At 32.1% G+C, this 115,343-nt stretch carries 99 protein-coding genes, 2 tRNA genes and 1 pseudogene (1 of these 102 running past the window's edge); 42 read left to right on the top strand and 60 right to left on the bottom strand.

Annotated elements, in window-relative coordinates; translation table 11 throughout:
• Both ACVCZW_RS04235 and ACVCZW_RS04230 read right to left on the bottom strand, forming a co-directional pair.
• On the bottom strand, positions 1 to 262 hold the 5' portion of the coding sequence (locus ACVCZW_RS04235; RefSeq protein WP_452231712.1) for a thioredoxin family protein. 200 nt of this gene lie to the left of the window's left edge; only the first 262 of its 462 coding nucleotides appear in the window; it begins with the start codon at positions 260 to 262; the stop codon falls past the left edge of the window.
• 68 nt (positions 263 to 330) lie between these two features.
• The gene (locus ACVCZW_RS04230) at positions 331 to 966 is read right to left on the bottom strand and encodes a nitroreductase family protein (protein WP_452231711.1); all 636 of its coding nucleotides are present in this window, start codon (positions 964 to 966) and stop codon (positions 331 to 333) included.
• 178 nt (positions 967 to 1,144) lie between these two features.
• Between ACVCZW_RS04230 and ACVCZW_RS04225 the strand changes: the two genes are divergently transcribed.
• Positions 1,145 to 1,229 (top strand) — tRNA-Ser (locus ACVCZW_RS04225).
• Between the two features lie 880 nt (positions 1,230 to 2,109).
• Here ACVCZW_RS04225 and ACVCZW_RS04220 read toward each other — a convergent pair.
• The 3 genes from ACVCZW_RS04220 to dgoD all read right to left on the bottom strand — a co-directional run bounded on the left by ACVCZW_RS04220 (position 2,110) and on the right by dgoD (position 4,957).
• Positions 2,110 to 2,757, bottom strand: a complete 648-nt coding sequence (locus ACVCZW_RS04220) for a bifunctional 4-hydroxy-2-oxoglutarate aldolase/2-dehydro-3-deoxy-phosphogluconate aldolase (RefSeq protein ID WP_452229114.1) — start codon at positions 2,755 to 2,757, stop codon at positions 2,110 to 2,112.
• A complete protein-coding gene (locus ACVCZW_RS04215) occupies positions 2,750 to 3,697 on the bottom strand; it encodes a 2-dehydro-3-deoxygalactonokinase (protein WP_452229115.1) in 948 nt (315 codons plus the stop codon). The genes ACVCZW_RS04220 and ACVCZW_RS04215 overlap by 8 nt, the downstream gene beginning before the upstream one ends.
• 102 nt (positions 3,698 to 3,799) lie before the next feature.
• The gene (gene dgoD, locus ACVCZW_RS04210; protein ID WP_452229116.1) at positions 3,800 to 4,957 is read right to left on the bottom strand and encodes a galactonate dehydratase; all 1,158 of its coding nucleotides are present in this window, start codon (positions 4,955 to 4,957) and stop codon (positions 3,800 to 3,802) included.
• A gap of 279 nt (positions 4,958 to 5,236) precedes the next feature.
• Here dgoD and ACVCZW_RS04205 point away from each other — a divergent pair, with 279 nt between their 5' ends.
• The 6 genes and pseudogenes from ACVCZW_RS04205 to ACVCZW_RS04180 form a co-directional block, all read left to right on the top strand.
• Positions 5,237 to 5,983, top strand: a complete 747-nt coding sequence (locus ACVCZW_RS04205; protein ID WP_452229117.1) for an SDR family NAD(P)-dependent oxidoreductase — start codon at positions 5,237 to 5,239, stop codon at positions 5,981 to 5,983.
• 13 nt (positions 5,984 to 5,996) lie between these two features.
• Positions 5,997 to 6,815 carry an SMP-30/gluconolactonase/LRE family protein gene (locus tag ACVCZW_RS04200; RefSeq protein WP_452229118.1) on the top strand — a complete coding sequence of 273 codons (819 nt, stop codon included), beginning with the start codon at positions 5,997 to 5,999 and terminating at the stop codon, positions 6,813 to 6,815.
• 171 nt (positions 6,816 to 6,986) lie between these two features.
• Positions 6,987 to 8,606, top strand: a complete 1,620-nt coding sequence (locus ACVCZW_RS04195) for a solute:sodium symporter family transporter (protein ID WP_452229119.1) — start codon at positions 6,987 to 6,989, stop codon at positions 8,604 to 8,606.
• A 90-nt stretch (positions 8,607 to 8,696) separates the two neighbouring features.
• Positions 8,697 to 8,900: an SUMF1/EgtB/PvdO family nonheme iron enzyme gene (locus ACVCZW_RS04190; protein ID WP_452229197.1), complete on the top strand. Its 204-nt coding sequence runs from the start codon at positions 8,697 to 8,699 to the stop codon at positions 8,898 to 8,900.
• Positions 8,901 to 9,095 (top strand): hypothetical protein, encoded by a 195-nt coding sequence (locus ACVCZW_RS04185; protein ID WP_452231710.1) that lies wholly within the window; start codon positions 8,901 to 8,903, stop codon positions 9,093 to 9,095.
• Positions 9,096 to 9,107: 12 nt separating this feature from the next.
• Positions 9,108 to 9,644 (top strand): annotated as a pseudogene (locus ACVCZW_RS04180) (formylglycine-generating enzyme family protein); the annotation flags it as partial.
• Between the two features lie 90 nt (positions 9,645 to 9,734).
• Here ACVCZW_RS04180 and ACVCZW_RS04175 read toward each other — a convergent pair.
• From ACVCZW_RS04175 to ACVCZW_RS04135, 9 genes are all read right to left on the bottom strand, one after another.
• Positions 9,735 to 11,312, bottom strand: coding sequence for a sulfatase family protein (locus ACVCZW_RS04175; RefSeq protein ID WP_452229121.1), 1,578 nt, complete (start codon positions 11,310 to 11,312; stop codon positions 9,735 to 9,737).
• 103 nt (positions 11,313 to 11,415) lie between these two features.
• Positions 11,416 to 13,107: a hypothetical protein gene (locus ACVCZW_RS04170; RefSeq protein ID WP_452229122.1), complete on the bottom strand. Its 1,692-nt coding sequence runs from the start codon at positions 13,105 to 13,107 to the stop codon at positions 11,416 to 11,418.
• Positions 13,108 to 13,124: 17 nt separating this feature from the next.
• The gene (locus tag ACVCZW_RS04165; RefSeq protein WP_452229123.1) at positions 13,125 to 14,894 is read right to left on the bottom strand and encodes a RagB/SusD family nutrient uptake outer membrane protein; all 1,770 of its coding nucleotides are present in this window, start codon (positions 14,892 to 14,894) and stop codon (positions 13,125 to 13,127) included.
• Positions 14,895 to 14,913: 19 nt separating this feature from the next.
• Positions 14,914 to 18,000 carry a SusC/RagA family TonB-linked outer membrane protein gene (locus tag ACVCZW_RS04160; protein ID WP_452231709.1) on the bottom strand — a complete coding sequence of 1,029 codons (3,087 nt, stop codon included), beginning with the start codon at positions 17,998 to 18,000 and terminating at the stop codon, positions 14,914 to 14,916.
• A 39-nt stretch (positions 18,001 to 18,039) separates the two neighbouring features.
• Positions 18,040 to 19,926 carry a right-handed parallel beta-helix repeat-containing protein gene (locus tag ACVCZW_RS04155; protein WP_203458120.1) on the bottom strand — a complete coding sequence of 629 codons (1,887 nt, stop codon included), beginning with the start codon at positions 19,924 to 19,926 and terminating at the stop codon, positions 18,040 to 18,042.
• A 132-nt stretch (positions 19,927 to 20,058) separates the two neighbouring features.
• Positions 20,059 to 22,410, bottom strand: coding sequence for a glycoside hydrolase family 2 protein (locus ACVCZW_RS04150; protein WP_452231708.1), 2,352 nt, complete (start codon positions 22,408 to 22,410; stop codon positions 20,059 to 20,061).
• A 10-nt stretch (positions 22,411 to 22,420) separates the two neighbouring features.
• Positions 22,421 to 23,950 carry a sulfatase family protein gene (locus ACVCZW_RS04145; protein WP_452229125.1) on the bottom strand — a complete coding sequence of 510 codons (1,530 nt, stop codon included), beginning with the start codon at positions 23,948 to 23,950 and terminating at the stop codon, positions 22,421 to 22,423.
• A 45-nt stretch (positions 23,951 to 23,995) separates the two neighbouring features.
• Positions 23,996 to 25,618, bottom strand: a complete 1,623-nt coding sequence (locus ACVCZW_RS04140) for a T9SS type A sorting domain-containing protein (protein WP_203458117.1) — start codon at positions 25,616 to 25,618, stop codon at positions 23,996 to 23,998.
• An 11-nt stretch (positions 25,619 to 25,629) separates the two neighbouring features.
• Positions 25,630 to 27,006 (bottom strand): sulfatase, encoded by a 1,377-nt coding sequence (locus tag ACVCZW_RS04135; RefSeq protein ID WP_452231707.1) that lies wholly within the window; start codon positions 27,004 to 27,006, stop codon positions 25,630 to 25,632.
• A 226-nt stretch (positions 27,007 to 27,232) separates the two neighbouring features.
• On the opposite strand from ACVCZW_RS04135, the gene ACVCZW_RS04130 reads away from it, so the two are divergent.
• Together ACVCZW_RS04130 and ACVCZW_RS04125 are read left to right on the top strand one after the other, a co-directional pair.
• Entirely contained in the window at positions 27,233 to 27,526 is a 294-nt protein-coding gene (locus ACVCZW_RS04130) for a CREC-EF hand family protein (RefSeq protein WP_055445673.1), read from the top strand.
• Positions 27,527 to 27,645: 119 nt separating this feature from the next.
• Positions 27,646 to 30,381, top strand: a complete 2,736-nt coding sequence (locus tag ACVCZW_RS04125) for an outer membrane beta-barrel protein (protein ID WP_452231706.1) — start codon at positions 27,646 to 27,648, stop codon at positions 30,379 to 30,381.
• A 1-nt stretch (position 30,382) separates the two neighbouring features.
• Here ACVCZW_RS04125 and ACVCZW_RS04120 read toward each other — a convergent pair whose 3' ends face one another.
• From ACVCZW_RS04120 to ACVCZW_RS04070, 11 genes are all read right to left on the bottom strand, one after another.
• Entirely contained in the window at positions 30,383 to 31,912 is a 1,530-nt protein-coding gene (locus tag ACVCZW_RS04120) for a sulfatase family protein (protein ID WP_452229126.1), read from the bottom strand.
• 31 nt (positions 31,913 to 31,943) lie between these two features.
• Positions 31,944 to 33,284, bottom strand: a complete 1,341-nt coding sequence (locus tag ACVCZW_RS04115; RefSeq protein ID WP_055445670.1) for a hypothetical protein — start codon at positions 33,282 to 33,284, stop codon at positions 31,944 to 31,946.
• Positions 33,285 to 33,380: 96 nt separating this feature from the next.
• A complete protein-coding gene (locus tag ACVCZW_RS04110) occupies positions 33,381 to 34,892 on the bottom strand; it encodes a sulfatase family protein (protein WP_452229127.1) in 1,512 nt (503 codons plus the stop codon).
• Between the two features lie 61 nt (positions 34,893 to 34,953).
• Positions 34,954 to 36,483 carry a sulfatase gene (locus ACVCZW_RS04105; protein WP_055445668.1) on the bottom strand — a complete coding sequence of 510 codons (1,530 nt, stop codon included), beginning with the start codon at positions 36,481 to 36,483 and terminating at the stop codon, positions 34,954 to 34,956.
• A 5-nt stretch (positions 36,484 to 36,488) separates the two neighbouring features.
• Positions 36,489 to 37,385 carry a sialate O-acetylesterase gene (locus ACVCZW_RS04100; protein ID WP_055445667.1) on the bottom strand — a complete coding sequence of 299 codons (897 nt, stop codon included), beginning with the start codon at positions 37,383 to 37,385 and terminating at the stop codon, positions 36,489 to 36,491.
• A gap of 3 nt (positions 37,386 to 37,388) precedes the next feature.
• A complete protein-coding gene (locus tag ACVCZW_RS04095) occupies positions 37,389 to 39,203 on the bottom strand; it encodes an alpha-1,3-galactosidase-related protein (RefSeq protein WP_452229128.1) in 1,815 nt (604 codons plus the stop codon).
• 75 nt (positions 39,204 to 39,278) lie between these two features.
• Positions 39,279 to 40,751, bottom strand: a complete 1,473-nt coding sequence (locus ACVCZW_RS04090; protein ID WP_452229129.1) for a sulfatase family protein — start codon at positions 40,749 to 40,751, stop codon at positions 39,279 to 39,281.
• A gap of 183 nt (positions 40,752 to 40,934) precedes the next feature.
• The gene (locus tag ACVCZW_RS04085) at positions 40,935 to 43,775 is read right to left on the bottom strand and encodes a PQQ-binding-like beta-propeller repeat protein (protein ID WP_203458113.1); all 2,841 of its coding nucleotides are present in this window, start codon (positions 43,773 to 43,775) and stop codon (positions 40,935 to 40,937) included.
• 197 nt (positions 43,776 to 43,972) lie between these two features.
• On the bottom strand, positions 43,973 to 44,722 hold the full coding sequence (locus ACVCZW_RS04080) for a T9SS type A sorting domain-containing protein (protein ID WP_452229130.1): 750 nt from the start codon (positions 44,720 to 44,722) through the stop codon (positions 43,973 to 43,975).
• 122 nt (positions 44,723 to 44,844) lie between these two features.
• Complete coding sequence (locus ACVCZW_RS04075; protein ID WP_452229131.1) at positions 44,845 to 48,966, bottom strand: hybrid sensor histidine kinase/response regulator transcription factor; 4,122 nt, start codon at positions 48,964 to 48,966, stop codon at positions 44,845 to 44,847.
• A gap of 206 nt (positions 48,967 to 49,172) precedes the next feature.
• Entirely contained in the window at positions 49,173 to 50,063 is an 891-nt protein-coding gene (locus ACVCZW_RS04070) for an aldo/keto reductase (protein ID WP_452229132.1), read from the bottom strand.
• A gap of 169 nt (positions 50,064 to 50,232) precedes the next feature.
• On the opposite strand from ACVCZW_RS04070, the gene ACVCZW_RS04065 reads away from it, so the two are divergent.
• Complete coding sequence (locus ACVCZW_RS04065; RefSeq protein WP_452229198.1) at positions 50,233 to 50,373, top strand: aldehyde dehydrogenase family protein; 141 nt, start codon at positions 50,233 to 50,235, stop codon at positions 50,371 to 50,373.
• Positions 50,374 to 50,752: 379 nt separating this feature from the next.
• On the opposite strand, the gene ACVCZW_RS04060 is transcribed toward ACVCZW_RS04065, so the two are convergent.
• A complete protein-coding gene (locus tag ACVCZW_RS04060) occupies positions 50,753 to 51,601 on the bottom strand; it encodes a hypothetical protein (RefSeq protein ID WP_452229133.1) in 849 nt (282 codons plus the stop codon).
• A gap of 567 nt (positions 51,602 to 52,168) precedes the next feature.
• Here ACVCZW_RS04060 and ACVCZW_RS04055 point away from each other — a divergent pair.
• The 4 genes from ACVCZW_RS04055 (at position 52,169) to ACVCZW_RS04040 (ending at position 57,966) form a co-directional block, all read left to right on the top strand.
• A complete protein-coding gene (locus ACVCZW_RS04055; protein ID WP_452229134.1) occupies positions 52,169 to 52,936 on the top strand; it encodes a patatin-like phospholipase family protein in 768 nt (255 codons plus the stop codon).
• 73 nt (positions 52,937 to 53,009) lie between these two features.
• The gene (locus ACVCZW_RS04050; RefSeq protein WP_452229135.1) at positions 53,010 to 54,077 is read left to right on the top strand and encodes a mechanosensitive ion channel family protein; all 1,068 of its coding nucleotides are present in this window, start codon (positions 53,010 to 53,012) and stop codon (positions 54,075 to 54,077) included.
• A 54-nt stretch (positions 54,078 to 54,131) separates the two neighbouring features.
• Positions 54,132 to 56,903 carry a PAS domain S-box protein gene (locus ACVCZW_RS04045; protein WP_452231705.1) on the top strand — a complete coding sequence of 924 codons (2,772 nt, stop codon included), beginning with the start codon at positions 54,132 to 54,134 and terminating at the stop codon, positions 56,901 to 56,903.
• Positions 56,896 to 57,966, top strand: coding sequence for a response regulator (locus tag ACVCZW_RS04040; protein WP_452231704.1), 1,071 nt, complete (start codon positions 56,896 to 56,898; stop codon positions 57,964 to 57,966). The genes ACVCZW_RS04045 and ACVCZW_RS04040 overlap by 8 nt, the downstream gene beginning before the upstream one ends.
• 42 nt (positions 57,967 to 58,008) lie before the next feature.
• Here ACVCZW_RS04040 and ACVCZW_RS04035 read toward each other — a convergent pair whose 3' ends face one another.
• Genes ACVCZW_RS04035 through ACVCZW_RS04025 form a run of 3 tightly spaced genes read right to left on the bottom strand, consistent with a single transcriptional unit; the run spans position 58,009 to position 58,899 of the window.
• Positions 58,009 to 58,221 carry a DUF6327 family protein gene (locus ACVCZW_RS04035; RefSeq protein WP_452229138.1) on the bottom strand — a complete coding sequence of 71 codons (213 nt, stop codon included), beginning with the start codon at positions 58,219 to 58,221 and terminating at the stop codon, positions 58,009 to 58,011.
• A complete protein-coding gene (locus tag ACVCZW_RS04030; protein ID WP_452231703.1) occupies positions 58,211 to 58,570 on the bottom strand; it encodes a hypothetical protein in 360 nt (119 codons plus the stop codon). The genes ACVCZW_RS04035 and ACVCZW_RS04030 overlap by 11 nt, the downstream gene beginning before the upstream one ends.
• Positions 58,571 to 58,572: 2 nt before the next feature.
• Positions 58,573 to 58,899: a YtxH domain-containing protein gene (locus tag ACVCZW_RS04025; RefSeq protein ID WP_452229140.1), complete on the bottom strand. Its 327-nt coding sequence runs from the start codon at positions 58,897 to 58,899 to the stop codon at positions 58,573 to 58,575.
• Between the two features lie 187 nt (positions 58,900 to 59,086).
• On the opposite strand from ACVCZW_RS04025, the gene ACVCZW_RS04020 reads away from it, so the two are divergent.
• The 4 genes from ACVCZW_RS04020 (at position 59,087) to ACVCZW_RS04005 (ending at position 61,381) form a co-directional block, all read left to right on the top strand.
• Entirely contained in the window at positions 59,087 to 59,575 is a 489-nt protein-coding gene (locus ACVCZW_RS04020) for a hypothetical protein (protein ID WP_452229141.1), read from the top strand.
• A 134-nt stretch (positions 59,576 to 59,709) separates the two neighbouring features.
• Entirely contained in the window at positions 59,710 to 60,489 is a 780-nt protein-coding gene (locus ACVCZW_RS04015; RefSeq protein ID WP_452229142.1) for an RNA polymerase sigma factor, read from the top strand.
• 37 nt (positions 60,490 to 60,526) lie between these two features.
• Positions 60,527 to 60,934, top strand: coding sequence for a hypothetical protein (locus ACVCZW_RS04010; protein WP_452229143.1), 408 nt, complete (start codon positions 60,527 to 60,529; stop codon positions 60,932 to 60,934).
• Positions 60,935 to 61,021: 87 nt separating this feature from the next.
• Positions 61,022 to 61,381 (top strand): hypothetical protein, encoded by a 360-nt coding sequence (locus ACVCZW_RS04005; protein WP_452229144.1) that lies wholly within the window; start codon positions 61,022 to 61,024, stop codon positions 61,379 to 61,381.
• A 14-nt stretch (positions 61,382 to 61,395) separates the two neighbouring features.
• Here the strand turns inward: ACVCZW_RS04005 and ACVCZW_RS04000 are convergent, their stop codons facing one another.
• The 21 genes from ACVCZW_RS04000 to ACVCZW_RS03900 form a co-directional block, all read right to left on the bottom strand.
• Positions 61,396 to 62,160: an exodeoxyribonuclease III gene (locus tag ACVCZW_RS04000; RefSeq protein ID WP_452231702.1), complete on the bottom strand. Its 765-nt coding sequence runs from the start codon at positions 62,158 to 62,160 to the stop codon at positions 61,396 to 61,398.
• Positions 62,161 to 62,284: 124 nt separating this feature from the next.
• Entirely contained in the window at positions 62,285 to 64,789 is a 2,505-nt protein-coding gene (locus ACVCZW_RS03995) for a cation-translocating P-type ATPase (protein WP_452231701.1), read from the bottom strand.
• 81 nt (positions 64,790 to 64,870) lie between these two features.
• Entirely contained in the window at positions 64,871 to 66,631 is a 1,761-nt protein-coding gene (locus ACVCZW_RS03990) for an APC family permease (protein ID WP_452229147.1), read from the bottom strand.
• 231 nt (positions 66,632 to 66,862) lie between these two features.
• On the bottom strand, positions 66,863 to 67,516 hold the full coding sequence (locus tag ACVCZW_RS03985; protein ID WP_452231700.1) for a BON domain-containing protein: 654 nt from the start codon (positions 67,514 to 67,516) through the stop codon (positions 66,863 to 66,865).
• Positions 67,517 to 67,689: 173 nt separating this feature from the next.
• Positions 67,690 to 68,343 carry a BON domain-containing protein gene (locus tag ACVCZW_RS03980; protein ID WP_452229149.1) on the bottom strand — a complete coding sequence of 218 codons (654 nt, stop codon included), beginning with the start codon at positions 68,341 to 68,343 and terminating at the stop codon, positions 67,690 to 67,692.
• A 209-nt stretch (positions 68,344 to 68,552) separates the two neighbouring features.
• Positions 68,553 to 69,029: a Dps family protein gene (locus ACVCZW_RS03975; RefSeq protein WP_452229150.1), complete on the bottom strand. Its 477-nt coding sequence runs from the start codon at positions 69,027 to 69,029 to the stop codon at positions 68,553 to 68,555.
• 83 nt (positions 69,030 to 69,112) lie between these two features.
• Entirely contained in the window at positions 69,113 to 69,736 is a 624-nt protein-coding gene (locus tag ACVCZW_RS03970; protein WP_452229151.1) for a DUF2238 domain-containing protein, read from the bottom strand.
• 62 nt (positions 69,737 to 69,798) lie between these two features.
• The gene (locus tag ACVCZW_RS03965; protein ID WP_452229152.1) at positions 69,799 to 71,391 is read right to left on the bottom strand and encodes an oleate hydratase; all 1,593 of its coding nucleotides are present in this window, start codon (positions 71,389 to 71,391) and stop codon (positions 69,799 to 69,801) included.
• A 127-nt stretch (positions 71,392 to 71,518) separates the two neighbouring features.
• Entirely contained in the window at positions 71,519 to 72,082 is a 564-nt protein-coding gene (locus tag ACVCZW_RS03960) for an HdeD family acid-resistance protein (RefSeq protein ID WP_452231699.1), read from the bottom strand.
• Between the two features lie 20 nt (positions 72,083 to 72,102).
• Positions 72,103 to 72,603 carry a hypothetical protein gene (locus ACVCZW_RS03955; protein ID WP_452229154.1) on the bottom strand — a complete coding sequence of 167 codons (501 nt, stop codon included), beginning with the start codon at positions 72,601 to 72,603 and terminating at the stop codon, positions 72,103 to 72,105.
• 31 nt (positions 72,604 to 72,634) lie between these two features.
• Positions 72,635 to 73,126: a hypothetical protein gene (locus tag ACVCZW_RS03950; protein ID WP_452231698.1), complete on the bottom strand. Its 492-nt coding sequence runs from the start codon at positions 73,124 to 73,126 to the stop codon at positions 72,635 to 72,637.
• A 31-nt stretch (positions 73,127 to 73,157) separates the two neighbouring features.
• The gene (locus tag ACVCZW_RS03945) at positions 73,158 to 73,847 is read right to left on the bottom strand and encodes a 2,3-bisphosphoglycerate-dependent phosphoglycerate mutase (RefSeq protein WP_452231697.1); all 690 of its coding nucleotides are present in this window, start codon (positions 73,845 to 73,847) and stop codon (positions 73,158 to 73,160) included.
• Positions 73,848 to 73,884: 37 nt separating this feature from the next.
• Positions 73,885 to 74,703 carry a DUF1269 domain-containing protein gene (locus tag ACVCZW_RS03940; protein WP_452229157.1) on the bottom strand — a complete coding sequence of 273 codons (819 nt, stop codon included), beginning with the start codon at positions 74,701 to 74,703 and terminating at the stop codon, positions 73,885 to 73,887.
• 35 nt (positions 74,704 to 74,738) lie between these two features.
• Positions 74,739 to 76,340, bottom strand: a complete 1,602-nt coding sequence (locus tag ACVCZW_RS03935; RefSeq protein WP_452229158.1) for an oleate hydratase — start codon at positions 76,338 to 76,340, stop codon at positions 74,739 to 74,741.
• A 41-nt stretch (positions 76,341 to 76,381) separates the two neighbouring features.
• On the bottom strand, positions 76,382 to 76,891 hold the full coding sequence (locus ACVCZW_RS03930) for a ferritin (RefSeq protein WP_452229159.1): 510 nt from the start codon (positions 76,889 to 76,891) through the stop codon (positions 76,382 to 76,384).
• 136 nt (positions 76,892 to 77,027) lie between these two features.
• A complete protein-coding gene (locus ACVCZW_RS03925) occupies positions 77,028 to 77,294 on the bottom strand; it encodes a DUF5661 family protein (protein ID WP_452229160.1) in 267 nt (88 codons plus the stop codon).
• Positions 77,295 to 77,554: 260 nt separating this feature from the next.
• Positions 77,555 to 78,829: an MgtC/SapB family protein gene (locus tag ACVCZW_RS03920; RefSeq protein ID WP_452229161.1), complete on the bottom strand. Its 1,275-nt coding sequence runs from the start codon at positions 78,827 to 78,829 to the stop codon at positions 77,555 to 77,557.
• 6 nt (positions 78,830 to 78,835) lie between these two features.
• Positions 78,836 to 79,222, bottom strand: coding sequence for a hypothetical protein (locus ACVCZW_RS03915; RefSeq protein ID WP_452231696.1), 387 nt, complete (start codon positions 79,220 to 79,222; stop codon positions 78,836 to 78,838).
• Positions 79,223 to 79,335: 113 nt separating this feature from the next.
• Positions 79,336 to 79,701 (bottom strand): arsenate reductase family protein, encoded by a 366-nt coding sequence (locus ACVCZW_RS03910; RefSeq protein ID WP_452229163.1) that lies wholly within the window; start codon positions 79,699 to 79,701, stop codon positions 79,336 to 79,338.
• A 16-nt stretch (positions 79,702 to 79,717) separates the two neighbouring features.
• The gene (locus ACVCZW_RS03905) at positions 79,718 to 79,936 is read right to left on the bottom strand and encodes a hypothetical protein (RefSeq protein ID WP_452229164.1); all 219 of its coding nucleotides are present in this window, start codon (positions 79,934 to 79,936) and stop codon (positions 79,718 to 79,720) included.
• Positions 79,937 to 79,968: 32 nt separating this feature from the next.
• Positions 79,969 to 80,427 (bottom strand): hypothetical protein, encoded by a 459-nt coding sequence (locus ACVCZW_RS03900; protein WP_452229165.1) that lies wholly within the window; start codon positions 80,425 to 80,427, stop codon positions 79,969 to 79,971.
• A gap of 173 nt (positions 80,428 to 80,600) precedes the next feature.
• Between ACVCZW_RS03900 and ACVCZW_RS03895 the strand changes: the two genes are divergently transcribed.
• From ACVCZW_RS03895 to ACVCZW_RS03840, 12 genes are all read left to right on the top strand, one after another.
• A complete protein-coding gene (locus ACVCZW_RS03895) occupies positions 80,601 to 81,470 on the top strand; it encodes a universal stress protein (RefSeq protein WP_452229166.1) in 870 nt (289 codons plus the stop codon).
• Between the two features lie 27 nt (positions 81,471 to 81,497).
• Positions 81,498 to 81,791 carry a hypothetical protein gene (locus ACVCZW_RS03890; protein WP_452229167.1) on the top strand — a complete coding sequence of 98 codons (294 nt, stop codon included), beginning with the start codon at positions 81,498 to 81,500 and terminating at the stop codon, positions 81,789 to 81,791.
• A gap of 269 nt (positions 81,792 to 82,060) precedes the next feature.
• On the top strand, positions 82,061 to 82,522 hold the full coding sequence (gene msrB / locus ACVCZW_RS03885; protein ID WP_452231695.1) for a peptide-methionine (R)-S-oxide reductase MsrB: 462 nt from the start codon (positions 82,061 to 82,063) through the stop codon (positions 82,520 to 82,522).
• The gene (gene msrA, locus ACVCZW_RS03880) at positions 82,512 to 83,051 is read left to right on the top strand and encodes a peptide-methionine (S)-S-oxide reductase MsrA (RefSeq protein WP_452229169.1); all 540 of its coding nucleotides are present in this window, start codon (positions 82,512 to 82,514) and stop codon (positions 83,049 to 83,051) included. The genes msrB and msrA overlap by 11 nt, the downstream gene beginning before the upstream one ends.
• Positions 83,052 to 83,073: 22 nt before the next feature.
• Positions 83,074 to 84,636, top strand: coding sequence for a protein adenylyltransferase SelO (locus tag ACVCZW_RS03875; protein WP_452231694.1), 1,563 nt, complete (start codon positions 83,074 to 83,076; stop codon positions 84,634 to 84,636).
• A 26-nt stretch (positions 84,637 to 84,662) separates the two neighbouring features.
• Positions 84,663 to 85,652 (top strand): aldo/keto reductase, encoded by a 990-nt coding sequence (locus ACVCZW_RS03870; RefSeq protein WP_452231693.1) that lies wholly within the window; start codon positions 84,663 to 84,665, stop codon positions 85,650 to 85,652.
• Positions 85,653 to 85,672: 20 nt separating this feature from the next.
• Positions 85,673 to 86,155, top strand: coding sequence for a peptide-methionine (S)-S-oxide reductase (locus tag ACVCZW_RS03865; RefSeq protein WP_452231692.1), 483 nt, complete (start codon positions 85,673 to 85,675; stop codon positions 86,153 to 86,155).
• A gap of 32 nt (positions 86,156 to 86,187) precedes the next feature.
• Complete coding sequence (locus ACVCZW_RS03860) at positions 86,188 to 87,405, top strand: bifunctional alpha/beta hydrolase/OsmC family protein (protein ID WP_452231691.1); 1,218 nt, start codon at positions 86,188 to 86,190, stop codon at positions 87,403 to 87,405.
• Positions 87,406 to 87,541: 136 nt separating this feature from the next.
• Positions 87,542 to 88,327 carry a DUF3108 domain-containing protein gene (locus tag ACVCZW_RS03855; protein WP_452231690.1) on the top strand — a complete coding sequence of 262 codons (786 nt, stop codon included), beginning with the start codon at positions 87,542 to 87,544 and terminating at the stop codon, positions 88,325 to 88,327.
• Between the two features lie 7 nt (positions 88,328 to 88,334).
• Positions 88,335 to 88,664 (top strand): FUSC family protein, encoded by a 330-nt coding sequence (locus ACVCZW_RS03850; RefSeq protein ID WP_452229175.1) that lies wholly within the window; start codon positions 88,335 to 88,337, stop codon positions 88,662 to 88,664.
• Between the two features lie 49 nt (positions 88,665 to 88,713).
• Positions 88,714 to 89,751 carry a M28 family metallopeptidase gene (locus ACVCZW_RS03845; protein WP_452231689.1) on the top strand — a complete coding sequence of 346 codons (1,038 nt, stop codon included), beginning with the start codon at positions 88,714 to 88,716 and terminating at the stop codon, positions 89,749 to 89,751.
• A gap of 131 nt (positions 89,752 to 89,882) precedes the next feature.
• A complete protein-coding gene (locus ACVCZW_RS03840; protein WP_452231688.1) occupies positions 89,883 to 91,433 on the top strand; it encodes a M28 family peptidase in 1,551 nt (516 codons plus the stop codon).
• Positions 91,434 to 91,575: 142 nt separating this feature from the next.
• Here the strand turns inward: ACVCZW_RS03840 and ACVCZW_RS03835 are convergent, their stop codons facing one another.
• From ACVCZW_RS03835 to ACVCZW_RS03810, 6 genes are all read right to left on the bottom strand, one after another.
• Positions 91,576 to 92,055 (bottom strand): hypothetical protein, encoded by a 480-nt coding sequence (locus ACVCZW_RS03835; protein ID WP_452231687.1) that lies wholly within the window; start codon positions 92,053 to 92,055, stop codon positions 91,576 to 91,578.
• A gap of 84 nt (positions 92,056 to 92,139) precedes the next feature.
• A tRNA-His gene (locus tag ACVCZW_RS03830) sits at positions 92,140 to 92,215 on the bottom strand.
• Positions 92,216 to 92,756: 541 nt separating this feature from the next.
• Complete coding sequence (gene bshB1, locus ACVCZW_RS03825; protein WP_452231686.1) at positions 92,757 to 93,473, bottom strand: bacillithiol biosynthesis deacetylase BshB1; 717 nt, start codon at positions 93,471 to 93,473, stop codon at positions 92,757 to 92,759.
• Between the two features lie 189 nt (positions 93,474 to 93,662).
• A complete protein-coding gene (gene rlmF, locus ACVCZW_RS03820) occupies positions 93,663 to 94,553 on the bottom strand; it encodes a 23S rRNA (adenine(1618)-N(6))-methyltransferase RlmF (RefSeq protein ID WP_452229180.1) in 891 nt (296 codons plus the stop codon).
• Positions 94,546 to 95,703, bottom strand: coding sequence for a trans-sulfuration enzyme family protein (locus ACVCZW_RS03815; protein ID WP_452231685.1), 1,158 nt, complete (start codon positions 95,701 to 95,703; stop codon positions 94,546 to 94,548). Before ACVCZW_RS03815 ends, rlmF begins: the two co-directional genes overlap by 8 nt.
• 100 nt (positions 95,704 to 95,803) lie before the next feature.
• On the bottom strand, positions 95,804 to 95,959 hold the full coding sequence (locus tag ACVCZW_RS03810) for a hypothetical protein (protein ID WP_452229182.1): 156 nt from the start codon (positions 95,957 to 95,959) through the stop codon (positions 95,804 to 95,806).
• 254 nt (positions 95,960 to 96,213) lie between these two features.
• On the opposite strand from ACVCZW_RS03810, the gene ACVCZW_RS03805 reads away from it, so the two are divergent.
• Complete coding sequence (locus ACVCZW_RS03805; protein ID WP_452229199.1) at positions 96,214 to 96,783, top strand: pseudouridine synthase; 570 nt, start codon at positions 96,214 to 96,216, stop codon at positions 96,781 to 96,783.
• A 213-nt stretch (positions 96,784 to 96,996) separates the two neighbouring features.
• Positions 96,997 to 97,377, top strand: a complete 381-nt coding sequence (locus ACVCZW_RS03800; protein ID WP_452229183.1) for a hypothetical protein — start codon at positions 96,997 to 96,999, stop codon at positions 97,375 to 97,377.
• Here the strand turns inward: ACVCZW_RS03800 and mscL are convergent.
• The 3 genes from mscL to ACVCZW_RS03785 all read right to left on the bottom strand — a co-directional run bounded on the left by mscL (position 97,374) and on the right by ACVCZW_RS03785 (position 101,636).
• Positions 97,374 to 97,820 (bottom strand): large conductance mechanosensitive channel protein MscL, encoded by a 447-nt coding sequence (gene mscL, locus ACVCZW_RS03795; protein WP_452229184.1) that lies wholly within the window; start codon positions 97,818 to 97,820, stop codon positions 97,374 to 97,376. The two genes, ACVCZW_RS03800 and mscL, sit on opposite strands and share 4 nt — an antisense overlap.
• A 17-nt stretch (positions 97,821 to 97,837) precedes the next feature.
• Complete coding sequence (gene ccsA, locus ACVCZW_RS03790; protein ID WP_452229185.1) at positions 97,838 to 101,011, bottom strand: cytochrome c biogenesis protein CcsA; 3,174 nt, start codon at positions 101,009 to 101,011, stop codon at positions 97,838 to 97,840.
• Positions 101,012 to 101,231: 220 nt separating this feature from the next.
• Positions 101,232 to 101,636 (bottom strand): group III truncated hemoglobin, encoded by a 405-nt coding sequence (locus ACVCZW_RS03785; RefSeq protein WP_452231684.1) that lies wholly within the window; start codon positions 101,634 to 101,636, stop codon positions 101,232 to 101,234.
• Positions 101,637 to 101,720: 84 nt separating this feature from the next.
• Here ACVCZW_RS03785 and ACVCZW_RS03780 point away from each other — a divergent pair, with 84 nt between their 5' ends.
• From ACVCZW_RS03780 to ACVCZW_RS03750, 7 genes are all read left to right on the top strand, one after another.
• A complete protein-coding gene (locus ACVCZW_RS03780; protein ID WP_452229187.1) occupies positions 101,721 to 102,515 on the top strand; it encodes a Rossmann-like and DUF2520 domain-containing protein in 795 nt (264 codons plus the stop codon).
• Between the two features lie 5 nt (positions 102,516 to 102,520).
• On the top strand, positions 102,521 to 103,051 hold the full coding sequence (locus ACVCZW_RS03775; protein WP_452229188.1) for a KdsC family phosphatase: 531 nt from the start codon (positions 102,521 to 102,523) through the stop codon (positions 103,049 to 103,051).
• Positions 103,052 to 103,121: 70 nt separating this feature from the next.
• On the top strand, positions 103,122 to 104,036 hold the full coding sequence (locus ACVCZW_RS03770) for a geranylgeranylglycerol-phosphate geranylgeranyltransferase (protein WP_452231683.1): 915 nt from the start codon (positions 103,122 to 103,124) through the stop codon (positions 104,034 to 104,036).
• Positions 104,036 to 104,623: a Maf-like protein gene (locus tag ACVCZW_RS03765; protein WP_452229190.1), complete on the top strand. Its 588-nt coding sequence runs from the start codon at positions 104,036 to 104,038 to the stop codon at positions 104,621 to 104,623. The genes ACVCZW_RS03770 and ACVCZW_RS03765 overlap by 1 nt, the downstream gene beginning before the upstream one ends.
• Before the next feature lie 90 nt (positions 104,624 to 104,713).
• Positions 104,714 to 105,259 (top strand): mechanosensitive ion channel domain-containing protein, encoded by a 546-nt coding sequence (locus tag ACVCZW_RS03760; RefSeq protein ID WP_452229191.1) that lies wholly within the window; start codon positions 104,714 to 104,716, stop codon positions 105,257 to 105,259.
• 79 nt (positions 105,260 to 105,338) lie between these two features.
• Positions 105,339 to 107,864, top strand: a complete 2,526-nt coding sequence (locus tag ACVCZW_RS03755; protein WP_452231761.1) for a PIG-L family deacetylase — start codon at positions 105,339 to 105,341, stop codon at positions 107,862 to 107,864.
• Positions 107,865 to 108,052: 188 nt separating this feature from the next.
• Positions 108,053 to 109,807 carry a sodium:solute symporter gene (locus ACVCZW_RS03750; protein WP_452229192.1) on the top strand — a complete coding sequence of 585 codons (1,755 nt, stop codon included), beginning with the start codon at positions 108,053 to 108,055 and terminating at the stop codon, positions 109,805 to 109,807.
• 22 nt (positions 109,808 to 109,829) lie between these two features.
• On the opposite strand, the gene ACVCZW_RS03745 is transcribed toward ACVCZW_RS03750, so the two are convergent.
• Entirely contained in the window at positions 109,830 to 110,342 is a 513-nt protein-coding gene (locus ACVCZW_RS03745; RefSeq protein WP_452229193.1) for a DUF3124 domain-containing protein, read from the bottom strand.
• A gap of 234 nt (positions 110,343 to 110,576) precedes the next feature.
• Between ACVCZW_RS03745 and ACVCZW_RS03740 the strand changes: the two genes are divergently transcribed.
• From ACVCZW_RS03740 to ACVCZW_RS03730, 3 genes are all read left to right on the top strand, one after another.
• A complete protein-coding gene (locus ACVCZW_RS03740) occupies positions 110,577 to 112,718 on the top strand; it encodes a hypothetical protein (protein WP_452231682.1) in 2,142 nt (713 codons plus the stop codon).
• An 88-nt stretch (positions 112,719 to 112,806) separates the two neighbouring features.
• Positions 112,807 to 115,002, top strand: a complete 2,196-nt coding sequence (locus tag ACVCZW_RS03735) for a hypothetical protein (protein WP_452231681.1) — start codon at positions 112,807 to 112,809, stop codon at positions 115,000 to 115,002.
• 80 nt (positions 115,003 to 115,082) lie between these two features.
• Positions 115,083 to 115,343, top strand: a 261-nt coding sequence (locus ACVCZW_RS03730; protein ID WP_452231680.1) for a hypothetical protein, incomplete at its 3' end; no start/stop codon positions are given.

Here is a 115,343-nt window from a genome sequence, read left to right as displayed (position 1 = left end):
TTGGCATATCTACCATTAGCAAAACCATGTTTTTTGCTTTTTCTTCAAATGCTGGCGAATTGAAAAAATCTTCTTTCAACATTTTACAAGGAGGACACCAATCGCTTCCAGTAAAATAGACTAAAATGGGTTTTTTCTCTTTGGAAGATACCGATTTTGCTTGGTTAATATCTGTCAACCAATTTAGGTTAGACATTTCTTCTTCTTGCGAAAAAATACTACTTACAAAGGCAAAAGCGACTATTAGAATTAGATTTTTCATCTTAAAATGGAATAAGGTGTATTATACAAATGTATATTTTTTTTTAATATAACAACAATCTTGCCAGTTTATTGTTGGTGTAGGATTACCGATTCGGAAACCTCTTTTCTTACTTTTTTAAATGTGGCAAACATATCGTCTTCTGCACGATAGCCAATTGGCATAATTAACACCGATTTCAAATTTTTCCCTTTTAAATCAAGAACCTCATCATACTTTTCTGGAGTAAATCCTTCCATCGGACAAGAATCAATACCTTGGGTTGCACAAACGGTTAGCATGTTTCCCATAGCAAGATATGCTTGTTTGGTTGCCCATTCTTCAATAGCTTCTTGTTCTTTTTTAGAAAAGTCATCGATTAAAAAATCACGAAACGGATTTAAAATAGCGTCTGGCGTATCGCGTATTGTCTTAATTCTATTAAAATAATTTAATATGAATTCTTTATCAATATTCGTTTCGATACAAAACACCAATATTTGTGATGCTTGTGCTACTTGCTGCTGATGCATAGAATGTTCTACCAAATCTGCCTGCAATTTTTTATCTTGAATAACCACCAACTTTATTGGTTGTAAGCCATAAGATGTTGCTGTTAGATTAAAGGCATCACAGAGTATTTGTAACGCTTCTTTATTAACGAGCAGCTCTTGATTGAAGGATTTTGTAGCATATCGCCAAGATAAATGATCAATTATATTCATTCTAATAACATATTTTGGCAAAAATACTATTTGTAATGACTTAATAACCAAGTTCTGCAAAAACTTATTGGAAGAAGAATAAAAAAAAAGTAATAAAAACTCGTATTTTAATTGGTAACTACTAAAAAGGATTATATATTTGCACTCGCATTTGGAGAATATCCAATGAGGCACTCAAGGAGAATTGGCAGAGTGGTCGAATGCGGCAGTCTTGAAAACTGTTGAGGGTCACACCTCCGGGGGTTCGAATCCCTCATTCTCCGCAAAAGGAAAACCATAACGAAAGTTATGGTTTTTTTGTTTTATGAAAAATGTGACTTTTACTTTGGTATTTTGTGTAAAACAAAAAATACAAATCAAGTTTTTTTTGATTTGGTTTTCTATGCTTGTATTGGATAACCATTATGGGATATGCAATCCTCATTCACTGCAAAAAGTCCTATAAACGCATTGTTTATAGGGCTTTTTTTTAGGCGTCCATATAGGTATCAGAAGTCACTTTTTTACCGAAAAATTATGATTGAGGTATTTTATATCAAAAAACTCTTTATCCTTTTCATCTCCATAACGAAATAGTATAGACTTTGTTAAAAAATGGGGTGATTCCCATGTTTTAATAATTGGATACTAGTGATTTATTATTTCCGTTTTGCGAATACGACAACACAACATGCAAAATCTATTTTCACAGTATTTGTCATATAATTTGCCTTCTGCTGTATTTATCTTTGGTTGGCAATGTTAGGTATTCTAAAAAGCTTTTTCTAAATCTAGCGTTTCATTTTCTTTTGCTAACTCAATTCAATTAATCATCATAGACTGTGTAATTGTTTTTCGTTTCACTCTTCCCTGCAAAGTATCTATTTTGCTGAAGTCTGAGCCTTTTACATTAACAATTACATGTTTTTGTATCGCTTTGTTTGTCTCGTTACCTGCTAATGTATTAAAAGGTATTATTAAGTAAAGTGGACATATAAAACTATAGGAGTTTGTTTAATATTTATAAAAAAATCTTTTAATTTAGATTTTAGAATATATTAGAAACACTTAATATTTATTAAAGAAAAACGCCCATAATCTTACGGTTATAGAAATAAAATTAAAAACTGTAGTCCTAAAATTTAACAATAAAGAACAGATGTATTAATCTTTCACAAAGTCTTTTATCTCATTTTTAATAGAGATAAAATGATTTTTTAGCCCAATAAAATCATTTTCTTGAATACATTTTTTATTTAATAATGAACTCCCCATTCCTACTCCAACCACACCAGCCTCAAAGAAGGCTTTTATATTCTCTTTTGAAACTCCTCCTGTTGGCAATAATTTTATTGAATTTAAAGGCGCTAAAACATCTTTTACGTATTGAGTACCTAATTGTGTGGCTGGGAAAATTTTCACTGCAGAAGCTCCTAATGCCCATGCTCTATAAATTTCAGTAGGTGAATAAGCACCAGGAAAAACAGGAATCCCCTTGGAAACACATGCTTTTATAACTTCTTCGTTAATAATTGGCGTGACAATAAATTGAGAACCTGCGCATAAAGCCTTATTTAAATCGTCCATATTACAAACCGTTCCCGCACCTACATTAAGATTTGGATATTCTGTTGTCAAATATTCAATTATTTCTGATACACCTTTGGTATTCATTGTAATTTCTATGGTGTGTAATCCTGCAGCTAAATAAGCTTCAACTATTTTTTTAACCATTTCAGTTGGTAGTCCTCTAACTATTCCAACAATTGGTGCTTTGTTATATAATTCCCAAGAAAAAGAAGTATTAATCATATTGTTTTAATATTTTTTGTTGTCCAATTAACATGGCTTTGTTTACAATTTCATTTTCGAAAAGCACATATTTGTTTTCACCTATTATTTCATTTAAGGCTAATCTATACAAGTTAGCCAATGGAAAATGACAAGCAACCAATACTTTTTTTGATTCATTTTTTAAATATGAAAGTTCGTCTCCAATGAGTAATCCACTTAAAAAATAGTAATTTTCCTCCTTGGTTATAGTGTTAAATAAATCTTTAGCTCTAATAGAAAATAAACGCTCTGTTAATTTTCCTTGCGAACCAAGTTTAACACCTTCCAAAAAAGTGGTTTCCATAATTTCGCCTTTATCTACTTTAATAATAGAATTTAATAAAATACTTTTTTGAGAAAGAATTTCAAAAAGCTCGCCAGTCATATAGTTTTTAAGTGCTGTAAAATAACCTTTACTGTAAGTTATGTGTTTACTGTGCGTTCCAGGTAAAACTAAAATAGCTTCTTTATATGGTTTAATATGCTCTTCTAATCCAATGGCCTGGGTTTCTTCTCCACGCATCATGCCTTGATTATTTTTAACTCCTGAAATGAGTAAAATCTCTAAGCCATAATTTAATTGCAGTTTTTTTGATACAAATTTTTCTCCATTACCACCAAAAGGAATCTCGGCATAATCCATAGCATATAATCCTATATTAGAAGTTACCATACCGGCAGAAACTATTAAACAGTTTTGATATTGTTTTGGAAATACTTGAATTTGACTTAAAAGATAATCTGAAAAAAAATCTTTTTGACTAAGTTCATCTTGTTTTAAAAATTCTTTGTGTAAAAACTTAATACCTTTTTCTGTACCATGTTCTTGAATAATCTCTAAAGACTCCCCTTTAACTAAAGTTAATCTAAAATTACTTGTTCCCCAATCGCAACTAATAAAATATTTTGGTACGTTCATTATTTAATATTCTAGGCAAATTTAATGATGTTTACTTTCTTTGTAAGGAAACAGGTGTTGTGTTTCGTTTTTTTTATAATCGGAAATACATTTGGTATAATATTACCATTCCGCAAAACTTCCGTCTTCGTGCCTCCAAATTGGGTTAGACCAATCGTGTCCTATTTTTTGAGCTTCACGTAACTTAGCTTCATCTATTTCTACACCTAAACCTGGTTTTTTTAACAATTCTATATAACCGTCTTTAACGTCAAACACTTCTGGATTAGACATATAATCTAAGATATCATAGCCTTTGTTATAGTGAATACCAATACTGCTTTCTTGAATAATTGCATTTGCAGATACAAAATCCACATGTAAGCAAGACGCTAATGCAACTGGACCAAGAGGACAATGTGGTGCCAAAGTAATATCATAAGCTTCCGCCATAGTAGCAATACGTCTAACTTCTGAAATACCTCCTGCATGACTTAAGTCTGGTTGAATAATATCTACAACGCCTTGGTGTAATATGTCTTTGAAATCCCATCTTGAAAACATACGTTCTCCTGTAGCAATAGGTATGCTAGTGTAGCCATATATGTGTTTTAAAGCATCATTGTTTTCAGTTAAAACAGGCTCTTCAATAAACATAGGCTCGTAAGGTGCTAACTCGTCTATCAATCGTTTTACCATTGGTTTATGAACTCTACCATGAAAGTCTAAACCGATATCTAAATCGTAACCAAATTCTTCTCGTAATAGTTTTATGTTGTGCGCAACTTTTTTAACATCTTTTATAGAAGACACCCATTCCATGGCCCCTGTAGCATTCATTTTTACTGCTTTAAAACCATCTTTTACTTTTTGATGTGCTTGTTCTAAAACGACGTCTGGATTATCTCCACCAATCCAACAATACATTTTCATTTTATTGCGAACAGCTCCTCCTAAAAGTTCATGAACAGGCACATTTAAATGTTTCCCTTTTATGTCCCATAAAGCTTGGTCAATACCTGAAATAGCACTCATTAAAATGGCACCACCTCTATAAAATCCGCCACGATATAAAACTTGCCAGATATCTTCTATTTTACTTGCATCACGACCAATTAAGAATTTTTCTAATTCTTTTACACAAGCGGCTACTGAATCTGCTTTTCCTTCAACAACTGGTTCTCCCCAACCTATAATACCAGATTGAGTCGTTATTTTAAGAAATAACCAACGTGGTGGTACTTTGAATAATTCTATTTTTACAATTTTTAAATCGCTCATTTGATTTTATTTTTAAAAGTAAATTTTCTTCATTTATCCTATTAGGTCAAAGGTTAAATATCATAAACAAAAATAAGTTTCTTAGAGTAATCTATTTGTAGCTATGAGTAAATTAATGGTTTTTAAATTTATTATCTAAGAATTATTGTTTTCTATAATGAACGGTAAAGAATTCCAATATATGTATATTTTTTACTGAGAAAAACATTTAAATGACTCTAAAATACAAAGTGACAATAGAATATTCAGAAGTTTACATAACTAAAATTATTCATATTTATGAAAACAGTAATGATACTTGGAGGAAACAGAGGAGTAGGAAAAGAGATCCTTAAAGCCTGTTTAAAAAAAGGCTACAATGTTGCTTTTTGTAGCAGAAATCCAGATGAAGCTAATAAACTTATTCAATCTTTAGAAGCGGAAGATAAACTCTATTTTCATAAAGTAGATTTGAATTCTACTAATGAATTAGAAAATTTTGTAATTCAAACTAAAAAAAGATTTGGAAGTATAGACGCATTAGTTTTATATTCTGGAATAACACCCCAAGCTTCTTTATTAGAAACTAAAGAAGATGTTTATGACAGTGTTTTTAACATCAACCTTAAAGCACCATATTTTTTAATTAAACACGTTTTAAAATCTATGGTAGAACTTAAAACAGGTTCTATTATATTTTTTGGTTCTGCTCATATGGATTATGGTGAAAAAGACAGAACTGCTTATGCACTTACCAAAGGAACGCTTTACACGCTTTCAAGACATATTGCACATCATTATGCAGAATATGGAATTCGATCGAATTATGTTGTAATGGGTTGGACACATACTGAAGGAGAATTAGAATTAAGAAAAGGAGAAGGAATAAGTGCAGAAGAATTAAAAAAGGAAGCTGCAGATGTTATACCAATGGGACGTATGTTAAGTCCTAAAGACCCCGTACCAGCAGTAATGTACTTAATTTCTGATGATTCTGCAATGACAACAGGTTCTAAAATAAGAATAACAGCAGGTCAATATATATAACTAACTTTTTTTTATGGTTCCTACTTTAATTTTTCATTCTAATTCAGAGCTTTTGGAAGGCCCTGTTTATGATAACGAAAACAATCTTCTTTATTTTGTATCCATATTAGATTGTTTAGTTTATTGTTATAACCCAATAACTAAAGAGATTCTAAGCGTAAAACTGGATTCGCCCGTTAGTTGTATTTTTTTCAAAGCAAAAAAAGTAATTCTAGTGTCTTCTAAAAATGGTTTTTTTGAAATTGATTTTAATACATTACAAAAAAAGTTCGCTTTTCAAATTGATATAGATAACTTGGTAAGATACAATGATGGCATCCAAGATGCAATCGGAAGAATTATCATTGGAACGATGGGATATCCTGAAGTTAAAGATGGTGTAGGAAATGTTTACTCATATTATAAAGGTGAATATAAAACCATTATCAAAAACACTACTATTTCTAACGGATTAGCTTTTTCAGAAAACAATAAGTTTCTTTACTTTATTGATACACCAACAAAAAAAGTAGCAAAATATGCTTATGATTTAGAAACTGGCAACGTCAAATTTATAGCGTACGTTGTAGAATTGAAAGGTGACGGGTTTCCTGATGGCATGTGTATTAATAAAGATGGTATGCTATGGATTGCAGAATGGGGAGGTGGATGTATATCTAAATGGAATCCAATAACTGGAGAAAAGATAGACTCCATGAAATTACCATGTGACAATGTTACATCATGTTGCTTCGATAATAAATCTAACTTATATATAACAACTGCTAAAAATGATTCTAGTAAAGAAAACTATGGAGGTGCATTGTTTTATATCCAATTAAGTGACAATTAAACATAAAAACATTCAAAAATTATTTTTAACACCCATGCAAGCTAACTTATTAGCCATATCATAAGGTCTACACTGATTATTACCTATCATAAATAAAAAAGTTTTTTTGCTTTAGTTAACCATGGAAACCACAAAAAAAATATAACATAATACTAACTAAACTAATAAATTATGCAATTCTTAACATTTTTTGGATTTACAGTTCTAGTAGCTGTAATATCTTACTTAAAAACTAGAAATACTGACGAAAGCTCGTCTGATGGATATTTCTTAGGAGGACGAAGCCTCACAGGTATCGTAATAGCTGGCTCGTTACTTTTAACTAATTTATCTACAGAGCAAATTATAGGTTTAAATGGTCAGGCATATGAACAAGGAATATTAGTAATGGCGTGGGAAACTATAGCAGCAATTACCATGGTAATTATTGCTATGTTTTTATTACCACGTTATCTCAAAGGAGGAATTACAACAATACCGCAGTTTCTTGCAAGCAGATATGATAAAACTACAAAAGCAATTGTTTCTGGACTTTTCTTATCTGGTTATGTTACCATCTTTTTACCTGTAGTTTTATATACAGGAGCACTAGCAATAAACACAATGTTTGATGTCCCTGAGGTATTTGGTATATCCAAAGGTGCATCGTTATGGTTAACAGTTATAGCTATTGGTGTTATAGGTTCTATCTATGCTGTTTTTGGAGGACTAAAAGCAGTTGCAATTTCAGACTCCATTAACGCAGTAGGTTTAATTATTGGTGGTTTAATGATTCCATATTTTGGATTGTGCTATATTGGAGATGGAGATATGTTTCTTGGTATAGATACTTTGGTTAATGCGCATCCAGAAAAATTTGATTCTACTGGGTCAGAAGATTCTTATGTCCCATTAAGTACTCTATTTACAGGTATGTTATTAGTTAACTTATTTTATTGGGGAACGAATCAAGCTATTATTCAACGTGCACTTGGTGCTAAAAATTTAGCCGAAGGACAAAAAGGACTAGTATATGGTGCTTTTTTAAAAATTCTTGGACCTTTAATTTTAGTACTACCAGGTGTTATTGCATTTTATATTTTTAATGGAAGCCTAGAAAAACCAGATTTAGCTTATGCTGCTTTAGTGGCAGAAGTGCTACCTAAACCATTAGTTGGTTTTTTTGCAGCTGTTTTATTTGGAGCTATTTTAAGTTCTTTTAACTCTGCATTAAACAGTTGTGTTACTTTATTTGGTATAGATATTTATAATGAATATATAAATAAAGAAGCTACAGAAAAACAAATAGTAAAGGCAGGTAAATCTTTTGGTATTTTTCTAGCAATATTAGCTATGATGGTAGCACCTTTTATTGCTAATGCTGGAAGTGTTTTTGAATATTTACAAGAAATTAATGGTACTTACTCTATTCCAATTTTAACAATAGTTGTTGTTGGTTATACTACAAAATTCGTGCCTGCTATAGCTGCCAAAGTTGGTTTATTTTCCGGTGTTATTCTGTACTCCATAAGTCAGTTTTTAATAAAACCTACTTTTAATGTTGTAGAAATGGTTGATGGCGTTGAAACAGTAATAGGTAACACATACCCACACTTTCTTCATATTATGGCAATTCTATTTGTGCTAAATATTATGATAATGCTAATAATTGGTAAACTTTCACCCAGAAAAGAAGAGTTTATACTACAATATTCAGAAGAAGTTGACATTACACCTTGGAAGTTTTTAAAACCAATGTCTGTGGTAATTTGTACAATTGTTTTAGGAATCTATATATATTTTGCGAAATAATGAATAAGAAATCAGTTAAGGAGGTAAAACAGCGTTTTAAAGAGCAATTTAAAACAAGAATTAGAAGTTACAGTTAAAACTCCAGTGGGAATGCTATGGGTGCCAGAAAAAATATTCTTGCAAGGCGGAAAAAATGGTGATCAATATGCAATGTTAAGAGAAAAACCATCTCATAATGTAAAAGGGGATGGTTTTTTTATTGATGTTAGCACAGTAACCAACAAACAATTTAAAGCTTTTGTTGATGCTACAGATTATCTTACTGTTGCCGAGCGTGAAATTGATTGGGAGTAAATGAAAACACAATTACCAGAAAACACTCCAAAACCGCATGATTCTATATTACAACCTGGTAGTCTTATTTTTAATAAAGATGTAAACGCTTTAGTAAACATGCAAAACTATGGACAATGGTGGACATGGAAAATTGGAGCCAATTGGAAACACCCACAAGGTACCGATTCTTCTATAAAAGGACAAGATAATTAAGTAGTACATGTAGCCTACGAAGATGCACTAGCGTATTGCAAATGGGCAAATAGACGTCTACCTACAGAAGCGGAATGGGAATCTGCAGCGCAAGGAAAAAACACAAATGCTATTTTTACTTGGGGAGACGCCCCACAGTTACTTAATAAAAAAGCAAATACTTGGCAAGGTACATTTCCATCTATAAATAATCCTATTGACGGATTTAAATATATATCTCCAGTAAAATCTTATGATTCTAATTCGATTGGTTTATATGATATGTCTGGAAATGTTTAGGAATTAACCAGTGATTTTTTCAATACTAATTATTACAAAACCTTAACAGATAATGAAATTTTAGATAATCCTAAAGGAGCTTCAAAAACATATACAGCAACTAATCCTTTTGCTACAGAATATGTTATTAAAGGCGGTTCTTTTTTATGTAATGCTTCTTATTGTGCAAGTTTTAGAATTTCAGCAAAAATGAGAATGAGTGCCGATTCTGGGGCTGATCATACAGGTTTTAGAACTGTAGCGACAGTAGATATGTTATCTAAAAAATAATAGAACGAATACCTTAATAGCAATAGCTTAAAATTCTTTTAATTAAAAACACTCAATTCTATAATTAGAATTGAGTGTTTTTTTTTGTTTTTATCTAAAGATAACTTCTTTTACATTTCTATCATATCCTTCACCTCTTAAGGATTCAAATATTTGAAGTAATTCTTCTAATTTTTCAGGATTAGATTTTGCCAAATTATTTTGTTGGCCTGCATCTTCTTTTAAATTATAAAGTTGAAACTCTGGTAAATTGCCTACTTCTATTCCTACTTTTTCTCTAAAATTTTTACCTTTATAAGGTGGAATCATTAACCAATCTCCATGACGTAATGCTGTTTTTCCTGTGGCTTCAATAATTAGGTTTTCTCTTCCTACTTTAGATTCTCCCATTAAAACACTTAGAAAATCTTTACTATCTGTTGTAGTATCTTCTGTACCAACTAAATTAGCTAAAGATGCTAATAAATCCATCTGGCAAACAACAGCGTCAGACACACCTGGATTAATTTTCCCTTTCCAATACGTTATAAATGGTACTCGTGTTCCCGCTTCAAAAATACTGTACTTACCTCCTCTTAATCCACCATTAGGATCGTGTTTTCCTGTTTTTTCTACTGCATCATCATAATAACCATCATTAAGTACAGGTCCATTATCACTAGAAAAGACAATTAATGTGTTTTCTAAAACACCTTCATCTTTTAAGGTTTTCATAAATTCACCAATACACCAATCTGCTTCTAAAATCACATCACCTCTTGGTCCTAAACCAGATTTACCAGCAAATCTTGGATGCGGTGTTCTTGGTACGTGTGGTTGTTGCATTGCATAGTATAAAAAGAATGGCTTATCCTTATGTGTCTTTACATAATCTTGAGCCTTTACTAAAAAATGGTCAGCCATATCTGTATCTGTCCATTTAGCAGCTTCTCCACCTTTCATATAACCAATTCTTCCAATACCGTTTACAATACTGTTATTATGTCCATGATGCCATTTCATATCTACCATTTCAGGATTAGAAACCGCAGTTGGTTCTCCTTCAAAGTTCTCTTTGTAACTCACAGAAATTGGATCGTTTTTATCTAAACCAACTACGCTTCCATTATCTATATAAACTGTTGGCACACGATCTTGTGTTGCTGCTAAAATGTAAGATTCATCAAAACCGACCTCATTAGGTCCTGGAGAAACACGCTCGTTCCAGTTTACAACTCCGGTTCCTAAACCTAAATGCCACTTACCAACAATTGCAGTATCATAACCTTGGCTTTTCAACATTTTTGGTAGCGTTTGCTGCTCTGTACTAATTAACAAAGGAGCGGTTCCCGGAAGGATTTTTGCTTTCTTATTTCTCCAAGGATACATTCCTGTAAGTATAGCATATCTACTTGGCGTACATGTTGCTGAAGATGCATAACCATTAGTAAACTTTACACCTCCAGAAGCTATTGCATCTATATTTGGAGTTTGCAATTCTGTTGCGCCATAAGCGCTTAAATCTCCATAACCTAAATCGTCTAAATAGATGACAATAATGTTTGGTTTATTAATAGCGCTTACTTTTCCAACCTGCTTTACTTCTTCTTTGTTTTTATCAGATTTACAACCTAATAAAATTGAAAAGGTTAATAAAACGACTAAATTTAGATAGTTTTTTCTTAACATAATTAGCTTTTAAATTATTATAATTATTTCAAATAAAGTAAAAAAGAACTACCTACAATGAGGCCGTTTTTTTTTTAAAACCTGACTAAAAAGTCCGTATCTATTATCTGATTTCTAATGCTCTCCAACTTAAATCATCGAAATACATAATCTGTTCTCCAGTTACACCAACATTGTCTGATGCATTTATTTTTAAATCAAACTTTTTATTAGTTAAAGCGTCTACAGAAATTGTATTTCTTACTTCTACCCATTCTCCTCTTGGTAAAGTAGAAATATCCCAAGCAGTAATTGCGCCTCCTTGTACTTCTGTCTCAAAACCTAGCATTGTATTTCCTGGTTCTAAATAAACCATGTAAGATACATCATAAACTCCTGCTGGTAATGTAGCTATTGCATATGTTGATTTTGCTCCATTAGTAAACCAAGTCCCTTGCAATCTTACATCTGTAATACCTGATGGACTTTCATATTTCATTGAAGCAGACCCACTATTTGAAAGATCTGTTGTTCTAGAAAGATTAAGAAATGTATTATTAGTGTTACCAACCCAATAACCTTCTGCGTATCCTTTTCTAAGTAAATTACCTGTACTTGCTTCTACTTCGAAACCTGTATAGTCCAATCCTGTTCCCATTCCTGATCCTGTAATTACATTTTCACCTCTTTGCATTAATACGTTTGTTGTACCAAAACTCTCTAATACCCTAAAATCAACAGATCCAATGTTTCCTGCTGTATATTCTATTGTAATAACATCTGAATTATAAATTGGTGCAGACAACACTAAATCTATTTGTGTAGCGTCTGAAGGGTTTACTGTTGCAGATTGTACTGCAATATTTTGATCGAACATAGGAGTTGCAGCTGCATTAACAACATGTACAGTAAAATTACCTTCCTCACCTATTAGTGTTTCTATTTCTCCTGTTACATTAAAAGAAATAACATCAGAAGCATTTTCTATTATCATACCATTTAATATAAAAGGTTGTGTAGAAGGTATAACTTCTATTTTAAGAGGAATAATTTTAGTAGCTTCACCATCAGGCTTAGCTGCATCATTTCTTTTTGAAGTTATGCTACCTGCAGTATAGTTACCTAATCCATTGTATGATAAGTTTACAGACTCTCCACCACTAGTATCCATGGATCCTCCATTAAAGCTCCAAGTTCTTCCATCAGGATCTCCTGTTATTGTTAGGTCTATATAAGTTAACTGCTCTCCAGCTTCTAACGTTATGGTTGGCCATGACGCAGCATTTGCTTCACTAGGCATATCTGCTTCACTTACAGATAGTATTTCTTCTGTCCCTTTCATAACTTTAAACATAGGTTTAATGTCATCAAAAACAGTCACTGTAAAGATTTTGTTTACTTTCCAAACTCCATCACTAAAAACAGATTCTGCAACAGAATCTCTAAAGGTATTTCTTAGCTCTATTTCTTTAACTCCTGGTTGTCTAAAAATAACATTAATATGATTTTGACTAGATGCTAATGGTCCTGCAGAAGATATAAAATTTGTATAAACCGTATCCTGCTCTGCGTTAAAATCTCCATTAAGCAAATTAGTTGTAGAAGGTATATGCCAACTATGTGTTAATGCATTTTCAGAGACATCTCTAAAACCTATATAATTGTTTAAAGCTGAGACGTAATCAGATTCTTCAAAACCTTCAGTTGTAGTCCATAATAGACTTGAAAAATCGCCATAAGGTGCTTCATAATCATCTTTTTCACAACTAACTATAAACGCCAGTATCAATGCTGAAATAATAAATATTTTTTTCATCTTTCTTCTTTTTAAAATTAGTTTGAAACTGAATTGTTACTTAATGTTTCACTTGTTGGTATTGGAAAATAGCCATTAGAATAAAACTGTGCAGCTCCTGTATATTCTTGTACTAATTGTGGATCTTCTGTTGAATCTGGACTCACACCTGCTTGTACTAAAGAACTATTTCTTGATAACGTACTAGATGTTTCGTCGTCATAATAATCATAACCTATTACGTAAAAGGATTGTGTAGATAAATTGTTAAATCTATCACTAGCAACATTCCAACGTCTTAAATCTACAATTCTAGTTGAAACACCTTCAACAGATAACTCTAATGGGCGCTCTACATACATTAAATGATCCATAAGAGAATCTTCTGTGTATGCTGTACCATCTGCTAAACTTACATTAGCATCTAGCAATTGTAAACCCCAACGTTGGCGAATAGGGTTTATTAAATCTATTGCTCCACTTATATTATTGTCTCCTTTTAGGACAGCTTCTGCATACATTAAATAGACATCTGCTAAACGATTCATGATTACATTTTTACCAGACTTCCAACTTGTACCTCCCGTGTCATTTTCGTTAGTAGCAATATCATGATTAGTGTATTTTTTAAAATAACCATATTTTCTTTGCGAGCTACCAAAGTTTTGCGCTATGGCTGCAGATGGTTGTTGATAATACTCTGTGTCTTGATCGTTAACTACTGCTATCATAGCAGAAGATCTAAGTGATACACCTCTAGTTCTAGCTAACCCTGTCTCTCTATCTATTACTGTATTTCTTGGATCAGCCATGTTTAATGGCTCGTTAGCATACGCATGAATCAACCATGCTGCTGCTGTAAATTGCTGATTAAAACTAGAACCTCCAGCATCTTGTGGCGAGGAGAATCTACCATTTCTCATATTAAAACTTTCTTCATCAAACTGCGATTCTTCCAATTGTTGATCGAGAGAATAATTAATTTCTAAAATAGATTCAGAATTAAAATCTCCAGCTTCTGTGAACATAAGACTAGCATCTTGAACCAAAGCATAACCATAAGGCCCATTAATTACATCATCGAAATACGTTTTTGCTATTTGATAATCTGCTGGGTTATTTGAAGCCGAATATAAATAACTTGTTCCCAAAATAGTAGCTGCTGTACCTGCTGTTACTCTTGTTTTCTGAGGAAATGTATTTGGTAAATTTTGGTAAGCAAATACTAAATCGTCTCTAAAAAATGTCATTACTTCTTCTGAAGTACTTAATGGTTTAGAAAAATCTGCTTGTGTTGCTGGTATAACGTCTCTTATTACTATACTTCCTTCGTTATATAAAGCGTGTAAATAAAAGTGAGCTAAGCCTCTAAAAAATCTGGCTTGAGCCATTTGTTCTGTCCAACGGTCTGCTGCTTGTAAATCTGCATCCATACTATTTAAACCATCCATAACTTGATTGGCTCTCCATATTACTTGATACAACGCATCCCATCGTTGATTTATAAAATCATTATCTTCATTAATAACGTGCTCATAAATATTTAATGCATCAGCTCTAATATTTCCAGATCTAATCCCTGGAAAGGCCATATCTGATCGCCAAGATTCTTCTCTAGCAGATACAATCCAAGTATTTAACATGGCTCCATAAACTGAAGTTAATACTGTTTCTGACTCGTCTAAATTTTGAAAAAAGGTGTCTGCCGAAATTTCATTTGGGTTCGTCTCTTCAAGATAATCTTCGCATGATTGTACCATTGCTAGGCAAAAAACAAATGCTGCTATTTTTATTAAATATGTTTTCATTTTTCTAAGTTTTTTTTGATTAAAAAGAAAGTTTGACACCTAAACTATAGGTTGACGAAATTGGATATCTTGATTGGTCGATACCTCTTCTTGCGACGTTGTTACCTCCTACTTCTGGATCATAACCATCGTAACCAGTAATAGTGATTGGGTTTTGTGCGCTTAAATAGACTTTTAATTTATTCAATCCTATTTTATCGCATGCTTCTTCAGGAAGAGAGAAACCTAAAGTGACTTGTTTCAATCTTAAATAATCTCCATCTTCTAACCAGTAATCTGTTGTTCCTGCATAGTTTGGATGTTCTCTACCTCGACCTTGAAACGAAGGAATATTAGACATAGGATTGTCTGGTGTCCATTGATTTACTAGGTCTTGATGACGTTGCCAACCGTACATTGCGGCTTTATTACCATTTAAAATCTCGGCTCCTGATGTACCAAACCAATTCATTGAAAAATCGAAACGACCGATATCCCAATTAAAATTAATTCCATATTCAAAATCGGCTAATCCACTACCATGGTATGTTCTATCTTCACTAGTAATATTTCCATCACCATTAGAATCTACATATCTTAAATCTCCAACTTCTGCATTGGCTCTTGAAGGAAATTGTCTATAGAGATCTCTTTCTGCTATATTTTTAATTGTCCCAGATGTTTCATGTAAGAAAAATGCACCTGCTTCATAACCTTCCGCAATAACAGTTGTTGCATATAAATCGCTATCACCACTAATTAATGATGAATTACTATTATAAATTATACCATCACCAGCTACTTTAGTTATTTCATTATCGTTAGTAGTAAAAGTTGCACCTATTCTAAACTTACTTTTTCCTATAGATGCTCTATAATTAGCTGCTAACTCTAAACCTTTGTTAGTCATATTACCAACATTTAATGTTAGACTTGGATCATAAATGGCTCCTGAAGAACCTGGTAGTGTTACTGGAAATAACATGTCTTCTTTTTTAGTTATATAGTAATCTGCAGTTAAGGTCACCTTATTTCTAAAGAATGAAATATCAACTCCTATATTATTTGATATTGAAGTTTCCCATTTAACATCTCTATTAGCATAAGAACGTATTGCTGATCCAAAATCTACAGAACTATCATTTTCACTAAAAATATAATCTGCAAATGGTGCAATAGTACTTGCAAATTCATAATCACTAAAACTATCGTTACCTACTTGACCGTGACTTAATCGTAGTTTAAATTTATTAACCACTTTCTTAAAAGGTTCCCAAAATGGTTCGCTAGACACATTCCATGCAGCAGCTACAGATGGGAATGTTCCCCATCTAAAGTCTCTACCAAATCTTGATGAACCATCACGTCTCGCTAATGCAGATATAATATATTTACCATCGTAATTGTATTGTATCCTTCCTAAAGTACCAACTCTTTTAGTTGTATAATCAAACCCACTTCCTACATTCTCATTCAAAGTACCACCATTTAAAACGGTAATTGCGTTATTTGACACACCATTTATAGAGGCGAAAAACGTCTTATTATTATCTTCTTCTAATGTAACTACGGCTTGAGCCGAAACACTGTGCTTCCCAAATTCTTTCTTAAAATCTAGACCAGCATCCCAACTAAACTTTGTGGTTCTTGTTGCCGTTTCTGTTACTCCATTTAAAGTAGGATCAGATTCGGTTGTACCATCGTCAATATTAAATAAATCGAATTTTGGACGAAAAACACTTCTACTATCATTTGTAATTGAGGAACCAACATTGGTTATAAAATCTAAATTCTCCACTAGTTTACGTCTAATTCCTAAACTAACATTCGTTCTATCTCTATTGCTATCATCTTTTCTTTTAAGCGCTTGTCCTAACGCTATTGCTGGTGTTCTAGTTCCTCCAGAGCTATTTACAACTGCAACATCAGAATCTGGATCAATTTCAGGAAAATAGGGCCTGTATCTACTAGCAGTTACTATCAATCCTTCACTTGCTCTTCTTCTATTTTCGTTGGTAGTAGCTATACTTCCATTAATTTTCCATTTATCGGTATTGTACTGTGCTGAAATACGTCCATTATAGCGTTTAAAATTTGAATTGACTAATGAACCATCTTGATCATACAAACTTCCCGAAGCATTATAAGAGAATTTCTCTGTTCCTCCAGATAAATTTAAATTATACGTTTTTACTTCGGCAGCATCGACTAAAACATAATCTTCAAAATTATTATCGTTACCTAACCACTCTGGGTTATTAACTGTAGCTGGATCTATACCTCCAAAATAGTTGGCAGTATTAATTTCATAAAACAGTTGATCTGTTGTATTCATTAATGGTGTACCAGCGCCAAGAAATTGTTGACCATAATTATAGTCGAAATCTACACTCATTACGCCATCTCTACCAGACTTTGTTGTTATTAATATTACACCAGCTGCACCTCTAGAACCATATACTGCAGTAGATGCAGCATCTTTAAGTACATCTATTGTCTCTATTTCGTTAGCTGCCAATCCTGGATCTCCAATTTGTGGAATTCCATTAACAACAAACAATGGTGTATTACTTCCACTTAAAGAAGTAATCCCACGTATTTGAATATTTGATGCTTCTCCGGGTTCTCCAGAACTTGCAGAAACACTCACACCGGCTATTTGCCCTTGTAATCTAGATGCAATATCTGAAGCTACAAACTTTTCTATATCATCGGCTTTCACTCTATTTACAGCACCTGTTACTTCTTTCTTTTTTACCGTTCCATATCCTACTACTACAACTTCTTCTAAGCTTTCTGCGCTTTCCTCCATAGACACATCTAAAGTACTACTAGTTACTTTTATAGTTTTAGACTTTAATCCAATATAACTAAATTCTAGGATATCGCCCGTTTTAGCTTTAATGGAGTAATTTCCATCAAAATCAGTAGCAGCACCAGTAGAGGTACCTTTGATTATAACAGATACTCCAGGTATTGGGAATCCGTCTTCAGCACTAGTTACTGTTCCTTTTACTTCTGTAACATTTTGAGCGAATCCACTATTGGATACACAAAAAATTAGTAAAACTAAAAGAACCAAGCGCATTGCGGAACTCTCTTTTTTAATTGTTAGTTTGTGTTTCATACGATTATTATTAGTTGTTTTTATTTAGTTTATTAGTTTTTATTTAAATATTAAATTTGGCAATGATTCATCTGTTTTTAATACAACAGTAGCTTTTCCTTTATAGGTGTTATTTTCTAGTTTAATATTTTTTGAAGCTACTATGCGTATCGCTGGGTTTTTAGGGTGAAGTTGAGAAAATGTACCAGAATTGTTTATTGTATTATCTTTAAACACCAATCCATCTGCATTTGTAACTTCCAAAATCAAATTATCAAATTGATTAAAAGTATTGTTTGCAATTTCAATATTCTTAAAAGCAATATTCTTATTATCATCATCTGTATCAAAACGAATAACACCTCTATCTTTTCCGCCATGTTGGCAATCTTGAAATATATTTCCTCTTATTACAACATTGGCTCCGTTACCAGATTCGTACCAATGACCACTTTCTACAGGTATTAAAAGGGCTTCCATTTCAGTACTAAAAAAATTATTTTCAATAACCGTATTTACAGGATTAGAAATTAATAAACCTCTAGCTCTATTATTCTGAATTTTACAATTCTGAACTAGCAAATCTGGATAACCATCTAAGTTTTCTACTAAATCTCCTGGTTGTACATCTTCAGGTAATTTTTCGTTTAGCGTAATAATTTGATATCTATTATTAATATATTCTATACTTTTTATTGTAGATTTTTTATAAGCGAAAAAGGACTTACTCAGCCTTACAAATCCTAAATTATCGTTTGGCTCACCAATAACAAAGGCCTTTTGTTGATGATGCCCCATTCTTACTCCTATTCTATAATCGTCTAAAACATCTACAATTTTTTGATACGTGCCATGAATATTTGAAGCATCGTCTAATTGATTTTCGAATGTGCAATTTTTTAAGATTACCTGACCTCTGCAACCAACAAAGTGAGTAGCATCTGCAGTTGTTGAAACCATACGACCTTGAGAAGGTGTAACATTAAAATTATCAAGAATTAAATCTGAAGAGTTTTCTGCTATAATCCCCATACCTCCAGCATGGTGTACGTTTACATTTAAAGCATTAAAACCATCTGTTTGCGTTACTCTAAATGCTGGAGAGACTCTATTTAAACCTTGTTCTCCTTTCATAGATAAGATAAAACCAATTGGTGGCATTTTTTTAGTATGACCGTGGATTCTTATTAAACCCGGTTTTAATTCTTCGGCAGTTACCCGATTTTCGATACCTATATCTTTATAACCAACATCGCGTCTATCGTATTCATACTTATAGTTAACCTTATCCAGATTTCGCTTTACATCCGATTTCTTTTTTGTGGTAATACTTGTATAAGCTTCGGTATTAAAAGCAATTGCCTTTCTTTCTGGATCGTATAAAATAGATTGCCCAATAGTATGTTGGTAGTATTCTTTGACAAATACTAATTCACCATTTTTTATATAATAAGGGTACTTAGCATCTATTTGCATATCAAACGTTTTATTTACTGCATCATTTGCAACAATTAAACCTTCACTATGAAAAGACTGAAACCAATCTATAGATACATTTTTTATACTTATATTTTTACTTCCTTCAATTAAAAATGGAATCATAACGCCATGAAAAATAAAAGTTGAACCTTGACCATCTATTGTCAAGTTTTCTATATTTAATAATGGAAAAGGCGTATTTACCATCAAATCACCATGGTTAGAGATATAACTAAACTTCTCGAAACCTTTATCTGGATAAAAGTGATATGTTCCTTTTTCGAATGTAATTTCTGAAATAGGATTGTTTTTATACTGAAGAATTCTAGATACCAAAGCTGGTGTTGCATCTTCTTTAATACCTAAACCAAATGCAACAACTTCAGCTACCGGAACTGCTTTACTAAAACATCCTAAATTTAGGAATGAAACCGCTATAAAAAGTAATATGATACTATTTTTTGACATGGATATTTAAAGTTGGTTTGTAACAATAGTTAAATTTCAGTTAATTATATAAAGTCCTTGTCTATATGGGTAAATCATATGTCCTTAACAGTAAATTAACATTCAAAAATCCTATACCAGGGTTTTATCGGGCTATTCTATACTAAACTCTAAATGTCCTTTTAAGTCTCCTGAACTTGCAGATACACTAATATTTTGCTTTTTATTTCCTAATTTTAAAACTGCTGTTGCAATACCTGCTTCAGCTTTAAGACTTCCTAAATTCATCACTTTAGCTTTCCCTTCAATATTTAAAGTAATCGTTTCAGAAAACTCTGGATTAACCGTATCGTTATTATCAATAGCAGCAACATATAGAAACATAGTATCGCTTTGACCCGCAGTTGGCGCTTTTCCACTTTGGTCTAACCATACTTTTAGTTTTGTAGCTTTTTTCGGAGTTTTTACAATATCCTCAACTACTTTTTTGCCATCAACTAAACCAATCGCTTTTAAAGTGCCAGGTACAAATTGTTTTAAATTAAATGTAAATGGTGGATGCTGTAAGTTTGTTGAATTTATATCTGTATCTGGTTTTTGCGTCGCAATCAAATTATCATTAACATACAATTCTACTTCTTCTGCATTTGAATATACTTTTATTTGATTTGAAGATTTCTCGTTCCAATATGTAGCCAATTCTAACATGGCCCCATTTTCTGAAATATCACGCTGACTTTGATAAAAATAGTATGCAAATTTTGGTAACCTAAATAAATCCATTAGCCCAGAACGTTCAATATCATCATGATAACCACGGTTGTAATCGTACATTACCCAATAACTATCTGAATAATGCCTGTTTATACTTAAATTATCATTGTGAGCTTCTTGTACATTATAAGCTTGACGATTCATTCGTTCTTCACCAAAACCACGAGCTTGACGACTACTCATTTCCACACGCATATCGTTTGCTAATTCATCTTGATTTAAACCTGCATTTTTAGAGTGGTATTCCCAATCTCCGTACTCTGACACTGTAACTGGCATGTCTTTATAAGGATGTGGTCTCAGGATTCTGTGTTGACGTGCTTCTAAATAAATATCATAAACATCGTCTTTCCAACCACAAGAATATACGTTTTTACCAGGATATTCTTCATGTGCAATGTTATGTAAACCTTCCATAAAATACACAGGCATTTCTTTAGTTTCGTTTAATGAGACTTCCCAACCAATTACAGAAGGATGATTTCTATCTCTACGCACTAAATTTCTTGCAGATTTATAACAATAATTTCTAAAATCGTCGGTATCGTTATAAAATTGCCATCCCATTATAGCATCCATAACCACCAAACCTAACTCATCACAAGCATCCATAAATGCTGGCGATTGTGGGTAATGTGATAAACGTACATAATCAAAACCACCATCTTTTATTTTTTTTGCATCTCTATACTGTGCATTATCTGATAAAGCATAACCTATAAATGGATATTCTTGGTGACGATTTACACCTCTTAAAAATGTTTTCCCTCCATTAATGTGAAGTTTATGCTCGTTATCAAACGTAAATTCTCTTATACCAAATCGTGTAGTTTGTTGATCGATAACTTTACCGTTATGCATTACTTTAGTTTCCAAACTATACAAATTAGGATGTTTTGGCGACCATAACTCTGCATTAACAATGGTAATTTGTTTTGATAATTCTAAATCTTTTTCTGCTTCAATATTTAAGTCTGAAGATGTAGTCTCTTCAACTACTTTACCATTTCTTAAAATGGTTTGAACCAATTCTATTGATTTTGAATCTTTATATTCATTAATTAAATGTGTTTTAATATTAACTACAGATTCCTTTTTTGATACTTTTGGGTACGTAATAAAAATGCCTCCTCCCGCAACTTTATTTGCTAGAATAGGGTTTGAAATATAGATTTTATCCTTTGTAAACAGATTAGCTTTTCTATACAAACCTCCATACATATTAAAATCTAAACGTTTTAATGGTTTTGGTCCTGTTACAAGGTTATCCGTATTATCTAAACGGATAGCAATTACATTTTTTTCTCCAATTTTTACGTATTTTGAAATATCTACAATAACCGGTAAATAACCACCTTGATGCTCATTTACTTCAATACCATTTATGTACATTTTAGAATAATTCATAGCAGCCTCCAGCTCTAAGAATATTTTTTTATCGATATTACTTTCAGGAATTGAAAGTGTTTTACGATACCAACATATACCCTGCCACTGGTCGTTTACCGTTAAAGGCTCTATATTAGCTGTATGTGGTAAACTAATCGTTTCCCAAGCTGAATCATTAAAATCTACAGTATGAATTTTACTATCTAAATCTTTAGATTCCTCTACTTTACTAAATTTCCAATCTTCATTAATGGCTGCTTCTTCTACAACATTAACTTCTTTACAAAATTGAAAAGTTATAACAACAACTACCAATAATAGTACTATTTTTAAATATTTCATCTCCGCTTTTTTATTTTTGAATCTTTAAATAGTTTTTATAAGCAGCTCCCCATTTTTTAAAACCTACTTCTTTACCTGCTTCCATTTGCTTCTGAATTTCTGGATGCTCTGTTTTTATCCATTTAACCAAACCAATAGTTTGGTCCATATTTTTTGGATTATAAATAGTACTAACAGGTTTCATTTTGATGTCAAATTCTAAGGTTTTCATTCTTAAATCGACTAACAAATCTTTATTACCAGGGTTATTAGCTAAGTTTACTAATTCAAAAGGATCAGTTATTAAATTATATAATTCTTCTTTTGGTTTAGAATCTTGAAAGAAGAAAGCCTGTGCTTTTGTTAGTTTTCCTTCTTTATTTAATTTACGCATAACATGAACAGCAGGTCTATAAAACTCAAGATACGCTTGATGTGCATCAAAAGGAATTTCTGGTTTATCATTTCTTATGTATTTCCACTTACCAGAAGTTATTCCTCGAGATTTTTCTGGAATTTCATCCCATAAATCTCGTGCTCCATAGACATATTCTCTATTAAATTTTTCATTAAACATCGGTTGACCTGTCATGTATTCTGGAATTTCAATATTAGCAAATTCTAAAATACTTGCTGTTATATCCGTAGCACTCACAACATCTTTTCTAACCTCACCACCATTAAATTGTTTTGGATAATAGACTATTAAAGGAATACGTAATCCTGGATCGTGTAAGTAACCTTTACCACGAATATTACATCGTCCATTATCGCCTATAAAAATAACAATGGTATTCTCTGCCATTCCTTTATCTTCAAGTTCTTTAAAAATCATGCCGACTTCATTATCCATATATTCGATTTGATCTAAGTATTTAGCCCAATCTAATCTTACAGCAGGATGATCTGCCATATATGGTGGCATCTCAACCGTGTCAGGATTTACTGGATGTTTTGATTTATTACGAATATCATCCCACCAATCTCCTCTATGTGTTACTTTTAACTGAATTTGAGCAAAAAATGGCTCATCAGCTTTCTCAAAATTATCGTATTTATCAAACAGACCAAATTGCGTTTTTCCGTCCCACTGACCAATAGCTTTATGTTTAAAATTGACATCAATTTTTCGTCCTTGACTCATAACTGCATGGTTACCTAAGATAGTAGTATAACCCGCCTCTCTTAGTTTTTGGGTTACCGGAGTAAATTGAGAATCCAAAGGAACATCTCTATTACTACGATGATGGTGCGTATTTGTTTTAACTTGGTGTGTACCAATTATCATTGCCGATCGACTTGGCGAACAAATAGGATTAGTTACAAATGCATTATCAAACCTAACACCTTCCGCAGCCATCTTGTCTAAGTAAGGCGTTTTTACATTTGGTAATCCGTAGCATGCCAGATCTGTGCTCATATCTTCTGCCATAAGCCAGATAATGTTGGGTTGTTTTTTTTCTACTATAGGGTCTTCTGTTTGGGATTTTGATTTTCCACACGCTGTAAGTAATAAACTTAATACTATAATAAAAAGGATGTATTTTATATATATTTTCATAGACTAAAAACTTATGTTCAAAAATTAAATTTTATGGTTGAAGCATTAATTAATTACAACTTTCTTCACCATACCAGTTTTACCAAATTTTAAAATATAGACTCCATTACTTAAATGCGAAACGTCTATTTTATTTTGTGTTTGCAATTGGTAATTACCTACCTGTTTTCCATGAATACTATAAAACTGAACAGTTCCACCTTCCATATTATTTAGTAGTATAATGTTTAAAATATTAGTTGTTGGATTTGGATAAATAACGATACTTTCTAATGCAAGATTAGTAACTGATAGTGTTCCATTTTCTAATGGATTTCTAGGATTAGGTGTATTTTGATAGCCATTAGGTATAAAAAAGTTTACTCCATTTACAGACTCATTACAAACCTCATAATCATCAATACTACTCTTAAAAATAGCATTTAGAGGCAAATAATGTGCTGCAATATTATAACCAATAGCAGTGACCTCTGTATCTGGAAAATCTAAAGGGTAGTATCCTGATCTATCTTCTTCACTAAGTACTGCACCTGGAGAAGGCGCCGTTCTGCTTTCTCCATCTGTGTTTAAGGCTGATGCTACACCAATACTTCCAGATCTTTCCACTCTTAACTGACAAGGAATATAACGCAATCTAGAATCTCTCATTTGAGCATTTTGTCCAAAAGTTGCGGTTACATTTCTAATTTTAGAAGTCTCATCAAAAGAACCTGGTATTAAACCATCTGTCTCTTGTGTATTTGTAGCAAATCCAGCAGCCCAAACCACAGCCATTTCGCAGCTAGTTGCAGTAATATTTTCAGCATTAAAATATCCTTGACTTAAGGTGTGTGGAGACAATTGCAAAGCACTTTGTCCATTGGTACATGCGATATTTCTAGCCCAAATATTATCTAATTTTATATCATTAAAATTATAAAGCTCTGTGTATTGTAATAAGTTGAAGCCTGTTTCTAGTCTGAGTGTAGCACCACCAACCGTTGACAAATTTCTAAACAACAAATTTTTACCACCTTGTGTTTGTACTAATCCAAAGCCATAATGTCCATTGGTCATAGATATGTTTTCGATAATCCCACCATTAGGAATGCCTCTAATATTATTAATTCTTGTGCCTGATGCTGTAGATGTGGTCGTGTAATTACTACCAAAAGCTAATGAAGAAAACTCAGTATAATTATCTATTATATTAAAGTTAGAGACTTTAAAATTGCTACAATATTTGAAAGAAATAGCTCTTATCCTGATGGTAGCTGCTAATGCTGTAAAATCTATAGTAAAATTACCTCCAATACCAATAAGACTAAAATTATTTATTCCGGTATTTAAATCTGCATTAAACAAAGCATTATTTGCCGAAGCTGAAGGATTAAATGGTAAAAACGTAACACCAGAATTAACTTCAAGATGCACATTAGACCGTAAATTAACTTCCAAAATTCTATAAATCCCTGCGTTAACAATTACTTTTCCACCACCTGCAGTATTTACAGTATTAATAGCGTTTTGAAGTGTTTGCGAATCGTCTCCCGTTCCTCCAGATGCAGAAATAGTTTGTGTTTCAGCTCCTATAGTTGGATTAAAAAATGTGTTATCTAAAGGTAAGGTTTGCGAATAAACATTTGTAACCAACAATAGACCTATAGTGATTTTTAAAAATGATCTCATCTCGTTATTATTTAGTATTCCGGCACTGCTTCAGCTTCCCATGCAGCAATATTCGTTTTTAATTCTTCTTCAATTTTTAATCCTGTTCCAATTAAATTGTTTTGTTCGCTAATATCTTCAGCAACATTAAAAAGTTGAAACTTTCCGCTATGGTATTTTATTAATTTCCAATTCCCATTAATAACTGCTGCATATTGGTCTTCATAACTTCGGAAGAAGTATAGACTTCGGTCTTTAATAGTTTCACCTTTTAAAATAGGCATTAGACTCACGCCTTGAATGTCTTTATTATCATATTTTTCTCCTGAAGCTATTTCCATTAACGTTGGATATAAGTCTATAGATTGTACAGGAATATTTGTTTCTGTGTTTGCTTTTGTTATACCTGGATAGTTTATTAACAATGGTACTCTTGCGCCTCCTTCTCCTAAAGCGTTCCCTCCTTTTTTACCTCCACTTAATGGCGCATTTGTATAAGCACCTCCTTGATCTGACATTATTATAATTACTGTATTATCGGCTATTCCTTTAGCTTCTATTGCTTCTCTAACACGACCAACAGATTCATCCATCGCTTCTACCATAGCAGCATGATGTGCGTATTTACCTTTTAATCCTGCATCTTGATATTTTTTCAGTAAATCTTTTCTACCTACAGATGGTCCATGCACAGAATAATACCAAAACGACAACATAAATGGTTCGTCTTTATCATAATCTTTTATAAAGTTGACTGCACCATCCGTCAAAATATCTGTAAGGTAGTCACCTTCTTTAAGTCCAGATTTTAAAAATCCTTTTGGATCGTCTTTAGCTTTAAAAAACGGATAGTAATAACTTTTTGGATGCCCAGCATCCGTTGTGCCAAAATCTGCATCAAAACCTTGGTCTGTCGGATAGCGACCTTGATGGCCTAAGTGCCACTTACCAACAAACATGTTGTAGTAACCAAGCTCTTTTAAACGTTCGGCATACGTAATCTCTTCTAATGGTAAGTAATTTCGAGATGGACGTTGCACAGGATCTTTAGGCCATAAATTATATTCTGCACCTGGATTTCCTGGATCAATTGTAATATGTCTTGGCATACCTAACCTAATGGCTTCCTTTCCTGTTAAAATAGACAATCTGCTTGGACTACAAGTTGGTGTTGGTATATATGCACGATTAAAATCTAAACTCTCCTTTTTAAACTGATCTAGATTTGGTGTTTGAAATACATCATTACGATAACCAATATCCGACCAACCGTAATCGTCTATAAATAACAAAATGATATTTGGTTTATCAAGACTTACAACTAGTTTATCTTCCTGACTTTTACAAGAAAACAAAATCATAGTAAATAGCACAATACTACTTTTTATAAATACATTTTGGATGGTCATGTGGCTATAACAATTAATGTTTAATGTAAATATCGAATGAAACTACTAAAAAATTGTTGTTATTGGTTTAGAAAATGTCTTTAGCAGTAAATTTTATAAATCCACTGTTGATGGGCTTAAAAAATGGCTCTTATTTATCTAAGCGTACATTTTATTTACCTACAAAAACATATTCTGGTACAATCTTAGATATATTTATACTATATTTTTAATACACTTAAAAAAAATGAAATACTTAAAAATAACATTGGCAGTAGCAGCATTATTTACTTTTTCTCAAACTTATGCACAGGATATTGACACTAAAGTAGAAAAGCAATTTAATAAGGCTGACGCAAATAGTGATAAGTCTATTAGTTTAGAAGAATTAACTGCTTTTTATCAAGGAAAGGAAAATAAAAAAGGTGAAGCATTTGATGCAGCAAAAATTTTGAAAAGAAAAGATGCTAACGAAGATGGAGCTTTGTCTTTAGTTGAATTTGCTACAAAAGGAAAGAAAAAAGGAAAGAAGAAAAAATAGCCTCAAACAATTAGTCTGCTAAAAGTCAAAACCGTTTGTGTTTTGACTTTTTCAGTTTAGCTTAAACCATTTTACTTTGACTTAGTCCAAAGTAAATTACATGTATACTCAACCAACCAATGCAGCAAACCAAATCTAAAATATTATTGTCTCTTATTACTTTTATAATAAGCATAACATTTACATTTGCTCAAGATAATATTGCTATAAAAGGTAAAATTCTTGGTTATGGTCAAGAACCATTAGAATACGTATCAGTAGCTGTTTTACAACAAAGTGATTCTACTTATGTTAATTCTATAACAACAGATGTTAATGGCGATTTTAGCCTTTACGACCTTCCTAAGGATTCCTTATTACTTCAACTAAACTATATTAGTTATAAGCCTTATTTTAAAAGTTTCGTTTATAATAATGAGCTTATAGATTTTAATACTATTACACTAGAAGAAGATAATAATGATTTAGACGAAGTGGTTATTACTGTTTCTGCTCCTATTCAAATTAAAAACGACACTATAGCTTATAATGCTAATTCCTTTAAAGTCAATCCCGGTGATAATATTGAAGGATTATTAAAAAAACTACCCGGAATTGAGTTAGATGCAGACGGAAAAGTACTTGCGCAAGGAGAACCTATAGCTAGAATTTTTGTGGATGGAAAAGAGTTTTTTGGTGGTGATCCTTCCATTGTATTAAAAAATTTATCAGCAGATGCCATTTCTAAAGTAGAAGTTATTGACAAGAAAAGTGATGAAGCCGAACTCACTGGGGTAGATGATGGTAATAAGGAAGTGGTTATTAATTTCACTTTAAAAAAATCTAAAAAGAATCGTGGCTTCGGGAAGCTATCTGGAGGACTAGGATTGGATAGTCGCTACTTTGGTAATTTAAATTACAATCAGTTTTCTTCAAAAACACAATTTTCTATAATTGGCAAATTCAATAATATTAACGTTACAGGTTCTAATATTCAAAGTTTTCTTGAAAATGCCGATGGTATTGATGACGACTCTGGAGAGGATGAAAATAATGCTAAACGAAGTAAAAGTTTAAATGGCTTCTTAACTACTGCAGTTACAGGTATACATATTGGTCATGAATTTAAAGATAAAGAATCTTTTAATGCTGATTATTTCTTCAATTTTTCAGACAATGATGGTGTTTCAAATTCTAAACGTATTTCTTTCTCCAATAATAATAATAATAATAATTTTGATTATAACTCACTTAATCAAAATGTAAAAACTATAAACAAACATAATCTTAATTTTAATTACATTAATAAAGCGTCTAAAACAAAAAGTCTAACTATAAAAGGTCGAATTACTTCAGACAAAACATTTACAGACACCAATAGAGACGAAACCTATATTAACGATTTAGGAGCATTAGCAACAACAAATAATCAAAAATTTAATAACGATTTTAAAAGAACATACGGTAATTTAAAAATTGACTATTACCAACGCTTAGCAAAAGTAGGACGAAGCTTTAAGGTTGGTTTAAATACAAGATTAACTGATTTAACAAAGAACAATAATCAGAATACATTTAACATTAGAAACATTGGCAATACTAATGAATCGACACGAAATATTTCTGCTTTAAGAAATGAAGCCTTTAATACCTCTATTATAGATTTCAATTTTAAATATACAGAACCGATAGCCAAAAATCATTACTTAAAATTAGACACGTATTTTACAAATAAAGTTGAGAAAGAAGACGTTAATCAAACAAGACATACTCAAACCACAACTAGTACAGAAGATACACTTGCTTTTAAATATGCTACTAAAGAGTTAAGTGCTCAAACAAGGCTTGGCTATAGTTATAACAATAAAAAATTCAATTTTTATTCTGCTTTAGGTATGCAAGATCTTAATCGCTCTTATGGTGTGGTTACGGAAAACTCAATACGAAAAAACAAATATTATTTTAATCCTATTGTATTTGCGCAATACAAGCCAAAAAGAGGGTATAAATACAGGATAAATTATAGTAAATCTGTTAAAGCACCTAATTCTTCGCAAAATTCTACGGTAATTAATGATTTAAACCCTAATTTTATTAGAGTTGGAAATCCAGATTTAAAACCCGAAAAACTGCATAATTTGGCACTACTTGCTGTGCTAAATAATTACAAATCTGGTGTTAGCTTTTGGTCCAAATTTCAATATCAATATGCTACAAACGCTATTATACAAAGCATATCTATAGATGATAACTTTATAAGAACAAGAGGTTACAAAAATGAAGGTAATAGAAGATTGCTAAATGCCAACATAAGATTTAGTAAAAAAATTAAAACTTTAGGGTTGCGCTACTCCCTTAAAAACAACACGAGTTATAGCACGACAAATTCTTTAATTAATCAAACTCTTAATGAAGTTACCTCGCAAGATTATAGATTTAGTACACTTATTGAAAATACCCGTAAAAACAAAATAGATATTAAAGTTGGTACCGAATATAGTATTAACAACACCTCTTTTTCTATAGAACAAGATTTGAATAGAGAATACTCCAAACAACAGTATTTTACTTCTATAGATTACAACTTCACAAATCAGTTGAATGTTAACTCACAGTTTGATTATATTCTGTTTTCTGATGATGCCTTTTCTTCAAATCAAAAATTATCACTTTGGAATGCAGCAATATCTTATTCCTTTTCAGAACAAAGAAATAGTATTGTAAAATTAGTACTTATAGATTTACTAAATAAAGATGTGGATATATACAGAAACAGTACAACAAACTACTTTGAAGAAACTACGTCTCAAAGTTTAGGTCGCTATATTGTTTTAAGCTATACTTACAAGTTGAATGGCTCTGTAAAAAAATCTTAACTTATTTTTTAAACTGATCATACTCTGGGTTAACCTTCGCGTTTTTAAAACGAGGTCTGTCTTTCCACAAATTATAAGTTGCTTCTAATTGCGCTGCATCTTCAGGATATTGCCCTTTATCATCCGTTTCTTTAATCCAGTTTTCTAATACATCTCTATGTTCTTTAAGAATTGTAGCAAATTCTAGATTAGTAGCAAGATTGTTTATTTGATGTGGATCTGCTTTTAAATCGTATAATTCTTCAATAGGTCTTACTCCAAACCAATGTTCTGCTTGATATGGTGTTAGTTTTCCTTCTTTGAAAGCCTTTTTTAAATCTTTTACAATTGCTTTTTTATCTCTGTAACCAGCTTGCATCATTGGTCTGTTAGGATAAAAGTTTTTAATATATCGATAATCTTCAGAAACTACAGTTCTAATTCTATCAATAGTATAATCGCAACGATCTCTTGCTCCAATTACATATTCTTGGTTGCTAAACGTTTCTGAAAATAAATCTTGACCATCTAAATACTCAGGCATTTTGGCTTTTCCCATAGCTAAAGTAGTTGCCGAAATATCTAAAAGCGACACTAAATCGTTTCTAATTGTTCCAGATTTTAAAGTTGGAAGATTTCCTTTAATCATTAATGGTACTAACATACCACCTTCGTAACAAAATTGCTTGTGACGCAATGACACTGGACTTCCGTGATCTGAGAAAAAGAAAATAATAGTGTTTTCTAATTCGCCATCTGCTTCTAATTGTTTTAAAATGGTTTCTACATTAACATCTGCACCACGATTGGCATTATAATGATCTGTCCATGCACTTTGCTGTGATGGAATGTTTGGAAAATATGGAGGAACAGGAACAGCATTATCAGCTAAAACTTCTCCTTCTCTAACGTATTTAGCATGCGCTTTTCCTCCATCTATTTGAATTTGTCCAAACCAAGGTTGGTTTTTATCTGGTCTTGAACTCCAAGCATCTTGGGTTGCAGACATTTTATGCTTAGGAAAGTTTCCTTGCCATCCATTCATTCCTGGTTTATAATCGTCTTTTGTACTTACAGTGTATAAATCTCTTCTATTGTAATGAAAATTATAATCGTCTTTTCCATTATTAAAGGTGAAATATCCTGCTTCTCGCATCAATTCAGGTATTGTTTTCATGCCATCAGGCAGATTTATACGTAACGCTTCTGGCACAACCACATCTGGCACTCTACTAGACCTGTGGTTATGTGTTCCAGTTGTTGTTTGCATAACCCCAGTAATTAATGCCGAACGTGCTGCAGAACATACAGGAGCTGTTGTGTACGCACGATTAAACAGTACACCTTCTGAAGCTAGTTTATCTATAGCAGGTGTTGCATTTTTATTAATTGAATCACCATAACATCCCATAAAAGGCGATAAATCTTCCGCAAAAATCCAAAGAATATTTGGTTGCTTTTGTTCCTTTACTTTCTCTTTTTGTGTATTACACGAAAAAAGCATTGAATTAATAACTAAAAAAAGAATTAATTTATATGATGTAATTTTCATTATTTACGTTTTTTATTTTTATCCAGTTGTACTAGCAATTTATTTTCATACTGTTAATTATGTAATCTGCTCCATTTTCAAAATCATCGTTAGTTATATTAATATTTTCAATATTAACCTCATAACACCCATCTTCACATCCACTTGCTTGGCTTGAATTGTCTCTAAAAACACCAATGGATTTACCTGATTTACTTTCTTCATCTACATTCCATGGACTATCAATTATAATCTGTCTATCCACACAGTTAAAAAACGGATAATCTTTAGATTTTATTTGTGCTCCATTTCCACCTGTACACGTAATATTCCCAACGTAAGACAAATTGTTAAAAGTCCCAATATTATCTAATGTTCCTGAATTATCTAAAAAACCAGCAGCCAAACGTACTGCATAAGTTGAATTGATTGCCACAATATTTTCTACATCCACACGACCTTGATCTACTCTATGAGGAGAAAATGTTAACACACCATCACCAAATCGACCTATTATATTACGACCAACAACATCGTCAACAGTTAATTGATTGTCCATATTAATGGTTGATACACCAGTTTCTACTCTTAATGTACTTCCACCTTCACCATCAAGATTTTTAAACAAAATTGTTATTCCTGCTTGAATTTGAACAATCCCATATCCAACATGACTATCTGTAGCTATAATATCTTTTATAATGCCATTGTTAGAAATTTCATCTTTGCTATTACTATCTGATAGATTTAACACAATACTCGAAAAAACAGAGTTAGTGTCTTCAATTTTTAAACCAGACATTTGAAAATTATGAGCATAACTAAACTCAGCTACTCGCACACCTCTATAATCTCCTGTTGGAATAACCACTGTAAACCATGTGCTTGAATCTACGCTATTTTGTTGGCTATTTGTAATCGCTGAATTTTGAACCAAAAACTCGTTTCCAATGTCGAAAATATTTAAGTTTTTATTTAAGGTATTTCCGCTTAAATCTGGTTGAATAATAACATCTGCATCAAATTTAAGTTGCACATTCGATCTTAATTTTACATCAAGTAAGTAATATGTTCCTCCTGTAATTTTAATTATTCCACCACCTGCATTTGAAAGATTTAAAATTTCTTGATTTAGCAAATTACTATCTGCTGCGCTATGGATACCACTTAGTTGTAGTGTGGTTTCGCTATTAGGAATGTTATCTGTATAGAAACGATCTTCGTTATCTGTTAATCTGGGAAAATTGTTTTGTTCTACCTCTTCTTCCTCTTCTTGTACAATTTCTTGTTGTGGAGCAACTTCGTCTTTAGAACAAGATGATATACTTAAACACAAAGAAAAAAATAATATTTTAAAACCAAAAACGTGATAATTCAATTTCTTTTTAATCATAATAAAACTAATTTTTAACTAAGATAATATGACAATAGATAAATAATGTGCTTCTCGATTTATTCAATGTCTCCTAGAATAAATACATTTTGTTTTTTATTCAGTAACGTACCCTTGTTTCGCCTTTAATCCAGGCTCATCATACTTGTTTAATTGTTTAAACAATTCTGTTTGCATCATTTTTGCTATTTCTGAATACGCTTTATCGTAGTAAAAGTTTATTAGCTCATCTGGATCTTTTTCTAAATCAAATAAATACGGTTTCTCATTTTTATCAATAACCAATTTATAACGATCACTAACAGCTGTTACCCACCAACCACCTGACTTGGCGTAATATGTAATTCTATCGCTATTTACTACTTTTTCTGAATTTGTAAAATCTTTAGAAGTATCTAAACCATGAAATTCCACATCTGTTTTTACATCCATCAGGCTTAATATTGTTGGTGTAAAATCTACATTTGTATATGCGGTGTTAATCACTTTTTCAGATGGTATTTTTTTAGGATAACGAATCAAAAATGGAATTCTAGAAGACGCTTCATATGGCACACCTTTATTTCTTCGGTTGTGTTCAAAAAACATATCTCCATGATCGGAAGTGAAAATAATTATGGTGTTCTCTACTAAATTATTATCATCCAAAAATTTAAGAATACGTCCAACACTATCATCGATATGACTCACCATTCCAAAATATTGCTTTAAGGCATTTTTTTCTTTATTATTTTCAAAAGATTTACTGCCAATAGTTTCGTTCTTGGTTTTATCTGTTGCCCAAGATGGTTTAATGGCTGTGTATTCTGGCGACATTGTTTTTGGTGCTTCAATCTTTAAATCCTTGTACATAACATCGTAAGGCGGACGCGCAACATCTGGTGTGTGCGGATCTGGAATAGATAACATGATAGCAAATGGTTTGTCTTTATCGCGCTCAAGAATTTCGAGTGTTTTATCTGTAAAGAAGTCCGTTACATGAATGATTTCTTCCTCAGGTAATTTAGCCGCGACTTTTTCATTAATTCCTGTTATAACGGAACCGTCTTTAGAAAGTTTGAAATATGGTGCATGACCACCACGCATCATAAAACGATTGTCTTCAAATCCTGCTTTATACTTTATTCCGAAACTATATTTATCATGACCTGCCAAATGCCATTTACCAACATAAGAAGTGGCATAACCTTGGTCTCTTAAAATGGTTGCAAAGGTTGGAACATCCTCACTTAAATGTAATCCGTTTTTTGGAGCACCAGTTGCTTGTGGATATAAACCTGTTACCAAAGATGCTCTTGAAGGTGTACATACTGGTGAAGCAGCATAATAGCTTGTGCTTATAGCACCTTGACTTGCCAATTTATCAATATTTGGTGTCGTGGTATTATTCCCTTTTCCCCAAACAAAAGCTTGCTCTTCTGATAATAATTTTTGATACGCACTTATGGTTCTAAAATTATGCTCGTCTGTATGGATAATGATAATGTTAGGTTTCTTTTTAATATTTTTCTCTGTTGTTATGGTTGTTTTATTTCCTTTTTGTGCATTACAAGACAATACCATGAAACAACAAACGAAAACTGATAATTTTAAAAACTTTGAATTCATATTATTCTAATTTTACACAAGATTATGTTCTTTTGACTTATAATTCTAAAATTGGTTTAATTTAAAACTCTAAAACAGAATTTGGTGGTAAAGGCACGTTATTTGCTTTTCGCCATGCTACTAATTCCGACAGCAATACTTTAGATTTTCCTAACTCCATTTCTGAAAGGTTTTTACTTTCTGAAGCATCATTTTTCAAATTGTATAATTCTAATTTTCCATCAGTTAAAAATTGAATTAATTTATAATCTCCTTTTCGTATTACAGAACAGGTTCCGTGTTTATAACGACTTGCCAAATGCCAAAATAATGGTCTTTCGTTAAGTGATTTATCATCACTTTTAAATAATGGTATTATTGAAGCTCCATCTAATTCAGAACTATCGTAATCTTCCGTTTTAGATAAATCCATTAACGTTGGAAAAATATCTAAAGCAGTTACCGCAACATCACTTCGTCTTGGTGTTACTTTTTCAGGCCAGTTCACTAACATAGGTACTTTTATTCCACCTTCGTAAATATCGCCTTTTGCACCTCTTAATTGCTTGTTTGCACTTGCCATCCTGTGGTAACCATTATCTGATGTGAAAATGATAATAGTATTTTCTCTTAGACCACTTTCATCTAAAAAATCTAATACACGTTTTATATTATCATCAACAGACTCCACCATTGTAGCATATTTTATGGCTAAATCTCTTAGTTTAGCATTTCTACCAATACCTTGACCTAAAACAGAATCGACAGGTTTGTTTTTATATTTCTCGTACAAAGCGTCACTTCTAGACCTAATGGCTCTGTGGACTGCGTAATAATTTAAGTTGATTAAAAACGGTTCGGTTTTATGCGATTTCATAAAGTCAATAGCCTCGTCTGTTAATCGGTCTGTTAACCAATCATCATTTGCCTTTTCTCTTATAAATGGATTACTAAAAGGTGCCCAATAACCACCAGCAACACTTTTGTAACCACCTTCCTCAAAACCTGGATCACCTCTAAAAGTACCTCCAACATTTTTTATAAAACCACGTCCTTCTGGATAATATTGAGCAATTTCCGGTTTTTTATGTGTTTCTACCCAAGAATAATCTCCTGGTTCTGGTTGTGTTAGTTTTTGTTGAAACGGAAACGGCATGGCTAATTCTTTTTCAGGATATGGGCCAACGATATGATATTTTCCAATATGAATAGATTTATAACCAGCTTCTGCTAAAGGTTCTGCATAGATTGGATGTTCTTTTCCGACTGTCCATCGTGAAAAAATATTTTCTTCGGCTGTTCCTTTTTCTAAAACCGGAACGGTATAAACGCCTGTTCTAAACGATTGTTTTCCTGTAAAAATTGCAGTTCGAGATGGAGAACAAGTTGGATACATGTAGGCATTATCTAAAACTAAACTTTCTTTAGCAAGGGCATCCAAATTTGGTGTTTGAAAATATTTAGAACCGTTAAATCCGACATCTGCATAACCCAAATCGTCTACTAAAACGAAAACAATATTTGGTTTTTTAAAAGTTTCAACATTAGAAGATTTTTCCGTTTTACACGAGAAAAAAGCAATAATTATTACAAGTAGTAAACCCTTTTTCATTTTATCTATTTGTTTAAAATAATTAATTTCTCTCCAAATGCGATTCCCAAGCGTCTTTGTCCTTCTGCATTGTAATGCACATTATCTGTATGTTTTGGATAATCGCTCCAATTAGCATCTGTCGTTGTTTTAATAATGTCTGCGTTTGCATCTAAATTAACAACATCCTCCATTGCTTTTCTTACCATTGCAGGCCCTAGTTTTTTAAACTTACCATATCTAGAGTTAATTTGTCCGATAACAAATGGCATATTTTCGACACCAAATTCATCTCTATAACTTTGGGCTAATAGTTTTAGATTTGCTTCATAGGTTGTTGCGCTAATCTCTTTAGCCGCATCGTTTTCACCTTGCATCCAAGCCAAACCAATAATTTTATAGGTTTTATTTTGAGTTTCTAATGCTTTTAGATTGGCCCTAACATCTTGAATATGCATATTATAAAGCTTAATATTTTGTTTCTTTGGTTTTTCAACAGCTTTTGCTTTTTCGGCTGTCCAATTAGGATTCCAAGCGCCATATAAAGCCGTTCCGCCTTGTGAACATTTTATTAATAAGAATTCTTGGTCAGGATTATTTTCAGCTAAGGTTAAACCTATAAAAATTTCTGGCCCAAAGCGTTTTGTAAACTCATATTTTTCTGATGGTTTATTATCATAATAAGATAATGGTTTTGCCTTACCACCATTAAAACTTAGTGAAACTCGACTTGAAATCTTTTCAATTCTTTTAATTTCTGAAGGATCTAATTGATCAAAATCTCCTGCACCTTGCATGTTTGATTGTCCTGCTAATAAAACGACTTGCACCTCTTTTTTATCCTCAGTTTTAGTTTCAACATTCTTTGTTTTACATCCTGTAAAAATGAATACCATTACAAAAATGAAAATATATTTTTTCATCGTTTATTTTTTTAATCCTTTATTGCTATTAAACTTTAATGTCTTTTGTGAAACCGCATCTGCTTTCAATACATTTTTGGAATTACCTTCGTATGTATTATTACTAATTTCGACATTATTACAATTAATTAAATCGAACATAAACGCATCAGGATATTGTTGTTTTTCAGTAAAGGTTTGTTTAATAGTATTGTTTCTCACTATTAATCCATCTACTCTATCTGCCCAAATAATTCGGTTATCGAAAGTTTCAATGGTGTTGTTTTCAAAGATTATATTTCTATCGTAAAGCACAGAATCATCAAAGGTTTTGCCTAGTCTTGGTGACACTTTTAAAATGGCATGTTCTGCGCCACCATAAGCGCAATGGATAAATCTATTATTTCTAATTAGCACATCTTCGACATTACCAGACTCGTACCAAAAAAAAGTTTCTCCTCGTAACATAATTGAAGACATCATTGATGACAAATCATTGTCTTCAATAATTATTTTCTTTGGTGTTTTAATAATAATATTTCTTGCCCTATGATCCCTAATGGTATTTCCGCGCATTGTAAAGTTTGGATTCCATGTTTTATTTTCTAAAATATCTCCTACTTTCAAATCTGTTGGGATTTTGGAAGTAAAGGTTAAATCTGTATAATCATCATTAATAACTTTAACTTTTGTTACAGAATTGGTTTCTCTTCGTTGCGGATTTGGTTGTTTAATAAACCAAACCTCATCATTAACTCCTGCAAACTGAAATCCCTTTTGCTGTTTGTGCTTTAATGCAACTCTCACCGTTTTACTATCGATAATTTTATCTACTGCTACATAGGTTCCATGGACGTTTGTACCATCGTCGTACATACCTTCTATTCGGCAATTTTCTATTAAAATATCACCTTTACAATTGGCAAAATGTGTAGCATCTGCAGTTGCAGATATCATTCGGTCTGAACCTTCTCTTATATAAATTCCAGAGTTTATGATTTTAATGTTTTCCGATCTTTCAAACAAAAAACCCATTCCTAAAGCGTGATGAATTATTACTTTATCAAATACAATGTCTTTTGAATTTCTGGTTAAAAATGCAGGTGCGTATCTATTATTATCATGATCACCTTTAGATTGTAAAACAGAACCTACGCGAGGATAATGTTTTATTCCTTTAACGTAAAAACGCAATAATCCGTTTGGTTGTTTTTCAACAGAATCTGGATGTAGAGACATGTCCCAAGCACCATAATCGACTGCTTTGGTTTCTTTATTGTGTGATAATGTGCTTCCTAATTCTGAATAGCTAAAACCATTAATATTTGGAAATGTAATTTTACCTTTTTTTAGTTCCCAAGAAAATCCTTCGGTATATGGTTTTAAATCGAACCATTCTTCGGCTTTATTAATTTCAATAATATCACCTTGAAAACTGAAAGGAATATCCCAATCTATAACAATATTGCTAACTCTAATTTTATTACACTCCTCAAAATCGAAAGGCATGGCTTGTCCATTAAAAATAAATTCTGACCCATTTCCTTCAATTTCAACAGAGTTAAATCCATCAAAATTGAAAATTATTTTTTTGAACCCATTACTATGATTTGTAACATACATGTACTTACCAATAGCGTAATCTGTTTTGAAGGTGTAAGTGCCTTTTTCGAAAACAAGTTTGATATCTTTTTCTTTGGCGTTTTTAATAGCTTCTCGAATTGTCATTGTCATGTCTCCTTCAGAATGAACTATGTCAATAATTTCCGTAGCGTTTGAATTACATGACATTAATAGACTGAAAATGATAAGTAGACTGATATGTTTAATTTTTTTCATATTATATTTTAACGATAAACTATTTTTTTTCTAAAATACCTTACAGGTTTTGGAAACCTGTCAGGAAAAATAAACTTATAAATTCACTCCACTTCCTTGTAAGGATGCATCATGACTCCACATAATCATCCAAGGATCTTTAGTTTTGGTTTGAAAGGCTTTCATTTTGGTTTGCATAGTTTCTAACACCTCTTTAAAAGCTTCATTTGTTGCTAGATTATTAGATTCGTTTGGATCTTTACTTAAATCGTATAACTCAAACTCTGGTCTGAATAAATAATCTTTTACTTTTTTAGGTCCAAAATACTCGATGTCATTTCTGTAAATAGCTTGCCATGTAGACGATGCCCATAAATCTGATGCAAATGGGTATTCTAGTTGGTAAGCTATGTTCCAAATAAGTTTATAATTATCACTTCTTACAGCACGCATTGGATAATACATGGTAATTTCGTGAAATGTGTGTGAGGCATAAATTTCGTCCCAACCTTCAACTTTTTCTTTTCCTATAACATCGTTAAAAGAATTTCCGTGAAATTTATTTGGCTCAAAATCGACCTTAGCCATATCTAGAATGGTTGGTGTTAAATCTACCCAAGAAATCATAGCGTCACTAGTAATTCCCTTAGCATCTTTAGTTGGGTCTTTTATAATACATGGTAATTTAATTCCTGGTTCGTGCACTGTAGTTTTTGCTCCAGGAAATGCCATTCCGTTATCAGAAATATAAAATACGATTGTATTTTCTGCTTTACCAGTGTCTTTTAACATTTGCATTAATTTTCCAAAACCTTGATCTATACGCGATACACTTTGGTAGTATTCTGCAATTTCTTCTCGTGTTTGTTTGGTGTCTGGTAAAAATGCTGGTACTAAAACATCTTCAGGTTTATAAGTAATAGTTTCAACATCTTTATAGCCTTCTTTTTTGTTTCCAAAACTGTTTGGCGCATCCCAAGGATCGGGAGTAAATGGCTGACCTCTATGTGGATCGTCTGTACAGAAATATAGGAAGAATGGTTTGTCTGAGTTTAGCACATCTGCACATTGTTCTGCCATTTCAACGGTGTTTCTTGGATCTGCCTCTAATACTTGATTAAAATGATATACTTTTTCTGGTGCAACATGATATTTTCCAATTCGAGCTGTTTCATAACCAGCTTTACTAAGTAATACGGGAAGTGATTTAATACTATCATAAGTACTAAAATGATGATAATCGTGTACATGCCCATAAGAACCTGTAGCATGACCAAACTGACCAGAGAGAATAACAGAACGACTAGCAGCACAACTTGCGCTGGTGCAATACGCGTTTGTAAATTTGGTGCCTTCTGCAGCTAACTTATCTAAGTTTGGTGTTTTGATTATAGGATTTCCATAAGCTCCTAATGCATCCGTCCCGTGGTCGTCTGATACAAAAAGGATAATGTTTGGTTGATCTCTATTGTTCGTGTTATTTACAGCTACTTCCTTTTGCTTGGTATCACAGCTATTGAAACTGATAATTATTGCAAGTAGAATTATTTTGAAACTATATGTTTTCATTTGGTTGTTTTAAGAGATTTCTAATGAAATAAAAAGCCGGAATAGCGTAATGTTATTTCGGCTTTAATGCTGAATCTATTTAGACTAATTCATTAGTATTTAAAATGTTCAATAAATTAAGTAAAACATTAGGTGACATTTGTATTTACTAATACATAAAATGTATCTATCCATACGAATCCATTATAATTCCTTTTCAAGCTCAATATCAATAAAACGAAAACCACCTAAAGGGATCTCAATTTTGATTTCAGAATCTGTATTTACTTTAAATTCTTCATTATTCAAAATATCTTTAATCTTTACTACTTTAATGTTATTAATTTTAACTGTAGCTGTCTCTGCATTAGGATTAATGTATCCATTCTCTACAATAGTTAATCGTAAATGTTTAGGTCCTGTTTGTGCTACAACCCAACCTACGTTTCCAGAAACTGATAATGGTAGTTTAGATGCGCTATTTATAATATCCTCTTCAATAACCTTATAATACTCACTTGGTTTGTAAGTGGTTTTACCATCTGGTGACATATAGTTTTTACCATCTGTATGGTATTCTTTCATAATATTTTTATACCAAGGATGTATATTTTCTACTAAAGGTTTTCTAACTGCTTCTTTGTCTGCAAAAACGCCGTTTTGAGGTGGTGTTATTAATACCATACCATTATTATACTTCGGAATAAAATTTAAGCGTCTCTCCTTTGCTCCTGCAGCATACCTTGAAAAATCCCATTCGGTTAAAGGTGCACCTGGCCAAGTCCCATTTAATCTACTAAATGCAAAGTCATCTAAATTATCTCCTTCCTTTTTAAAAAACGTTAACCATTTTACATTGCTTGAGCTTGTTACGTACTCTTCATTAGGATTATTAATACTTAAATGTACAGGCGAAAAACTTAAAATATCAGAACGTTCTGGAACGTATAATGCACCTTCGGCTATTAAATCCCAAAGTAAACTCATATACTCTTGATCTACTGGAAAGTTATCGATATACTGTGCACCACTGGCAATAGAATATACCATGGTTCTTAAAAAATGGTTTGGCAACGTTTGGTTAGAATGCTGACGTAAACGATCAAAACTAGTATTATCTCTAGCTCCACGTACACCCCAACTATCTACAGATCCACTAGCCCAAAGTCCTAGTCTTGAAGTAAAACTTAGCTCCATAGACTTATCTGTTGTTTCCTCCATTGCTGGCACAAATACGTTTGCATATTTACCAGAAACTAAAGGCTTCCACATTGGCATGTAAACATCTGCTTGCCAAAACAAATGCTTGTTACGCATGTACAAATTACCATTTCTGGTCTTAGCATGATTTGCTAAAGGCCAATACATTTCATTCATAACATATTTAAATTCCTCTGAAGCATCAACAACTTCTGGGTAAATTAATACTGTTTTATTTCCATTGGCAAAATCCATACCTTTTTTAGTAGTTTCTACTTGATACATAAATGGATCGTTACCGTGTCCTCCCCAATATGAAATACCTTTACCATTAGATTTTTGATGCTTTTTCTTAATAATCTCTAACACTTCATCTTGAGATAAAATATATTTCATTCTGCGGTCACGCTTATTTCTATATTTCTCACTTGTCATTGAAGAACGATCCCATTTTTCTTTATCAAAGTTTCCTCCCGTTAAGAAAATTGGATTATTATATTTAGCCTCAATTTTATCAATTTTTGCTCCAACACCTTGCTTTTTTCTATTTTCTGACATGAAATATACTGGAGCAGATTCTTTTTGATATGAAGGTTTTTTAAAGCTTTTTAAATTTTGTTTGATATCTGCAGAATTAGATAGAATCTCCTGTATTTTACCTGGTGGATTCAATTTTTTATAATCGCTTTTCCAATCGTTATTATCAAAATCAATAATATGAACAGCACTACCTCCACTTTGTGCACTAGCCAATATTACTTTGTTAGCATTAGGATCTTTAAACATATCATTAAAAGAAAATCGTGTTGGTATTACTTCCGCATTACCTTGCGGTTCTCCAATATTAGAGAGAACTATATTACTTCCAAATAAAGCCATATAAGCTGGTTTACCGTTGTTATCTATAACTTCTGGTTGTATAACACGATACATGCCTCTTTTCAAAGATTCTTTATCTTTAGCTTTACTTAAATCTTGAACGCTTTGATTATTAGGGGCTTTTATATCCATAATACGGAACGTCATTCCTTTAGCTTTAGCTCCAGTACGTCCTAATAAAATTTCACTACTACCATCTGCATTAGCATCAACAACTCTTAAGTCTCCATAAGGTCCACGTTTTTTTACACTAACAGTTTCAAAAGGCAACTTGTCTAAAGGGTTAAATAAATAGATTGATCCATCGCCATTCATACTATTTTGAACACCATTAACAATTAAAATGTCTTTTCCATTAAGCTTTCCTGGTCTTAAAAAATTGGCAACATGTAAACCAGATGGAGGTAATTCTTTATGTGAATTACCAAATGGTTTTTCTATAGAATATGTTTTTGAAGCTATTTCGTTTACCAATTCTCCTTTTGGAGATACGTAGTAAAAACTATTATCGAAACCACCACAAACCACATACGCTTTGTTGTCTTTATTAACAACACATACTGAATACATTGGTGCGTCATTCTGTTTAAATTGCCAAAGTAAATCACCTTTGTTATCTAAGCAGTACACAGAACCATCTGCATTGGCTGCTAAAATTTCATCGTTACCATCATTATTAATATCTGCTGCCCAAATATCATGGTTCATATAACCAGATAGTTTGTTTTTCCATAAAATATTTCCACTATAACTTACTGCTACAATAGTTCCTTCATAACTAGTTGCTGCTATATAGGTTTGATTTTTGTTTACTGCAGTTCTTACTTTGGTAATTGTTAAACCAGTTTCAATGCTAAGTAAACCTTGTTCTGGATTTTTTGCTATTTGCTTGCTATCTTGTGCAGAAGAACAATTAATTAGCGTAAGTGAAATTACAATGAAACAGAAATGTTTTAATGTTTTCATGTTGCAGGATTTTATCATTCGTGTTGTTATTATTTATGAATTGAACATATGGTTTATTACTGTAAATATCTTATTACAAATTGCGATTAATGTATGCTGAAATAAATATAATGTCTTTGTGAATAATTCTAGACTAAAAACAACAAAAAGACCGCTAATAAGCGGTCTTTTTAATAAAACATAATATTTAAAGAAATTTACTCTTTAACAAATCTCTTTGTTGCAACTCCTTTATTAGATGTCAATTTAATAACATAAACACCATTAGATAGTGTAGATACATCTAAAGTATTTTTAACTGTATTAGAAGATATTACTTCTTTACCAAGTAAATCGTAAACAGCTACATTGCTAATAGTATTATTAGTAGAAATGTTTAATATGTTTTTTACTGGATTTGGGTACAAGTTAAATGCACTTAATGTGTTTTCTTCTATACTTAAAGTACTAGGGTCTACAATCTGAATTCGGTTAACCTCTATTGATCCACCATCTAGATTACCAGCTGTATTTACAAAACGTAATCTTAATTGAAAACTTCCAATCCATGTTGTGCTTCCTGCAGGAACATCAATTTGGTAAGATTGTTCAGCTATGTCTGCAGCAGTAATAGCTATTGTTTCTATAGTAGTTACACCTCCAGATACCGTTTGAAGTACTAAACTGTTAGCATTAGAGTTGTTTTTAAAATCAAGAAGAACAGTTGTTAAAGTAGTTGGATTACCAATATCATTAGCACTTTTTCTAAGCTGCAAGTTACTTCCTCCACTGCCTGTTGTTGCTGTTAAAATACCTGTAGTTGCCGAGTGACTTGATGAACTACCTGGACCGTTTACTGAAAAACCTTCATCGTCAGTATCGAATGTGTAATCAATTTGAGCAAAAGATGTAGTACAAACTACAAGCGCTAATGCCATAAATGTTTTTTTAAGTAAAGTTGTTTTCATAATATTTGTTTTAATATAGTTTTTAATTAAATCAAATGTATTTATGAATAACAAAAAACATGTTCCTTATGGTTAATTGTTTGTCTTTATGAGTAAATTTATACAACTATAAGCAAAGTTAATTAGTAATTTTTCTTTGACTCTGAGGCATACTTTCCGGGAGATGTTTCGTACTTCTCCTTAAAAACTTTAGTAAAATGTGTTCTGCTTTTAAAACCCGTCATTGTAAATACTTCGTTTACAGATAATCCTTTTTGAGCTAAAAGATCTGCGGCTTTTTTAAGTCTATATATTTTTAACAACTCGAAAGGTGTTTGATTTGTTAGCACTTTTACTTTTTGATAAAAGTGTGTACGATTAAGATATAATTCCCTAGCAAGATTATTTAAATCGAATTCTTGATTATCTAAGTTTTCTTCAATTAAACTATAGAGTTTTTCTAAAAACGCATTATCATTTCTGTTGTTCTTATTATTCTCTTTGGTTAATGGAATACCAACTTGATAACGCTCTCTAAGTTGCTTTCTAATGGTTAATAATGCTTCTACATTAGTAATTAAATGCTGTACATTAAACGGTTTTTTAATATAAGCATCTGCACCATCTCTAATGCCTTGAAGATGGTCTTCTATATTTGTAAGCGCAGTTAATAGAATAACAGGAATATGACTTGTTTTTAAATCTGATTTAATTCTTAAACACAAGTCTAAGCCGTTCATTTCTGGCATTTGCACATCGCTAATTACAATATCTGGCCACTCGTCTTCCATGGCTTCAAAACATTCTTTACCGTTTCTAAAAGACTTTACTTCAAAATAATTAGCGAGTAAATTAGAAACAAAGTTTCTCATTTCTAAATTATCTTCAGCATAAAAAATAACAGACTTTTTAAATTCGCCAGAAGTAACAATATCTAACGCTGTATTTTTTTGAATAAGCTTAGAACTTACAGATACCTCTTTTTCTTTTGGTAAATCAATTTCATTTAGAACATCTGTAGGTAAATGCTTTTTTACAATTGGTAATCGAACAGTGATAGTTGTTCCTTCGTTTTTAATACTCTCCGCAGTAATAAAACCGTAATGCATTTCTACTAATCGCTTTGAGAATGCTAAACCAATTCCAGAACCACTAATATGTGTATTATCCTTATTTTGCGATTGATAAAAACGTTCGAAAATATGTGCCAGATCTGCGCTATCTATTCCTTTACCTGTGTCTGTAACTTTTAAAATTAAGTCTTTGTCGTTTTCTTTAGTGTACTCTACTTTTATTAAATCGTCTGTACTTGTATACTTGAAAGCATTATTAAGTAGATTATTAAACACTTTCTCTAACTTCTCTTTATCTGCCGAAACGATAATTATAGAGTCGTCACCAATAAACTCTATTTGTTTACTATCATTATCTGCCAAAAACTTAAAATCTACAATTATATCTTTAATAAAAGTATCAAAATTAAATCGCGAATAGTGCATTTTAAGCATATTTGCATCTGCTTTTCTAAAATCTTGAACCTGCTCTATTAATTGTTGTATTTTTTTAGACTGTCTTGTTATTAAATCTAACTTTTCATTTGCATCTGGATTATTTCTAAAAGATTTCTTAAGTACATCTAATGGTCTTGAAATTAGCGTTAATGGTGTTTTAATTTCGTGTGAAATATTTGCAAAAAACCTTAATTTGGCTTCATTAACTTCTTCTACTTTATCTTTTTCAAATTGTTCTATTTCTACCTTATGATTTAAGCTTTGAATTTTAACAATAACGCGAACAATAGTATATGCCGCAAGTAATCCTAAAAAAGCATAAACCAAATAAGCTAAATTAGTATTCCATTTTGATGGTTTAATCTCAATATTTAAGGTTTTGGGTTCAGTCCAATCGTTTAAAGAATTAGAAGCCATGACGCTTAATTTATACGAACCAGGTTGTAAACCGTTATAAGAGATTGTTTTTTGGTTTGATGGCACCTCTATCCATTGCTCGTTAAAAGGGAGTAATCGGTACTTTATACCATGGTTTTTTGGATTTAAAAAATGTAAACTTGTAAAATCTACAGAAAACACATTTTCGTTATGCTTTAGGGTGATTTTATCAACTTCAGAAATACTTTTAGAGAGCAGCACTCTTTTATTAATAGTATCTCCCGGTATAATTTTTTTATTGAAAATTTTAAAATTTTCGAATGTTATCTTCGGAAGTGCTTCTGCATTTGGAACATCGTTTGGATTAAAGCTAATAATCCCATCAAGACCAGACAACAATAACATACTATTTTCTTGACGACTAGAAGCATACCAAAAATCTTCGAAAGCTAAACCGTCAGAATTATTGAATTTTCTAAATTCTCTTTTTTGAGTATTAAATAAGTTTAAGCCAATATTTGTAGCGACCCACAAGTTATAATTATTGTCGTAAAGTATGCTTTTTACAACATTATTAGACAATCCATTTTTTTCTGTAAACGAAATAAAAGTTGGTGTTGTATTAGAATTTAACACTTTACAAATCCCACCGCCTTCTGTACCTATCCATAAGTCGTTATTAGGTAATCTTATTATTGAAGTTACAAAGTTACTAGAAATAGAATTTTCATTTAATCTATTATGTGTAAAAGACTCTATATTAGACGCTTTTACTGATACGCCTTTATTATTTTCTATTTTAATTAAACCTTTAGACTGTGAGCCTACCCAAACAAAATCATAAACAGGATCTGCATAAACACGTCTAGTAATTAGAGTTGTTTCACCTTTAAAAAATTTATTATCACTTAATTTTTCAAACGTTTTTAATGCATTATTGGCCTTTAAAACAATTTTATAGACATTAGTATTAGATGCAATCCATATATTTCCAAATTTATCTTCAGTAAATGATCGTAATGCAAAATTAGTGTTGTTGCTAAAAACAATACCCTCTACTTTTTCTATAGTCTTGCTTCCATTAGTAATTCGTCTTAATCCATTTTCATCTCTAAACCTTAACCATACATTTTCTTTAGAATCAACATATACTGCTGATATTAAAGACAAATCGGTTTTAGAAATTTGAAATGGGAGCCTTTCAAACGTATTACTTTGGGTGTTTAATATCGTTAAACCTCCAAGAGAAGAAGTTAAATAGACTCTATTTTTATCGATTGAAGTAATATGAGTCACGCTAGCTGAACCTAAACTAGTAGTAAAACTAGAGTTAGTACGAAAATTACAAAACGGATTTTTATTGGTATCAAACCTATATACACCTTCATTAAAAGTTGAAAACCAACAATTATTATTTGAAGTTGACATTAGACTACTAGCTCTTAAAATAGGTAAACCGTCATTAAAAGTTTTTATATTAAAATTGTCCTGAGATTTAAAATTCTCAACATCTTCAATAGAAATTAAACCTTTATTTAAAGTACCTAACCACAAGTTGTTTTTTGTATCTACAACAGCACTATTAAACTGGTAGTCACTTAAATCTTTACGTTTTAAACGGAATGATTTATCTTTAGAATTCTTATTTTTTTCAATAATAGCGACACCATCAAAAAGTGTAATAAGAAAAGAATTATCATCAAGTTTTGTAATAGAATTACTATAAGTAATGTCTTTCTCTAAAATATTTTTAAATGTTTTGGCTTCAAAATCAAAAACCAGTAAACCTTGTGAAGTACTAATTAAATAATTAGATTTATCAACTTGCAAGCCTTTAAAAAAAGTAAAATCACTTTTCTGTTCTGGAACATAATGACCTATAAATGTGTAATCCTTGCTATTAAAAACAAACAAGCCATTACTTTCTGTTACACAAATACTTAAACCATTAGTCTTATTAATGATTATATCTCTAATTTTTAAAGATTGAAAACCAGCCTTACTTAATGCGTGAGATGTAAGTTTTCTATAATTATCTAGATCATATTCATAAATTGTAACGCCTTCATCTGTTCCGATCCAAATATTATTTTGTGCGTCTTGATTTAATGCTCTTACTCTATTACTTGTTAGAATATTATTATCTACAGTGTTCTTAATTGTTTTTAGCTCGTAACCATCATACTTATTAATACCCTCGTAAGTACCAAACCATAAAAAACCTTTAGAATCTTCTAACATTGAAGTTACTCCATTATGAGCCAAACCTTCGGTTATTGTTAGTTTTTGATGATAATTAAGCTCATGATTTTGAGACGTTACACCAAAAACAACGCAGATCAACAAGACAAATAATAAACAATGTTTTTTTAGCATATAACTTTTCCAGATTTACAAGAATAGTACAAAGTTATTTATAATTAAAATAACTTAATTGCTAAAAATAACTATTACAAAACTAATCTACTAATAAAACCAACCAATAACTGCATGTTTTTTTTATAACAAGAGCTCATTTCAGAATATAAAAACAAAAAAAATCAACCTTTACGAATAGCTTCAATCTTATTTATTTCTCCTACCTAAAAATTAATATTATCTAATGCTTTTACATTTTCTTTTAACTGATTAGTAGAGCTAGCTCTAATAAGAACGGAGGTAATCTCAGGTTTATTTAACAACCATGAAATTGCCATTTGCGATAATTTTTGATCTCTTGCTTCTGCAATAGTGTTTAATGCTTTTACTTTATCGATAGTCGCATTTACTTTATTAATGTCTAAATGCCTGCTTTCTTTTGCTGCTCTAGAATTAGGAGGAACACCATTAATATTTTTATCTGTAAGCATACCTTGAGCCAAAGGTGAAAAAGCAATACAACCTAATGCTTCTTGTATTAACGTCTCTAATAAACCGTCTTCAACCCAACCTTCTAAAATAGAAGAACGTACTTGATTTACAATAAAAGGCACTTTTAAATCTTTTAATAATTTTGAAGCTATTTTAGTCTCTTCAGGTTTATAATTAGAAATCCCTACATAAAGCGCTTTCTCTTGCCTGACAATATCTGCCAAAGCCCCCATTGTTTCTTCTAAAGGTGTGTTTGGATCTGGTCTGTGATGATAAAACACATCTACATAATCCAACTTCATACGTTTAAGACTTTGGTCTAAACTTGATATTAAATATTTTCTAGAACCACAATTCCCGTATGGCCCAAGCCACATATCGTAGCCTGCCTTTGTAGAAATAAACAACTCATCTCTATACCTTTTAAAATCTTTTTTAAAAATCTTGCCAAAATTCTTTTCTGCTGAACCATAAGGTGGTCCGTAATTATTGGCTAAATCGAAATGTGTTATTCCTAAATCGAATGCACATTTTAAAATGTCTCCTGTTTTTTTATTGTGCCACCATTTTGGTTGAATATGAGTTTTGCTCCAAGCCTGAGCAGCAGCTACTAGCTTTTTCAAAACTTCAAGATGAGTAGCACTAACATCATTTTTTTCGCTATTATCCTTATCTATATTAAATAGTTTTCTCTTTTTGTTAACGTACTCAGGAGTTCTAGAAGATATTGAAGGAATTGTAAATGGTTTAGAATGGTATCCAAATGCTATAAAAAACTTGCGATAAGAGCAAATTCCTGATTATGAGAATACGCATACTCACAAAATGATTTCTAAACCAGCAGGTGTTGCTGTTGCATACCTTGCTTGGAATTTTCCAATACTTAATGTTGGTTTTAAATTAGGGCCTGCTTTAGCTGCTGATTGTTGTTAAATAATTCTTAAAAAGGGGCTAATTCGGGATCACTACATTTTGGAAGTCCTCAAAACACCTATAAACATTAATAAATCGGCAATTATGGTTGGTCCATCATTCTCCGCAAAAGGAAAACCATAACGAAAGTCATGGTTTTTTTGTTTTATAAAAAAGGCGAAGTTTACTTTGGCATTTTGTGCAAAACAAAAAATACAATCCGTATTCTCTGCAAAATAAACCCGTAAGCGCAATGTTACGGGTTTATTATTTTTTAAGTAAAATCTTGATTAAGAATTTAAATAATTATAAATCGGTTTACCATAATTTCCAATCTAAATAATTATTATTATTATTATTATTATTATTATTATTATTATTATTATTAGGGAATCTCCATTTACAGGCCATCCAGCACATCATAAACTTTATAAGAGCTTAAATCAAAATAGCTAGCGTCGGATGTTTTCTTTAAAGTTGTAAAGTCCATTTGCATACTTGGTGTTTCCTTGTTTTTTTCAAAATGAACACTACGCACCATCATTCCTTCGGGATAATTTTCCTTTTCTTTCGGATTAATAGCCGCATACTTTTTAGAAAAATCCTTAACCTGTCCTCCAAAAAGATGGTTGCCGCTTAAATCTATTGAAATATCTTTGGTGACCCAAACATGAGCCTTTGTCTCTTCCTTTGTATTAAAATAAATATATTTAACACAATGGAAACCGTTAATCTCTTTTTCTTCCGTAGATCTTTCCCATTCGCCATGATCTTCTTCTAAATCCCCATATTTCCGGGCCATTCCTTCGGCCATTTTATTAAAGTTTATCATTGGCATTTTAGTTGCTGTTTTTTCCTTTTGATTAATCATGTAAGTAGCAACCCCTTTATAATCGAAAAGCATTCTGGTTTCATTTTTATCCCCTTCATTCATTATCATACATTCACCAGTTTCACCAAAAACTATTTTAGTGTTCATGGTTTCTTTTAACTTTCCATTTTTTTTAAAACTACGCGTCTCTATAACCATCGTTGCTTTTACCGGGTTTTCCGGAACAGGATAACGTTTGTCATTTTCATAAGTAATATCCTTTATAGCTTCACGTCCTTTTTCTCTTTGTGGTTCCGCGTGCTTCTCTTTCATGTCATTACGTATTTTACGTTTTATGAATCCTCTTTGTGCTTGAACAGGTGCAATGAAAGCTAGTAATAACATGGCTATTAGTACTCTTTTTAATAATTTTGTCATAGTTATATAATTTTAATTACTATTTGTAAGATGATTTTATATGCTGTCATAGAAAAAAATGCCGTTAACTAAAAAACATATTCTTTAACTCTTTATACTATTTTACCAAAAAGGTTAACATAGATTTAGAAAAATATTTAAAACAATATATAGTACAACCCTGTTTTAGTATGTATTCATTATACATATGTGCATTACTAGAACATTTGTAAGTGTTTTAGCAGTATTTCGATTATTTATATTCAAAAAGCAGATTTACAAATGTTACAAAGAAAGGAACCGCATAATGTTTACTTGAAAAACATAATCGATTATACCATAAATGAAAATCTGACACCAGACAAAAGAGTCGAAAAAACGGAAAGCGAATAGAGTGAATTACGAACTCCATAACAATTAAAAAAAACACTAAGACAGTGGATCAACACTATGCTAAAAGACTAAGATGAAACGGCAAAAAGAAAGCATCCTTAAAGTATTTATTACTATTTTTATAGTACAATGATATTAATCATATTTTACTTTAAAGCAATGTCTTAATTTTATATTAAATAATAGAACTTACAAATGAATATAGGTTTAGTCCTTTCAGGAGGAGGAGCTCGAGGCGCTGCTCATATAGGAGCCATAAAAGCTTTAGAAGAATTCAGTATTTCCCCAACGCACATATCAGGAACAAGTGCTGGAGCCATTATTGGCGCTTTATATGCCGCTAATGTGGGTTGGGCTGAAATGTTAGACTTCTTCAAAAACATATCGATCTTTCAAACCACTCGATATGCACGTAATAAGCCAGGGTTTATTAACTCCGCAAAATTTTATGACGACCTTAAATCCTATTTTCCTACCGACAATTTTGATGCTTTAAAAAAACCTCTATTTATTACAGCTGCTAATGTCATTGATGGTTCATTAAAAATATTTAGTAAAGGGCAACTCATAAAACCCATTATAGCCTCTGCCTCTTTTCCGGGTGTTTTCACACCAACAGAGATTAATGGCAAATTCTACATTGATGGTGGTACTTTAAACAATTTCCCAGTAGAACCTTTAAAAAAAGATTGTGAAAAAATCATAGGTGTATACGTAAATCCTTTAAAAAAAATTAGCATTAAAGATTTAAAACACTCGTATAGCGTCGTGGAAAGAGCCTATAAAATTAAGGTCGCCTCTGAATCTATGTCCAAATTCTCCGATTGCAATTTAATTATATATCCCGAAGAACTAATTAACTATGGCACTTTTGATATGAATAGTATAGACGCCATTTTTAATTTAGGGTATACAAACACAAGGAAAGCTCTCGAGGCCAACAAAAACATATTTAATACGTAAATTATTTTCTGTTTAAAAGTATGATCTAAATCATTTTAAACACATATAGGTTCCTTTAGCTTTGCTAGCTCATATGAATAGTAACAAAACAATAGTATCTCTACAATTAGAATCTTGGCTCCAGTATTTACTAGTCCTTCTATGCTGCGTACTAATAGGACTTCTTTTTCGATGGATTATATTTTCGTTTATTAAACTTTCTAATCGAAGAAAACCTACCGTTTTAAAAGTACAGTTACTAAAACACTTAAAAGCACCTGCAAAATTTCTTCTGCCTCTATTATTTATTTACAGTTCTTTTACTTTTTTAGAATTAAACTCTTTATGGCAAAAAATTACGGAAAGCTTAATTATCATTAATATTTCTTGGATACTAATTGCTTTACTAAATGCTCTCGAAGAAGTAGTTAAGGAAAAATTCACCGTTAACGGAAGCCATAAGACAAAAGACAAAAAAGTATTGACACAACTCCGTTTCTTAAAAAGTCTTTCTATTGTTATTATTTTTACGCTTGCTATTGCCGCTATTTTATGGAATATTCCCGGAGTACGCAAAGTAGGTACAACCATACTAACTTCTGCCGGAGTTATAGGGATTATAGCTGGTGTTGCCGCTCAAAAATCCATAGCTAACTTAATCACTGGTTTTCAAATTGCATTTACACAACCCATAAAAATAGACGACGAAGTTGTTATAGAAGGAGAATATGGTACTGTAGAAGATATAACACTAACGTATGTGGTTATTAAAACTTGGGATTGGAGAAGATTGGTCTTACCTCTTAATTATTTTAATGATAATGCATTTGTAAACAGGACTTTTAACGCTACGGAATTAATTGGGAGTGTTTTTCTGTATGTAGACTACACGTTTCCTGTACCTGTTTTAAGAACAAAATTAATGACTATTTTAAAAAACCATCCCTTTTGGGATAAAAAAATAGGCAACCTTTTAGTTACCAATAGCGATGATAAATCCATGGAATTAAGAGCTAGCTTTAGTGCCAAAAATGCATCAGAAACATGGAGTATGCGTTGTGATATTAGAGAACAACTTATTGCTTTTATACAAGAAAAATATCCTACATCTCTGCCTAAAATCCGACAAATAGAAACCCTAAGAAATATTTCTTTAAAGTAAATTAAAAGTGATAAAAAGCGCAAATTTAATAACCATTTACAACCATAAAAACTGATGGAAGCATTAAAAGACACCAACCTTTTTAAAAACATCTTTCAATCTTCGGTGGAAGGGATTTTGATTAGCAACGAATTTGGTGTTATTATTAAAGCGAACCCTGCTATCGAGAAAATGTTTGGCTATAAAACAGATGAGCTGATAACAAAAAAAGTAGAAGATCTTATTCCTGATAAATTTAAAAAAAAGCACAAATCGTATAGAAGCCAATATGGAAAAAGTCTAAACGCAAGGCGTATGGGACAGGATTTAGATTTGTGGGGATTAAAAAAAGACGGCTCTCAGTTCCCATTAGAAATAAGCTTAAGTCCAACAAAAATTAACAATAAGCAAATGGTGATTGCTTTTGTGATAGATATTACAAAACGTATAGCCGTGAGGCAAGCATTAGTACAAAGCGAAAGTCGTTTAGTAGAAGCGCAACGAATCGCTCATTTAGGAAATTGGTATTGGAATTTTCAAACGAATGAGAGAAGTTGGTCTGATGAATTTTATAGAATCCTTGGACTATCGCCTGGAGATAAAGCATTAAATACTAAATCTATAAGAGAATTTATTCATCCAGAAGACAGAAAAAACACAGTACAAGCAATAGTTAAAGCAATAAAAAACCAAACAAAATACAAACACAAACAAAGAATTATTAGACCAGATGGTACCATAAGACACATTCTAGCAAAAGGTTATACTATATATGATGCCAAAGGTACCCCAAAAGAAATGTATGGCACCATTCAAGACATTACAAGACACAAGGAAATTGAAATAAAATTAAAAAATAGCAAGGAAAAAACACAAGCCATACTGAAAGCCTTACCCGATGTCGTGATTTTATATGATAAACATGGAAACCATTTGGAGGTGCATTCTCCAGAAGGCTATCCACTTGTAGCTCCTTATCAAGACCATATAGGTCATAATATTGATAAAATACTTCCAAAAAAAGTTTGCGAAAAAATAAGAAAAGGGTTTTCTGATTGTAATAAAACAAAAATAAATCAGATTGTAGAATACACTCTGGATATTAATGGTAAGCAGACTCATTTTGAATCTCGAATAGTAAAAACAGACACCAATAACTTTCTATGTATTATACGAGATATTACAGAAAGTGAAAATGCAGAAAAAAGCATCTTAGAAAATGAACAAAGACTTCGGCTAACATTAGAAGCAGGTGAATTTGGTTCTTGGCATTGGGACTTGCTTTCCGATAAAATAGTAAGAGACGCCTTCCAGAATTCGTTATTTGGCATGAATAAGGAAGAATACACTACTAATTATAAAGACTTTCTAAGCAAAATACATTTGGAAGATAGAAACCAAGTAGAGTTAGCGATCGCTGAAGCCATAAAAAAAACGAGTAGTTATACCATACAATATAGAATAACACATCCCGATCAATCTGTACATTGGCTTCATGAAAAAGGAAAAGTCTTTAAAAATAAAAAAGGACAACCAGAACGTATTATTGGAGTTACCAATAGTATCACCAAGCATAAAAAAGCTGAAGAGAAATTAATAGATAGTGAAGAAAAACTACGTAAATACACTATAGAATTAGAAGAAAAAGTAGCAGAGCGAACCAAAGAACTCACTACTACAGTTCAAAAATTAGTAGAATCTAATTTAAGTTTGGAAGATCAAATTTTAGTTACCAAAGCAACAGAAAACAAAGTGATACAAAGTAATTTTTTATTGGATAATGTTTCTAAAAACTTCCCAAAGGGATTTGTTGTCATTTGTGACTCTAATTTTAATCTTTTATTAGTGGAAGGAGAAGAAGTAGCCGAATTAGGTTTTAATGGTCTAGCAAGTACAAAAACCTTAATTGATGATGTAGAAGGTGTTCCTAATGATGTAAAGGAAAAAGTAAAACGAAATATTCTAAACACGTTTCAAGGCCAACATTGCTCTTTCGAAGTAGAATATCAAAACAGAACCTATTTAATAAATTCTACACCTTTATACAATTCCGAAAACAAAATTAATCAAGTGCTGATGGTTCATCACAATATCACACATCAAAAAGAGAACGAACTTGAAATTTTAAATACGCTTAAAAAAGAACGAGAGTTAAGCGAACTAAAATCGCGTTTTATCTCTATGGCTTCTCATGAGTTTAGAACCCCTTTAAGTGCTATTTTATCTTCAGCAATACTTATTGAAAAACAAAATGAATCTGGCAAAGAAGAAAAAAGAATTAAATACGTCAGTAAAATTAGATCTAATGTCAAAAATCTTGTCGTTATCCTAAATGACTTTCTATCTTTAAGTAAATTACAAGAAGGGAAAGTAATTCCGCGTCTAGAGTATTTTAATTTAATTGATTTTTCTAAATCGTTAATTGAAGAGATTGAAGGCGTCAAAAAAGAGGGTCAGATAATTAATTTACAATGCGATCCAGCTTCCATTGTGGTATTTTTAGATAGCAAACTGTTTAAACATATTCTGTACAATTTGATTTCTAATGCGATAAAATACTCTGAAAGAGATCAAGAAATAAATATAAAAATAGCCATTAAAAAAGAGTTAATAAGCATAGAAATTTCAGACCATGGTATTGGCATACCAATAGAAGATCAAAACAATATGTTTCAACGTTTTTACCGTGCAAATAATGCTTCTAATATTGAAGGAACCGGATTAGGCCTCAATATAGTAAAGCAGTATACAGAATTAATGGGTGGAACAATTAACTTTAAAAGTAAAATAAATAAAGGCTCAACATTCTACATTGAATTTCCTCTAAACCAAAAACAAGATGCATAAAATATTATTAATTGAAGACAACCAAGACGTACGGGAAAATACAGCAGATATTCTAGAATTAGAGAACTACACGGTAATTACTGCTGAAAATGGTAAAACAGGTGTTAAAAAAGCAATAGCGCATCTTCCAGATATTATTATTTGTGATATTATGATGCCAGAACTGGATGGATATGGTGTTTTTGAAACCTTATCTAAAAATCCTAAAACAGCAAGTATTCCTTTTATCTTTCTCTCTGCTAAATCTGAAAAAACAGATATCCGAAAAGGAATGAATATTGGTGTAGATGATTATTTAACCAAACCTTTTGAAGAAGACGAATTATTAGATGCTATCACTTGTCGCATTAAAAAAAGCATCTTCTTAAAGAAAGAGTTCTCTAAAAACATTGCAGGGATTAGTGATTTTATCAATGAAGCTTCCGATTATTTAAAATTAGAAGAATTATCTAAAGATCGTTATCTCGAAAAGTATAAAAACAAAACCTGTATCTTCACGGAAGGATCTGCCGCACATCATTTATATTTTATACAAAGTGGAAACGTAAAAACGTATAGAACCACAGAATCTGGAAAAGAATTTGTTACAGGTTTATATGGTGCAGGAGAATTTATAGGGCAATTATCGCTACTTGGAGATACAGGTTTATACATAGAAACAGCAAGTGTAATAGAAGATGCTGAGATTTGCGGCATCCCAAAAGCAGACTTTACAAAACTCTTATATGATAATAAAGAAGTATCTAATAAATTTATAGGTATCATCTCTAACAACTTTATAGATATGCAAGAGCATTTAGTAGACATGGCCTACTCTACTGTGCGTAAAAGAACTGCTAAAGCACTATTAGAGTTAGATAATAAAGGACTAATAAAAGACAATGAGCATATAGGTATTAGTATTCCTAGAGAAGATTTTGCGGGACTAATTGGTACAGCAACCGAAACAGCAATACGAATGCTAACCGCATTTAAACATGAAGGATTAATTGATGTAGAAACAAATAGAAGGCTTGTTTTATTAGATAAAGAAAGTTTAAAACAAGTTGCAGAATTCGGGTAATAGAAAAAAAGAGTTTTACTATAATTAGTAAAACTCTTTTTTTTATCTAAACTTTTTAATCCAATTATTAAGTATAAAACGAAGTAACTGCTCTTGTAAAGAACTTTTCAATTCTTCTTTAATATTAACAGCGTTAAAACTTCCTTTAACGCTTTTTAAATCGCGTTTTATATACTGTTTATAAATCTGTTTTTGCAAGCTTATAATTTTTAGCTGCTGATCTATTTCTGCAAATGAATTGTAACTATTTTTCATCCTCTGTTATAAAATATTTTTTTGAAAACTTTCTCAATAGTGGACCATTAAAACAATCTCTTAAAAAATAAACAACTAGTACCACTAATATGTAAAATAAACCAACAATTAAAAACCCATAGAACGTATTATCTAAAACTTGTGACAGCTTAAAGGCTAGAGCAAAAGACAATATTAGCAAAGTGATACATACTAAGGCTCCAATAACCAAAACCTTAGTGAGGTAAGAAATCCCTAACATAAGTACTTTAAAACTCTTAAGCTTCACATAATCTTCACTACTTTTTAAATACGAGTGTATATGAACATCGGTTTCTAATACGTTTTCTATCCATTTTTCAAAAGCCATAATTATTTATTTTGAGGCTCCATTTTTTTTAGTTCTTCCAACTTTTGTTCTAAACTAGAAATGATGTCTTCAGCCCTTCCGTTCATATGAGAAATAGTTTCATCTAACTTTTCTTTCATTTCTATTTTTTTTTCATTTATAGATCTAGTAAGGTCTGCTTTGGCATGAGATACACGTTCGGAAATATCATGTTGTGTGTCTTCCGCTTTTTGTTTAATTTTTTTTCTTGTTTTGGTACCTTTATCTGGCGCGTATAAAACACCAATTCCTGCTCCTATAGCAGCTCCTGCTAATAATGCTAAAAATGTATTTTCTTTAGTACTTGACATAATTTTATATTTAAAGATTAATAAATTAATTTCTATACCTCAAAATTAATCCAACAAATGCATAGGAATAATGACCTAGGTCAATGTATTCAAAAATTAATCCGCAGATAAAAATTTTCGGTATGATTTAAATCAGCACTTTTATATCCCGTTATTATTAATTTAGACGAACAATAAGTAGTTATTAATGAAAACTAAAGAAACAAACCAAAAGCGCGTTTTTTTAAAATCATATCCAAATTTTCAGCAAATAGAAAAGACAATAAAAGCATTGAAACTTTCACAAAATAAAGACGTGCAAGTATCTATTATTGGGAAGTTTAATCCCGATTATTTGGAGGATAGAAAAAAACAAATCGCTTTAGAAAATGAAATGGAAAAAAAATGCAAGGCACTATTTGCATATCCAATAGATTTTGGCATTCTTTCTAATCCTGAAATTGGCACTATTTTTATTACAGGATTTCTTGTATCTATGTTTTTACAAGAAATAGAGCGCAAAGAAATTGGAGCCATGCTAACTGGTCCTTATGGTATTTTAAGAGGTGTGGGAATTGATCAAGAAAGTGCTACAATGTCTTTAAAAGCATTGCAACTTGGAAACTATTTAATTATACTAAGAGGCTTCGAAAAAGGAACAGAAGACCTATTAAAAAGACACTTCAAGGGCACTTAAAACTTATGTTTTTAAGTGATTATGAATCAAACCGTAACAATTAATGTTTTATATTTTTCACAGAGCTGACCTAAGTCATTTTATAATACCTGTTAAGTTTCCACCTTTACATATAACTTATTAAGACCTATATCATGAAAACAAATGTTTCATATTTCGAAAATAAAAAGGAGTTCCGACTATTCGTAACAAAATCCTATACAAATTTAATTGAATTAAAAAAAGAAGGAGATCAAACATCATTTAATGCATTAGTACTAAAAATAATGCCTCAAATAAGACAGTATGTTAATACACAATTAAATACTGCTATTCGAAAAGGTGATTTCTCAAAAAACAAGTATAAAGCTGACGATATAATAGATCAGTTATTTATTGAAATTTACGACCATATAGAAGAGGTTGAAAAAGAGGAATACTTCTATCTATGGTTATATAAAAAAACCAATGCTTTGTTAGATGATATTGTTGTAGAAGAAGCGTTTGACGATTTTTTCTTTAAAAATATTGATGACTATTCTAGACCAGAATGGGATGCAATGCAAGAGAAGTATAGCTCGGATGCAGAAGGTGATGGCCATTTACGACTGATTGAAGAATTTGATGACAGGTCTTACAATCATAATGATTATACGTTAAACCATGTATTTATTGAGAATAAGGAAAAAGGTTGGATTGAAAAAATAGATGCAGATTTAAGTGCTGAAGAAATTAAAAACCATATCCAAATGGTGTTACACAATTTACCATATGCTATGCGTAATGTCTTTGAACTATCTACAATGCAACAGCTAGAGTTGGAAGAAATTGCACAAATACGAAAAAATACAGTAGAAGAAGTAAAACAACTTTTAAAAGATGCTAAAAAAGCGATCCAAGTCAGTTTTTTCAATAGATACTCCCTTCAGGAATAAATCCTTTTTATAAATAACAAAAATTAAATATACCATTATGAATACCGTAGCTACAAATCCGAAAACACAATATTTACTTGGTGCAGGACTAGATGTTTTACACTTTGAAAGTAGAGAATGGTTAGATACCATTGATTTTTGGAAAGATGAAATTAAATTTTTTAATGATTTATTAAAGAAAAAAGAAACCGCAGCAAAAAATAATTCAGAATACGAAAGTATGTTAAAAAACCTGGATAAAGTACACGCTGATTTATGCGACGATTTAAGAGAAAGCGTTGTAGAACACGAACAGTTATTATCTAAAATTGAGCTGGCAGAAAAAGGACTATCGGATAATGATTACAGAGAAAAACATCAACAGCTTTTATCTAGAATAAACACTTTTGCACAAGATTTTAAAACATTCAAAAGAATTGTTTTTGATTACGCTAAAGTCTTATAATAAATACTACTACTGAAGAATGCATTCCAAATAAAGAGCATTCTTCAGTAGTTCTTTTTCTTAAAAAAACCAACAAAAACAACCAGTATGGAAGTGTTAATTTATACAAAAAATTATAGAGAGGCAGATGCAATTCATAATTTCATGGATTTATATCACAGTTTGCACATGACACATTTAGCGAGTGATCTTTTAAAAAAAGGTTTATCTCCAGACCAAATTACAGATGCAGTAGCAACAGCTATTACTATCGCAAAAACTTCTGGTATGGAAACAAATAAACATTTTATGCCGGTCTATAGCGGAATAAATGAAGAAATCATTCAAGATTGTAAACTTTCTCATTTGGGATATGGCTTGGTAATATTAAATGCAAATAAAAGTTTACCTCTTGTAGGACGCTTTCAAGTAGATGTTTTAAAAGAATTCCTTAATGAAGCAAACTAGAAAACGAAAGTGTTTCACAAAGCGATTTCTAGGCTAATTGGGCAATGATCTGAACCATAGTATTCGGTTAATATTTTGGAGGATTTTATTTTATCTACAAAGGAATTACTTATCAAAAAATAATCAATTCGCCATCCTGTATTACGTTCTCTAGACTTAAAGCGATAACTCCAAAAGGTATACGCAACAGTGTTGGGATGTAAATATCTATAGCTATCTACAAATCCAGAATCAATAAAACGATCCATTCCGTCTATTTCAATTTGTGTATAACCAGCTGTTTTATTGTAATTAGACACATCGTTCTTTAAATCGATTGCTTTATGCGCAACATTAAAATCACCACAAACAATAACTGGTTTTCTTTTCTCCAAATCTTTTAAATACTTAAAAAAATCAGCATCCCATTGCTGCCTATATTCTAATCGCGCTAATTGCTGCCCAGCATTAGGCACATACACGTTTACCAAATAAAAATCTTCATATGCTGCACATTGCACTCTTCCTTCGGTATCATGTTCTGAAATATTGATATCATTAAGAACAGATAACGGTTTCGTTTTACTCAAAATAGCTGTACCAGAATATCCTTTTTTTTCTGCCGAATTATAATACTGTTTATAGCCACTCAAAGATAACAGCGCTTTTTCCACCTCATTATCCTGCGCTTTTGTTTCTTGTAAGCACAAAATATCTGGGTTTAAAATTGCTATAGATTCCAAAAAATCTTTCTTGACTATCGCTCTTATACCATTTACATTCCAGGAAATAATTTTCATATAGCGTATTATTTTTTTTTTAGTTTAACAGACTACTTCCAATTTATTTTATACTACATCACTTCTAATTATTAGACCTAAAGACACTTTTAGTCCTAATGCCCAAAAGTAATGTAAGTCTATTTTATTTTTGATCTTGTTTACGTTTATACCATTTTACAGCTTCGTACCAAATTACAGCGAAAAAACCTGTTGCTGCGCTAATTAATAATTGCGGAAGGTTTAAGGTTTCAAAGCTAAAGAAGTTTGTGAATGGTGTTATAAAAAGTAATGCAGCCGTAATAACAATGGTAATACCAATAATTAAAGGCACTAGGTTGTTTTTATATTTTAAGGTCGTTAAAACGGAATAATAAAAAGACCGATTAACCAAGGTTAGAAATATATTAGCAGCGATTAATGTGGTAAAAACCATGCTACGCGTAAGCGCTTCGCTATACTCATACTGTATGCCATATTGATATACCATGAGCACTCCCAATGTAATCATTACACCTTGCATAATGCTGGTGGTTAATTCTTTTCCGTTAAAAAAAGTAACCGTAAACGGACGCGGTTTTTGAAGCATACTATTTTTTTCTATCGGTTCATTTTCATAAATAATAGAGCATGTTGGTCCCATAATTAATTCTAAAAAAATAATATGTACCGGATAAAATATATTTGGAAATTCCCAACCCAATGCTAAGGGAATAAAAACGGTTAAAATAATTGGTATATGGATAGAAATAATATACTGAATTGCCTTTTTTAGATTGGCATAAATTCTTCTGCCCATAGCAATGGCATCTACCATTTTAGATAAATCATCTTCCAATAGAATTAACGACGCTGCTTGTTTAGCTATTTCAGTTCCTTTTTTCCCCATAGCAATACCAATATGTGCCGCTTTTAAAGCAGGTCCGTCATTAACGCCATCACCAGTCATGGCAACAATTTCATTATTGGCTTTTAAAGCATTGATGATTTTTAGTTTCGCTTGCGGAAACATTCTTGTAAATATGGTAGTATCTTCTACTTTTTGTTGTAATTCCGCTGCATTAAGTTGCATTAATTCGTCGCCAGATATACTTTTTTCAAAACCTTTGAATCCAATTTCTTTGGCAATAGCTTTAGTGGTTAATGCATTGTCACCAGTAATAATTTTTACCTTTATTCCTGCCAAACGAAAATTTTCAAATACCGATGCTATATTTTTCTTTGGTGGATCGTAAAAAGCGACGATTCCTTTAAATTCAAATTGAAAATCTTGCTGTTTTTCAGGATAATTGTCTCCTTTAAAATGAGTTTCGGCAACTCCCAATACACGATATCCTTCTGCTGTTATGGTTTTAATTGCATTATTTATATATTCCTTTTCTATAGTGGAAAGATTTGAAATATCCATTAGTGCTTCCGGTGCTCCTTTTGCTGCAATAATTCGATTTCCTTGATTATTTTCAAATACATGCGTCATCATAGGTGGTTTTCCGCCTAAAGGATATTCGTGTACAAGCGCAAATTGCGAACGTTCATCTATCTTACTCGTGTTTTTATAAGCAGTATGCAATGCTATTTCCATAGCATCGAAAGGAATGGGTTCACTTGCCCACATGGATATTTTAATCAGTTCTTTTTCAGCAGTACCTAAATGATCTTCTAATTTGAATATTTTGTTAGAAGACAACGTATAAAGTCTCGCGAGACTCATTCTGTTTTCAGTTATAGTCCCCGTTTTATCGGTACAAATAACAGTAGCACTACCTAAAGTTTCCACCGTTTTTATTTGTTTTACGATAACCCCCAATTTCATTAATCGCCATGCTCCCATAGCCATAAACGTAGCAAAAGCCACTGGAATCTCTTCCGGTAAAATACTCATAGCTAACGTCAAAGCTTTCAGTAGACTATCTAATATATTGTGAGAATGATAATAATTAATGGCCCAAACAATTATAAAAACAACAGCTCCAATGATAGCCATTTTTTTTACAAAATTGTTAATCTGTACTTCTAATGGCGTTTTTTCTTTTTGTATTCCCTCTAAGCTTTTTCCTATTTTCCCTAATTGCGTTTCACTACCTATCGCAGTAACCGTAACAATAGCTAATCCGCCAGAAACTAATGTTCCTTGATATACCTGATGGTCTACTTTTGTTTTGTCTTTATAAACGGATAAAGATTCTCCGGTTAGAATAGATTCATTTACCGAAAAATCATTGGAATGCACAATAATTCCATCTGCGGCAACAGTTCCTCCTTCTTCTACAATAAGACGATCACCAACAACTAATAATTCACTTTTTATATCTTCGGTTTTGCCATTACGAATGACTTTACATTTTGGTTCTGAAAAAGTTTTTAGTTTTTCTAAAGCATTGCGACTTCTAGAATCTTGGTATAAAGAAATAGCTGCTACAATTACTGTAGCTGCCGTTAGAAATATACCGTCTCCTATATTTCCACTAATAAAGTAAATGGAAGAAGCGACCAATAATAAAATAACCATAGGTTCTTTTACCAAACTTTTAATAGCTTCAAAAAATGGATACTCTTTTTTAGCTTCCAGTTTATTATAGCCATACTTAGATCGTGCTGCTAGCACTTCTTTATCCGTTAATCCTTTTATGTTAAAGTTATTTGTTTGCATTTAAATTTTCGAGAAAATAGTATTTTATAAATGTAAAACATTCGTTTTTAAGATTTGAATATTTTTACACTGAACCTTACATCAAATGATTAATCGTACACCACCCAATTCTTCAATTTTATAAGGAAAATGATCTCCTGGTGAACCGATAAACATAAAGTTAATTGGAATATTCCACTCTTTAGATAATTTAGTAATTAGTTCTGGTCCGAAATTAACATCTAGTTCTATAAACTCGATTTTAATTAAAGGATATTCTCTATCCACTACATCAATATCGTTCCTAAATTGCTCGGTAATTAGATTACCATTTTTAGTTGCAGTAACTACTTTCAATTTTTTTGTATGTTCATTTCGCTGAATATATAGCAACACTTTATTTAATGTCTCTACATCGTCATCCTTTGTAAAATAGACAAACTCCTGAGAGTTAATGGTATCGATTACCTGCAATATTTTACTATCTGTTTTCATTACAAAACTACGAACCGGATCAAAAACCGTATGGATTATTTTTAACAGCACTTTTAATAAAAGGGTTCTATTTAGCATTATGGTTGTAAAAATAATGGCAGGAATAAAATAATCTAAAAAGACGGCTATATTACTAGGAGCACCTTCTATTGCTGGCATGACAATATTACCAATCAACGCTACAACAACAGCACTAATAGCAATAAGTATGGCAATCCAACTTGCTTTTTCAGGACGTGGCAAGCTATTTCTTTTCACTTTAAGAAGTACATTACCAATTCCGAATAATGTCATTACCGATAAAAAAGAAATGGTGTAAACCCCTGCTAATAGTTTGACATCCCCTTTGGTTATAAGTAAAACGGAAATGGTTAAGATTAAGAAAACAAGTATAATACGGTAAGAACTTCCTCTTTTATTTTTCTTTAGAAAAAATTGAGGTAAAATTCTATCCAAAGCCATTCTTTCCAACAATCCAGAAACACCAACAAAACTAGTTAGTACTGCTCCACTAAGCACCAAAAATGCATCTACACTAATTAAGATTGCTAACCAATTACCGCCAACATGAGAAGCCATTTCTATTAAAAGCGTGTTTTGATACGCATCACTTTGTAATAAAGGTATTGCAAATAATGATAATGCAAATAATGCCGTTAACGGATTTAGTACACTTACTACAATCCACATATTTTTAAGTGTTTTTGGAAACACGCCTTTTTGTTGTTCTTCTACAAAATTCGCTGAACTTTCAAATCCAGAAACGCCTAACATAGAAGCTGCAAAACCTAGAAAAATAGCTTTCGTTATACTTCCTGAAGTCGTAGGCAAATGCCAATTTTCTATAAATAAACCAACGCCATTATTAATCAAAAAGAAAATAATAAAACCACTTAATACCACAAAAGATAGCAAGTGAAAAAGAAAAATCACAATAGCTACTTTAGAAGATTCCGAAACACCTACAATGGTTAGAGCTCCAAAAAAACTAAGAAGAACAATAGTCGCAATTATAATAGAAATCGCAGGTACTAAATGATGCAAATAATGAATCGCTTCATTAGCCGAAATAACAGCTGTCGCCATATAAGACAACAAGGTTAATGTGGCCGCAAAAGAGGCCATAAACTTACTTGTTGTATTTAATAAAGCGTTGTAAGCTCCTCCATTTAAAGGTAATGCGCCAACCACTTCTCCATAAATTTTTCGAAATAAAAAGAGAACCAAAGACACAATAAGTAATGTAATCCAAGCATATTGTCCAGCAAAAGCGATCGCTAATGCAGACACATATAATACGGAGGAGCTAATATCATTACCGCATATAGCGGTTGCTGCTAATTCACTTAGTTTTTTATGTTTTTTCATAAGCACTTGTACTTAAAACTACTCTACCTTTGTCTACGTATAATGAAAAAGAATGCCGCTTTATTTTAAAAAACAGGAATCCATAAACGCAGGATTCAGATATTTACAAAACCCTTTTCCTGTAAAGATTCCTAGTTTATTTTTATCTATAAAATTCTCTTTTAAGTATTTTACGGTTTTATGGTTAATGGATTACTTGTTTTCTCGACTGCTATATTATTTATACATTGGCTAATAATCTACTTCCAATTCATTGCGCACCTTATTAATTCCTGACGCATTATAAGCTATCATTTCTGCATCCTCTTTTTCCTTAATAGAATGCACGACACCCAATAATATTACTTTTTGATTATCAATAGCTACACTAATATTTTTGGCATCTATATTTGCCGAACGAGCAAATGCTTTTTTTATTTGATTTTCTATATCCTTCGGAGTTACTTTAGGTTTTAAATGAATATGATTTACCACTTCCTTTACACCGCACAAATGCTCAATAGTTCTTTTCGCAAAACTTTTTTGATAAGGCCATTCTAATTCACCTGTTAGAGAAATTTTCCCATCTTCTACTGTTACAATAATTTCTTCTGAAGGTACAGATGCATTCCACTCTAAAGCATTTATTGCGGCTTTTGCTATTTCTACATCCGACTTTTTATCGCTATCCGTATATTTTACAGTAATCTCTTCTGCGACAGCTTTCACTCCAGATATGCGTTTAATTGCATCTTCAATTGTTGTCTTTTTGGGTAAGTCACTTACAATTCCGACAAGTGTTACAATACCTTTGTTTACGGTTACGCCAATTTCGGTTTCATCTATATTTGGTAACCACGATAATTCGGATAAAACGTCGTTTTTAATTTCTAAATCTGTTTTCATAATCCATATACTTTAAAAGGGTTTGATTCTTAATTTAGTCTAAAATTACTACAGTTCAAGATATCCTGTAATGATGCAAGTCAGTGCTAAAAAAAAATCACCCTAGCACATCGAATGGTGTTAGGGTGATTCCTTATAAAAAATACTATAATTATTTTTTATACTTTAAAATACTAATACTCCACTTCCAACTCATTTTCCACACTCCATACTCCTGGTGCATAAAAAGCGGTTCTTCTTGCATCATCTTTTTCTTTTAAGGAATGTACTTTACCAGTCAATTTAACATTATGACCTTCGGTTTTCACCGTAATACCTTTAGAATCAATATCTGCAGAACGTTCGAATGCTTTTTTAATTTTTTCTTTAATATTTTCGGCTTCCACGGTGTTTTTTAATGTAATATTATTTACTACATATTTTACGCTGGATAGATTTTCAACCGCTTTTTTAGCCGCATTTTTCTCAAAATCCCACATCACTTCACCCGCTAGATAGACCCAACCATCTTCTACTTTAACTTCAATTTTGTTAGAAGGCACCGAAATATTCCATTTTAAAGCGTTGACTGCAGCTGTAGCTATTTCTGTATCCGATTTGTGTGATGAAGTACTGTATTGCACCTCAATCTCTTCGGCTACAGCCTTAACACCCACTACACTTTTAGCAGCTTTTTCTGCCTCACGTTTTTTAACATAACTATTTACAGTTCCTGTTAGTGTTACAATACCATCTTTTACAACGACTCCAATTTGGGTTTCATCAATACTTGGTTGCCATTCTAATTCGTCTAAGATGTCTTCTTTAATACTTAAATCTGTTCTCATAATTTCTATGATTTAAATTAAACAATTATTATACAACAAAGATATATTCCATATAAAACACTGACGCTGACCTATATCAGTCTGCTTTTTTTTTCTGAAAACTTTAACAAAGGGATTTTATTTCGGAATTAAAGATCTAAATATTAAAAACCCGAACAGCATAAACCATTCGGGTTTTTAATAGAATTACAGGTATAAATTCATACTACTTATTTTAAATGTGATCGTAACATCCAGGCCGTTTTTTCGTGTTGTTCCATAAGTCCTGTGATGTAATCACTAATACCGTCTGCCCCCCATTTTTCTGCAATAGGTTTTATTTCTTCTCGAATAAAAACGATAATGCTTTCATGATCTTCTAGCAGTTCTGCAAAGATACTTTGGCTATCGTTTTTACCTTTTGTTTTTTCGGTGAGATGAGTTAATTCTAAATACTTTGCTAAAGTTGCAGGTACATAATGACCTATCATACGTATTTTTTCTGCTACGGTATCTACAACCTCTTGTTGCTCTTCGTATAATGTTTCCAGATAAAGATGTACAGCATGAAAATCTGGACCTTCAATATTCCAATGAAAGTTTAAAGTCTTTGAATATAATATAAATTCGTCTGCTAATATTTTTGATAATTGATCTGCTATGGCTTGTCTGTTTTCTGCTGAAATTCCTATGTTTGGTGTTTTCATCTTTGTGATTTTTAATTAATTATTGGGTAAAGGTATTGGATGCATGAAATAATTATTATGACCTAGGTCAGTATAGACTATTTTTAAGATTTTTTTAATACGGAATAGATAGGATATACGATAGCAGCAAATACAACACCTAAAAATGCTACAGACATATCCTTTTGCGAATCCCATACATCTCCTTGTGTGCCTAGATAAGAAATGCCTTCTTCTACAAAAAATACGGTAGCCACTAACCATTCTATAATTTCATATAAAGCACTTGCCGAAAGAATAATTAAAATTGGAATTCTTAATGCTAAATACCTTGAGATTTTAAGCCATTTGGAAAGGCATTCCTGTAAAGGATAATACAATAGCAAGCCAAAACTAAAATGTACTAATCTGTCATAATGATTTCTTGAAGAATGAAATACCTCTTGCAGCCAATATCCAAAGAGGTTTTCGGCATAGGTATATTTCGAACCATACACGTGTAGACAAAGGAAAATACAGATTAAAAAATAGCTATAATTGCTAAAACGATACTTCGAATAGGTGAAAATTAAAAAAAGCAGTGCAATAACGGTTAACGTATTTTCTATACCCCAATTTTTAATGTCTGTTGTACCAATTAGGGAATTTACCCAAACGATACCAAATAACAAACTTAACCAAAAAAGTGTATGTCCGATTACAGTTATAACACTGCTATATATTTTCATTTTAAAATAATTCTTAATTACAAATAGGAAATGAAATTATTAAGTTGCATTTCAAAAACCCACTAGCCACTTATAGATTTAGCTGCTTTAATAAGTGATTTTGCCTCATGAATAGAAGGATAAACAGGAATAACTTTTTTACCTGTTTCAAACAATCCATACACAGCTGTTTGTGCGGTTCGAACAGAGTATTCTACTGTAAATACAATATCTTTTGGCACTTCAGCAAATTGACCTAAAAAGGCAAAATTAGTTGTTCCTTCTGGTAATACTTCTGGTCTGTCCCCATACGCTCTCGGCATAAATAAACTATCAATAAAAGGCATGGCTGTTGGAATACAGTTTACTTTTTTTGCAGCAACGATAGGCTGCATTAAATCCTGAACTTTTAAATGATACCATAGTTCTTCTAGGATTTCCTCACCAGTACATTCCGCCATGGTTTTATTTACATAATTACCTTTTCTATCTGGATATAAGCCATACCCCCAAAAAACCTTTACATCTTTGGGTTGATTTGGAAAATGTGGTTGACGCGCAATCACAATAGACATGAGCCAATTAGAATCGGTCATGGTTACTAAACCACCTGTACCATCTACATTTCCTGAAAAATTCTCCATATAATCATGGAACGTGCTATCTTTTAAGGTTGCTGTAAATGAATACCATTTTTGTAAATCGATATTATCACAAAAAACGCTAGGATTACCAAAAGCCTTATCTTTTTTTGCGATTTTTTTCCATAATTTCCAAGATCCTGATTCTGCTAATCCTTTAAGTTTTGCAGGTCTATTCCAAGCGCCATTATTGGTGCTATCGGTAATAGAGCCGTTGGTAATAAAGACGTAATCATTTGAACCAAGTACAATTTCATTCTTATCTTTAAGATGCAATACGGACGCTGTTTTTTTATCGGAAGAAAGATCGAAATCAATATCAACAACTTCACATTTCATATCAAAATTCACACCTCGATCTTCTAGATATTTTTTCATTGGTCGAACTACGGAATCGTACTGATTGTATTTTGTACGCATTACACCTCCTAATCGGTAAAGTCCATCCACTAAATGAATTAAACGTCTCATGTATCTGCGCATTTCTGCAACACTGCTCCATTTTTGAAAAGCAAACATCGTTGACCATATATACCAAAAATTAGTTTCGAAAAAATCGTGATCATACCAATCTTCAATTCTTTTGTTTTCTAATACTGTTTCAGATGTCATTATTAATTTTAAGAAATCTGCTTGTTGTTTTAGTGATAGTCCATAAGAAGATACATCCATTATTTTCCCTTCTTTTAAAAGTCTTGCTTGTCCGTTGGATACAAATCTCTCATTAAATTCAAACGATTCATCTCTTATCGAAACTTTAGGATCTTCTAAAGACGGAATATAGGAAAGTAAATCCCAATAGCACTCGTAATGTTTTTCGTGCATCCTTCCGCCTCTAACCACATAACCTTCCTCTTTATCTCCTGCACCATCTAATGCTCCACCAAGGATATTATCTTTTTCTAAAATATGAATATTCTTACCTTGCACACCAGCATCTTTTACTAGATAAACGGCACTTGCAAGAGAAGCTATTCCGCTACCAACAAGATATACTTTAGCTTCTTCTGGATTTTTATTTTTTATTTTACTCATGATTTAATTTTTAATACTTAAAAGCAAAGCAGCAGTAATATGTAACATTCTAGTTCATAAAATGATATAGAGTTAACTACAAATAGAACAATACTACTTTACCATTACAGCAATGCTTTATACTGTTTTAATTAGAATTTTTATTTTTTAAATGAAAAGCTAAAGCAATTCTAAAAAGACCCGCAGTTACAAATGCCATTCCTGTCATATAAACAATACTTAAACCTGCAAAAACTGGATTCGCTAATAGTAGAAATGAAAATAGTAATGTCAGAATTCCTAAAAACAATAACCATCCCCAAGAGGGTATTCCAGCAGATTTAAACTGAAACGATAATCCAATTGCCATAAACCCCTGAAACAATAACCAAAAACCTACGTAAAAAGGCAGAATTGCCATGGTCATTAATGGATGTGATATTAATAATATTCCTATTATAAGATCTAGAATACCTCCTGCTAGATACCAACCCCAACCTTGTATATCATTTTTATTGGAAATTGAAAATACAATTTGAGAAATACCCGAAGCAAAAATGAATATACTAAATACAATGCTTAATGAGACGTAACTTGCTAATGGTGTTTGAAATACCCAAACTCCTGCAATAATATATAGAATACCAAGTAAAAGTGAAATCCACCAATTTTTTACTGCAGCTTGTGCGGAACTTAAAATTGTAGTTGCCATAACGTTATAGTTTTAAATTATTAATTGACGTTATTTTTAAAAAGGTCTTTTAAAGCAGATCCTAGTTCTGTAATATCATGATTAAACTCGCGCTCGAATTTCTGTTCGTTTGCTACAGTAGATGCATTAAAAGAAATAACATCATCTTTAAACGCTTGACCTCTTTTTGCTAATTTCTCTTTCAACTCTTTATTTTTTTGTTCGAGTTTATCCAGTTCTTTTGTCCATTTTTCTTTTTCATTTTCATTCACTTTTGCAATTTTTGCTCTAAGCTCCTGTATCTTATTCTCTGTTTTTTCAATGGCAGTATTAGATGCATTTTCAAACTTATTCCATTCTGAAGTTACAGAAGATTTAATCTCTTCACTAGAGTCTTTTGCACCTTGTTTTAAATCTTTATTAAGTTCTTTTACGTCTTCTTTAACGGTTTTCGCATCTTGTTTAGATGCCTGTCCACAACTAGTTAAAACTACTCCTGCCATAAATACGATTACGGTTAAGGATAAAATATTTTTTTTCATAATTGATTATTTTATTTACTATTTATTAATATTATTCTTTTTTACAAAAATCTCTAATACTCATTATAAGTTCATTCATATCATGAACAAACGATTTTTCAAAAGTTATTTTTATGGCTTCATCATTTTCATTAAGATGTTCCATATCTGCCTTAAATTTTTTATTAATTTGAAGCAATCTACCTTTGAGACTATTCTTTTTTTGTTCTAATGTATCTATTGCTATTCGGCATTTTTGATCCTCTTCACTTATCACGGAGATTTCTCTTTTTAAATCTTCAATTTGAATCTCTCTTTGTTTGACAGCTATTTGTGCATCTTTTTTAAATTTGTCCCAATCTACTTTTGCTATCGTCTTTATTACCTTAGAAGAATCTTTTCTTACCCGATTTACAGTTAGCTTCGTATCCTTTCTGTTTTCATTAGCTACTTTCAAATTTTTCTTGGTGGTAGAACTACAACCTATGGATCCAATTCCTATTAGAAACACTAGTACAGCCGATGATAACAATTTAGCTTTCATATCAAATTATTTATATTTCCAATTAACTTTATTAGGCCAATACATATTTGGCTTTTAAATGCATTTCGGTATCAAACTCATAAATATTTAACACTCCGGTTTTTACGTCCACATTAGGAATTTCTTTAGAAGAAATATTTTCAATATGCCCCATTAATGCACGAATGGAATTCCCGTGCGCAGAAACTAAAACCGTCTTACCTTCTACTAATTCTGGAACAATAGCTTCAAAAAAGTATTGCACTGCTCTATGTCTAGTTTCCTCTAAGGATTCTCCTAATGGCAATTCTGACGCATTAAGTTTAGCATATTTGGGATCTAATTTCGGATTCCTTTCATCCTCTTTAGATAAACTTGGAGGCGCAGTACTAAAGCCTCTTCTAACTTTTAAGAAAAGTTCTTCTCCAACTTCCTTTCTCACCTCTTCTTTATTTCTTCCTTGCCAAGCACCATAATTCCGTTCATTAAGCTTCCAACTTTTCAAAAAGTCTATATGCATCATATTTGCAGTATCCATAATTATCCAAGCCGTTCTAATCGCTCTTTTTAAATAAGAGGAAAAACAGATATCTATAGCTAAATTATTATCCATTATAATTTGACCTGCTATTTCGGCCTCCTCAATTCCTTGAGTTGCCAGATCAATATCTGTCCATCCCGTAAAAATATTTTCTATATTCCAGATACTTTTTCCGTGTCTTACAAGTATGAGCTTTCCCACTTCTTTTTTATTTTGAAATATTCTATATAATTGCTTGTTAATCCACGATATCTTCACCTAGAGCATTATGCAATTGGAATAATTTTTCTTCCTCTTTTTTAATTCTCTTTTTCAGTCTGTTTTTTCTTGCTTTAACAAAAGAGTCTGTAATAGCATGTTCAACACCATCCAAGCGAGATTCTAACTTATTAATTCTGGATTTTGTTTGGCTTTTAATGTCTTTCAAAGCTGCTTTTCTCTTTGTTTCTAATACTGCCATTTCTGCTTTTCTCTTCGCTTTTAAATCGGCAATCTTCGCTTTAATTTTAGTTTTTTCTTCTGCAGTAGCTTTTCTAAGCTTTTGACGTTCGTCTTCAATATCTACTTCTAGATTTTCAACTTGTTCATCCATAAAGTCATTGAATTCTATTCCTGCTTCACTTCTAATAATCTCAGAACTATAAGGTTTTAGAGCATCATCAATAAAAATAGAACTATCTTCTGCAACTTCTGCAATAATTACAATGGTTCCTACAGCCATTGTATTACTAACTCTTTTAATAAACTGATCTTCAAAGTCAAAGCGGCTAATATCCCAAACTGCGCCCGCAACAACGCCTGTATATAGACCAATAACAAACCCCAAAGGACCGGCAAACGCTCCTACAAGTCCACCAAGAGCCATTCCTGTAAAGGTTCTCCAACCTTCCCCTTCCGTTTGATTATTTAAAACTTCGTATTCATTGTTATCTATTTTACGAATCATCATATGCTCATAGAGTGTAATATCTCCATACACATCCAATTCTTTGATTTTGTGTAAAGCTGCTATTGCTTTTTTCTCTTCCTTAAAAGGAACAACTATAATATTTGCCATTTTTTATGATTTTAAAGGTTACTACTTATTTATATTTAGTGAAATGCTTTCGCTACTGTTTCCAGTTCCACTTTTAGCGTTTTATCGAATTTTGTAATAGGTGGGATTTCAAGATCCAGATCTAGTAATTCATACACTGCCATTTGTGCTGCTCTAATAGAATATTCTACGGTAAAAACAACATCGTCTGGAATCTCTACAAACTGACTAATAAATGCTAGATTTTTTGAATTTTTAGGCACTGGAAGTGGTCTATCGGTTTTTAAACGAGGCATAAACATACTAGTGATATATGGCATTCTACAAGGAATACAAATGGCGTTTGCAAACACAACATCATAATCGAATTTTAAATGCCCGCAAAGTTCTCTAAGAATTTCTTCTCCGGAACATGCTGTCATTGGTTTACCTACAAAATTACCCACGCGATCTGGATGTAATCCGTATGTAAAAAACACTTGCACATTAGACGGTTGGTCTTTATAATGTGGTTGTTGATTTAATGAGAAACTCATAAACCAATTAGAATCTTTAAGCGTTACTTGACTACCTGTTCCTGCTTTATTACCAGAAAACTTTTCCATTTGATCAAAGAAAGCGGTGTCTTTTAATGTTACTGTAAAAGATTCCCAGAAAGATTCTGCAATGTTAGAATTAAACACTTCTGGTCTACCAAACTCTGGATATTTATTCGCTAGTTCCTCCCATAATCTCCAACCTTGACTATCTTCTTTTGTAAAGAATTTTGGCGCACTGGTCATAGAACCATAACTAGAAGCATCTGTCATAGAACCATTTTGACAGAAAACTAAATCACTATCTTTGATTTCAATAGTTTCGATATTTCCAGCGTTTTTATAGGTAATATGTTTTACTACTACTTTTTCTGTTTCTGTTTTTGCATCTAGCGCATATGCTGAATCTATATCTGTTACGATAGTCCCTTTTTGAAAATGAACCCCATGTGATTGCAACCAAACTTCTAATGGAAGAATCATAGAATCATACTGGTTATAAACAGTACGTTTCACTCCTGTCATGGTTTCTACATTAGGAAACTCTTGCATAAAACGGTGTAGGTAACGTTTAAATTCTACGGCACTATGCCAAGGTGAAAACGCAAAACTTGTACGCCACATAAACCAGAAATTAGTTTCGAAAAAGGAAGGAGAAAACCAATCGTAAATCGAACTATTGCCTAGTTTTTCTTCACTAGCTTCGCTTAGTTTAAGAAGCTCTGTACGATCTGACATAGAAAAACCAAGCTTAGACGCATCTACAATTGCTCGATTTTTATCTATAAGTCTTGCTTTTGCATATGATTTTACTTTATCGTTAAACGCAATGGTTTCTTGAGTTACAGATATGTTAGGATCTGTAAGTGACGGAATGGATTTGAACAAAGCCCAAGTGCATTCGTAAATATTTAATGTTAACATACGAGAACCACGCAATGTATAGCCGTCTTCTGGATTTCCACCTGCATCTAAACTACCACCTAATACTGGTAGACTTTCGAAGATTGTAATATTATTTCCTGCTACTCCTCCATCCCGTATTAAAAAGGCTGCTCCAGCTAAGGATCCTATTCCGCCACCTATGAAATATGCTTTTCTATCTTTATTGCTATTGTACATAATACATAATTTTATTGTTGTTTTTTGTTTTTTGAAATGGATTAATCCGCTAATTCTCCCATCTCTTCATCTAGTTCTCTTAACATGATAGACGCTTCACCAAATGCTTCCAATCGATCTACGAAATACTGTACTTTACTTAGCTCTTCAGCTTGCTCTTTACAATACCATAGACCTAGTTCTACTACCATAAAATTCTCTTCGGTATGAGCTGCTTTGGTAAGAGCATAGCATTGTGTGGTGATTTCTTTTTCATGTGCTAATGCCGAAAGAATAACATCTGGAAGGCTAATAAAATCTTGTTTTGGTTGTTTTAAAGCTGGAGTGATTGGTCGGATACCATTTGCTAAAAGCATCTTTTTTGCTTTATCGGCATGCACAAGCTCTTCCTTACTATATTGCTTAAAGAGCTTTGCTGCTCCTACAAATCCTTTATCATCTAACCAAGTAGACATCGCTAGATATATTCTTGAAGAAAATTCTTCTTGTTCTACTCTATAATTTAGCAACTTAACCATTGCTTCGCTTAAAAATTCTGATTTCGTTTTCATATTATTTCTCTTTAAAAAATTTATTTTTTGCTATTAAATAGCTACCTTTTGTTTTCTGTTTAGACTTCAAAATTAGAATGTTATGGCGAGAGACACACTGATCTAGGTCAGCGTGAGTACACTGATTTAAATCCGTTTACTTTTTTTTGTTCCAATAAGCTTCTGCTTCATTTTCCATTTTTTCTAAGCGTGTATAGTAATCTGGAAACTCTTTTAAATGCGCCCAAGCTATTTTTCCTGTTAAGGCTTTATCATTATTGGTAACATTGGTTTCTGGATATCTTGTACCATGTTCAAATTCAACATTTACTCCTTTTGTGAATTCATCTAATGGTATATCCGTCCATGGGACACCAAGATTATCGCCAATTTCTTTTACTTCTTGTGCATTTAATTTTTTCATTGTATTGTAATTTATTGGACAGAAAATGGATAAAACCACTGTCAAAATTTCTAGTATAAAAGTACTTTTCTGAAAGAATACGAACACTGATCTAGGTCAGCGGGACGAAAAAATAAAATTTATTTATGAAGTTTTGGTTTTGCGTATTTGCGTGAAGGATTGCAATGAAAATCCCGCAGCTCGACGCAGGAGATGCGAGGTATTGTAATGAAAAGCCTGACCCTTGTGGTCACGCCCAACTTTTAAAAACAGAAATAAAGTTAGCTTCTAATCACCAAAATATAAAGAATACCAATTAGAATAACGCTTCCAAAAGCATAGCCAACAAGTTTCCCTGCTGCTTTAGAACCTTTGAAAACGGTGATACCTAATTTCACTAACATATTACTGATGGTCGCTGCAATAATTACCGAAGATGCAAGTGTTAATTTGTCGCCATCTAGAGAGAATTTGGACATGCTTATTGTAATGGCATCTGTATCTGCCAGACCTGCAATTAAGGCGGAATAGTACAAACCACTCTCTCCAAAAAACTGATTACTATAAAAAACAGCAAAAAGAATGATAACATATACGACTCCAAAACCTATTGCATTCATCATGTTCAATGGGTTACCTAATTTAATATTGGTGTCTGGTTTTGGATCATCTTTTCGCATTAATAGCAAGGTTGCTATAACACAAATGGACGTTAATAAACCAAATGGTATTGCTAAATGGATTAGTATATTGCTGTTAAAAATGTATGCTAATAAAGCTAATCTTGGAAACATAATGGCAGATGCAACTATGATTCCTGCGCTATACTTTTTGGAGAGTTCTGGTGATTCTCTACTACTGGATGCGTAGTTCCATGCGACTGCGGTACTCGAAATGAGTCCGCCAAGTATTGCTGTTAGTATAATTCCTTTTTTTGAACCTATAAATTTGACAAGAAAATAACCGATAAAATTCAAAAAGGAAACGATTACTATTATGGATCCAATTTCGAATGGATTTAATAGATTATCTGGACCATAGGTTTTGTTGGGTAGAAAAGGAAGAATTAATAAGGCTATGATTACGAATTTGATAAATGCAAAAAGCTCTTCGGAAGTAATATTTTGAATTACGGAACGAAATCTAGTTTTTAGAGATAGTAATGTAACTATAATAACTGCTGTTGCTACTGCATCTCGGTAATATGCTACCGAAACCATTACGCCTAAAACAAAGGTTGCTATTAAGGCTAAATTGGTGGTTAAATTTTGATTTGGTGTTTCTTGTTTTTGAGAATAGGAACTAAATGCTAAAAATAAAATAAAAGCTCCCAGGCTAATAATTAGTAGCCAAGGAGTAAAAACTTCTGTAAGATTTCCTAATGTAAATCCAAGAATAGTTACAATAGGAAAAGTTCTTATACCAGCTATACCTTTATCTTCCTTGAGTTTGTCGTACTCTCTTTCTAGACCAAGTATAAGACCTATCCCTAAACTTATTAGAACTCCTAGAATATAAGATCCTACAAGTTCATTTATTTCTTGATGCCATTGCATTTAATATTACATATACTTTTCTAGAAACCTGAAAAATTCTTTTTTAAGGTCTGCGTATACCTGGCGTTGCGTTTCCATTTTATCCCTAAATGCTACATGCTCTTTTGCTAATTGCACATCCATTGCTTCTTTTCCTTCTGCACTTTGTCCTGCTATGCGTTCTTCATGCTTTTCTATGATTTCTTGTAAGTCTTCAATAACGCCATCATGAAGAATAAACTCATTTTGATAATGCTCTAATTGCGCAAGTACATCTTTGTTTGTCCAACGTATTACTAGTTCACTTAATTTTTTATTAAAGAACTTCAATTCCCCTTTCCAAAAATCAAGTTCCCCTTCCCATTGCTGGTGTTCAAAATGCATATTCGAATTATATAAAATTTCCTTTTCCATGATATTTATTTATTTATTTATTTATTTAGATTATATCACAAAGGTTACGTTTTATAAACTTGTTTAAAATGACTTATGTCAGTCTTGAAACAAAAATTAAAATTCCAGTTTTATTATATTTTAAGAATATCTGTAGGCGTCTCGACTAGAATAGTCTTATTACCTCTTAAGGCAATAGGCTGTTTAAGGATTTGTGGATTGTGTTGTATCATTTTTATCCAGTCGTCTGTAGATAGATTGTGATGTTCAAAACTAGACGCATACGCTGGACTATCTTGATTCACAAGATCTGCGACTTCTAAGTGCAATTTTTCGGCAAGCTCTACAAGTTGCGTTCCCGTAATCTTCGTTTTTAATATGTCTATTTCTTGCACCTTAAACCCTTCCGATTTAGCATACGCTAACGTTTGTTTCGCTCTCTCAGATTTTGAGCTATAGTATACTGTTATTTGTCTGTTTGACGTAGCTATCTCTCCCATAATTTGAATATAAAATCTATTGGTTTTTAATTTTTTCTTCCTCTATATAATGACCTAAAAGTTGCTTTAAACTTTCTAGATATTCTGCCATTATTTTTTTATCCATATGTGGCTGTTTGCTAACAGGTAACGTTAAAGGGTTTTCATCAAGAGATCGATAGAGCTCCGGATAATTGGTTTCAATTTTATTAGTTAACTGTGTTATTTCTGATAATACTTTTTGTAGGTCTTTCATTAAGAATAATTTTAATGGTTAAAACTTAAAATCTATTTCTGTAAAATGTTAAGTTGCTTTAGCAATTCTTCTCCTGCAATCATATGTTCGGTAATTGCAAAAACTTCTTTTCTGTTTTTTCGGAAGTCTTTTACAAATTGCGAGAGAGCGTCTTCCAATTGTTCGTGTTCTTCTCTAAATTTATCCGATGTATATATAAAAGGATCCGCTATCAACTCCGCTAAATGATGGAAATGTTTATTTATCCTAATTAACAATGTATTACATTGTTTCTCCACTTGAAGTAGATTCACTTCAATTTCAAGTACCAAATCTATATTCTCCTTTTTGGATAGATACAAAAAGTATTTATCAATAAGATGATGTAGAAATTTCAAGTCGCCATTATAAAATAGCATATCCGATTTCCAATGTTCGGTAAGCGCATATAACTGTTCCCAATTTGCTTCGTGAATAAAGTTGTCTTTGGGTCTGATTCTGAAATCATTCATATTAGTATTATTTAAAAAAAATTCAATAAAGACATTAAAAAGGTAAAAGTAAAAATGAAAGAATTAAAAAAGAATGACTTGCATCAGTCTTTAAAAACATCATACTGATATACGTCATTTGTTTACACTTTAATCGGTTATAATTTAGCCTCATATATAAAAAACAAGCAAAAATGAAAACGATACTATATGCTACCGATTATTCTAAAAATTCTATTGCTGCTTTAAAATATGCCTATTCGCTGAGTAAAGTTATGCAAGCGACATTAAAAGTGATTCATGTTTTTGATTATCCAACCATGTTAGATCATTTTAGTTTAAAAGCCGAAGATCCATTTCCAGATATAGAAGGTGATGCTATTAAAAAGCATAGCTTAAAACTTAATGCTTTTTGCAAAGAACATTTGGGTGCCAATTTAGATAAGACGCATGTAAAAGTGGAAGCTATAGAAGATAAATCTGTAGTTCACGGGATTACAAAAAAAGCACATGCGTTAGATGCTTTTCTTATTATTACAGGAATGAAAGGTGTTAGTGCTATAAAGGAAATTATTATGGGAAGTACTACTAAACAACTTCTTAAAAGCGCATCTTGTCCAGTAATCACTATTCCAGAAGATGCAAGTCATACCAAAATTAAAACAATTGTATATGCTACAGATTTTGAAGAAGAAGACTTAGGAGCCATCCATAAACTAGTAGAGATTGCAGAACCTCTTCATGCTACAATTAAAATTGTTCATGTTTTTCCTATAAATAAGAAATTAAAAATAGAGGAAGAAAAAGCACTACAGGATGAAATTCATAAAAGTATTAAATATGCCAACTTAGTACTAGATGTTTTATATTCAGACGATATTTTTAATACCCTTAAAATATATTTTAGCACTTGCAATGCAGATCTAATTGGCATGCTAGAACGGGAAAATCAAATTCTATCATCACATGTATTTCATAGAGATTTAGTTAAAAAAATGGCGTCTTATGGTAAGATTCCTTTGGTGAGTTTTAACGCAAAAAATTATAGCATATTTCATTTATAAAAATTAACCACTTAAATATTTAATAAGATGTCCAGAAGAATATTTAGAATCATTATTGTGATAGCAGTTGCATTAGGAGTTTACCTTTTTATAGCAAAAGAATCGCATTCCAAAAGTTTTTTAATTATCATTTCTAGTCTTGATTTTTTACTATTGAGCCTTGGTATCCATGGATTAATTGCACATTCATTACGTCCGAAATCAAAAGGAAACCTAATTACTTTTCCGCTTTTAATGTGGGTTCTTTGGGCTATTTTGTTTTTAGTCTTTGTGTTTTTTATTCTTCCAATTTACTGTCCCGATTTTTTGATAGATCTTTAAATATAATTATTGATCCTATTAAATTCTAAATTAATTAGGGTAATAGATCCAAGAATCATTTAGATTAAAAAGAAAAAGTAACTCCTTTTTATTTTGCTCCTATACCAACTGTATTAGGTAGAAAATTATTGTTCCTCTAGACTTATATTTCCAAGTATTTAGGAAGACTGAGTGCATAAAGTAGATAGATGTAAGTTTTTTAATAAAAATGCGTCCAAATATGTATATTTAAAAGCATATATTAATTTAACAAAGAAAGGAACTACATTATGCTTACTTGGAAAAATGTAATTAACTATACCGTAAATGGAAATCCAACGCCAGACCAAAGAGTCGAAAAAACGGAAAACGAATGGAGAGCACTACTAACTCCAGAACAATTTAGAGTTACCAGACAAAAAGGAACCGAAGCACCGCATAGTGGAGCGCTTTGTAGTATTTATGACGAAGGACAATATAATTGCATTTGTTGCAACACGCCTTTGTTCGATTCTACAATTAAGTTCACCTCAGGATCTGGTTGGCCAAGTTTTACACAACCCATAAAAGAAAACGCCATTAAGTATGAAAAAGATACCGCATTTGGTATGGTTCGCGTAGAAGTGATGTGTAATACTTGCGATGCGCATTTAGGACATATTTTTCCGGACGGACCAGAACCTAGCGGATTGCGCTATTGTGTTAATTCAGAATCTATGCAATTAGAGAAAGGGACAACAAATGAAAACTAAAAACCTACAATTAGCCACTATTGGTGGTGGTTGTTTTTGGTGTACAGAAGCTGTATTTCTAGAAGTAAAAGGCGTAGAAAAAGTAATCTCTGGTTATGCTGGAGGAACCGTCCCTGGACATCCAACCTATCGCGAGATTTCTTCCGGATTAACGGGACATGCAGAAGTGATTCAAATTACCTTTGATGCCGATGTGATTTCTTATGAAGATATTTTAGTTATTTTTATGACCACACACGACCCTACCACTTTAAATCAACAAGGTGCCGATCGCGGAACGCAATATCGTTCGGTTATTTTTTACCATAATGAAAAACAAAAGGAAATTGCCGAAGTGGTGCTTTCTGAAATTGCTCCGTATTACGAAAATACCATTGTAACAGAAATAAGTGCCTTCCCTATTTTTTACGAAGCAGGAAAAGAGCATCAAGATTTCTACCGAAGTAATCCTGGTTTTGGCTATTGCTCTTTTGTAATTGACCCCAAATTAGCAAAGCTTAGAAAGTTGCACAGCGATAAACTAAAATAAGAAGTTTAAGGAAAGGGAAATAATGAAATTGAATATACAAGATAGATTTAATACCGAATTACCAGCAGATGCCATTCTGGAAAACACCAGAAGACAAGTGGAAAAAGCTTGTTTTTCTTTTGTTACACCAACAAAAACGGCAAATCCGGAACTCGTACATGTTTCTCCAGAAATGCTTACCGAATTAGGCATCACTCTGGAAGAAGCAAAAAGTACGGACTTTTTAAATGTCTTTTCTGGAAATGAAGTATTACCAAATACAAAACCGTATGCGATGTGTTATGGCGGACATCAATTTGGCAATTGGGCTGGACAATTAGGCGATGGTCGTGCTATTAATTTAACCGAAGTGGAACACAACAACAAACACTGGGCAATACAATTAAAAGGAGCCGGTGCAACGCCATATTCGCGTACGGCAGATGGTTTGGCGGTTTTGCGTTCTTCGGTTCGGGAGTATTTATGTAGCGAAGCCATGTACCATTTAGGCGTGCCAACCACCAGAGCTTTATCTTTAAGTTTATCTGGCGATCAGGTATTGCGAGATATGCTATATGACGGCAATGCTGCTTACGAAAAAGGTGCTATTGTCTCACGTATCGCTCCTAGTTTTTTACGCTTTGGAAGCTATCAAATATTAGCTGCTAGACAAGACAATGAAACTCTAAAAACGCTTGTAGATTATACCATAAAACATCATTTTTCGCATTTAGGAAAACCAAGTAAAGAAACCTATTTACAGTTTTTTGAAACGGTTTTAAACGATACTTTAAAAATGATTATCCATTGGCAACGCGTTGGTTTTGTTCACGGCGTAATGAACACCGATAACCTATCTATTCTCGGACTAACCATCGACTACGGACCCTATGGTTGGTTGGAAGGTTATGATGCCAATTGGACACCAAACACTACAGATAACCAACATAAACGCTATCGTTTTGGTGCGCAGTTAGAAATTGGTCTATGGAATTTATTTCAACTAGCAAATGCACTATATCCTTTAATTGGTGAAGCAGAAGGTTTAGAGAATATTTTAAATCTTTATAACGAAAAGGCTGCAGAACAATACGTAGCCATGATGCAAAGTAAACTAGGATTGTTTTTAGAAAGCGAAAATGATGTGTCCTTGATTTTTAGTTTAGACGAAATCCTTCAGTTAACGGAAACCGATATGACTATATTTTTTAGAAACTTAAGCGATTTTTCTTCGGAAAACCCTTCGGAAGGATTAGCAATCATAAAAGATGCTTTTTATACACCAGATAATCTTTCCGAGGTTATAAAAGAAAAATGGAATACTTGGTTTATAGCGTATGCAAATCGTTTACAAAAGGAAAGTCTTTCCGCAGAAGAGCGAAAGCAAAAAATGAATGAGGTGAATCCTAAATATGTCCTTCGTAATTATATGTCGCAATTAGCAATTGATGACGCAAACAAAGGCGATTATAAATTAATTGACGAATTATTTCAGCTATTAAAAAATCCGTATAACGAACAGCCAGAAAACGAAAAATGGTTTGCTAAGCGTCCGGATTGGGCAAGAAATAAAGTCGGCTGTTCTATGTTATCTTGTAGTTCATAATACTTTTAGTAAAATAGATACACAAATTGTCTAAAGGGTATCCGGAAGGCATTTATAACCATAAAAACAATACAATGTTAGGACTTGGTACTGCAGCATTAGGAAGACCACAATACATCAATATACGAAAGGATAAAAATGCAAATCCACATCTAGAAGTATTTAAACAAAATAGTTTTAATGTGCTAGAGCATGCGTACCAATTAGGAATTCGGTATTTTGATACTGCTCCTGGTTACGGATTGGCAGAAGATTTATTATTGGAATGGTTACAAACCAAAAACGACCCAACAATTCAAATCGCAACAAAATGGGGCTATACCTATGTCGCAAATTTTGACGCTAATGCAAAAGTGCATGAAGTAAAAGAACACAGTTTAGAAAAACTAAAGGAACAATGGGAAGTATCTAAAGCGTTTCTTCCGCATATAAAAATATATCAAATACATTCTGCAACCTTAGAAACTGGCATTCTAAATAATACCGACGTTTTAAAGCAATTAGCCTTTTTAAAAAACGAGCATAACATGCAGATTGGAATTACAACTACTGGAAGCAACCAATTGGAAGTAATAAAAAAAGCACTAGATGTTACTGTAGAAGGAAAACAATTGTTTGATGGCTTTCAGATTACCTATAATATTTTAGATCAGAGTTTAGAAGCAATAGCGCATGAACTAGTAAAACAAGACAAGAAAATCATTATTAAAGAAGCTGTTGCAAATGGTAGAATCTTTAGAAATAATAATTATGGTCAGTACGCTAAATTATACGATACTTTAGAAGCATTAGCAACAAAACACCAAGTAGGCTTAGATGTAATCGCTTTAAAATTTTGTGCCCAAAACATTAAAAAAAGTATTATTTTAAGTGGCGCAAGTAATACCGAACAATTAAAATCGAATCTAGAAGTAGAAAAAACAACCTTATCGGAAGAAGAAATAAATCTACTAAAAAGCTTTAAAGTCGACCCAACAGCATATTGGCAAGAAAGAAAACAATTAGCTTGGAACTAAATAAAAACAAGTAACTTTTTATGATTAAAATAGCATTTGGAGGAGGTTGTCATTGGTGTACCGAAGCTGTTTTTCAGTCTTTAAAAGGTGTAGAAAAAGTGGAACAAGGTTTTGTAGCTTCCACAGAAGCCAATACGAGTTTTTCGGAAGCGGTTATTGTGCATTTTAATCCGGAAGAAATCCCTTTAAAAATTTTAACAGAAGTACATTTAATAACGCATAAAAGCACGAGCAATCATTCGATGCGAGAGAAATACCGTTCGGCCATTTATACGTTTTCCAAAGCACAAAAAAAGGAAGCAATAGAATTACTAGAAGGTTTTCAATCTGCGTTCGATAATCCATTAATCACACAAGTATTGCCTTTTTCAGCATTTAAAGCTTCGCGTGAAGCGATTCAGAATTACTATATTAAAAATCCTGAAAAGCCATTTTGCAAACAGTTTATACATCCGAAATTAGAAATCCTTTCTAAAAAGTATTCGGAACATATTAAAAAATAAGCATATCCTTTCACCTAATAAATTCAATTTATATGAAAAGCACAAAACTAAAAATAGAAAACAAAAACGGACAAGCTTTACAAGCACATTTGGAATTACCCGCAAATCAGAAACCAAATTACTACGCTATTTTCGCACATTGTTTTACGTGCTCAAGTACTTTAAACGCTGTAAAAAATATTAGTAGAGCATTAACTTCTCATGGTTTTGGCGTACTACGTTTTGATTTTACAGGTTTAGGAAAAAGTGAAGGCGAATTTGCAGACAGCCATTTTTCTGCCAATGTTGACGATTTAATTGCGGTAAGTGATTATATGAAATTGCATTACCAAGCTCCTTCCCTATTAGTCGGCCATTCTCTTGGTGGTGCTGCTGTAATCACTGCTGCAGCAAAACTAGAAACGGTAAAAGCGATTGCAACTATTGGCGCTCCTTCTTCGGTAGATCATGTGACGCATTTATTTTCTCACGGCATTAGTGAAGTAAAAGAAAAAGGAGAAGCCCAAGTAAATATTGGTGGTAGACCTTTTAAAATTAATAAAGACTTTATTGAAGATTTTAACAAAACAGATTTGCCTACGATTGTAAAAAACTTACGCAAACCAATACTCGTTATGCATTCTCCAACAGATACTATTGTAGGAATTAAAAATGCGGAAGAAATTTATCATAATGCACATCATCCTAAAAGTTTTATAACATTAGATGGCGCCGATCATTTATTAAGCAATTCAAAAGATAGTGTCTATGCCGGAAATATGATTGGTACTTGGTCACAACGTTATTTTGAACCTGTAGAAAATGAAATGCTAGAAACCAAAGGAGAACAATTGGTTGGGCATTTAAATCTTTTAGAAGATAACTTTACAACCACCATTCAAACAAAAAATCATAGCATGATAGCAGATGAACCAATAGCTGCTGGTGGTGATGATTTTGGACCATCGCCTTATGATTTTTTAAGTGCTGGTTTGGCGGCATGTACTGTAATGACATTAAAATTATATGCCGAAAGGAAACAATGGGATTTGCAAGAGGTTTTTGTTTATATTACCTATTCTAAAAAACATAGTGATGATTTAAGGATAGAAGTGGATAAACCAACACGCTTTGACCATTTACAAAAGAAGCTGAAGTTTATTGGAGATTTAGACGATAAACAAAAACAACGATTAAAGGAAATAGCTTCAAAATGTCCGGTGCATAGAACATTACAAAGTAACGTTTTAATAGATACCGAATTAGTTTAAAGAAAAGGAATAGATAAGCGCCTCGTAAAAACTTTAAATAATTGTTTTAAAATAAAAGCAACAAAATGTTGTTAACATATTAGCTTCGGCATAATTAATGCTACAAACTTGTATATTTGAAAAATTTTTAGAATTTATGAAAAGAATAATCGTACTCCTTTTGCTAACCATAAGCGCATCTGCATTTGCACAAAACAATGCGTTTCAAGCTGGTGAAAAATTAAGCTTCACAGCATCCTATAATATGTCTGGGTTGCTAACAGACCTTGCAGAGGTTAGAATGGAAACTAGCGAGGTTAAAACGTCTACCGCTACTTTGTTACGTCTTAAATGCACAGCAACAACATATAGCAAATGGGATAATTTTTTTAAAATTCGTGATATTTACGAAAGTTATGTAAACCCAAAAACACTTACGCCTTATTTATACCAAAGAGATATTGATGAAGGCGGACATTATAAATTTGTGAAGTACAACTTTAACCACAAAACAAATACCGTTAAAAGTTTAAGAAGACAAAAAAGCAAGAATTTCGATTCTGGGTTTTGGGATAGAAATGAAGTGGTAAAAATTAAATCTGGAACCAAAGATTTAGTAACCACCATTTACCACATTAGAAATTTAGATATTCACAAAGCAACTGTTGGAGCGTCCGATTCTTTTAAGGTCTTATTTGATAATGAAGAAACAATAATTTCTTTTACCCTTTTAGGAAAAGAAACGATTAACACTAATATTGGTAAAAAAGAATGTTACAAACTAGCGATTAGCATTAATGGTAGTGATGTTTTAAAAGGAAACAACGCTAACATTCTTTGGCTAACTGCAGACGAAAACAAAATCCCGGTATACGCAAAATTTAAAGTTGCTGTTGGTAACGGAGAACTTAAAATAAAATCTGCAACAGGTTTAAAAAACTAAACATATTATGAGAAAATTATTTATAATTCTAGGTATTATTGCAGCTATAATTGCAATTATTCTATCTTCTTTACCTTTATTCAATATGGCTTTTATTCCAGCAATAGCAGCTTTACTATTTGGTATCATAGCCTTTTATTTATCTAAAAAGGAAAACGAGTCTAGAAAACCCGTGCAGTTAATATTTTTACTAACTTTAGTATCTTTATCACTTTCTACCTACAAAGCAATTTTTAATGAAACCGAAGTTGGTAATACTGAAGCATTAGATGTACGTGTGCAAGAAGCAGAAGACAATGCAATAGAAGAATTAGAAGGTATCGACATATCGGAATAATCATTATCTAATTTTGTATATATTTGATGCTCAAAAAAATGGATGATTTATGAAGATGTACTTTCTACTTTCTGCTTTTATACTTATTGGATCTTGTGCGGAAAAAAAATATGCTACAAAAATTGAAAGTTTAAAAGAAAGTATAGACATCGTAGATGGTGATTTAGTAAAGAAATATGCTGCTACAATTACTGCTGAAGAATTAAAAGAAAATCTTCACCAATTTGCTTCTAACGACTTTCAAGGTCGGGCAATAGGAGAAGAAGGTCAAAAAAAAGCAGCAAATTTTCTAGTAACTTTTTATAAAAAGCAAGGCATAGCATCTCCAATTTCGGATAGCACTTATTTTCAAATTATACCTAAAGATTTTTTACCAGAAGGTATAAACGCATCCGAAAACGTATTAGCATATATTAAAGGAAGTGTAAAACCAGAAGAAGTACTTATTATCTCCGGGCATCTAGACCATTTAGGAACAGAAAACGAAGAAATATATTTTGGAGCAGACGATAATGGCTCTGGTTCTGTAGCGATGTTAGAAATTGCGCAAGCATTTAAAAAAGCAGAACAACATGGCTTTAAGCCAAAAAGAAGTATCCTCTTTTTACATCTTACAGCCGAAGAAATAGGACTGCAAGGATCCCTTTTCTACACAAAAAACCCAGTATTTAAGTTAGAAAACACCATTGCGAATCTTAACATTGATATGATAGGAAGAGTAGATAAATTCCACAAAGAAAATCCGAATTACATATATATTATTGGTGCAGACAGACTAAGCAAGGAACTACATTATGTAAACCAAAAAGCAAACAAGAACCTCACTAACTTACATTTAGAATATAAATATAATGAAGAAGAGGATAGTAATAGATACTACTACAGAAGCGATCATTATAACTTTGCAAAACATAATATTCCTGTGATTTTTTATTTTAACGGCGAGCACGATGACTATCACAAACCAACAGATACACCAGATAAAATAAATTACTCCCTTCTTGAAAAAAGAACCAAACTTATTTTCGCTACTGCTTGGCAACTTGCCAATCAAGAAAATAGACTATTGATGAATACCGATTTTTAAATTCTACTTGTTAAAATTTTAATAAACCTTTTTGATTATTTCCGCTATTATTTCGCTTTTTCGTAATATAGTAGATTACTATCTATAATAGTAGACATCAAAACCAACTCATTTTACTAAAACAAAATCTTATGAAAAAAATGTTCTTCATTTTTGGTATATCCACGATACTTATTTCCTGTGGAACCTCACAAAACAAAACAGCTACCAATAGCTCGAAAGCGGTAGATGTTACAACCTATGCAAATAGTATCACTTCCGCAGAGCTAAAAGAAGCGCTTTACACCTATGCTTCCGATGAATTTGAAGGTAGAAACACAGGAGCGCCAGGACAAAAGAAAGCAGTCGAATATTTAAAAAATCATTATGTAAGCTTAGGTATTCCTTCGGCATTACCAAACAATGATTACTTTCAAGAAGTACCATTACAAACAATGAAAACACCAAATGTAGCACTAGCAATAAACGGCACATCCTACACAGCTTTAGAAGATTTTGTTTCTGTAACTTCTAGTCCAGATGGTACCATTCAAGCAGACCACATTGTATTTGTAAGTTATGGTATCGATGACGAAAACTACACGAATTACAAAGACTTAGACGTTAAAGGTAAAGTAGTACTTATAAAAGCTGGCGAACCTAAAAACGCAGATGGTAACTATACTATTTCTGGTACAGACGCTTCTTCAAAATGGTCTAACACCAGACAAGAATTTGCAGCAAAAAGAGATGTAGCAAAAAACAAAGGAGCAAAAGCAGTTCTGTTTTACAACCCAGATAATTTTGATTTTGCAGTCAGACGTTATGGTAGTTCTCGAGGAAGAATGGACTTAGTAGATAAAAAAGATGATTTTTACTATTTTATAATAAACACCTATTTAGCTAAAGCAATATATAGCGATATAGAAACGGCAGAAAAGACACAAACATTAGCAAAATCAGTGGATATAAACTTTAAAAATGATGTTTCCCAATTTCAATCCGAAAATGTAGTAGCAATCATTAAAGGAAGTGAAAAACCAGAAGAATATATAATAGTATCCGCACATTTAGATCACGAAGGGATCAAAGACGGTGAAATATACAATGGCGCAGATGACGATGGTTCTGGTACTGTGGCTATGTTAGAAATTGCAGAAGCATTTCAAAATGCCGTGAAAAATGGGCAAGGTCCAAAACGTTCTATCGTATTTTTACACGTTACAGGAGAAGAAAAAGGATTATTAGGTTCTAGATATTACGCAGATCAAGACCCAATTTTTCCATTAGCAAATACCGTTGCCGATTTAAATATAGACATGATTGGTCGTACAGATCCTAAACGTGAAAAAACCAATAGAAACTATCTTTACCTAATTGGAAGCGATAAATTAAGTACCGAATTGCATGACATTTCCGAAGCAATGAACACTAAATATTGTAACATAGATTTGGATTACACCTTTAATGACGACAATGATCCTAACCGTTTTTATTACAGAAGTGACCATTACAATTTTGCAAAAAACAACATACCTGTAATCTTTTATTTCAATGGTACACATGCCGATTATCACAAACCAACGGATACACCAGATAAAATAGAATACGATTTATTAGAAAACAGAACGCGTTTAATTTTCTATACCGCTTGGGAACTAGCAAATCGCGAAAACAGAATAACAGTAGATAAAGCGAATTAGTATTTGGGCGTTACCCAAGGGTCGCGCTCTCACTACTCGCTCTCTACGAGGAGCTCAAACAAACCGTTCCATCGCTAACGCAAAAAAGGAGATATAAAATTTTATTTTATATCTCCTTTTTTTTTACGCTATTTTATAGAAACTAAAAACGCATAGCCAAACCAATTCCGGTGCCATTCGCTATAATTTGATATTCTGGTTTAACCGTTTTAAAAGACGTCGCATTTAAAGTCGCATTATATAACGCCACCGCTTTCTTAGCATCTTTATTAGCACTAGATCCAAGAGGAATGGCAACAATAACCAATCCTGCTCCTATTCCTGCAAGTACCCAATTAGGATCACCACTACTAATAGCATCACCAATTGGCCATCCAATTAAAGCACCTCCAGAAAAACTAATTACCGAAGCAAAAATACTTTTAGACTTCGCACTTCTTACTAAATGCAAAACTTCGGCATTCGATTCTACCTTTTCAATTAAGGCATTAAGTGCTAATTTATTTCCATCCTCATAAAATGTATATCCCGTAAAGGAATGTCTTTTAAATGCCATTTCTTGCGCATTACAAAAGGAAGCGATCATGAGCGTTAGCACTAAGAGTATCGTTGTTTTCTTCATGGTATGAGAATTTTAATAGTTTATAAAATAGCAATCTATATATACAAAAAAAGCTTCTCTTAAAAAAGAGAAGCTTTTGCTTTTGGGTGAAAGACGGGATTCGAACCCGCGACCCTCGGTACCACAAACCGATGCTCTAACCAACTGAGCTACAATCACCATGTTGTTTTATTTTAAAACTTTAAAAAAGTTTCTCTAAAGGAACGCTCTAACCAACAAGGGTTAATAAGCAACCATTTTATTTTCAAACTTTAAAAGTTTTCCAAAAGGACGTTCCAACTAACAAGTGTAGAACCACCATAAACATTCTTTAAGAATGCGAGTGCAAATGTAAATCATTTAGTAATTACTGCAAAGATTTTTTTGCAAAATTATTACAAAAAAATAAACTTATTTTTCTTTCCTTAAAAAACAGAATTCATACCCACAGTAAACTTTAGTTTATAGCTTCGTTGTTAGCACAATAGCGTTACAACTTGCTCCTATCTTTAGTTACAGATAATGGATGCCGTTTTAAAGAAATTCGAGCCTTCTCATAAAATGGGAAGTCATTTTCACAAAACACATCCTTTTTTATATCCTTTCCAACTCCTTTTCTTCAAAGAAAAAAAGTATTTAAATGTATTCTTAATTTAAAACTAAGTAGCGCAATTCATTACTTGTTTACGAATAGGATTTCAAAACTAAACGCAAGATTACTACTACTTTAAATCAAACAAACTATCTACAGCGGCATAACGCTCTGTGGTAAAGCCTTCTGCATGTGTTACTCCAATCAATCTTCCTAGGTCTCTAGCTCTATAATCTACACTATCTGTAAAATTCCTACTCGAAATAGGCGTTTCAGGCTCTTTACTATTGGCATCAAAAAACTGTGTTCTATATGCCAGAACAGATTCCATTTTAATATCTATAAATCCGGAAACATCTACTACCAAATCTGGCTCGATATTTTTCCATTGTATATAATGGTATACTTGCTTTGGCCTCCACTGTGCTTGCAGGCTTCCTTCTACTTTGGTTTCAATCTTTATCAATCCGCTTAAAAAGCAAGCATCACTAACTAATTGACTTCCTTTTCCGTGATCAATATGCCTATCGTCAATAGCATTACAGAGAATAATTTCTGGTTGATATTTACGAATCATCTTAATTATTTCTAATTGGTGTTGCTTGTCGTTTACAAAAAAACCATCCGCAAAACCTAGATTTTCACGTACCGTTACGCCTAAAATTTTAGCAGCATTTGCAGCTTCTTCTTTTCTAGTTACTGCTGTACCACGAGTACCTAATTCGCCTCGCGTTAAATCTATGATACCAACCGTTTTTCCGTTTTTTATTTCTTTTGCTATAGTACCACCACAACCTAATTCTACATCATCTGGATGTGCACCAAAAGCTAATATATCTAGTTTCATTGAAAATTTATTTTTTATTTGCGAGAAATCGGAAATCGCCTTATTTTAAACTATTACAAAATTACAATTAATTATATTATTTGGGTATTAGTCGCAATTCAAAAATTTGTTTACGAATAACTGCATCGTCTTTCAAGCTTATCGAGAAATCTACTTAAAGATTCCTCCATTTTAGTCAGAATGACAAATCTATACCAACCACTTACTTTGTTCCTCTTTAGTTAAAAAGGTCCAAGCTACTACTCTACTTATTTTATTACCAAGCTGCATATTAATTACCTTTACTTCCGTTGCTCCTAACTTCTTCAGTGATTTCTGCATAGACTTCACTAAAGCTTTATTGGAAACCAAACTTGTAAACCAAAAGCAATTATTTTTATGTAAAGAGCTTTCATATAAATAGGTGTGTAAAAAGGCTTTTTCGCCACCAGTAAACCAAAGCTCGCTTGCGGTTCCGCTAAAATTTCTAACGGCTTGTTTCCCTTCATTCCCTAAACCTTTTAACTTACGTTGTGTCGCTTCAAGCGCCTCTTCTTCGTCTTTATAAAAAGGAGGATTACACATACTAACCATAAAAGCATCTTTAGGATTTAATATTCCATTTAATACATGTGCCTTTTCCTTTTGCAAACGCAAAGTAATATTTGCATTCAATTTATTTTTATCGACTATAGTTTGTGCATTTTTCAAGGAAGCGTTTTCTACATCTGTTCCTACAAAATGCCATTGGTATTCCGAAAAACCAAGTAAAGGATAAATACAAGTCGCGCCTGTACCAATATCTAAAGCTTGTATTTCATTTTTAAAATTATAAGGTTTTAACAACGCTGCTAAATGATGAATATAATCCACACGACCAGGAATTGGCGGACATAAATGCGCATCTGCAAATTGCCAATAATCAATATTGTAATACGTTTTTAGTAATGCTTTATTAAGTGTTTTTACTGCTTCCGGATTTGCAAAATCTATCGTTTGCGTTCCGTGGGTATTTGTGAAAACAAAAGGTTCTAAGTTAGGAAACTCCTTCAAAAGTGTTTCAAAATCGTACCCTTTTATATGTTTGTTCTTTTTATGCATTCGTAATTTGTTTTATAGCTTGTTCCATATCATTAATCAAATCTTTTTTCGACTCTATTCCTACCGAAAAACGAATCAATCCATCTTTTATTCCTTGTTCTTTTCTAGCTTCGGCAGTTAATAAGGAATGTGACGTTTTTGCGGGAAGTAACATCGTACTTTCTACTCCTGCTAAACTCATAGAAGGCTTTATAAGTTTAAGTGCTTTTAAAAATGCTTCTGCATCTATTTCTTTTTTTAATTCGAAAGAAAGCATTGCTCCAAAACCTTTCATTTGTTTTTTTGCTATCTCATGATTTTCATGACTTTTCAAACCAGGATAATATACTTTTTCAATCGCTTTATGTGCCTCTAAAAACTTGGCTAATTTTCTTGCATTGCGTTGTTGTGCTTTTACACGAATGGCTAAGGTTTTCATACTTCGTTCTAGCATCCAAACAGTAAAATCACTCAGATTTCCACCAAGGGCAATTCCTGTTCTCCAGATACTATCTATATGTACTTGCGTTGCTGCAACAGCTCCGGCACAAATATCACTATGGCCTCCAAAATATTTGGTTGCGCTATGCAAAACAATGTCTATTCCAAAATCTACTGGGTTTTGTAAAATAGGACTAGCAAACGTATTATCTATTACAGACAAAATATTTTCCGATTTTGCCAAAGTCGCTACAGCTTCCATATCTACTAATTTTAAAAGCGGATTAGAAGGTGTTTCAATATAAATAAGTTTGGTGTTTGACTGTATACAATCTTTAAAGGAAGGAATTTTCAAATCTTTCGTAAAAGTGAATGCTATGTTATAATCCTCAAAATGCTTTTCGATCAAATTTCGTGTTCCTCCATAAATATCATTTTGCACCACCACATGATCTCCCGCTTTTAAGAAAGCTAACAAAACAGTGCTAATAGCTGCCATTCCAGAACCAAAAATCATTGCAGCTTCTGCATGCTCTAAAGTTGCAATTTTTTTAGTTAGATATTCTTGATTTGGGGTATTGAAATATCTCGGATATCGCTTAACATCCACATCCATAAACTCATAGGATGAAGATAAAAACATTGGAGAAACCGCTCCTTTAAATTGCGTATCTGGTGTTTCGCCAACATGTGTACAAACGGTATTGATACCTAGTTTATTATTTTCCATAATTGCAGTGCTTTTTATGCTATAAAGTTATGGAAAAATTGTGGCAAACCGTTGGTTAAAAGAAAGTCCTTAGTAAGAATCGTGTAATGCACAAATCGGCTTAATCTTCCGCTTCTCCTTTAGCACGTTTCACTATTTCTTTAAGACGCTCTTTACGTAACACTTTTTCTGCTTTTTGCTTATTCACTTTTCTAGCGATAAGCTTGGAGTGCTTTTTCTTGTTCTTTGTGTTTTTTTGTCCTTTTGGTTTAGGCATATTTATATTTTTTAACGCAATTCTCCTTCGCGCCAGCTGGCTCATTCGCTAAAAGCCTCTACTAGAGGCTTTCTTAACGCTCTGCCTTATCCTTTAGGTTCTGGCATATGTAAATGTAAAATATTTTTTGCTTTTAATAAACCCTTTTGCTCCCCACATTGCAATAAACTTTTATTTTATGCAATAAACATCTACCCCTTATAAATAAAGTAAGTACATTGCTACTACAAGAAAACTACATTAATTTGAGTGCAATCACCAAACATCAGCATTTTATACTTCACAAACCTTATGGTTATTTAAGTCAGTTAATAAACAATCAAAATAAGCGGAAGAACAAACGTTTGTTAGGCGAATTATATGATTTCCCTGAAGGAACAATGGCCATTGGCAGATTGGATGAAAACTCGGAAGGCTTACTACTTTTAACTACTAACGGAAAAGTTAGTGAAACCATACGAAGCGCTAAAGTAGAAAAAGAATATTACGCACAAGTGGATGGAATAATTACTAGGGAAGCTATAAAACAATTACAAGAAGGTGTTGAAATTGGAATACATGGTGCAAAATATACCACGAAACCTTGTAAAGTGAAAAGCATATCTACAGTAGATGCTTTTCCTTTAGCAGATAGAAAAGTTCGAGATGCAAGACACGGACCAATGTCTTGGGTTTCTATAACACTAACGGAAGGTAAATTTAGACAAGTACGTAAAATGACCGCCGCAGTTGGCTACCCAACTTTACGTTTGGTAAGAATACGAATTGGAGATGTATTATTAAAAGTAAAAGCTGGAGAAATAGAAGAAGTAAACAACTTTTAAAGCTGCTTTTCTTCCATTTAACTAAAAATAATAATATTTTAAAATTAGCACATAGACCTCTAAATATTAAAGTTTTAAGCCCTATCCCCAATTAAATCACTACCTTTTTTGGTTAAAAATAAAATTTTAACCATCTGCATATCAGCGAATTATATTTTGTTAATTATTTTACAGATTGGGTTTCTTTTATTATTTTTTTGTATCTTGCACGTTATGACAACAGCAGACAAACACGTAAATTTAGATTTTTTAAAAGAAAGCATCTTATACCTAGAAAACAAAGGCTTTGATAACATTCAAGCAGATGTAGAAGGTTATGAAACTCCAAAGTCTTACACCAAAAAAAGTCAAGGTACGGATACTATAATAACGCCAGATATTGTAGCCGAAAAAGCAGGAAGAAAACACTATTTTGAAATTGGTTTAAAAAGTGAAGAACCTACTCTTTTAAAATCTAAATGGCGCTTTTTAGATGTTTTAACGAGAATGAAAGACGATAGATTTAAAGTAATCACACGTCGTGGTCATTACAAGTTTACACAAGATATGCTTGACGATCTTAATCTAGACAAAGAGCCTATTAAATTACCTTAATTTTTAGTAGCTTTTAGTAATTTATTTTGTTCCTCCATTAAATCGGTGAGCTTTGCTAAAAGCTCAATATCCTTGGGAGTAGCCACTGTTGTGTCTTTTTCGTCGTGCGCTTTTGTGCGCAATCGATTCATCGCCTTTACCACTAAAAACACGGTTACTCCAACGATTATAAAATCTAGAGAGACTTCAAAGAAAGTCCCATATTCCATGGCAACCTCATTGGTTGTAATCACGCCTTCACTATTGACTACTGCATCCCGAAGGATATACTTTTTATCTTGAAAGTTTAAACCATCTGTCATTAAAGACAAAGGCGGCATCATCACCTTCTTTACTAGCACATCTATTACTTTATTAAAAGATGCTCCAATAATAATACCGATTGCCATATCCATCATATTGCCTTTTACGGCAAACTCTTTAAACTCTTTTAAAAATTTCATCTGGAATATTTTATAGTTTATTTCTTATAAAACTTAGCATACTTTCTATACGCAAAGAAACCTAATAGGGTTACCATTGCACAAGAAATCCCTATAATTTTGACGCTCATTACTTGATCTCCACTTGCATAAGAGTGTAATCCTGCTAGATAAAAGTTCACGCCGAAGTAGGTCATCATGATACTTGCAAAAGCAATTATAGACATCAGATTAAAACCGAAACGACCACGAAGTCCAGGAACCAAACGCATGTGAATTACAAACGCGTATACCATAATACTAATTAAAGCCCAAGTTTCTTTAGGGTCCCAACCCCAATATCTTCCCCAACTTTCGTTTGCCCACATACCACCAAGAAAGTTCCCAATAGTAAGCATCACTAAACCAACCGTTAAAGCCATTTCATTTATAATGGTCAACTCTTTGATATTGACTAACATTTTTTCTTTATTCTTATCTGTAGTTGCAATCATTAAGATAAGAGAAACGATTCCTAAAATCATTCCTAGAACAAACGGTCCATAACTAGCTACAATAATAGATACATGTATCATTAACCAGTAACTATTTAAAACGGGTTGCAGGTTTGCAATCGCTGGATCTAACCAGTTTTGATGCGCAAAGAACAAAATAATAGAAGCTACAAATGCGGTAGAAGCAATGGTTAAGTCACTTTTTCTTCCAAAGAATAAACCAAATAACATTGCAGACCAAGCTACATATAACATGGTTTCATAGGTATCACTCCAAGGTGCATGACCAGAAATATACCAACGTGCTATTAAACCAACAGTATGAATAATAAATAAAGCTATAATTAGCCACTTACTAATTTTTACAGCAACATCGATACCTTTTCTTTTACTACTTAATATTTGCGTGATTAAAAACACAAACATTAAAAATCCTGCTAACAAGTAATAACGATACAGTTTTTTAAAGATATTATATTTGTTATAGCTAATCTCTGCGCTTATCTTATTGTCGTTAAGCATTACCGTACTTCCGTATTTATGCTGTGTTTTATTAAAGGATTCTAATAATTTCTCAGCTTCCGAGTAATCTCCAGATTGTTTCGCTTTATTTAAAGTAAATAAATATGCTGAAAATCCAGAATTCACAAAGTTTCCGTAAAGTGAATCTGTAATTTTTTCTTTGTAACCTTCTTTTCTATATTCTAAAGGAGAGATCCACTTATTATTATCGTCTTCCGGAATTGGAAATATTTTTAGTGTTAATCCTTCAATCGCATTAGACAAAATAGTTGCGCGTTGATCTGCTAACTTTAATTCCTTTTGGTACCCGTTAGGTGATTTCGTTTTATACGCATCTTCTAAATACGGATTCAACTTATAGCTTAAGTTTTCATCAAAGAAATCTACAATAGTTGCATATTTTTTATCTTTTGGAATACCTAAAATAGTTTTAAGCGAATCTGTTTGCATTGGCTTTAGGTATATAATTGGCACGTTATACCAAAGCAACGGACTCTCGCTTATAGAAAGTAATATTTGATTAGGTGTTAATCCTGCATACGTTTCGCTATGATGTATTTTTCTAACTAACTCGGATGCATATGTATTCATTGGCATCATACGACCACTTAAATCCTGAATAACTAATCGTCCAAATTTATCGGCATGTTCTTTTGGTGTCGCATTAGCGATTAAAATAGAATCAATTTGTGCTCCTGTAGGCGCTTGGTGTTGCTCTTCTTGTGCAAAAGTCTGCATTGCAAAACAAAGAAACACTACGGAAAGTAATTTTGCTTTTTTGGCTTTAATCTTATCTAAATGTCTTCTTAGGTCTCCAAATCTAGATCCTTTAGAAAAGAATATAGCTATCATACCAAAGTACAATAAGAAATATCCTAAATAGGTAATCCAAGTTCCCCAAAAATCATGGTTTACAGAAAGAATGGTTCCTTTTTCATCTGGATCGAAGTTTGATTGAAAAAACTTATAACCGCCATGGTTTAGAATATTATTCATAAAAATTCTATAATCGAAGTCCCCTCCATTTTCATCTAAAACCGTCACTTCACTAGCGTAAGAAGAATAACTTCTTTCTGTACCAGGATAGCGTTCTGCTATAAAATCGTTTAATTTAATATTAAAAGGAAGCTCTAAAACCTTTGCTCCGTAACGGAATGCAAAGTCTAAACCTCCTATTTTAACCTGTTTAAAAGCATTATTTTTATATGGTCCACCAAGTAATCCAACATTTTTGGTTTCCCCATTTGCAGTTACTTTTAAAACAATACCATCTTCATCACCTTTTAGCATTTGTGATTTTTGCACAATACCAAAATCTCCTTTTACCACAGGTTTAGGAAAAACCATTTGCATACTACCAATTACATAACGAGAACGTAAAATTAATGGTTGCAAGCTGTCTTTTACTAAGGTTCCTGTTGCCATGGTTGCCATAGTCATATATTCTCCTTCAAAAGGGGAATTAATGTTTAGCTGATCTCCTTCTTGCGTAATGTTTATGGCTCCTTTGGTTGGCTTATTTAATGCTATTAAAACACTATGAATACTTTGTACTTCTCCAGATTTTAAAAAGTGATTATGAGGTCCTTCTCCTCCTGCTTCCACTATTTTAAGATATTCTTCTCCAGTTTCATTTGGAATTATATCTTCTTCTGCTCCTCCAACAAATTTCTCTAAAGAAATACTAACTGGTTGGTTATTATAACGAACATCTACTTCAAAACTATTTTCTAAACGAGGCGAAAAATCTACCGCACGTTCTACTGGTAATCGTTGCGGAATACCATCAATTTCATAGTCTCCATCAATATAAGTTGTAATGTATGTTTTTTGGGATAAGAATTTATTTTCAGTAGCTCCTTCACGAATTGGCATCATACCTTCAAAACTAGCATAACGTGTAATAAATGCACCTAATAATATAAATATGAAAGATAAATGCAATATTAATGTTGCCCATTTTTCTTTTTTATATAATCGGAATCTAAAAATATTTCCAACAAAATTAATAACAAAAAACAGCATAATTCCCTCAAACCACCAGGTGTTATATACTAAATTTCTACTGTATGGCGTTGGCGAGGTATCCATTCCTGCGTCCATAAAAGTACCAACAGCCATTGCGGTTGCAAATAGAATAAAAAGTATAGCAGTTAGTCTAGTTGAAAACAGAATATTGGAGAGTTTTTTTAACATAATAACAAGCTTTTTTTTGCTCGTGCAAATTTACAGATTTTTGTTTGTTTAAAACCAATAATGAAGTTAAAATTGAAGTTAAAACTGTAACATCATTTGAAACATGAAATAGAAGTTAAAGCACTTCCAAAGATGTAAATTCACAAAGTAGTTATTGCGGCGCTAAATCTGTAATAAGAATTTTATCATAACATACGGCATACTATTTAAGCAACAATGCCTACTCCTTCCCTCTCGCAGCAAAAATATTCATATACATAAAAGTGCCCATTTTTCGCGCTCTTCTTTTTGCATTATCTGCAATTTCACCTTCAAACAACTCATCTAGAGTTTGATACCATAAATTTAGCCATATGCCAAAGTGTAAATTATCAATAGTATGATTAAATTTTTTATCCACTTTAACATGTGCCTCTAAAGGATTGCCATGGTATTTTTTTTCTAGTTTTTTGGTCATAAAAAGACTGGTTTCCCAAAAACTAGTTAAATGGTCTAGATGTGCTTCCCAATCTTTAATTGTATCATTAAAAAATGGCCCAAGCTTTTCGTCTACTTTTACTTTTTCATAAAAATTGGAAACTAATAAAAAGATATCTTCTCGAGTATTTATATCGGATTTATTCATGTATTCGAAATTAAGTCTTTATTTTTAAACAAAGGAATTAAATATTCTTAATTAGTAATTGATTATTCTTATTATTTTAGCAAAATGATTAACATAGTATTACTTGGCGCAGGAAATGTAGCAACACATTTATATAAGGCTTTTACAAACGCGGAGAAAGTAACTGTAAAGCAATGGTATAATAGAAATTTAAGAACTATTGAAAAGTATAAAACCAAAGTTGCAATTACCGATAATTTAGAGGATTTAGTAGAAGCAGATATTTATATTTTAGCGGTAAGCGATGATGCCGTTGCCGATTTATCTTCACAACTTCCATTTGAAAATAGATTAGTGGTGCATACTTCTGGTAGTGTAAGCTTGTATGCTATTGACAAAAAAAACAAACGAGGTGTTTTCTATCCGTTGCAAACGTTTAGCAAAGCGGCAAATGTAGATTTTTCGGATGTTCCTTTATGTCTAGAAGCGCTTAAAAACAAAGAAGACCTTCCAATATTAAAAAAATTGGCAAAAGCTATTGGTAGTCAGCCGCATAAAGTAAATAGTGATCAACGTGCTGCTTTGCATTTGGCTGCTGTTTTTGTGAATAATTTCACCAATCAGATTTATAGATTAGCGCATGAAATCACAGAATCTCAAGGTGCAGAGTTTGAAATTCTAAAACCATTAATTAAAGAAACTGCTAGGAAACTAGATGAAGTTTCTCCTTTTCTAGCGCAAACTGGTCCTGCAAAACGCAATGACAAAAAGACGATAAAAAAACATTTAAAAGCGCTAACCGATAAACACCACAAAGAAGTTTACCAACTACTTACTAAATCGATACAAAAAACACATAATCCTGCTGTAAAATCAACAGAAAAATCTATTAAAAATTAAATACGATGGAAGACAAAAGCTATAAAGAATACCTCAATCAAATTACTACATTTATTTTTGATGTAGATGGTGTTTTAACAGATGGAACAGTAACTATTACCACTTCTGGTGAGATGCTAAGACGCATGAATATTAAAGATGGTTACGCTTTAAAAACCGCGGTAGATAAAGGATATCATGTATGCATTATTTCTGGCGGAAGTAATGAAGGTGTTAGAAAACGTCTAGAGAATTTAGGCCTGACAGATATTTACCTTGGCGCGCATAATAAAACGGAGCAACTTAACGATTACCTAGAAAAGCACGATTTAAAATTAGAAAACGCTTTATATATGGGTGACGATATACCAGATTTTCCAGTTATGAAATTGGTTGGATTACCTTGTTGTCCGCAGGATGCTGTTCCAGAGATTAAAAGTATTTCTAAATATATTTCACATAAAAATGGTGGAAAAGGTGCTGTTCGTGATGTTATTGAGCAAGTACTTAAAGTACAAGGAAAATGGAATGGAAGTTTTGATGCCAAGTATGATTAGTGTTTAGTAAAAAAAACATTCGTGTATTAGTGACAACATTATTAATTATTCCTTATTAACTTTTCATTAAATGCTTAGCATTCTAAACCTTATTCGCTGGAAAAACCTTTTACTGATCCTTTTAGTACAGTTACTCATTAAATATGCGCTTTTCGAGCCTTTTGGAGTTACCATTACATTACACGGTTTAGGTATTTCTATATTAATTTTAGCAACGCTTTGTTTGGCTGCAGCCGGAAATATAATCAATGATATTTATGATGTGGAAACCGATTTAGTAAACAAACCGAATCGCGTAATTGTTGGTACATCTATTTCAGAAAAAACAGCATACAATCTATTCTTTGCACTTAATATTATAGGTGTTGGTCTTGGCTTTTACTTATCACATATGGTTGGTAAAAGTCCGTTTTTTACGTTGTTCGTGATTATCTCAGCACTGCTTTATATGTATGCTTCTTATTTAAAACGACTCCCTTTTATTGGTAATATTGTGATTTCTATTTTAGTCGCTTTAAGCCTAATTATTGTTGGTATATTCGATTTACTTCCTGCCATAACAGCTTCTAATAAAGATGCACAAGTCACGTTTTTCAAGATTATTTTAGACTACGCTTTTTTCGCTTTTATTATAAACCTCATTCGTGAAATGGTAAAAGACATGGAAGATATTGATGGTGACTATAAAGCACAGATGAATACTTTACCAATTGCCATTGGAAGAGATCGTACAAATAAAATCATTTTTGTTCTTTCGTTAATTCCAATACTTGCCGTTGTTTATTACGTCACTACCTTTTTATATAAACAAGAACTCGCGGTAGCCTATTTTTTATTACTAATTATAGCACCTCTTATTTATAGTAGTATCAAAATATTTTCTGCTAAAGCAAAGAAAGACTACACCCATATAAGTATTATTTTAAAGTTTGTTATGCTTTTCGGAATGCTTTCTATGCTACTTTATCCTTTAATTCTAAAATAATGCTGAAAGAAAAACTAAAAAAATACAACCTAATTCTTGCATCTGCTTCGCCTAGACGACAACAATTTTTTAAAGATTTAGATCTAGACTTCCAAATACAATTAAAACCTGTTATTGAAGAATATCCAGAGAAGCTTCGCCATTTTGAAATCACAGATTATTTAGCGCAATTAAAATCCCTTCCTTTTAAAGAAGGTTTACAAGAAAAAGATATTTTAGTAACTAGTGATACCATTGTTTGGCACAACAAAAAAGCATTAGGAAAACCAAGAGATAAAGACGAAGCATTTCAAATATTAAAATCTTTAAGCAATGCAACCCACGAAGTAATTACATCGGTTTGCTTTACGACTAAAACTTCTGAAAAAACAGTAAGTAATGTCACCAAAGTAACTTTTAAAAAGTTGTCTGATGAAGAAATTAATTACTACCTAGATAACTTTAAACCGTACGATAAAGCAGGCGCTTACGGCATTCAAGACTGGATTGGCTACATCGGAATTACAAAAATTGAAGGTTCTCATTATAATGTAATGGGCCTACCACTTCATTTGGTTTATCAAACACTTCTTGAAATGGTAAACTAATCACAAGTTGTTTCTTTTAGAACAAAATCTGAATTATCTTTGCCTTTCAATAAGGATTACCACTTTCGTGGAAATAAAATATAAATTTTAATGAAAGATTTTTTTGCTACTTATAACGACCAACTAATAAATTCTTTAATTGTTATAGGCTTATTACTAGTCTTATCGTTTATTTTAAAAATTTCTATTCGTAAAATCGGAAGAAAATCAGAAATAAACAAAGCTAGAATTCAATTAATAAATAGATACACTTCGGTAACCTTATTTTTTATTGGATTACTTATAGAATCTTTTATTTTTGGTGCACAAGTAGAAGATCTCGCTTTAGTATTCTCTTCTGTTTTTGCTGTAATAGGAATCGCCCTTTTTGCAATTTGGTCTATATTAAGTAATATTACTTCTGGAGTAATTATGTTTTTCTCTTTTCCGTATAAAGTTGGAGATAAAATTCAAATTCACGATAAAGATTTCCCAATAGAAGCTATTATAGAAGACATTAGAGCTTTTCAATTACATCTAAGACAAGATAATGGTGATTTAGTAACCTATCCCAATAACCTCATCTTACAAAAAGCGGTAACACTAATTCAAAAAGATGCTATTGAAGATTTTGAACATGGCTCTGACCTAATCTAAATATTAAGTTAAATAAAGACTAAAACCATTCTACACGCTAGTATCTTTTTTATATTTGGTTACTAAACTAACTAAAATGATGCGCAAGCTACTACTCTATTTTTTTATTTCTCTATTTACCGTTACAAGCTCACAAGCACAACAACCTAAAAAACCAAACGCTTCCCAGATTTTCGAATCTATAAAAAAACTTAATTTTTTAGGATCTGTTTTATACGTTGCTGCACATCCAGATGACGAAAATACACGTTTAATCTCGTACATGGCAAATCATGTAAAAGCACGCACTGCTTACTTATCGCTGACTCGAGGTGATGGCGGACAAAACTTAATTGGTCCAGAAATTAGAGAACTTCTTGGTGTAATAAGAACCCAAGAATTACTTACGGCACGAAATATAGATGGAGGCGAACAACGGTTTACAAGAGCTAACGATTTTGGGTATTCCAAACATCCAGACGAAACATTGGCTATTTGGAACAAAGAAGAAGTTTTAAGTGATGTTGTTTTGGCTATTAGACAATTTAAACCAGACATTATTATTAATCGATTTGACCACAGAAGTCCAGGGTCTACACATGGTCATCATACCAGTTCTGCAATGTTGAGCTTGGAGGCATTCGATATTACAAACGACAAATCAAAGTACCCAAGCCAACTAAATAACGCTAGCGTTTGGCAGGCACAACGTGTATTTTTTAATACCTCTTGGTGGTTTTATGGAAGTCAGGAAAAATTTGATAAAGCCGATAAAAGCAAACTTTTAAACTTTGATATTGGTGCATATTATGCGTCTAGCGGATTGAGTAATACTGAAATTGCTTCCTTAAGTAGAAGTCAGCATAAATCACAAGGATTTGGTAACACAGGAACTCGTGGTAGCCAAATGGAATATATCGAATTGATTAAAGGGGAAATGCCTTCGGATAAATCCAATATTTTTGAAGGAATTGATACCACATGGAATCGTATTACTGGCGGAAATGCTATAGGAAACATTTTATACCAAGTAGAAAAAGATTTCGATTTTACAAACCCTTCCGCTTCCATTCCAGAATTACTAAAAGCATATACATTAATTGAAAAATTAGAAGATACCCATTGGAAGCAAATTAAATCCGAAGAAATAAAAAACCTCATCTACAATTGCGCAGGATTATACTTAGAAGCAGTAGCTGAAAACAATCACGCAACAGCAAATGAAACGGTAAATTTAAACTTGGAGCTTATTAATAGAGCTTCTGAAAACGTACAATTAAAAGGGATACAAATTAATGAGGACGCTGTTGTTTCCGAAGAAAAAATATTAGCAAAAAACGAAAATTTAGCACTTAAAAAATCCTTTACAGTAAAAGCAAACCAAGAAGTAACCACGCCATATTGGTTAACAAAAAAAGGAACGCTTGGTATGTATCAAGTGGATGATAAAAGCCTCATTGGAAAGCCCGAAACACCACGTTATTTTAATGTGTCTTTTAATTTAAATATTAATAATGTTCCTATTAGTTTCACAAAGCCAATAATCTACAAAACCAACGATCCTGTAAAAGGTGAAGTGTATAAACCTTTTGAAATCACTCCAGAAGCTTCCGCTAAAATCGCAGAAAAAGTAATCATTTTTGAAAATGATTCACAAAAAGAAATCCCGGTAGTTGTTCGCGCAGGAAGAGATAATTTAGAAGGATTTGTAGAAATTGCTCATCCTAAAGATTGGAGTGTTTTTCCAGAGAAACAAAAATTTTCAATAACGTATAAAGGACAAGAGCAGACTTTAATTTTTACTATTATTCCTCCAAAAAATCAAAGTGAAGGATTAATAACGCCGATGGTTCACGTTGGTGAAAAGACATACACCAAAGAGCTTATTGAAATGGACTATGACCACATTCCGTTTCAAACGGTTCTATTACCAAGTGAAAGTAAAATCGTTCGTTTAGACATTCAAAAAAGAGGTGAAAACATTGCATATATTGAAGGTGCTGGAGATGTGGTTCCAGAAAGTTTACAACAAATTGGTTATAACGTTATTACTATAAAACCAGACGATATAAACGCAGAAACTTTAAGCAAATTTGATGCTGTTGTTGTGGGTATTAGAGCATACAATACGGTAGAAACCTTAAAATTTAAACAACAAGCTTTATTTGATTTTGTAGCTAATGGTGGAAACATGATTGTGCAATACAACACGAACCATAGATTAAAAACCGAAGCACTTGCTCCGTATTCTTTAGAACTTTCTAGAGATCGTGTAACCGACGAAAATGCGAAAGTAACTTTGTTAAAACCCGATCATGAGTTACTTAATTTTCCGAATAAAATAACAGAACAAGATTTTGAAGGCTGGACACAAGAACGTGGTTTATATTTCCCAAATAAATGGTCTAAGGAGTTCACTCCTATTCTATCGATGCATGATAAAGGAGAATCTGCAAAAAAAGGAAGTTTGCTAGTTGCTAAACACGGAAAAGGATATTATATATACACCGGACTGAGTTTCTTTAGAGAATTTCCTGCTGGCGTTTCTGGAGCATATCGCCTATTTGCAAATATGTTGAGTATTGGTAAAGAGAATATGAATACCGAAAACGCAATAAAGCACTAAATTTCCATATGAGCTTGTCGTAAACTTTGAACAAGTGCGACCTAGAATAACTTCGTTTCAAACCATCTTTAAAACTAACTGTAATGAACCAACCAAAATACAAATGGAGTAACATGTACACACTAGTACTTGTAGCCAACGCAATCTATATCCTTGTTTTTTACTTTATAACCAAAGCACTATAAATTATGCAAACATTAGATTGGATTGTACTTATTAGTACTTTATTACTTATTGTTGGTTATGGAACATGGCAAACGCGTGGCAGTAAAAACGTTCAAGATTTTTTAAAAGGCGGAAACTCTTCTAAATGGTGGACCATTGGTTTATCGGTAATGGCAACGCAAGCAAGTGCTATTACTTTTCTTTCTACTCCCGGACAAGCATTTAATGACGGAATGGGTTTTGTGCAATTCTATTTTGGATTACCAATAGCCATGGTTGTGATTTGCATGGTTTTTATTCCGTTATATCACAAGCTCAAAGTCTATACTGCTTATGAATTTTTAGAAACTAGATTCGATTTAAAAACAAGAACGCTAACGGCTATTCTATTTTTAATACAACGTGGTCTGGCAGCAGGAATTACCATTTTCGCTCCGGCAATTATATTATCTGCGGTACTTGGTTGGAATTTATTATTACTAAACATCATTATTGGAGTTCTAGTAATTATTTATACTGTTTCTGGTGGTACACGTGCTGTAAACGTAACACAAAAACATCAAATGGTTGTGATTTTCACAGGAATGGTGATCGCTTTTGTTTTAATCATTAATAAACTACCTGCAGATATTACTTTTTCTAAAGCTTTAGATATTGCTGGAGCTAGCGGAAAAATGGAGGTTTTAGACTTCTCTTTCAATTTAAATAATCGCTATACATTTTGGTCTGGAATTATTGGTGGAACCTTTTTAATGCTTTCCTATTTTGGTACCGACCAAAGTCAGGTGCAACGTTATCTTTCTGGTAAATCGCTAAGAGAAATGCAATTAGGATTGATTTTTAACGGTCTATTAAAAGTACCTATGCAATTCTTTATTTTACTAGTTGGTGTGATGGTATTTGTGTTTTATCAATTCAATCCTGCGCCAATGAATTTTAATCCGACAGCAACGGAGGTCGTTTTAAATTCGGAATATGCAGAAGCATACAAAGGACTTCAGCTAGAACAAGAAAAAATATTTAACGACAAGCAAATCTTAATAAATAAATATACTGCGGAAGAAAGCGAACAGCTAAAAAACTACATCCACCTAGCAAATCAAGCAAGTGATGATATTAGAAACGAAGCAAAACTTTTAATTGATAAAGCTGGTGAAGCACAACAAGTAAAAGTGGAAAGCAACGATAAAGATTATGTGTTTATTCACTTTATTTTAAACAACTTACCAAGAGGATTGATTGGTTTATTATTGGCGGTTATTTTAAGTGCTGCAATGTCTAGTACTTCTAGTGAATTGAATGCTTTAGCAAGTACTACTACTATCGATTTGTACAAGCGTAATACGAGTGAGAAGACAGACGAAGAAATGGTTAAAACCTCCAGATTATTTACATTAGCTTGGGGAATTATAGCCATTGGCGTGGCTTGCGTAGCCAATCTTGCCGAAAATTTAATTCAATTAGTGAATATCATAGGTTCTATTTTCTATGGCAATGTTTTGGGGATTTTCCTTCTGGCATTTTTCTTTAAAACGGTAAAAGCAAATGCTGTTTTTGTGGCTGCATTAATTACACAAGTACTTGTAATTAGCTTATTTCTTTTAAATGAATACGAATTTATAAACCTTCCGTTTTTATGGTTAAACTTTGTCGGTTGTATGCTAGTGATGGCTATCGCTTTGCTTATTTCGTTTAAAGATTTAAGAAATAATAGCAGATTAGCTTTATCTCTAATTGCCGTTGCTTTATGCAGTTTTGGCTATGTTGTAATGCTTTAATAGAAGTTTTAGAGGAAACTAATTATTCATTTATAGATATCCCTTGTGTAGTAAAAGATAAACCTTGTTGCCCATAGGTTGTAATCATTACGGCTTCAAAAAAAGGAGCCTGAGCGTTTTTTGGTGTTAACCAATCAAAAACAAAATTGGCTCCAGTCCCGCCAGATTTATCTTTTTCCGCTATAACAATCTCTATAGTTTGCATGGGTTTTATAAAAATTGGTTTTTCAAAATACGTTTTTGTTAAGTCCCCTTTAGTATCAAAATAATTGGCGTTTTTCACAAAAATAGTATCCCTTTTATTAATATTTCTAATACTTACTGTTGCTGTTAAATCATGTGTTTTATGTTCTGTAGTACTATATACTTGCGAGTAAACAGATAAATAGGTAGATCCTGCTTTTAGGGAATCGTTTAATTTTTTTTCCCATTTTATAGATTGCCAATTCGTAGATGGTAAAGCATCATATTTTGCTTTCTCATCACATCCAAAAACCGATAAAACAACCAAAGTTACTAGTAATACATTTTTCATATTTAATAATTTTTAAACCATTTGACCTATATCTATATCTCCTGTAAATCTATGGTAAGTATATGTAATCGCAATCCTCTTTACATCCTAATAATTTAAGAGAAATAATAAAGCATCACAAATTTAACTTACTATTTTAATAAATATAGTTTTATAATAGAAAAAATGATTTCTTAACAAAATGTTAATTTAAGGCACAATATTTGTGAGGCTTCGACTACTAAAACCTAAACTATGAGACAACTACTACTTTTTTTTACTGGTTTATTAATTACTACTTTTTCCTTTTCTCAAAATAACACACCTAAAGAACCGCTTTACGATGTTATTAATAATGGTTATTTTAACACCTATAACCTAGAGAGTTTTTATTTACACACCAACAAAAGCATATATTTCTCTCAAGAGGAAATATTTTTTAAAGCCTATGTGGTACATGAAGAAGACAACAAACCATCTCTAGAAACCTCTAATCTTCATATTAACTTATACGACTCTGATAATAAACTGGTTTTAAGCGAATTGTTTTATACCGATAACGGCACATCTTATGGATCTATTCCAATTCCGACAGACATAAAAACAGGAAATTACACCATTCAACTAAACACACAATGGAATACAAACTTTAAGGAAGGCGCTCTTTTTCCTATTCAAATTTATAATATAGAGGATACCACAACTTCTATAGAAACAATAGAAAACAATGAAATACTTAGCACGGAAAACAATCTAAAAGAAGTATTACTTATTGAAAATAAGATAGGGTACGTACTACAAAAAACCGAACCTAAAAACAAGGATATGGTTACGTTTCAGCTAAAAACCAACAGCACTACTGTCGTAGCAGAAAAAGACAAATTTATCTATGCTGTTTTGCATAAAAAAGGATCTGCAAAATCTGTTGCTCCAATAAAGTTAATACAAGGAATTAATACCTACACGCTAAATTTTAATACCATTGATTTATTTAAAGGCACAAATACGATTACTGTTTTTAACCAACAAAATAAAATTTTAGCACAAAGAAATTATTACAATAAACCACAAAAGGAAATAGATATTACCTCTAGTGTATTAACGGAAACCAGCGACTCTATACGTTTAAATATTAAACTATTAAACATCCTGAAAGAAACTAATATTAGTATTTCCGTTTTACATGAACAAACGAAAGCGGTAGATAGTAATGCTACCATTACTAAAACATTACTAGCAAATACGGATGATGTTTTAGCAACAAGCAGCTCTTACGATGCTTTTCCGTATAGAAACAGAACAAATACAATACCAATTCTAGCGAATGAAAATGGTTTACAAATTACTGGAACCGTTAATACTAAAATAAAGAACACCAAAGACTATAGCGTTATGCTGACCTCTCATGCAAACAATTTATTAGTAACGAGCCCTATTAGTTCTGATAAAAAATTTGAATTCCATAATTTACTACTAAAACATCCTTCCGATTACAAGCTTTCTTTAGTAAACAAGAAAGGAGAAATCGCAAAAGGAGAATTCTATATTTATAAAGACTTTATTGGCTACAAAGCAGATCGTATTTTAAAAAATAATACGGTCAAAAAAATCACCGTTAAAAATACTACGGAAGAAAAAGTCAAAGAAGATAAAAACGATATAGTTAATTACTTCCCTGTAAATAAAGAAATAGAAGAATTGGAAGAGGTTTTTCTAAAGGATGTGATATCTATAGAAAGAAAAAGAATTAAAGAAATAAAGAAAGAGAATCCGTATTTAGGAATTAGCTCTGGGTTTTCAGACGAGTACATGATTGATTTAGATAAAGACAGTAATGCAAGTCTTACTGATTATTTAATGAAAATTCCAGGAATACGAGTAGTTTATGATTTTGGGGTTATTAGAATATATAAAGACAGGAAAACTACTTTAAATAAGGGTGCTAACGCATCCCTTATGTCTGTATTTGTAGACGGCATGCCTTTTAGTCAAGAAGATGGATTAGATATTGCACACCTAAATGTAACCGATTTTGAATTAATAACTATAAATATTTCTGGAGCAGGTTATGGTATGCAAGGATCCAATGGCGTTATAAACTTAATAACCAGAGGTAATTTGAATTATAAAAAAAACCAAACCACTTTTACAAAAGACTACGAAACAGAGATAGGCTTTAACATAGAAAAAAGCACGCTAGAAGATAGTAAATTATACTTTCCAAATTTGCAATCCAACTATTATTTTAAAGCTATAGACTGGATCCCGAACTACACTTTAAAACCGAATAGTTCTAATATTTTGAAAATAAAAAAACCTAAAAATGAAAATATAAAACTAATCATCAACGGGTTTAATACAGATGGTGATTTAATCTATAAAGTAATAGAATTATAAACACATAGAATGGTGAAAAATTATTTATCAATACTAATTATTTTTATATAGATGAAATAAATATCTTTAGCGCTAAACGTATAAAAACATGAAATATTCTACTGCTTTACTATTGGTATTATTCTTTATTTTTAATATCAGTTTAGCGCAAAACGATAGTGCCTTTGCACCCAATTCACTTGTTTCTCAAAACAGCACAAGCAAAGACCCGATCTCTAATATTATTAATAATGGTTATTTTAACACCTATAATTTAGAGAGTTTTTATTTACACACCAACAAAAGCATTTATTTCTCTCAAGAGGAAATATTTTTCAAAGCCTATGTGGTTCACGAAGAAAACAACAAACCATCTCTAGAAACTTCTAATCTTCATATTAACTTATACGACTCTGACAATAAATTGGTTTTAAGCGAATTGTTTTATACCGATAACGGAACTTCTTATGGATCTATTCCAATTCCGAAAGACCTAAAAACAGGGAATTACACCATTCAATTAAACACGCAATGGAATAAAAACTTTAAGGAAGGTGCTCTTTTTCCTATTCAAATTTACAATATAGAGGATACTACAACTTCTATAGAAACAATAGAAGACAATGAAATAGCTAACCTGAAAAACAATACAAAAGAAGCATTCGTTGCAGAAAATAAAATAGGATACATACTACAAAAAAAAGAGCCTAGAAATAAAGAGATTGTTACGTTTCAACTAAAAACCAATAGTAATACTGTAGCAGCGGAAAAAGAAAAATTCGTCTATGCCGTCTTACACAAAAAAGGATCCGCAAAATCTGTTGCTCCAATAAAGTTAATACAAGGAATTAATACCTACACGCTAAATTTTAATACCATTGATTTATTTAAAGGCACAAATACGATTACTGTTTTTAACCAACAAAATAACATTTTAGCACAGTGTAATTATTACCATAAACCGGAAAAGGAAATAGATATCACTTCTAGTATATTAAAAGAAACCAGCGATTCCATAAGCTTAGATCTTAAATTATTAAACATCCTGAAAGAAACTAATATTAGTATTTCGGTTTTACATGAACAAACAAAAGCTATAGATAAAGAGGCTACCATTACTAAAACACTATTGGCTAATACGGATGATGTTTTAGCAACAAGTAGTTCTTACGATGCTTTTCCATATAAAAACAGAACAAACATAACACCTATTCTTGAAAATGAAAATGGTTTACAAATTACTGGAACCGTTAATACTAAAATACAGAATACCAAGAATTATAGCGTTATGCTCACCTCCCACGCAAACAATTTATTAATAACTAGCCCTATTAGTTCCGATAAAAAATTTGAATTCAAAAATTTACTAATAAAATACCCTTCCGATTACAAGCTTTCTTTAGTAAACAAGAAAGGAGAAATCGCAAAAGGGGAATTCTATATTTATAAAGATTTTGTTGCGTATAAAGCAGATAGTATTTTAAAAAATAATACCGTCAAAAAAATCACCGTTAAAAATACTACGGAAGAAAAAGCAAAAGAAGAGAATAACAATAGTGAAATAGTGAATCTCTTTCCGGTAAACAAAGAAATAGAAGAACTGGAAGAAGTCTTTTTAAAAGATATAGTTAACAAAGAACAACAACGATTAAAAGAAATTAAAAAAGAAAATCCGTATTTAGGAATTAGCGCAGGGTTTTCTCAAGATCATTTAATTGATTTGGAGAAAGATGGCGTAAAAAGTCTGATAGAATATCTTGAAGCTCTGCCAGGAATTCGCACACAAAAATTAGATAACGGGACCTACACAATACTCAAAACAAGACCTACAAGTATCACATCCACAGCGCTCATGTTATTTTTTATTGATGGTGCTCCGATGAATCAAACCGATGGTTTAGATATCGCTGAATATAGCGTTACCGATTTTGAACTAATTACCGTTAATATGTCTGGAGCTGGTTATGGTCTGCAAGGATCTGGAGGTGCTATAAACTTAATAACTAGAAAAGGTTTTAGTCGCAAAAGAAACAAAACGATTTTTGCTAAAGACTATGAAACACAAGTCGGTTTTAACATGAAAAAGAGTACGCTTGCGGATAGCAAACTGTACTTTCAAGATTTACAATCCACCTATTATTTTAAAGCTATAGATTGGGTTCCTAATTTTACTGTAAAACCTAATCGTTCTAATATTTTAAAAATCAAAAAATCTAAATACGAAAAGATAAAACTAATCATCAATGGGTTTAATGCTGATGGTGATTTAATCTATAAAGTAATAGAATTAGTAAAGAGGAATTAATCGCCACTAGTTTTAGGAATACTTATTTTAGGAATACTTAATAAAAAATTTACTACTTTTAACACTAAACTCCTACAAATATGCAATACGCGAACAAATTACTTTTAGTACTATTTTTTGTTTTTAATATAAGTTTAGCACAAAATGATAAAAGCGCTGCAACAAATACATTTGTTAAAGAAAACAACTTTTTACACAAAGAGTATTTAGAAAAATTTTCGCTGCATACTAATAAGTCTGTATATTTTTCAGGAGAAGACATTTGGTTTAAAACCTATGTAGCTTATGATATCACGGAAACACCAAGTTATAGAACCACAAATTTGCACATAAACATCTAT

Source organism: Lacinutrix sp. MEBiC02595 (genome assembly GCF_053601555.1).
This window is presented reverse-complemented; position numbering and strand designations above follow the sequence as displayed.

Bases quoted from the DNA above. Each gene is read 5' to 3' on its own strand.
- ACVCZW_RS04230 (WP_452231711.1), bottom strand. From the start codon at position 966: ATGAATATAATTGATCATTTATCTTGGCGATATGCTACAAAATCCTTC.
- ACVCZW_RS03975 (WP_452229150.1), bottom strand. From the start codon at position 69,029: ATGAAAACACCAAACATAGGAATTTCAGCAGAAAACAGACAAGCCATA.
- ACVCZW_RS03810 (WP_452229182.1), bottom strand. From the start codon at position 95,959: ATGCCTAAACCAAAAGGACAAAAAAACACAAAGAACAAGAAAAAGCAC.
- msrB (WP_452231695.1), top strand. From the start codon at position 82,061: ATGCTTACTTGGAAAAATGTAATTAACTATACCGTAAATGGAAATCCA.
- ACVCZW_RS03955 (WP_452229154.1), bottom strand. From the start codon at position 72,603: ATGAAAAAAAATATTTTATCCTTAACCGTAATCGTATTTATGGCAGGA.
- ACVCZW_RS04030 (WP_452231703.1), bottom strand. From the start codon at position 58,570: ATGGCTTTTGAAAAATGGATAGAAAACGTATTAGAAACCGATGTTCAT.
- ACVCZW_RS04075 (WP_452229131.1), bottom strand. From the start codon at position 48,966: ATGCTAAAAAAACATTGTTTATTATTTGTCTTGTTGATCTGCGTTGTT.
- ACVCZW_RS03940 (WP_452229157.1), bottom strand. From the start codon at position 74,703: ATGGCAAATATTATAGTTGTTCCTTTTAAGGAAGAGAAAAAAGCAATA.
- ACVCZW_RS04150 (WP_452231708.1), bottom strand. From the start codon at position 22,410: ATGAAATATTTAAAAATAGTACTATTATTGGTAGTTGTTGTTATAACT.
- ACVCZW_RS04120 (WP_452229126.1), bottom strand. From the start codon at position 31,912: ATGAAAATTACATCATATAAATTAATTCTTTTTTTAGTTATTAATTCA.
- ACVCZW_RS04050 (WP_452229135.1), top strand. From the start codon at position 53,010: ATGAATAGTAACAAAACAATAGTATCTCTACAATTAGAATCTTGGCTC.
- ACVCZW_RS04085 (WP_203458113.1), bottom strand. From the start codon at position 43,775: ATGAAAACATTAAAACATTTCTGTTTCATTGTAATTTCACTTACGCTA.
- ACVCZW_RS04215 (WP_452229115.1), bottom strand. From the start codon at position 3,697: ATGAACGTACCAAAATATTTTATTAGTTGCGATTGGGGAACAAGTAAT.
- ACVCZW_RS04015 (WP_452229142.1), top strand. From the start codon at position 59,710: ATGAAAACAAATGTTTCATATTTCGAAAATAAAAAGGAGTTCCGACTA.
- ACVCZW_RS03850 (WP_452229175.1), top strand. From the start codon at position 88,335: ATGAGAAAATTATTTATAATTCTAGGTATTATTGCAGCTATAATTGCA.
- ACVCZW_RS03840 (WP_452231688.1), top strand. From the start codon at position 89,883: ATGAAAAAAATGTTCTTCATTTTTGGTATATCCACGATACTTATTTCC.
- bshB1 (WP_452231686.1), bottom strand. From the start codon at position 93,473: ATGAAACTAGATATATTAGCTTTTGGTGCACATCCAGATGATGTAGAA.
- ACVCZW_RS03980 (WP_452229149.1), bottom strand. From the start codon at position 68,343: ATGAGAACAGATTTAAGTATTAAAGAAGACATCTTAGACGAATTAGAA.
- ACVCZW_RS04220 (WP_452229114.1), bottom strand. From the start codon at position 2,757: ATGATTAATACTTCTTTTTCTTGGGAATTATATAACAAAGCACCAATT.
- ACVCZW_RS04170 (WP_452229122.1), bottom strand. From the start codon at position 13,107: ATGAAAAAAATATTTATTATTTCAGCATTGATACTGGCGTTTATAGTT.
- ACVCZW_RS03865 (WP_452231692.1), top strand. From the start codon at position 85,673: ATGATTAAAATAGCATTTGGAGGAGGTTGTCATTGGTGTACCGAAGCT.
- ACVCZW_RS03895 (WP_452229166.1), top strand. From the start codon at position 80,601: ATGAAAACGATACTATATGCTACCGATTATTCTAAAAATTCTATTGCT.
- ACVCZW_RS03900 (WP_452229165.1), bottom strand. From the start codon at position 80,427: ATGAATGATTTCAGAATCAGACCCAAAGACAACTTTATTCACGAAGCA.
- ccsA (WP_452229185.1), bottom strand. From the start codon at position 101,011: ATGTTAAAAAAACTCTCCAATATTCTGTTTTCAACTAGACTAACTGCT.
- ACVCZW_RS03750 (WP_452229192.1), top strand. From the start codon at position 108,053: ATGCAAACATTAGATTGGATTGTACTTATTAGTACTTTATTACTTATT.
- ACVCZW_RS03920 (WP_452229161.1), bottom strand. From the start codon at position 78,829: ATGCAATGGCATCAAGAAATAAATGAACTTGTAGGATCTTATATTCTA.
- ACVCZW_RS03760 (WP_452229191.1), top strand. From the start codon at position 104,714: ATGAAAGATTTTTTTGCTACTTATAACGACCAACTAATAAATTCTTTA.
- ACVCZW_RS03800 (WP_452229183.1), top strand. From the start codon at position 96,997: ATGACAACAGCAGACAAACACGTAAATTTAGATTTTTTAAAAGAAAGC.
- ACVCZW_RS04195 (WP_452229119.1), top strand. From the start codon at position 6,987: ATGCAATTCTTAACATTTTTTGGATTTACAGTTCTAGTAGCTGTAATA.
- ACVCZW_RS04140 (WP_203458117.1), bottom strand. From the start codon at position 25,618: ATGAGATCATTTTTAAAAATCACTATAGGTCTATTGTTGGTTACAAAT.
- ACVCZW_RS04000 (WP_452231702.1), bottom strand. From the start codon at position 62,160: ATGAAAATTATTTCCTGGAATGTAAATGGTATAAGAGCGATAGTCAAG.
- ACVCZW_RS03910 (WP_452229163.1), bottom strand. From the start codon at position 79,701: ATGGGAGAGATAGCTACGTCAAACAGACAAATAACAGTATACTATAGC.
- ACVCZW_RS03775 (WP_452229188.1), top strand. From the start codon at position 102,521: ATGGAAGACAAAAGCTATAAAGAATACCTCAATCAAATTACTACATTT.
- ACVCZW_RS03815 (WP_452231685.1), bottom strand. From the start codon at position 95,703: ATGGAAAATAATAAACTAGGTATCAATACCGTTTGTACACATGTTGGC.
- ACVCZW_RS04185 (WP_452231710.1), top strand. From the start codon at position 8,901: ATGAAAACACAATTACCAGAAAACACTCCAAAACCGCATGATTCTATA.
- ACVCZW_RS03925 (WP_452229160.1), bottom strand. From the start codon at position 77,294: ATGAAAAAATTAAATGCACAAGAAGTAAAAGAAATTGGCGATAATCTT.
- ACVCZW_RS03990 (WP_452229147.1), bottom strand. From the start codon at position 66,631: ATGAAAAAACATAAAAAACTAAGTGAATTAGCAGCAACCGCTATATGC.
- ACVCZW_RS03845 (WP_452231689.1), top strand. From the start codon at position 88,714: ATGAAGATGTACTTTCTACTTTCTGCTTTTATACTTATTGGATCTTGT.
- dgoD (WP_452229116.1), bottom strand. From the start codon at position 4,957: ATGAGCGATTTAAAAATTGTAAAAATAGAATTATTCAAAGTACCACCA.
- ACVCZW_RS03745 (WP_452229193.1), bottom strand. From the start codon at position 110,342: ATGAAAAATGTATTACTAGTAACTTTGGTTGTTTTATCGGTTTTTGGA.
- ACVCZW_RS03965 (WP_452229152.1), bottom strand. From the start codon at position 71,391: ATGAGTAAAATAAAAAATAAAAATCCAGAAGAAGCTAAAGTATATCTT.
- ACVCZW_RS04175 (WP_452229121.1), bottom strand. From the start codon at position 11,312: ATGTTAAGAAAAAACTATCTAAATTTAGTCGTTTTATTAACCTTTTCA.
- ACVCZW_RS03890 (WP_452229167.1), top strand. From the start codon at position 81,498: ATGTCCAGAAGAATATTTAGAATCATTATTGTGATAGCAGTTGCATTA.
- ACVCZW_RS04025 (WP_452229140.1), bottom strand. From the start codon at position 58,899: ATGTCAAGTACTAAAGAAAATACATTTTTAGCATTATTAGCAGGAGCT.
- rlmF (WP_452229180.1), bottom strand. From the start codon at position 94,553: ATGCATAAAAAGAACAAACATATAAAAGGGTACGATTTTGAAACACTT.
- ACVCZW_RS04165 (WP_452229123.1), bottom strand. From the start codon at position 14,894: ATGAAAACATATTTAATAAAAATAGCAGCATTTGTTTTTTGCCTAGCA.
- ACVCZW_RS03740 (WP_452231682.1), top strand. From the start codon at position 110,577: ATGAGACAACTACTACTTTTTTTTACTGGTTTATTAATTACTACTTTT.
- ACVCZW_RS03770 (WP_452231683.1), top strand. From the start codon at position 103,122: ATGCTTAGCATTCTAAACCTTATTCGCTGGAAAAACCTTTTACTGATC.
- ACVCZW_RS03765 (WP_452229190.1), top strand. From the start codon at position 104,036: ATGCTGAAAGAAAAACTAAAAAAATACAACCTAATTCTTGCATCTGCT.
- ACVCZW_RS04155 (WP_203458120.1), bottom strand. From the start codon at position 19,926: ATGTCAAAAAATAGTATCATATTACTTTTTATAGCGGTTTCATTCCTA.
- ACVCZW_RS04035 (WP_452229138.1), bottom strand. From the start codon at position 58,221: ATGAAAAATAGTTACAATTCATTTGCAGAAATAGATCAGCAGCTAAAA.
- ACVCZW_RS03935 (WP_452229158.1), bottom strand. From the start codon at position 76,340: ATGTACAATAGCAATAAAGATAGAAAAGCATATTTCATAGGTGGCGGA.
- ACVCZW_RS03950 (WP_452231698.1), bottom strand. From the start codon at position 73,126: ATGAAAGCTAAATTGTTATCATCGGCTGTACTAGTGTTTCTAATAGGA.
- ACVCZW_RS04005 (WP_452229144.1), top strand. From the start codon at position 61,022: ATGGAAGTGTTAATTTATACAAAAAATTATAGAGAGGCAGATGCAATT.
- ACVCZW_RS04130 (WP_055445673.1), top strand. From the start codon at position 27,233: ATGAAATACTTAAAAATAACATTGGCAGTAGCAGCATTATTTACTTTT.
- ACVCZW_RS04145 (WP_452229125.1), bottom strand. From the start codon at position 23,950: ATGAAAATATATATAAAATACATCCTTTTTATTATAGTATTAAGTTTA.
- ACVCZW_RS03985 (WP_452231700.1), bottom strand. From the start codon at position 67,516: ATGAAAACAGATTTAGAAATTAAAAACGACGTTTTATCCGAATTATCG.
- ACVCZW_RS04055 (WP_452229134.1), top strand. From the start codon at position 52,169: ATGAATATAGGTTTAGTCCTTTCAGGAGGAGGAGCTCGAGGCGCTGCT.
- ACVCZW_RS03930 (WP_452229159.1), bottom strand. From the start codon at position 76,891: ATGAAAACGAAATCAGAATTTTTAAGCGAAGCAATGGTTAAGTTGCTA.
- ACVCZW_RS04095 (WP_452229128.1), bottom strand. From the start codon at position 39,203: ATGAAAAAAATTAAACATATCAGTCTACTTATCATTTTCAGTCTATTA.
- ACVCZW_RS03995 (WP_452231701.1), bottom strand. From the start codon at position 64,789: ATGCAAACAAATAACTTTAACATAAAAGGATTAACGGATAAAGAAGTG.
- ACVCZW_RS03735 (WP_452231681.1), top strand. From the start codon at position 112,807: ATGAAATATTCTACTGCTTTACTATTGGTATTATTCTTTATTTTTAAT.
- ACVCZW_RS04105 (WP_055445668.1), bottom strand. From the start codon at position 36,483: ATGAAAAAGGGTTTACTACTTGTAATAATTATTGCTTTTTTCTCGTGT.
- ACVCZW_RS04090 (WP_452229129.1), bottom strand. From the start codon at position 40,751: ATGAAAACATATAGTTTCAAAATAATTCTACTTGCAATAATTATCAGT.
- ACVCZW_RS04110 (WP_452229127.1), bottom strand. From the start codon at position 34,892: ATGAATTCAAAGTTTTTAAAATTATCAGTTTTCGTTTGTTGTTTCATG.
- ACVCZW_RS03960 (WP_452231699.1), bottom strand. From the start codon at position 72,082: ATGGCAACTACAATTTTAAGTTCCGCACAAGCTGCAGTAAAAAATTGG.
- ACVCZW_RS04115 (WP_055445670.1), bottom strand. From the start codon at position 33,284: ATGATTAAAAAGAAATTGAATTATCACGTTTTTGGTTTTAAAATATTA.
- ACVCZW_RS04020 (WP_452229141.1), top strand. From the start codon at position 59,087: ATGAAAACTAAAGAAACAAACCAAAAGCGCGTTTTTTTAAAATCATAT.
- ACVCZW_RS04010 (WP_452229143.1), top strand. From the start codon at position 60,527: ATGAATACCGTAGCTACAAATCCGAAAACACAATATTTACTTGGTGCA.
- ACVCZW_RS03855 (WP_452231690.1), top strand. From the start codon at position 87,542: ATGAAAAGAATAATCGTACTCCTTTTGCTAACCATAAGCGCATCTGCA.
- ACVCZW_RS03755 (WP_452231761.1), top strand. From the start codon at position 105,339: ATGCGCAAGCTACTACTCTATTTTTTTATTTCTCTATTTACCGTTACA.
- ACVCZW_RS03785 (WP_452231684.1), bottom strand. From the start codon at position 101,636: ATGAATAAATCCGATATAAATACTCGAGAAGATATCTTTTTATTAGTT.
- mscL (WP_452229184.1), bottom strand. From the start codon at position 97,820: ATGAAATTTTTAAAAGAGTTTAAAGAGTTTGCCGTAAAAGGCAATATG.
- msrA (WP_452229169.1), top strand. From the start codon at position 82,512: ATGAAAACTAAAAACCTACAATTAGCCACTATTGGTGGTGGTTGTTTT.
- ACVCZW_RS04205 (WP_452229117.1), top strand. From the start codon at position 5,237: ATGAAAACAGTAATGATACTTGGAGGAAACAGAGGAGTAGGAAAAGAG.
- ACVCZW_RS03860 (WP_452231691.1), top strand. From the start codon at position 86,188: ATGAAAAGCACAAAACTAAAAATAGAAAACAAAAACGGACAAGCTTTA.
- ACVCZW_RS04135 (WP_452231707.1), bottom strand. From the start codon at position 27,006: ATGACCATCCAAAATGTATTTATAAAAAGTAGTATTGTGCTATTTACT.
- ACVCZW_RS04045 (WP_452231705.1), top strand. From the start codon at position 54,132: ATGGAAGCATTAAAAGACACCAACCTTTTTAAAAACATCTTTCAATCT.
- ACVCZW_RS03835 (WP_452231687.1), bottom strand. From the start codon at position 92,055: ATGAAGAAAACAACGATACTCTTAGTGCTAACGCTCATGATCGCTTCC.
- ACVCZW_RS04040 (WP_452231704.1), top strand. From the start codon at position 56,896: ATGCATAAAATATTATTAATTGAAGACAACCAAGACGTACGGGAAAAT.
- ACVCZW_RS04080 (WP_452229130.1), bottom strand. From the start codon at position 44,722: ATGAAAACAACTTTACTTAAAAAAACATTTATGGCATTAGCGCTTGTA.
- ACVCZW_RS04190 (WP_452229197.1), top strand. From the start codon at position 8,697: ATGCTATGGGTGCCAGAAAAAATATTCTTGCAAGGCGGAAAAAATGGT.
- ACVCZW_RS03875 (WP_452231694.1), top strand. From the start codon at position 83,074: ATGAAATTGAATATACAAGATAGATTTAATACCGAATTACCAGCAGAT.
- ACVCZW_RS04100 (WP_055445667.1), bottom strand. From the start codon at position 37,385: ATGAAAAAATATATTTTCATTTTTGTAATGGTATTCATTTTTACAGGA.
- ACVCZW_RS03780 (WP_452229187.1), top strand. From the start codon at position 101,721: ATGATTAACATAGTATTACTTGGCGCAGGAAATGTAGCAACACATTTA.
- ACVCZW_RS03905 (WP_452229164.1), bottom strand. From the start codon at position 79,936: ATGAAAGACCTACAAAAAGTATTATCAGAAATAACACAGTTAACTAAT.
- ACVCZW_RS04060 (WP_452229133.1), bottom strand. From the start codon at position 51,601: ATGACAAAATTATTAAAAAGAGTACTAATAGCCATGTTATTACTAGCT.
- ACVCZW_RS03970 (WP_452229151.1), bottom strand. From the start codon at position 69,736: ATGAAAATATATAGCAGTGTTATAACTGTAATCGGACATACACTTTTT.
- ACVCZW_RS04200 (WP_452229118.1), top strand. From the start codon at position 5,997: ATGGTTCCTACTTTAATTTTTCATTCTAATTCAGAGCTTTTGGAAGGC.
- ACVCZW_RS04125 (WP_452231706.1), top strand. From the start codon at position 27,646: ATGCAGCAAACCAAATCTAAAATATTATTGTCTCTTATTACTTTTATA.
- ACVCZW_RS03915 (WP_452231696.1), bottom strand. From the start codon at position 79,222: ATGGAAAAGGAAATTTTATATAATTCGAATATGCATTTTGAACACCAG.
- ACVCZW_RS04160 (WP_452231709.1), bottom strand. From the start codon at position 18,000: ATGAAACACAAACTAACAATTAAAAAAGAGAGTTCCGCAATGCGCTTG.